The sequence below is a fragment of the Candidatus Methylomirabilota bacterium genome, assembly GCA_036002485.1.
Taxonomy (GTDB): domain Bacteria; phylum Methylomirabilota; class Methylomirabilia; order Rokubacteriales; family CSP1-6; genus AR37.
The window spans coordinates 1-95784 of sequence record DASYTI010000019.1; the positions used below are offsets into that span (position 1 = coordinate 1).

General features: G+C 66.6%; 82 protein-coding genes and 2 pseudogenes. 50 read left to right on the forward strand and 34 right to left on the reverse strand.

The features are described 5' to 3' along the window. The 4 genes from VGT00_02025 to VGT00_02040 form a co-directional block, all read right to left on the reverse strand. Positions 1 to 1200 (reverse strand): DUF4153 domain-containing protein (locus VGT00_02025; protein ID HEV8530176.1); only part of this gene is annotated, 1200 nt, incomplete at its 3' end. Positions 1201 to 1202: 2 nt separating this feature from the next. Beyond that, complete coding sequence (locus tag VGT00_02030; GenBank protein HEV8530177.1) at positions 1203 to 1952, reverse strand: di-trans,poly-cis-decaprenylcistransferase; 750 nt, start codon at positions 1950 to 1952, stop codon at positions 1203 to 1205. Positions 1953 to 1982: 30 nt separating this feature from the next. Beyond that, entirely contained in the window at positions 1983 to 2378 is a 396-nt protein-coding gene (locus VGT00_02035) for a transcriptional regulator (GenBank protein HEV8530178.1), read from the reverse strand. Beyond that, the gene (locus VGT00_02040; protein ID HEV8530179.1) at positions 2371 to 2958 is read right to left on the reverse strand and encodes a hypothetical protein; all 588 of its coding nucleotides are present in this window, start codon (positions 2956 to 2958) and stop codon (positions 2371 to 2373) included. Before VGT00_02040 ends, VGT00_02035 begins: the two co-directional genes overlap by 8 nt. A gap of 150 nt (positions 2959 to 3108) precedes the next feature. Here VGT00_02040 and VGT00_02045 point away from each other — a divergent pair, with 150 nt between their 5' ends. The 4 genes from VGT00_02045 to VGT00_02060 all read left to right on the forward strand — a co-directional run bounded on the left by VGT00_02045 (position 3109) and on the right by VGT00_02060 (position 8641). Continuing rightward, positions 3109 to 5277 (forward strand): TonB-dependent receptor, encoded by a 2169-nt coding sequence (locus VGT00_02045; protein ID HEV8530180.1) that lies wholly within the window; start codon positions 3109 to 3111, stop codon positions 5275 to 5277. A 182-nt stretch (positions 5278 to 5459) separates the two neighbouring features. After that, positions 5460 to 6794 carry an extracellular solute-binding protein gene (locus VGT00_02050; GenBank protein HEV8530181.1) on the forward strand — a complete coding sequence of 445 codons (1335 nt, stop codon included), beginning with the start codon at positions 5460 to 5462 and terminating at the stop codon, positions 6792 to 6794. Next, the gene (locus tag VGT00_02055; GenBank protein HEV8530182.1) at positions 6791 to 7780 is read left to right on the forward strand and encodes a sugar ABC transporter permease; all 990 of its coding nucleotides are present in this window, start codon (positions 6791 to 6793) and stop codon (positions 7778 to 7780) included. The genes VGT00_02050 and VGT00_02055 overlap by 4 nt, the downstream gene beginning before the upstream one ends. 3 nt (positions 7781 to 7783) lie before the next feature. Continuing rightward, on the forward strand, positions 7784 to 8641 hold the full coding sequence (locus VGT00_02060) for a carbohydrate ABC transporter permease (GenBank protein HEV8530183.1): 858 nt from the start codon (positions 7784 to 7786) through the stop codon (positions 8639 to 8641). A gap of 41 nt (positions 8642 to 8682) precedes the next feature. Here VGT00_02060 and VGT00_02065 read toward each other — a convergent pair whose 3' ends face one another. Continuing rightward, positions 8683 to 9144, reverse strand: a complete 462-nt coding sequence (locus tag VGT00_02065) for a hypothetical protein (protein ID HEV8530184.1) — start codon at positions 9142 to 9144, stop codon at positions 8683 to 8685. Between the two features lie 140 nt (positions 9145 to 9284). On the opposite strand from VGT00_02065, the gene VGT00_02070 reads away from it, so the two are divergent. Then, positions 9285 to 10346, forward strand: coding sequence for a hypothetical protein (locus tag VGT00_02070; GenBank protein ID HEV8530185.1), 1062 nt, complete (start codon positions 9285 to 9287; stop codon positions 10344 to 10346). A gap of 271 nt (positions 10347 to 10617) precedes the next feature. Here the strand turns inward: VGT00_02070 and VGT00_02075 are convergent, their stop codons facing one another. The 15 genes from VGT00_02075 to VGT00_02145 form a co-directional block, all read right to left on the reverse strand. Beyond that, positions 10618 to 11490, reverse strand: a complete 873-nt coding sequence (locus VGT00_02075) for a carbohydrate ABC transporter permease (GenBank protein ID HEV8530186.1) — start codon at positions 11488 to 11490, stop codon at positions 10618 to 10620. After that, positions 11487 to 12374 (reverse strand): sugar ABC transporter permease, encoded by an 888-nt coding sequence (locus VGT00_02080; protein HEV8530187.1) that lies wholly within the window; start codon positions 12372 to 12374, stop codon positions 11487 to 11489. The genes VGT00_02075 and VGT00_02080 overlap by 4 nt, the downstream gene beginning before the upstream one ends. Positions 12375 to 12482: 108 nt before the next feature. Continuing rightward, positions 12483 to 13577: a sn-glycerol-3-phosphate ABC transporter ATP-binding protein UgpC gene (gene ugpC / locus VGT00_02085; GenBank protein HEV8530188.1), complete on the reverse strand. Its 1095-nt coding sequence runs from the start codon at positions 13575 to 13577 to the stop codon at positions 12483 to 12485. A gap of 109 nt (positions 13578 to 13686) precedes the next feature. Next, positions 13687 to 14538, reverse strand: a complete 852-nt coding sequence (locus tag VGT00_02090) for a carbohydrate ABC transporter permease (GenBank protein ID HEV8530189.1) — start codon at positions 14536 to 14538, stop codon at positions 13687 to 13689. A gap of 3 nt (positions 14539 to 14541) precedes the next feature. Then, positions 14542 to 15423 carry a sugar ABC transporter permease gene (locus tag VGT00_02095; GenBank protein ID HEV8530190.1) on the reverse strand — a complete coding sequence of 294 codons (882 nt, stop codon included), beginning with the start codon at positions 15421 to 15423 and terminating at the stop codon, positions 14542 to 14544. 91 nt (positions 15424 to 15514) lie between these two features. After that, on the reverse strand, positions 15515 to 16867 hold the full coding sequence (locus VGT00_02100; GenBank protein ID HEV8530191.1) for an extracellular solute-binding protein: 1353 nt from the start codon (positions 16865 to 16867) through the stop codon (positions 15515 to 15517). Positions 16868 to 16987: 120 nt separating this feature from the next. Continuing rightward, positions 16988 to 18346, reverse strand: a complete 1359-nt coding sequence (locus tag VGT00_02105; GenBank protein ID HEV8530192.1) for an extracellular solute-binding protein — start codon at positions 18344 to 18346, stop codon at positions 16988 to 16990. A gap of 223 nt (positions 18347 to 18569) precedes the next feature. Beyond that, on the reverse strand, positions 18570 to 19781 hold the full coding sequence (locus tag VGT00_02110) for an MFS transporter (protein HEV8530193.1): 1212 nt from the start codon (positions 19779 to 19781) through the stop codon (positions 18570 to 18572). Then, on the reverse strand, positions 19778 to 20968 hold the full coding sequence (locus tag VGT00_02115; protein ID HEV8530194.1) for an MFS transporter: 1191 nt from the start codon (positions 20966 to 20968) through the stop codon (positions 19778 to 19780). Before VGT00_02115 ends, VGT00_02110 begins: the two co-directional genes overlap by 4 nt. Then, positions 20965 to 21696, reverse strand: coding sequence for a 3-deoxy-manno-octulosonate cytidylyltransferase (kdsB, locus tag VGT00_02120; protein HEV8530195.1), 732 nt, complete (start codon positions 21694 to 21696; stop codon positions 20965 to 20967). The genes VGT00_02115 and kdsB overlap by 4 nt, the downstream gene beginning before the upstream one ends. A gap of 190 nt (positions 21697 to 21886) precedes the next feature. Further along, positions 21887 to 22810, reverse strand: a complete 924-nt coding sequence (locus tag VGT00_02125) for an ABC transporter permease (GenBank protein HEV8530196.1) — start codon at positions 22808 to 22810, stop codon at positions 21887 to 21889. 8 nt (positions 22811 to 22818) lie between these two features. Continuing rightward, positions 22819 to 23778: an ABC transporter permease gene (locus tag VGT00_02130; protein ID HEV8530197.1), complete on the reverse strand. Its 960-nt coding sequence runs from the start codon at positions 23776 to 23778 to the stop codon at positions 22819 to 22821. A 37-nt stretch (positions 23779 to 23815) separates the two neighbouring features. Continuing rightward, complete coding sequence (locus tag VGT00_02135; GenBank protein HEV8530198.1) at positions 23816 to 25480, reverse strand: ABC transporter substrate-binding protein; 1665 nt, start codon at positions 25478 to 25480, stop codon at positions 23816 to 23818. 161 nt (positions 25481 to 25641) lie between these two features. Next, positions 25642 to 26691: a tryptophan--tRNA ligase gene (gene trpS / locus VGT00_02140; GenBank protein HEV8530199.1), complete on the reverse strand. Its 1050-nt coding sequence runs from the start codon at positions 26689 to 26691 to the stop codon at positions 25642 to 25644. 225 nt (positions 26692 to 26916) lie between these two features. Beyond that, complete coding sequence (locus VGT00_02145; protein ID HEV8530200.1) at positions 26917 to 27345, reverse strand: EamA family transporter; 429 nt, start codon at positions 27343 to 27345, stop codon at positions 26917 to 26919. Between the two features lie 304 nt (positions 27346 to 27649). Here VGT00_02145 and VGT00_02150 point away from each other — a divergent pair, with 304 nt between their 5' ends. The 9 genes and pseudogenes from VGT00_02150 to VGT00_02190 all read left to right on the forward strand — a co-directional run bounded on the left by VGT00_02150 (position 27650) and on the right by VGT00_02190 (position 38099). Next, entirely contained in the window at positions 27650 to 28864 is a 1215-nt protein-coding gene (locus VGT00_02150; protein HEV8530201.1) for an ABC transporter substrate-binding protein, read from the forward strand. Between the two features lie 147 nt (positions 28865 to 29011). Beyond that, entirely contained in the window at positions 29012 to 30856 is a 1845-nt protein-coding gene (locus VGT00_02155) for an ABC transporter permease (protein ID HEV8530202.1), read from the forward strand. After that, positions 30856 to 31620: pseudogene (locus VGT00_02160) on the forward strand (ABC transporter ATP-binding protein). The gene VGT00_02155 and the pseudogene VGT00_02160 overlap by 1 nt, the downstream one beginning before the upstream one ends. A 9-nt stretch (positions 31621 to 31629) precedes the next feature. Continuing rightward, positions 31630 to 32319, forward strand: a complete 690-nt coding sequence (locus tag VGT00_02165) for an ABC transporter ATP-binding protein (protein ID HEV8530203.1) — start codon at positions 31630 to 31632, stop codon at positions 32317 to 32319. Between the two features lie 9 nt (positions 32320 to 32328). Beyond that, positions 32329 to 33504, forward strand: coding sequence for an amidohydrolase family protein (locus VGT00_02170; protein ID HEV8530204.1), 1176 nt, complete (start codon positions 32329 to 32331; stop codon positions 33502 to 33504). Between the two features lie 223 nt (positions 33505 to 33727). Beyond that, complete coding sequence (locus VGT00_02175) at positions 33728 to 34297, forward strand: amino acid synthesis family protein (GenBank protein HEV8530205.1); 570 nt, start codon at positions 33728 to 33730, stop codon at positions 34295 to 34297. Then, on the forward strand, positions 34294 to 35280 hold the full coding sequence (locus VGT00_02180; protein ID HEV8530206.1) for a TIGR03619 family F420-dependent LLM class oxidoreductase: 987 nt from the start codon (positions 34294 to 34296) through the stop codon (positions 35278 to 35280). The genes VGT00_02175 and VGT00_02180 overlap by 4 nt, the downstream gene beginning before the upstream one ends. Before the next feature lie 99 nt (positions 35281 to 35379). Continuing rightward, positions 35380 to 37629, forward strand: coding sequence for a xanthine dehydrogenase family protein molybdopterin-binding subunit (locus VGT00_02185; GenBank protein ID HEV8530207.1), 2250 nt, complete (start codon positions 35380 to 35382; stop codon positions 37627 to 37629). Next, complete coding sequence (locus VGT00_02190) at positions 37626 to 38099, forward strand: CYTH domain-containing protein (protein ID HEV8530208.1); 474 nt, start codon at positions 37626 to 37628, stop codon at positions 38097 to 38099. The genes VGT00_02185 and VGT00_02190 overlap by 4 nt, the downstream gene beginning before the upstream one ends. A 334-nt stretch (positions 38100 to 38433) precedes the next feature. Here VGT00_02190 and VGT00_02195 read toward each other — a convergent pair whose 3' ends face one another. Next, complete coding sequence (locus VGT00_02195; protein ID HEV8530209.1) at positions 38434 to 38871, reverse strand: hypothetical protein; 438 nt, start codon at positions 38869 to 38871, stop codon at positions 38434 to 38436. 237 nt (positions 38872 to 39108) lie between these two features. Here VGT00_02195 and VGT00_02200 point away from each other — a divergent pair, with 237 nt between their 5' ends. The 4 genes from VGT00_02200 to VGT00_02215 all read left to right on the forward strand — a co-directional run bounded on the left by VGT00_02200 (position 39109) and on the right by VGT00_02215 (position 44701). After that, the gene (locus VGT00_02200) at positions 39109 to 40377 is read left to right on the forward strand and encodes a glycosyltransferase family 4 protein (GenBank protein HEV8530210.1); all 1269 of its coding nucleotides are present in this window, start codon (positions 39109 to 39111) and stop codon (positions 40375 to 40377) included. Positions 40378 to 40477: 100 nt separating this feature from the next. Beyond that, positions 40478 to 42112, forward strand: coding sequence for a hypothetical protein (locus VGT00_02205; protein HEV8530211.1), 1635 nt, complete (start codon positions 40478 to 40480; stop codon positions 42110 to 42112). Between the two features lie 431 nt (positions 42113 to 42543). Next, positions 42544 to 43050 carry a DUF4114 domain-containing protein gene (locus VGT00_02210; GenBank protein HEV8530212.1) on the forward strand — a complete coding sequence of 169 codons (507 nt, stop codon included), beginning with the start codon at positions 42544 to 42546 and terminating at the stop codon, positions 43048 to 43050. Positions 43051 to 43663: 613 nt separating this feature from the next. Beyond that, a complete protein-coding gene (locus VGT00_02215; GenBank protein ID HEV8530213.1) occupies positions 43664 to 44701 on the forward strand; it encodes a hypothetical protein in 1038 nt (345 codons plus the stop codon). Between the two features lie 179 nt (positions 44702 to 44880). Here VGT00_02215 and VGT00_02220 read toward each other — a convergent pair whose 3' ends face one another. The 8 genes from VGT00_02220 to arc all read right to left on the reverse strand — a co-directional run bounded on the left by VGT00_02220 (position 44881) and on the right by arc (position 56787). Next, on the reverse strand, positions 44881 to 46143 hold the full coding sequence (locus VGT00_02220; protein HEV8530214.1) for a Glu/Leu/Phe/Val dehydrogenase: 1263 nt from the start codon (positions 46141 to 46143) through the stop codon (positions 44881 to 44883). Continuing rightward, the gene (gene glgX / locus VGT00_02225) at positions 46143 to 48296 is read right to left on the reverse strand and encodes a glycogen debranching protein GlgX (GenBank protein ID HEV8530215.1); all 2154 of its coding nucleotides are present in this window, start codon (positions 48294 to 48296) and stop codon (positions 46143 to 46145) included. Before glgX ends, VGT00_02220 begins: the two co-directional genes overlap by 1 nt. A gap of 5 nt (positions 48297 to 48301) precedes the next feature. Next, entirely contained in the window at positions 48302 to 50503 is a 2202-nt protein-coding gene (gene glgB, locus VGT00_02230; GenBank protein ID HEV8530216.1) for a 1,4-alpha-glucan branching protein GlgB, read from the reverse strand. Positions 50504 to 50534: 31 nt separating this feature from the next. Then, on the reverse strand, positions 50535 to 51890 hold the full coding sequence (gene pafA / locus VGT00_02235) for a Pup--protein ligase (protein HEV8530217.1): 1356 nt from the start codon (positions 51888 to 51890) through the stop codon (positions 50535 to 50537). A 67-nt stretch (positions 51891 to 51957) separates the two neighbouring features. Further along, positions 51958 to 52650 (reverse strand): proteasome subunit alpha, encoded by a 693-nt coding sequence (prcA, locus tag VGT00_02240; GenBank protein ID HEV8530218.1) that lies wholly within the window; start codon positions 52648 to 52650, stop codon positions 51958 to 51960. Continuing rightward, positions 52650 to 53462, reverse strand: coding sequence for a proteasome subunit beta (prcB, locus tag VGT00_02245; GenBank protein HEV8530219.1), 813 nt, complete (start codon positions 53460 to 53462; stop codon positions 52650 to 52652). The genes prcA and prcB overlap by 1 nt, the downstream gene beginning before the upstream one ends. Further along, positions 53459 to 54958: a depupylase/deamidase Dop gene (dop, locus tag VGT00_02250; GenBank protein HEV8530220.1), complete on the reverse strand. Its 1500-nt coding sequence runs from the start codon at positions 54956 to 54958 to the stop codon at positions 53459 to 53461. The genes prcB and dop overlap by 4 nt, the downstream gene beginning before the upstream one ends. A gap of 77 nt (positions 54959 to 55035) precedes the next feature. Then, positions 55036 to 56787 (reverse strand): proteasome ATPase, encoded by a 1752-nt coding sequence (arc, locus tag VGT00_02255; protein ID HEV8530221.1) that lies wholly within the window; start codon positions 56785 to 56787, stop codon positions 55036 to 55038. A gap of 516 nt (positions 56788 to 57303) precedes the next feature. Between arc and VGT00_02260 the strand changes: the two genes are divergently transcribed. From VGT00_02260 to VGT00_02340, 17 genes are all read left to right on the forward strand, one after another. Then, a complete protein-coding gene (locus VGT00_02260) occupies positions 57304 to 58875 on the forward strand; it encodes an ABC transporter substrate-binding protein (GenBank protein ID HEV8530222.1) in 1572 nt (523 codons plus the stop codon). A 43-nt stretch (positions 58876 to 58918) separates the two neighbouring features. Further along, positions 58919 to 59935: an acyl-CoA thioesterase gene (locus VGT00_02265; GenBank protein HEV8530223.1), complete on the forward strand. Its 1017-nt coding sequence runs from the start codon at positions 58919 to 58921 to the stop codon at positions 59933 to 59935. Between the two features lie 4 nt (positions 59936 to 59939). Further along, the gene (locus VGT00_02270; GenBank protein HEV8530224.1) at positions 59940 to 60692 is read left to right on the forward strand and encodes a YebC/PmpR family DNA-binding transcriptional regulator; all 753 of its coding nucleotides are present in this window, start codon (positions 59940 to 59942) and stop codon (positions 60690 to 60692) included. Positions 60693 to 60705: 13 nt separating this feature from the next. After that, positions 60706 to 61200 carry a crossover junction endodeoxyribonuclease RuvC gene (locus tag VGT00_02275; GenBank protein ID HEV8530225.1) on the forward strand — a complete coding sequence of 165 codons (495 nt, stop codon included), beginning with the start codon at positions 60706 to 60708 and terminating at the stop codon, positions 61198 to 61200. A 7-nt stretch (positions 61201 to 61207) separates the two neighbouring features. Continuing rightward, positions 61208 to 61870 carry a Holliday junction branch migration protein RuvA gene (gene ruvA / locus VGT00_02280; protein ID HEV8530226.1) on the forward strand — a complete coding sequence of 221 codons (663 nt, stop codon included), beginning with the start codon at positions 61208 to 61210 and terminating at the stop codon, positions 61868 to 61870. A gap of 17 nt (positions 61871 to 61887) precedes the next feature. Then, the gene (gene ruvB, locus VGT00_02285; protein ID HEV8530227.1) at positions 61888 to 62898 is read left to right on the forward strand and encodes a Holliday junction branch migration DNA helicase RuvB; all 1011 of its coding nucleotides are present in this window, start codon (positions 61888 to 61890) and stop codon (positions 62896 to 62898) included. A 13-nt stretch (positions 62899 to 62911) separates the two neighbouring features. Beyond that, on the forward strand, positions 62912 to 63139 hold the full coding sequence (locus tag VGT00_02290; protein ID HEV8530228.1) for a DUF2905 domain-containing protein: 228 nt from the start codon (positions 62912 to 62914) through the stop codon (positions 63137 to 63139). Next, on the forward strand, positions 63118 to 64245 hold the full coding sequence (locus tag VGT00_02295) for a SpoIID/LytB domain-containing protein (protein HEV8530229.1): 1128 nt from the start codon (positions 63118 to 63120) through the stop codon (positions 64243 to 64245). The genes VGT00_02290 and VGT00_02295 overlap by 22 nt, the downstream gene beginning before the upstream one ends. A gap of 13 nt (positions 64246 to 64258) precedes the next feature. After that, positions 64259 to 64591 carry a tRNA-binding protein gene (locus VGT00_02300; GenBank protein HEV8530230.1) on the forward strand — a complete coding sequence of 111 codons (333 nt, stop codon included), beginning with the start codon at positions 64259 to 64261 and terminating at the stop codon, positions 64589 to 64591. Positions 64592 to 64637: 46 nt separating this feature from the next. Continuing rightward, the gene (queA, locus tag VGT00_02305) at positions 64638 to 65681 is read left to right on the forward strand and encodes a tRNA preQ1(34) S-adenosylmethionine ribosyltransferase-isomerase QueA (protein HEV8530231.1); all 1044 of its coding nucleotides are present in this window, start codon (positions 64638 to 64640) and stop codon (positions 65679 to 65681) included. Beyond that, on the forward strand, positions 65678 to 66838 hold the full coding sequence (gene tgt, locus VGT00_02310; protein HEV8530232.1) for a tRNA guanosine(34) transglycosylase Tgt: 1161 nt from the start codon (positions 65678 to 65680) through the stop codon (positions 66836 to 66838). Before queA ends, tgt begins: the two co-directional genes overlap by 4 nt. Before the next feature lie 5 nt (positions 66839 to 66843). Beyond that, positions 66844 to 67179, forward strand: coding sequence for a preprotein translocase subunit YajC (gene yajC, locus VGT00_02315; protein HEV8530233.1), 336 nt, complete (start codon positions 66844 to 66846; stop codon positions 67177 to 67179). Beyond that, the gene (secD, locus tag VGT00_02320) at positions 67179 to 68732 is read left to right on the forward strand and encodes a protein translocase subunit SecD (protein HEV8530234.1); all 1554 of its coding nucleotides are present in this window, start codon (positions 67179 to 67181) and stop codon (positions 68730 to 68732) included. Before yajC ends, secD begins: the two co-directional genes overlap by 1 nt. Positions 68733 to 68743: 11 nt before the next feature. Further along, positions 68744 to 69676: a protein translocase subunit SecF gene (secF, locus tag VGT00_02325; protein ID HEV8530235.1), complete on the forward strand. Its 933-nt coding sequence runs from the start codon at positions 68744 to 68746 to the stop codon at positions 69674 to 69676. Between the two features lie 64 nt (positions 69677 to 69740). Next, the gene (locus VGT00_02330; GenBank protein HEV8530236.1) at positions 69741 to 71882 is read left to right on the forward strand and encodes a bifunctional (p)ppGpp synthetase/guanosine-3',5'-bis(diphosphate) 3'-pyrophosphohydrolase; all 2142 of its coding nucleotides are present in this window, start codon (positions 69741 to 69743) and stop codon (positions 71880 to 71882) included. Between the two features lie 24 nt (positions 71883 to 71906). Next, positions 71907 to 72278 carry a metallopeptidase family protein gene (locus tag VGT00_02335; protein HEV8530237.1) on the forward strand — a complete coding sequence of 124 codons (372 nt, stop codon included), beginning with the start codon at positions 71907 to 71909 and terminating at the stop codon, positions 72276 to 72278. Between the two features lie 263 nt (positions 72279 to 72541). After that, positions 72542 to 73468, forward strand: coding sequence for a type IV toxin-antitoxin system AbiEi family antitoxin (locus VGT00_02340; GenBank protein ID HEV8530238.1), 927 nt, complete (start codon positions 72542 to 72544; stop codon positions 73466 to 73468). Positions 73469 to 74051: 583 nt separating this feature from the next. Here the strand turns inward: VGT00_02340 and rpmB are convergent. Further along, positions 74052 to 74249: a 50S ribosomal protein L28 gene (gene rpmB / locus VGT00_02345; GenBank protein HEV8530239.1), complete on the reverse strand. Its 198-nt coding sequence runs from the start codon at positions 74247 to 74249 to the stop codon at positions 74052 to 74054. An 82-nt stretch (positions 74250 to 74331) separates the two neighbouring features. On the opposite strand from rpmB, the gene recG reads away from it, so the two are divergent. From recG to VGT00_02400, 11 genes are all read left to right on the forward strand, one after another. Further along, on the forward strand, positions 74332 to 76458 hold the full coding sequence (gene recG, locus VGT00_02350; protein ID HEV8530240.1) for an ATP-dependent DNA helicase RecG: 2127 nt from the start codon (positions 74332 to 74334) through the stop codon (positions 76456 to 76458). Next, positions 76458 to 77012, forward strand: coding sequence for a 16S rRNA (guanine(966)-N(2))-methyltransferase RsmD (gene rsmD, locus VGT00_02355; protein HEV8530241.1), 555 nt, complete (start codon positions 76458 to 76460; stop codon positions 77010 to 77012). Before recG ends, rsmD begins: the two co-directional genes overlap by 1 nt. A 48-nt stretch (positions 77013 to 77060) precedes the next feature. Next, positions 77061 to 77546 (forward strand): pantetheine-phosphate adenylyltransferase, encoded by a 486-nt coding sequence (gene coaD, locus VGT00_02360; protein HEV8530242.1) that lies wholly within the window; start codon positions 77061 to 77063, stop codon positions 77544 to 77546. A 9-nt stretch (positions 77547 to 77555) separates the two neighbouring features. Further along, positions 77556 to 78746 (forward strand): pyridoxal phosphate-dependent aminotransferase, encoded by a 1191-nt coding sequence (locus tag VGT00_02365; GenBank protein ID HEV8530243.1) that lies wholly within the window; start codon positions 77556 to 77558, stop codon positions 78744 to 78746. After that, positions 78743 to 79186: a carbon monoxide dehydrogenase subunit G gene (locus VGT00_02370; GenBank protein ID HEV8530244.1), complete on the forward strand. Its 444-nt coding sequence runs from the start codon at positions 78743 to 78745 to the stop codon at positions 79184 to 79186. Before VGT00_02365 ends, VGT00_02370 begins: the two co-directional genes overlap by 4 nt. Positions 79187 to 79201: 15 nt before the next feature. Beyond that, positions 79202 to 79831 (forward strand): hypothetical protein, encoded by a 630-nt coding sequence (locus VGT00_02375; protein ID HEV8530245.1) that lies wholly within the window; start codon positions 79202 to 79204, stop codon positions 79829 to 79831. Between the two features lie 193 nt (positions 79832 to 80024). After that, the gene (locus VGT00_02380) at positions 80025 to 81557 is read left to right on the forward strand and encodes a cytochrome c (GenBank protein ID HEV8530246.1); all 1533 of its coding nucleotides are present in this window, start codon (positions 80025 to 80027) and stop codon (positions 81555 to 81557) included. 13 nt (positions 81558 to 81570) lie between these two features. After that, positions 81571 to 83040, forward strand: coding sequence for a hypothetical protein (locus VGT00_02385; GenBank protein ID HEV8530247.1), 1470 nt, complete (start codon positions 81571 to 81573; stop codon positions 83038 to 83040). A gap of 60 nt (positions 83041 to 83100) precedes the next feature. After that, on the forward strand, positions 83101 to 85542 hold the full coding sequence (locus VGT00_02390) for a hypothetical protein (GenBank protein ID HEV8530248.1): 2442 nt from the start codon (positions 83101 to 83103) through the stop codon (positions 85540 to 85542). A 38-nt stretch (positions 85543 to 85580) separates the two neighbouring features. Then, positions 85581 to 87425, forward strand: coding sequence for a GMC oxidoreductase (locus tag VGT00_02395; protein ID HEV8530249.1), 1845 nt, complete (start codon positions 85581 to 85583; stop codon positions 87423 to 87425). Positions 87426 to 87460: 35 nt separating this feature from the next. Beyond that, the gene (locus VGT00_02400; GenBank protein ID HEV8530250.1) at positions 87461 to 87892 is read left to right on the forward strand and encodes a hypothetical protein; all 432 of its coding nucleotides are present in this window, start codon (positions 87461 to 87463) and stop codon (positions 87890 to 87892) included. Positions 87893 to 87923: 31 nt separating this feature from the next. On the opposite strand, the gene VGT00_02405 is transcribed toward VGT00_02400, so the two are convergent. Together VGT00_02405 and VGT00_02410 are read right to left on the reverse strand one after the other, a co-directional pair. Next, positions 87924 to 89120: a tyrosine-type recombinase/integrase gene (locus VGT00_02405; GenBank protein HEV8530251.1), complete on the reverse strand. Its 1197-nt coding sequence runs from the start codon at positions 89118 to 89120 to the stop codon at positions 87924 to 87926. 311 nt (positions 89121 to 89431) lie between these two features. After that, a complete protein-coding gene (locus VGT00_02410; protein ID HEV8530252.1) occupies positions 89432 to 89620 on the reverse strand; it encodes a hypothetical protein in 189 nt (62 codons plus the stop codon). A gap of 1865 nt (positions 89621 to 91485) precedes the next feature. On the opposite strand from VGT00_02410, the gene VGT00_02415 reads away from it, so the two are divergent. The 3 genes from VGT00_02415 (at position 91486) to VGT00_02425 (ending at position 93526) form a co-directional block, all read left to right on the forward strand. Further along, positions 91486 to 92028 carry a hypothetical protein gene (locus tag VGT00_02415; GenBank protein HEV8530253.1) on the forward strand — a complete coding sequence of 181 codons (543 nt, stop codon included), beginning with the start codon at positions 91486 to 91488 and terminating at the stop codon, positions 92026 to 92028. 330 nt (positions 92029 to 92358) lie between these two features. Further along, positions 92359 to 92733 (forward strand): hypothetical protein, encoded by a 375-nt coding sequence (locus tag VGT00_02420; protein HEV8530254.1) that lies wholly within the window; start codon positions 92359 to 92361, stop codon positions 92731 to 92733. 259 nt (positions 92734 to 92992) lie between these two features. Next, positions 92993 to 93526: a hypothetical protein gene (locus VGT00_02425; protein HEV8530255.1), complete on the forward strand. Its 534-nt coding sequence runs from the start codon at positions 92993 to 92995 to the stop codon at positions 93524 to 93526. Between the two features lie 188 nt (positions 93527 to 93714). Here the strand turns inward: VGT00_02425 and VGT00_02430 are convergent, their stop codons facing one another. Next, positions 93715 to 93885: a hypothetical protein gene (locus VGT00_02430; GenBank protein HEV8530256.1), complete on the reverse strand. Its 171-nt coding sequence runs from the start codon at positions 93883 to 93885 to the stop codon at positions 93715 to 93717. A gap of 115 nt (positions 93886 to 94000) precedes the next feature. On the opposite strand from VGT00_02430, the gene VGT00_02435 reads away from it, so the two are divergent. Continuing rightward, entirely contained in the window at positions 94001 to 94381 is a 381-nt protein-coding gene (locus tag VGT00_02435; GenBank protein HEV8530257.1) for a hypothetical protein, read from the forward strand. 800 nt (positions 94382 to 95181) lie between these two features. On the opposite strand, the pseudogene VGT00_02440 reads toward VGT00_02435, so the two are convergent. After that, positions 95182 to 95784, reverse strand: a pseudogene (locus VGT00_02440) (RNA polymerase sigma-54 factor).

Here is a 95784-nt window from a genome sequence, read left to right on the forward strand (position 1 = left end):
GGTGACACCAAGTCCGGCGGCGCGACGCAGGAGGCGCTGGGTCGCGACCCGGCCCCGGAGCTCGACGGCAAGCAGGACGAGGACGAGGCCGAGCACGACCATGTAGGCCTGGGCATACAGCCGGGCCGTCGTGAAGCCATAGGCCGCCTCGTAGAGCCAGACGCGGCGGAAGGCAGAGATGAGAAGGAGACTGGTTTCCGCGACGAGCAGGAGAGAGATGCCGCGCGCGGCACGCTCCAAGGAATGCGGTGGGGGGGTCTGGGGGAGGAGCGGCGCCGCTCCCCCCCAGGTCCGGTTAGCGCTCGGGGCGCCCCATCGATCGAGCGCGAGGATCAAGATGATGCAGATGCTGGCCGCGGTGGAGAGCTCGCCGAAGCCGCGCCGGGCATGCTCCGCATAGCTCGTCCCGCTGCCCACCATCGCCGCGGGATCGCCGTAGAGATAGGAGAGCTGCAGGAGAAGGAAGAGACCGAAGAGTCCGGCCACGGAGGCCAGAATGATGAGCCGCTCCAGGCCGCCCACTCGGAGTGACGAAGATCCCGTCGGGCGGGGCGTCCGCGGGACGGCATTCTCGCGGAGACTCACCCCGCCCGCTCCGAGAGCGCCGGCGAGCAGGGCTCCGAAGAAGATGAGGCGGGGGACAAAGTCGACGCGCTCGATGAGCTCGATCACGGTATCGCGGGCTCGGGCCAGGAGGGGATCGGCGCCGGCCAGGAGAAGGGCCAGCACCGTGACGACGGGCAATGCCATGGCCGCGCCTCGCACGGCGGGGCGATGCCGCGGACCCGCCAGCCCGCCCAGCAGCTCGATGCTTCGCCGCGCGGCCTCGAAGGCGGCGAGGGCGCCCGCGATCACGGGCGCGCCGGCGATGAAGGGCAGGTCGAGCCATCCCGTGGCCGGATCGCGCCCGACCAGCATGGCGAGCGCGAGCAGGATCATGGCGCACAGGGCGATCAGCGCGTGGAAGACCGGATCGGCGGTGAGCGCCGCTCCCACCCCGAGCACGCAGACGAGACCGAGAGTTCCGGCCAGCGGCGCCGACACGCGACGCGCCCCGAGCCAGGCGCAGAGGCCCAGGCTTCCCGCGGCCAAAGGCATCCACAGCGCCCAGTTGAGACCGATGGAGGCGTCGAACAGTACCCATGTTCCGAAGCCGGCCACGGTAAGGGAGGAGAGCCAGAGCGTCACGAGCGCCGTCATGATCAGCTTCTCCTCGTTGAAGTCGAAGAGGTGGCCAGGGGCAGCGAGCCGAACCGACGGTCGCGCGCGTGAAAGTCTCGAAGGGCCGCGGCCAGATCGACCGGGCCGAAGTCCGGCCACATGCGCGGGACGAAGCACAGCTCGGCATAGGCGCTTTCCCAGAGCAGGAAATCGCTCAGGCGCTGCTCGCCTCCCGTGCGGATGAGCAGGTCGACGTCGGGCGCGCCCGCCCCGCCATAGGCCTGGCCGAGGCGCCGGGCGAAGGCCTCGCGGGGATGCGGTCGGCCTGGCCGTCCCGGCCACGCCGCGCGCAGGATCATGTCGCGCGCCGAGTAGTCCACGGCCAGACGCAGATGGAGGCCGCGCGCCTCCGCCGTCTGGGCCTCGGCGCGAGTGACCGCGGCCGAGAGGGTGGCGGGAAGCCGGTCGCGCCGCCCGATGAGCGATAGGCGGACCCCATGCGCGGCCAGCGCGGCGGCCTCGCTTCGGAGGAATGATCCGAGGAGGGCCATGAGCCCATCGACCTCCGCCCGCGGCCGCTTCCAGTTGTCGGAGGAGAAGGCGAAGAGGGTCAGGGTGCCGATCCCGAGCCCGGGCGCGGCCTCGACCACGCGGCGGGCGGCGCGGACTCCGCGCCGATGGCCGGCCAGACGCGGCAGGCCTCGGGCGCTGGCCCAGCGGCCATTGCCGTCCATGACGATGGCCACGTGAAGTCCGCTCGACGGTGCCTGTCTAAAAGAACTTTGAATCATGAAGTATCACCTCAAAAAAAAGGGAGAGGGTCAGCGGCCGAGCGTGTGTCGCGTGGCCCGGATCAGCGCTTCCATGTGGTTGAGGTATCGGGCGAGCTCGCGGCGGCCCAAGGGGGCCAGCCGGTACTCCGTCCGCGGCCGCCGGCCTTCGAAGGTCTTGGTGCAGACGACGTGATGGGCATCCTCGAGCTTGCGGCAGTGGACGGAGAGGTTGCCGTCCGTGGTCTTGAGCAGGGCTTTGAGCTCGTTGAAGGTGAGCGATTCGGAGGCCGCGAGCGCGCTCACGATGCCCAGGCGCAGGCGATGATGGATCACGCTCTCGGGGGCGAGATCGGTCCGGCGAGCGCCCGGACGCCGCTCCGCCGGCGCGGCCTCGTGCGCTCGGGCGCCCTGGCGCGGTCGGCGCGCCGTGCCCGCCTCAGCCACCGTACTGCCTCGCGATCAGGACGCCGAAGACCACGTGCAAGCCGCCGAAGCCCACGATGAGCAGGAGATCGCCCCAGGCGGCGGGACCGAGCAGGGCGCAGGCGCCGAGGGCCATGAACCCGACGCCCATGACGGGCACCACGCGCACCGAGAAGGCCCCGCCGGCCACCACGCCCGCGCCATAGACGAGGAGCCAGAGACCGGGGAGGAGGCTCCACTGGCCGGCGCGGGCCAGGACGACGGTCAGGAGCCCGCCCGCGAGCATGGCGGGGGCCAGGCAGAGGGCGAACTTTCGCGCGGGACCTGAGGCGAGCGGGAGACCCGCCGCGCGGCTCTTGCGCGCGGTAGCGAGCGCGGCGAGGGGCACCGACACGGCGGCGAGGGCGAGCCAGAGGAGGAGCCAGCGCTCGCGCGTGCGAGCCAGCGAGGCGAGCGTGCCGACAAGGACGGCCAGGAGCCCGACCCCGATCAGGGCCCCGCCGGAAAAGGTGGTGACGGAAGCCTGCTCCATGGTCTCGCGGATGAAACGGAGATCGGCGAGGGCCCGGTCGTGGAGGGCCGCGGTCGATGGAGCAGGCATCGGTCGGTCGGCCGGCATGGCTCTACGGATAGCCGGCCTGGCTAGGATCTGTCAAGTACTTTATTTTGTAGAGTGCCGGGGCATCCGCTGCCTCGGGTGCCTGCCTTCGCACGTGGCGCGGCCTGACCTGATCAGCTAGTCTCACCGAGCATGAGCTCTTCCCGGCCCCGGCCGCAGGTCCTTCGGTGGTCGGGCGCCTTGCTCGTCATCCTCGCGGTCCTCGGCCGGGCCCTTGCCGCCGAGCGCCTCGAACCGCCTCCGCGCGACGAGAGCGTGATCCAGCTCCCGCCCGTCCGGGTGACGGCGCCGGCGCCCTTGCCGGACGCGCTGCCTCGAAATTGGGTGCCGGGGGCGGTGGACATCCTGGAGCGGCCTGAGATCGGGCCGTCGCGACCTTCGGTCCTCCCGGACGTGCTCGAGCGGCTGCCGGGAGTGACTCTCCAGAACGAGCAGGGGACTCCTTTCCAGCCTACGCTGACCTTGCGGGGCTTCGTCGTGTCGCCCGTGACGGGCCTTCCCCAGGGGGTGAGCGTCTTCCTCGACGGCGTGCGGCTCAACGAGCCCACGGTCGAGGAGGTGAACTTCGATCTGATCCCCTTGGAGGACGTGGACCGCATCGAGGTCATCCGCGGCCCCTCCGTCCTCTTCGGTCGCAACACGCTGGGCGGGGCTATCAGCCTGACCACGCGCCGCGGAGAGGCGCGCCGCGAGATCGGCACGGAGCTGTCCGGCGGGAGCTTCGGGCGGATCAACACCCGACTCCTGATGAGCGGGGAGGCTCGTCCCCTCGACTACTACGTGTCCCTGACCGGAGTCCGCGAGGAGGGATATCGGGACGATACCCAGAGCCGGCTCGCCCGCGCCTTCGCCAAGGTTGGCGTGCGCGCGGCCGGGCTCGACGCGACGGTCTCCTACCAGTACAGCAACAATCGCATCAGGCAGGCTGGATCGCTTCCGCAGAGCGAGCTGCGGTTCAACCGGCAAGCGAACATCTCCCCCGACTTCTTCGCCCCGGAGCTGCATCTCGCCATCATCAATGCCCGGTATGGACTCGGCGACGCTCTGACCCTGGAGGGCAACGCCTTCGTTCGCGCCCTCTCCACGGAGCAATTCAACGCGAACCTGATCGGCGCCAACACGCGGCTGCTCAACAGCACGCTGTCAACGGGCGGCCGACTCCAGGGAAGCTACCGCGGCGAGGTGGCGGGAGGCGACAACGTACTGATCGGGGGCGGCGAATACGTGCGCACCAGGGTCGCCAGCCGGACGTTCCAGGCGACCGGAGGGGCGGGGGAGTCGCTCGAGGCGGACCTCACCGATGATCAGCACACGCTGGGTTTCTATGCCCAGGACACCCTGGTGCTCTTCCGCGGCTTCGCCGGCCCCGGCTCGAGCCTCGTCCTGACCGCGGCGGCCCGCTGGGACCGCCTGCGCCACGACATCGGCGACCGCCTCGGCGGCGAGAGCGCGGGCGTCCACGACTTCAGCCGCTTGAACCCGCGCGCGGGGGCCAACCTGAATCTCAGCGAGCGACTCGGGTTCTTCGCCAGCTATTCAGAAGGATTTCGCGCGCCGGCATTTCTGGAGCTGACGTGCGCGGGGCCGGGCGCCGTCTGCCCGGGGCTCCAGGTGGGCGTGGCCCCGGATCCACAGCTCAAGCCGGTGACCGCGCGCAACTACGAGATCGGCATGCGCTCTCGGCCGTTCCTCTGGCTCGACCTCGACCTGACCGCGTATCGGATCGATGTCAGCGATGACATCTTTTCCGTCTCGCCCACGGGTACCACGGGGGTCTTCTTCCAGAACGTGGGCCGGACCCGCCGCCAAGGCGTGGAAGTTGGGCTCCGGGGCCGGCTGGGTCGCACGCTCGACGGATACGTGAACTACTCGTACACCGAGGCCACGTTCCTGGAGTCGACCGAGCTGGCCACGCCGCTTCCTCCGGGGGTGCAATCGGTGCGCGTGGGCAGTTCGCTCACTCTCGTGCCCCGTCATCGCGTCAACGCGGGTTTGGCCTACCGTCCATGGCCATGGCTTACCCTCTCAGTGGATGCGCGCTATGTCTCGTCGCAGTTCCTTCGGGGCGACGAGGCCAATCGTCAGCCGCCCCTGCCGGGGTACTGGGTCCTCGATGGCGGCCTCGCCGCTCGCTGGCGAGGCTTCGAGGCCTTCGTCAGGATCAACAACGTCCTCGACAACCGCTATGAGCCGTTCGGCACCTTTGCTCCCAACGGCCACCTCCCAGGCAATCCTGTCGATCGCTTCCTGACGCCGGCGCCCCCCCTCAGTGTCTTGGCAGGCCTCCAGTACACGTACTAGGTACCTGGGAGGGGCCTTCGACCCAGATCCACACTTGACATCGGTATCCCGTAGGCGCTAATAGGCGCTAATAGGACTGACCTTGCCCAGGGTTCGCCCCGGGGCAGTTTGAGCTCTACGCGTTGCGTTACGAGCTGGGGTAGTTTGGCCGCAGCCCCCTTTCCTTCGAGGAGGTCAAAGCGATGAGTGATACACAGCCTGTCCAAACGGACCACGCGTCGGTCAACCGCCGCCGCTTCCTGAAAGTGGCCGGGGGAGGCGTGGCGGGAAGCTCGCTCCTGACCATGCTGCAGGCGCGTCAGGCCCCGGCGCAGATCAAGGGAACCACGCTGCGCATCCTGCAGTGGAGCCACTTCATCCCGGCCTACGACGCCTGGTACGACAGGTTCGCCAAGGAGTGGGGCGACAAGAACGGTGTCAAGGTGCGGGTGGACCACATCCCCCACCTCGACATCCCGGCACGGATGGCGGCGGAGTTCGCGGCCGGGGCCGGCCACGACATCATCTACAACGGCTCGTCCATCTTGACGCGGCTCTACTACAAGAACCTGGCGGACCTCACCGACGTTGCCGACGCGGCCGGGAAGAAGTACGGGGGCTGGATCCCCGCGGCGAAGTCCCTCGTCGAGGTGGAGGGGCGCTGGTATGGCCTTCCCATCTTCTACATCCTGGCGCCCATGCTCTACCGCAAGGATCTCTTCGACGCCAACAACCTGAAGTATCCCGACACCTGGGAGCTGGCCCGCGTGGCGGCGCGAACCCTGAAACCCAAGGGGCATCCTACGGGCATCGCGCTGTCTCAATGCGCTGACGCGAACCTCTTCTGGCGCTCGATGTTCTTCAGCCACGGCGGGACGGAGGCGGAGCCCTCGGGCGCAAGCCCCACCCTCGACTCAAAGGAGCTGCGGGAGTTTCTCCGCTTCGCCAAGGCCCTCTTCGAGGAGGGTATGACCCCGGAGGTGTTCTCCTGGGATGACGCCTCCGACAATCGATATCTGGCTTCGGGCGTGGCCTGCTGGGTCCACGATGCGATCTCGGCGTACCGCACCACCGAGGACACCAATCCTCCGGTGTTCAAGAACACCTTCCTCGGGCTCGAGCCCCAGGGGCTGCCCAACAAGCGGGTCAGCGTGGCTGCGCCCAACGTCTGGATGGTGTGGAAGTTCTCGAAGAACCAGGGGGCGGCCAAGGAATGGTTGGCGTACCTCATCGACAACGATCTGGTGGGTATGACCGAGAGCCGCGGCTACAACATGCCGTACCTCACCGACCGCTACAAGAAGCCGATGCCCGTCATCGGGACTGACCCCAAGCTCCAGATCCTCCAGGACTTCCCGAAGATCGTCGCCTTCTACGGCTATCCGGGACCGTCCACCACTCCCATCCAGGAGATCGTCAACACCTTCATCTTCCCCGACATGATCACCAGGTTCTGTCGCGGCCAGAGCATGGAAGAGGCGATTAAGTGGGGGGTGGGCGAGTACCGTCGGATCTACGCCAAGCACAAGGGCGCATGACGGCAAGCTCGTCGAGCGGCGGCCCGGACGCGGCAAGCGCCCGGGCCGCTGCCATTTCTGTCGCCTCCCGGGCTCGTACCTCGGGGTGGTTCCGAAGCCAGACTTCCCGGCGGCTCGGTGTCGGGTATCTTCTGCTGGCTCCCGCGGTCCTCTACGTTCTCCTTCTCGTCGGGGCGCCTTTCCTCTTCTCGCTGTACCTCGCGCTGAGCGACGCCAACGTCGGCGAGCCCGTGGCGTCCTTCGTGGGGCTGGCCAACTTCCGGGCCGCTCTGGAGAGCGACGTCTTCTACATCGCCCTCCGCAACAGCATCGTCTTCACCGTGGTGGCGGCGATCTTCAAGGGCTTGCTGGGGACGACCCTGGCGTTTCTGTTGCTCCAGCCCTTCTGGGGAAGGAAGGTCGTGCGCGGCCTGGTGGTGATCCCCTTCACCCTTCCCGTCACCATCAGCGTGCTCTCCTGGAAATGGATGTACGACTCCCAGTTCAGCGTCATCAACTGGTTCCTGAGCCGGATCGGGCTCGTGGGGAGCTACGGCTCCCCGGATTGGCCGGTGTGGCTGGGCCAGGCGCATCTGGCCCTGGCCGCCTGCATCATCGTCAACGTCTGGCGCAGCTTTCCCTTCTCCGCCATCGTGCTGCTGGCGGGGTTCACGTCGGTGCCCACGGAGATCCTGGACGCGGCCAGGGTGGACGGCACGAGCTTCTTCCAGCGGTTCCGCTACGTGGTGGTGCCGATGATCGCCCCCATCCTCCTCATTGGGTTCCTCTTCGACACCGTGTTCACGCTGTCGGACCTCAGCATCGTGTACCTGCTCACCCAGGGCGGGCCGGCCAACGCCACCAAGATCCTGCCCGTGCTCGCGTACCAGGTCGGGATCCAGGCAGGGGCCCTCGGCCGGGGAGCGGCCATCTCGCTCTTCCTCTTCCCCCTTCTGCTGCCGCTCATGATCCTGCTCCTCAGGAACCTCAAGCGGAGAGAGGACTAGCCCATGGCGGCTCCGCGCACCCGACGGCAGAAGGAGATCCGGCGCCACCTCTGGATCTACGGGGCGATCACCCCCTACGTCATCATCGCCGTGTTTCCGATCTACTGGATGGTCATCACGGCCTTCAAGCAGAATCCCGACCTCTACCGGATGGACGTCTTCCCGCTCTGGTTCCACATGGCGCCCACCTGGAAGCACTTCTCGTATCTGTTCACCGACACGAACTACGCTGCCTGGATCATCAACACCATGACCATCGCGGCGTGGGTGGCGGTGATAACGCTGCTCGTCGGGGTACCGGCCGGCTACGCCCTGGCCCGGCTCCGGATTCCCGGGTCCGAAAACCTCGGGATTTCCGTGTTCATGACCTACCTGGTTCCGGCCATCATCCTTTTCCTCCCGCTCTCGAGGGTGGTGTCGATGCTGGGGCTGCAGGACAACTGGTGGTCGCTGGTCTTGGTGTATCCGACCATCACCATCCCGTTCTGCACGTGGCTCCTCATGGGCTTCTTCAAGACCCTGCCCACGGAGATAGAGGAGGCGGCACGGGTCGATGGCTGCGGGTACCTCGGCGCCCTCGTCCGTGTCGTCCTGCCCGTGAGCGTCCCGGGGATCCTCACGTCGGTGATCTTCGCCTTCACGCTCTCGATGCAGGACTTCCTCTACGGGCTGGCCTTCGTCGCGCCGGGTGACCAGAAGCCGGTCACCGTAGGCGTGCCCACCGAGCTGATCCGGGGCGACGTGTACTTCTGGGGTTCGTTGATGGCGGCGGCCCTGATGGTAGGGCTGCCCGTGGCGATTCTCTACAACTTCTTCCTGGACCGTTTCATCCAGGGGATCACCGGCGGGATCGGGAAGTAGGCGGGGCCGATGCCGGCCCCGCCTCGAGCGGCCGAGCCTGTCTAGTCGTCCTTGTCCGGCTTCTGGACGGGATCGGGACGGCCGGGGTAGCCAAGATGGATCATCAGATACTTGACCGGCTTGTTCGAGGAATTGGCGTGGTTGTGCCACCACCCGCCGTTGTCCATGAAGGACTGACCCGCGGCGTGGTACTGCGCGCCCTTCATGCCCACCGGGCCTGCCTCGTAGTCCGTGGTGAGCACGCCTTCGATCACGTAGATGTAGGTCGGCACCCGGAACTGCTGCTTCCCGGTTTGTCCGCCGGGTTCCAGCTCCACCGTCGCTCCCGAGACGAAGATCGGTGTGTTCACGGTGGCCGTGAAGCCGCCGAGCGACGAGACCAGCCCCTTGACCGTGAGCCCTTTCGGCTCCGGCGGCTTTTGGGCTTGGGCCTCCGCGGGCAGGCCCGTCAGGCCGACGATGAGCAAGCTGGCTGCGGCAACGATGGAAACCTTGTTGATCATCGGTGCGCTCCCCAGGTGGACATGTGAGTTGCAGATTGGCGGTTCAGGCCGCTCCGCGGTGTCCGCCGGCCTGCTCTCCCGCGCGTCCGGCGCCCGGAACCCCGCCGGGCTACGCGGAGGCTAGCAGAGGCTCTTCGCGAATGTCAAGGTTCGGCTTCCGCGCCGGCGGCGACGCTTCGTGGGCATCGCTCATTGTCGTGGGGTTGCTCTGGCTTCTCGCCTCGAGTCACCGGTCAGCGCACGCGGCGGACGTCTCGGTGGGGTTCCGCGTGGACGTCGTGGCCACGGGAATTGCCCGCCCGATCCAGCTCGCCTTTGACCCCCAGGGCAGACTCGTGGTCCTGAGCCACGGCTGGCGAGGCGATGCCGCCGCGGAAATCTATCGCGTTCACCTCGGAGGCCATCTGCCGGTGGATGCCGCGCGGGTGCCCCGCGTCGTGGTGCCGTTCAAGGATGAGTTGCGAAAGACCGTGTTCGGCAGCCTCGCGCTCGATCCTCAGGGGGGGGACCTCTTCCTCGGCGAGGAGAACGGCAATCGCATCTATCGACTTGGCGCGGACCAGCGCCTCCAGGCGGTGGCAGTGGGACTGAACCACCTCCTGGGCGGCAGCGCGCTCGCGCTCGACCGGCAGGGGCGGCTCGTCTTCCTCGACTACGCGAGCCCGGAAACGAATCTGCGGTCGGAGACGCCGCTCCCACCGTCGCTCAGCTGGCTCATCGACGAAGGGTATCGAGGCCCCCTGGTATTCCGCATCGATCCGCGCGAGGACCGGCCCCTGCCCAGACGAGCCGATCTCCTCGTTCCCGTGCTGCCAAAGACCGAGGTGGTGGACTTGCGCAAGGAGCCCCTCTGGCGACTGATCGGCGTGGCCGCGGCGAGCGGTGACGACCTCGTCTTCCTGAGCGTGGTCGGGGAAGTGTTCCGCTTCGGATCCGACGGCGATCTGCGTCTCGTTGCCCGATTGCCCGCCCTTCACTACCACCGGATCAACCTGGCCGTCGGGCCCGACGGCAGCGTGTTCGTGTCGGGGGGATTCCACATCCGCCAGATCTTCCGGATCTCGCCGACCGGGCAGGTGAGCACCGTGGCCAGCGAGCTGGGCGACCCGGGCGGCATCGTGTTCGACCGCGAGGGCGCGCTCTACGTCGCCGAGACCGCGCTCCATCGCATCATCCGCATCTCCCCCGCCGGCCGCCGATAAGGCCTCATCTGCTTCGTTGGCGCCCTCGATCGCACGCTCAACGTACAGAGAGTACGCCTCGCGTGCGACCTTCGGGCGCCGCCTCGCATCTGAGGCCTTCTCGACGCCCGGCGCCGTTTTCTGCCGCCAATCACGAGGACTCGGCCGGTCGTCGAGAAGGGTCCAGATGCGAGGCGGCGAGTGCGGCGGCACCCCGAGGCGTACTCTCTGTACGTTGAGCGGGTGCCGCCGCACTCGCCAACGAAGCAGATGGGCCCTTATCGGCGGCCGGCTAGGCGCCTTCGACCATGGCGGCCGTGAGGCCGCGGACATAGTCCCGCGCGAAGAGGGCGGAGATCGCGACCACGGGGATGGCCATCAGATTGACCCCCGCCACCGCGGCCAGCTCGTCGAGAGCCACGTCGAAGGTGCCGATCCCGGCCGTGATCGTCTGGCTTTGCCCACTCAAGAGAAAGACGGAGGCGATCATGAAGTCGCTGGCCACGGTTCCGAGGGCGAAGATGCCCGCGGCCACGAGGACGGGGCGGCTCATGGGCAGGACGATGCGGAAGAAGGCGGTGGTCCGGCTCGCGCCCTCGATGAGGGCCGCCTCCTCGATCTCCCGGGGCAGGTGCTGGAAGTAGGCCGAGAGCATCCACACGCAGAAGGGCAGGGCCATGCTGGGATAGATGAAGAGGAGGGCGAGGAGGTTGTCGTCCAGCCCGAACGCGTTCACGACCTGGAAGAGCGGGATGAAGAGGATGGTCTGGGGGATGACGTAGGTGGCGAAGATCGCGCGCCGCCACCACCGGAAGCCCGGGGGACGCAGCCGGCCGAGGGCATACGCCGCGGCGACACTTATGACAAGGGTCGCCACCACCGAGCCGGCAAACACGAAGAAAGTGTTGGCGAGCCAGTCCAGGAAGGGGTAGGAGCGGCGGAGCGCGTCCCCCACGAAGCCCCGAGTCTCGCTCTTGCGCTCGAATAGCTCCTCGAAGTTCTCGAAGGTCGGATTCATGACGATGAACGGGTTGCCGAAGACGTCCTCCTGGGGGGTCTTCAGCGACTGCACCAGCATGAAGTAGATCGGGAAGAGGCAGTAGACCGCGGCCAGGAGCATCAGGGTCCCATGGCCGAGCTTCGTCCACCAGGGCCTCGGGTTCATGCCGCCTCCGGCGAAGGGGGATCGAAAAGCCGGAAAAGCACGAAGAGAACCCCGAGCAGGAACGGGACCAGCGTCAACGAAAGCGCCGAGGCGGGTCCGAACTGGCCCGCCTTGATGGCGAGCCAGTAGGCGTGGGTGCCGATGACGGGGAAGACGATACGGCCCGCGGTGAGCATCCAGACATTGGCGAGGTCGGCGAAGGCGCTGGTCAAGGAAAGGAAGACCGCCAGGGCCAGGAACGGCTTGAGCAGCGGCACGGTCACCAGCCGGAAGCGCTGCCACGGGCTCTTCGATTCCAGGAGCGCGTACTCGAAGAGCTCGGGCGGGATGGCGTTGATCCCGGCGAGGAGGAGTACCCCGATGAACGAGCTGCCGCGCCAGATATTGAACAGCGTGACGCTGACGAAGGCCCAGGCCCCGCCGCCGAAGACGCCGTCGACGAGGTATTTCGCATGTCCCATGAAAGGGGCGTAGGCGGTCGAGGTCGGGGGGTTCAGGGTCCAGTACCAGCCGATCACGCTGACGCCCGAGGGATACGCCCAGGGGAGGAAGATGGCCAGGAAGACGAGGGCGCGGCCCCGGAACGGCCGGGCGAGGAGCAGGGCGAAGCCGAGTCCGAGAGCCAGTTTCGCGGCGCTCGTGACCACCGTGTAGACGACGGTGACAGCCGTCGCGCGCCAGAACTGGGCGTCGCCAAACTGCCGCCGGTAGTTCTCCGACCCGACGAAGGCGGTGCCGCCCTCTTGGAGCGGTGACAAGCTGGTGAAGCTCGTCCAGATCTCCCAGCCGAGCGGATAGGCCAGCACCGTGAGGAGCAGGAGCACAGCGGGCGACATGAGCAGATAGGCAGTTCGGATATCGCGCTGACGCTGCGTTCGCCTCATGGTCGCCCGGACCATACCTCGGCTCCGACCTCTAGAGCACCAGGAGGGTAAGCACGAGCGCGCCCCGGAGGGCGCGCTCGGCGAGACGTATCACGGTGGGCCAGGTGCTTACTTGATCACCTGCTCCGTCTTGTCGTCGAAGAAGTGAATGCGATCGGGAACGAAGGTCAGCCGGACCTTCTCGTGCAACCGCGTCTTGACCGTGGGCTCGACGCGGGCCACGATCTGCTGCCCGGCCGCCTTGGTGTCGAGGAGGATCTCGGCGCCCAGCGGCTCCACGACCTCGACCACGGCCTCGAAGGACAGGTCGGGCGAGTCCGAGCCCGCGCCCACGCGGAGATCCTCGGGGCGGACCCCCAGCGTCACCCCCTGACCCTTGTAGGGCATCAGGCTCTGCGCCTTCTGGGGCGGCACCTTGATCTTGATGCCGCTGGCCTCGGCGAAGAGCGCGCCGCTGCCGTCCGTCAGGGTGACCGGAATGAAATTCATCGACGGCGAGCCGATGAAGCCCGCCACGAACTTGTTCTGGGGCTTGGAATAGATCTCCAGGGGCTCGCCCACCTGCTGCACCCAGCCGTCCTTCATGACGACCACGCGGGATCCCAGGGTCATGGCCTCGACCTGGTCGTGGGTGACGTAGATGGCCGTGGTCTCCAGGCGCTCGTGCAGGCGCTTGAGCTCGACGCGCATCTGCACGCGCAGCTTGGCGTCGAGGTTGGACAGCGGCTCGTCGAAGAGGAACACCTGAGGATGCCTCACGATGGCCCGGCCCACGGCCACGCGCTGCCGCTGGCCGCCCGAGAGCTGGCGCGGCTTGCGCTTGAGCAGCTCCTGGATGCCGAGGATCTCCGCGGCGTCCTGCACGCGCTTCTGGATCTCGGCCTTGGGGAATTTCCGCATCTTGAGGCCGAAGGCCATGTTGTCGTACACGCTCATGTGCGGGTAGAGCGCGTAGTTCTGGAACACCATCGCGATGTCGCGGTCCTTGGGGGGGAGATCGTTCACGATCCGGTCGCCGATGGCGATCTCGCCCGCCGTGATCTCCTCGAGGCCGGCCACCATGCGCAGGGTGGTGGTCTTGCCGCAGCCCGAGGGTCCGACCAGGACCATGAACTCCTTGTCGCGGATCGTCAGGTTGACGTCCTTGACCGCGTGGACCTCGTCGTACTTCTTGTTCAAGTCCTTCAGCACGACCTGTGCCATGGGCGACCTCACTCGTTGAGCCGGGATTGGTGGCTACCGCGGGCGGGGCCCGGAAGCCCGCGCGCAGGATACTAGCATAGTTAGGCGATTGTGGGTATCAGTCCCCTGGCTACCCCTTGACGGAGCCGGTCAGGCCCGTGACGTAGTACTCCACGAAGAACGAGTACACCACGGCCACCGGGATCGAGCCCAGCAGCGCGCCGGCCATGAGCTGCCCCCAGAAATAGATGTCCCCGCGGATCATCTCCGACACCACACCCACGGGGACCGTCTTCTTTTCCGGCGACGAGAGGAATACGAGCGCGTAGATGAACTCGTTCCAGGACAGCGTGAAGGCGAAGATGCCCGCCGAAAGGATGCCGGGGACGGCGATCGGGAAGATGATCCTGATCATGGCCCCGAAGCGCGTCGCGCCGTCGATGCGCGCGCACTCCTCCAGCTCCTTCGGGATGGTCTTGAAGTAGGCCATCAGGAGCCAGGTGCAGAACGGGATCAGGAAGGTCGGATAGGTCAGGATGAGCGCCCACGGCGTGTCGCCCAGCTGGAAGGCACGGATGATGTTGGCGAGGGGGATGAACAGGAGCGTCGGCGGCACGAGATAGGTCACGAAGATCGCCGTGCCGAGGGTGCCGGCCATCGGGAACTTGAGCCGGCCGAGCGCGTAGCCGGCCAGGAGCCCGCAGAAGAGCGAGATGGCCGTGGACGCGCAGGCTATGAAGAACGTGTTCCAGAGCCAGTGCGGGAAGGTAGTCTTGGCGAAGAGGTCCTGGAAGTGCTCGAGCGTCGGGTGGAGCGTCCAGAAGGGCGCGTTGTTGGCCGCCCGCCAGGACCGGTAGAGCTCGGAGTCGGGGCGGATGGCCGTGATCAGCATCCAATAGAAGGGGAAGAGCGTCCCGATCACGAAGACCGTGAGGGGGATATAGAAGTACACCCACCGCTTCCACTTCTTCTCGATGACCAAGTGCTAAGCCCCCTCGAGCCTGCGGACGTACCGGAGCTGGAGCCAGACCACGATGAAGAGGACCGGGAGCATGAAGAGCGAGATCGCGGCGCCCTCGCCCAGGAGGCCCGTGGCGATGCCGATCTGGTAGGCGTAGGTCGCGAGGAGGTGCGTGGCGTTGGCCGGGCCGCCGCCCGTCAGCACGTAGATAAGCTGGAAGTCGGAAAAGGTCTGGATGATCGAGAACACCACCACGACCACGGTGACGGGCTTGAGAAGGGGCCAGGTCACGTGCCAGAAGCGGTACCAGCCGTTGGCGCCGTCGAGCGAGGCCGCCTCCTGAAGGTCCGGGCTGATGGTCTGCAGCCCGGCCAGCAGCGTGAGGGCGAAGAAGGGCATGCCGCGCCAGGTATTGACGACGATCGCGCACCACATGCCGTATGTGCCATCAGAGAGGAAGGGCAGCTTGGTCGTAATGAAGCCGGTCTGGTAGAGAAGCCAGTTGAGCACGCTGAAGGTTGGATCGAACATCCAGCGCCACGCGAAGGTGCTGAGCACGGTCGGCACGATGAAGGGCAGGAGCATGGTCGCCCGCACGATGCGCTTGCCGCGGAAGCTGCGGTTGAGCAGGAGGGCGAGCCACATCCCGAGAGCCAGCTTGAAGATGGTGGCCCAGAACGTGTAGAAGAACGTGTTCCCGAAGGCCGTCCGGAAGATCGAGTCATTCCACGCCTTGACGAAGTTGCGAAACCAGACGAACTCGCCGACATTGCCCACGCTGGTGTTCGACAGCGACAGCCATACCCCCATGACGAATGGATAGGCGATGAACAGCCCGAGCAGGAGAACCGCCGGGGCGAGCAGGAGCGTGGCGAGCAGGCGCTCGCTCTCGAGCCAGCGGGTCATGCGCCCGGGGCTGGACGCCCCCGCCCGGGGCAGCGCCGTGGCGATCCCCGCGGTGCCCCCAGATCCTCCGGCGATCGGTTCCTTCAACCGACTACCCGTAGATCTTCCCTAGCTCGTCCGCCGCCCACTTGACCGCGTCCTCGGCCTTGGTGCCCTGGCAGGCCTTGGCGTACATGTCGGTCAGGATGTACTTCGAGTAGACCTCGGTGGCCCGGGCCGACGGCGGCCCCGCGTAGCCGATCATCCGCGAGGCGGCGGCGGCCTGGCGGTAGATTCTCATCGGCGCGTCAATGGTGTTCCACATCGGACTCTGCTCCCAGTACTTCGTCGAGCCGACCGAGAAGCCGTCGGCGACGAGGAACCATTTGCCGAACTGCTCCTTGCCGTGGAGCCACTTGAGGAAGTCCTTGGCGAGCTTCGGGTTCTTGCCGTACTTCATCACGGCATGAGAGAAGGCCACGTGGTACGCCCACGTCCCCGCCGGCCCGTTCGGGATGGGCCCATGCTGGATGTCCTTGACCATGGGCTCGCCCTTTTCGTCCTTGATCTTGTCCTGGCCCCGCTTGGCCGCGATGTAGATGCTGGCCCCGTTGAGGGTGGCCGCGATCTCGCCGGAGAGGAAGGCCCGGTTGTTGCTCGTGTCGTCCCAGGCGAAGCCGCCCTCGTCGCAGGCGTCCTTCCAGAAGGCCTGCATGAACTTGACCGCCTCGACGGTCTCCTTGCTGTTCAGCACGACCTTCTTGCCGGGTTTGTCCACTTCCGCGCCGCCGAAACCCCAGGTGAGGGGATAGGCCCAGGCCGGAGCGTCACCGAAGGTGTGGCCGAGCGTCTGGCCGATGGGGTGGCCCTTCTTCTTGAGCTTCATCCCGACCTGGCGCAGCTCGTCGAGGGTCTTCGGCCACGACGTCTGGCCCACCTCGTCGAACCACGACTTCCGGTAGGCGAACTGGAGCCCCACGATGCCGTGGGGCAGGGCGAGCCAGCGCTTGCCGTCCTTGGCGGCCGCCTCGGACTGGGCGTAGTAGCCGCCCTGGTCCTTGCCCTGCCACTCGCCCAGATCGGTCACGTCCACGAGGCCGTTCTGGTAGAGGTGCGGCCAGTTGTGCAGCATCTGGATGATGTCCGGTCCCGCCCCCGACTGCATGGCGGCGGTGATGCGTGGCTGCAGGTCGTTGCCGTTGATGAACTCGAAGACGACCTCGGCGCCGAGCGCCTTCGAGGCCTCGGGCGCCTGGCGCTTGAGCTCTATGTCGCAGGCGGGGATGAAGTCGACCCAGCGCAAGATATTGAGCCGCGTCCCCTGCGCGAAGGCCGGCGCGCGGCGCGCCGCGAGTATTCCCTCGATACCGGTGGCCGCCATCCCCACCGCAGCCGACCCCGCGATGAACCGTCGACGCGTCACGCCGGACGTTACGCCGTGCCCATCGAGTTCTGGATTTTGCATCATCGCTCCTTGCCACGCCTCGCGGCGCTCTTGACCTGCCCCCGTTCGAGCGCCGACTCTGCCGGCGCAATCCGCTCTTGGGGGGAGGCTTCGGAAGGGGGGCAAAGCCCCCCTCCGAGTTTAAACTTCATAGATTTTCTTCAGCTCGCCTTCCGCCCACTTCACGGCATCCTCGGCCTTCGTGCCCTGACAGGCCTTCGCGTACATATCGACGATGATGTACTTCGTGTAGGACTCCGTGGCCTTGGCCGAGGCGGGGCCGGGATAACCCAGCATCCGGGTCTGGCGCGCCGCCTGGCGGAAGACCTGCAGGGGCTTGTCGACCCGGCTCCACATCGGATCATCCTCCCAGGCCTTGGTGGCGCCGACGGTATAGCCCTCGTTCACCTGGAACCACTTCCCGTAGTTCTCCTTCTGGTGCATCCACTTGAGGAGTTCCTTGGCCGCCTTCTGGTTCTTCGAGTATTTCATGATCGAGTGCTGGAAGGCGCCGTACAGCGCGAATTGCCCGCCCGGCCCCTTGGGAAGCAGCGCCTCGTGCTCGATGTCCTGGTACAGGGGCTCGCCCTTCTCGTCCTTGAGCTTGTCCTTCTGCCGCTTGGCCACGATGTAGATGGAGGCGCCGTTGAGGGTGGCGGAGATGTCGCCGGAGTGGAAGGCGCGGTTGTTGTTCGTGTCGTCCCAGGCCAGCCCGCCTTCGTCGCAGGCGTCCTTCCAGAAGGCCTGCATGAACTTCACCGACTCGATGGCGCCCTTGCTGTTGATGACGACCTTCTTGCCGGTCTTGTCCACCTCGGCGCCCCCGAAATCCCAGAGGAGGGGATAGGCGAAGGTCGGCGGATCGCCGAAGCTGTGGCCGAGGGCCTGGCCCACCGGCTTGCCCTTGGCCTTGAGCTTCTTGCCCACCTCGCGCCACTCGTCCCAGGTCTTCGGGAACTCCTTGACGCCGATCTCGGCGTGCCAGGACCGGCGGTAGGCGATGGCGTTGCCACCTGTGCCGTGCGGAACGGCCAGCCAGCGATTGCCGACCTTCGCGGTGCTGGAGAACACATCGTAGTAGCCGCCCTGCGCCTTGCCGATGGGCTCGGCCACGTCCGAGACGTCCACCAGGCCGTTGGCATAGAGATGCGGCCAGTTCCAGAGCATCTGGATGATGTCGGCGCCGCTGCCGGACTGGATGGCGGCGGTGATGCGGGCCTGCAGATCATTGGCATTGATGAACTCGAACGTGACCTCGGCCCCGAGCGCTTTCGAGGCCTCCGGCGCCTGGCGCTTGAGCTCCACGTCCGCCTCGGGAATGAAGTCCACCCAGCGCAGGATGTGCACCTTCGTGCCCTGGGCGAAGGCCGGCGCGCGCCGCGCGGCCAGAATGCCCTCGAGCCCCGCGGCTGCGAGGCCCGCCGCGGCGGACCCCGCGATGAACCGTCGACGCGTCACGCCGGGAATTGCCGTCTGCCCATCGAGCCCTGGAGTCGTCATCGACCCTCCTCGTCACGCCTGGCGGCGTTCCTCACTGGTCAGCGTTCGAGCGCCGGATCCGCCGGCGCAACCCGTTTCGAGGCAGTTCTCCTGAACTGGTGAAACCTTGAATGGTCTTGGGGGCATCAAGTGATCTCGAAGTGGTGAGAAATCCGGCACAAATCGTGTCGCATTTCTAGCAGGAAAAGCGCGCAGTGTCAACGGCGATCGGGCCTCGCCGCCCTCATGCAGGATGGCCCGCCGCGTCAAGCCGCCTCGATCCCGCGGTGGGATGTCGAAGACTCATGGCAAGCACGAAGGCCATCCCCCCGATCACGCTCGAAGCAATGAAGAGCCATGCGTACGAGCCCAGCGTGTCGTGGATGGCTCCGCCCGCATAGGAGCCCAGGCCCATCCCGATGCAGGAGATGAAGAAGATGAAGCCGTAGGCAGTGCCCACGCCGCGCTCGCCAAAGTACTCGCGCGTGAGGACGGCGTAGAGCGGCATCGCGCTGCCGTAAGCGAAGCCGAAGATACCCGCGAGACCGTAGACGGACTCCTGACTGCGCGCGAAGAGATACAGGAAGATCACGCCCGCCTGAAGCGCCAGGGCCGCCAGCATCGTGCGCTTGACCCCGACGCGGTCGGCGACGATCCCCGTCCCCACCCGGCCGAAAATGGACGTGAAACCCGAGAGGCCGAGCGCGCTGGCCGCGGCCAGGGCGGGCACTCCTTGGTCGATGGCGTGGGAGACCATGTGGAAGATCGGTCCCGAGTGCGCGGCACAGCATCCGAAGTGAGTGAACACGATGGCCCAGAAGGGCCAGCGCGTGAAGACGCTCCGCGCCTCGGCGGCGCCGGCGACCATGTGGGGCGCCTGGGCGATGCCGTCGGCGCGGTCTCTCAGAAGCAAGGCGGCGGGAATGACCACGAGGGCCGAGACCTCGGCGAGCACGACGAAGGCCGTCCGCCAGTCGAAGGAGTCGATGAGCCAGCGCGACAGGGGCGAGAGGGCGAGGGTGCCCAGCCCATTGCCGGAGGACACGACGGCCGCCGCCATGCCTCGTCGCGTCTCGAACCAGCGAATCACGGTTACGGTCAGCGGGACGTAGAAGCAGCTGACCCCCGCTCCCACGAGGACGCCGAAGGTCAGATAGAACTGCCACAGATCGCTCACGCGACTCGAGAGGAAGAGTCCCGTGGTCAGCAGCACCCCGCCCGAGAGCACGACCACGCGTCCACCCAGGCGGTCCGAGAGGTATCCGGAGGCGAACGAGCCGAGGCCCATGACCAGCCAGTTGAGCAGCGCGATCGTGCCGACGCTCGAGCGCGTCCAGCCCATCGAGGTCTCGAGCGGCTGCTGGAAGACGGCCAGCGTGAACAGGGTGCCGATGGCCATGGTGATGATGGCGAAGGCCGCGCCCAGCACGACCCAACCATAGGACTTGTCGGTCACGGGGTCTCCATGCGTCCTTCGCGGACGGGAATGAGCAGGCACAGGGTGGCGACCATGGCAAGGCCGAGGCCGACCCAGGGTACGGCGAAGCCGCCGAGACGCTCCACGGCCAGGCCGAAGAGCGGCGGGCACAGCGTGACCCCGCAGGAGGAGACGGCGAGTCCGAGCCCGACCGCGGTGCCCGCCGCCCGGATGCCCACGATCTCGGCGAGGAGCGTGTGCTGGACGCCGTTCCAGCCGATGCCGACGAACCCGAAGCCGAGGGCGAGCGCGGCGAGCAGCCACCAGCTCGTGCCGGGTCCCGTGCCCGCCATGGCGAGCGAGCAGGCGGCTGAGCCCAGCCCCGCGATGGCAAGGACGATGCGTCGGCGTCCGCCGAAGACGCGATCCGAAAGCACGCCGAAGGCCACCCGGCCCACGGCGCCCGTCACCTGGGCCATGACGAGGAAGCGCGAGGCGGAGATGAGCGGCATCTTGACGATCTCCGCGAGGTAGAGCACGAGGAATCCCATCCACACCGTCTGCATGCCCGCGAACGTGAAGGTGGCGGCCGACACGAGCCAGAGATCACGGCTAGCCAGGACCACCCGCAGGGCGACCGGCCTCGGCGAGGCCCTGCCGTGCTCCGGCTCGGGCGCTTCGCGGTAGAGGAACCACGTGATCACGGCGAGGAGGGCCACCACGGAGGCCGCGAGCGCCACGGCGCCGCGCCAGCCGACACGCAGAGCCAGCGGGGGCAGGAGCGAGGCGCCGATGGCGCCGCCCAGGGGCAGGCCGACCTGCTTGAGGCCCGTCACCGTGCCGCGCTGGCGCCGTGGGAACCACGCGATGCCCGCCTTGGTCGTGGTCGGGTTCAAGATGCCGTAGCCGACACCCGCGGCGATCATGAGGACGACAAGGGGCGTGAAGGAGTGCGAGCCCGCCACGGTCACGAGCCCGATGGCGATGAGAGCTTGACCTCCGACCATGCTCGGCCGCACGCCCCAGCGGTCCGCGATCCAGCCGGCGGGAAGAGACATGAGCGAGGGGCCGATATAGTAGGCGGAGATGAACGAGCCGGCCTGGGCCATGGACAGTCCCAGATCCTCGCGGATGAGCGGGGCAATGGACGGGATGCCGAGCGGGCCGACATTGGCCATGGTCTGGGCGGCCATGATGAGAGCGAGGATGCCCCAGCGGCTCGTCACGAGGGGCGCGATGCGACGAGAGCGATAACGGCCTTGAGGTCCTCCTCGGTGTCCACACCGATGGTGGGCTCGCGAGTCTCGAGCACGCGAATGGGGACTCCATGCTCGAGGAGGCGGAGCTGCTCCAGCTGCTCCGCCTGCTCCAGGGACGAGGCGGGCAGCGAGTGGTACATCTCGAGCACGGAGCGTCGATAGGCGTACATGCCGATGTGCTTCCAGTAGGTGATGCCGCCGCCATTGTCCCGATCGAAGGGGATGGGTAGCCGCGAGAAGTAGAGCGCGTCACCGTGCCGGTTCGTCACCACCTTGTTGGCGGTGCGGGTCGCGACCTCTTCGGGGGTCGCCCGGATCTTGAGGGTGGTCACCTGGACCTCGGGCTCCTTGAGGAAGGGCCGGACCAGCGTCTCGATGTGCCCCGTGGTCACGAGCGGCTCGTCCCCCTGGATATTGACGTAGACGTCGGCCATCCGCGCGCGCGAGACCTCCCAGAGCCTGTCCGTACCCGAGCGGTGATCCGCCGAGGTCAGCACGGCGGGCACGTGATGCGTGTGGCAGGCCTCGACGACCTCCTCGCTGTCGGTGGCCACCAGGAGGTCCGAGAGCATCCGGCAGGCCTGAGCGCGCTGGAACACGTAGACCACCATGGGCAGGCCGCCGATCTCGCGGAGGACCTTGCGGGGCAGGCGGGTCGACTGAAGCCGCGCGGGGATGACGCCGAGGATATTCACGCCGCTAGGCTAGCAGAAATCTTGGGGGCCGACAGAAAACGCGAGGGCTATCAGAAAGCGCGCGGCGCTGAAGGCTGCGTCCGTTCTCAGTCACGGCCGGCCCGGGCCGATCGCTTCTGGGAGCCTTGTCAGAAGGATCTGGTCGTAGCGCTCTTTCCCTACGGCGTTGTTTGCCTCCCCCGCGGCCCGTTCAGCCCACCAGCCGTCCCCCACCCCCGCGCAGGCGGGGATCCAGGAGGTCGCGCAACGCGTCGCCGAACATGTTGAAGCCGAAGACGGCGAGGGAGATCGCCGCTCCCGGGAACAGCGCCATCCACGGCGCGTGGAACATGAACGAGCGGCCCGAGCCCGAGAGCATCCCACCCCACGACGGATACGGCGGGGGAATGCCGAAGCCGAGGAATGAGAGCGCGGACTCGGCCAGGATGACCGTGCCCAGCCCGATGGTGGCCAGGATGATGATGGTGGCCATCACGTTGGGAAGCACGTGGCGCAGGATCACGCGGGCGTGCCCGGCGCCGAGGGCGCGAGCCGCCTCAACGTAGGGGTTCTGCATGGTTGACAGCGCGGTCCCGCGGATCACGCGGGAGGTGCCCGCGGCGATGAGAATCGATAGCGCGAGGATCAGGTTCAGGAGGCCGGGCCCGAGGGCAGCCAGCAGCGAGAGGACGATCACCAGCGGGGGGAAGGACATCCAGGCGTCGACCACGCGCTGGACCACGATGTCGTAGGCGCCGCCGAGATACGCGCTCGACACCCCGATGACGGCGGCGAGCAGCGTCGCCAGGGCGACGGTGGCGAACCCGACGGTCACCGAGATCCGCGCGCCGTAGACCACGCGGCTCCAGACGTCTCGCCCGATATTGTCGGTGCCCATCCAGTACTGGACGCTGGGCGGCTTCATGCGGGCGCCGCGGACCGACTCGTCGTACGGGTAGGGCGCGATGCGATCGGCGAAGGCGGCCATCACGAGCAGGCCGACGACGATGACGGCGCCGATGGCGCCGAGCGGCTTGCGGCGGCAGAACCGGAGGAACCCCGCGAGGGCGCCGGGCAGCCTGAGCGGCCGGGACAACGTCTCGGGGACCGGAATGCTCTCGACCGAGTTGGCCATCGAGCGCCTCAGTACCGGATGCGCGGATCCATCACGGCGTAGGTCAGGTCGACCAGGAGGTTGGTCGCGACGATGATCAGGACCACGAGGAGGTTGATGCCCTGGATCACCGGGTAGTCGCGCTGGATGATGGCCTCCACCAGGAACTGCCCCATGCCCGGCAGCCCGAAGATCTGCTCGATGATCACGGCGCCCCCGGCGATCTGGGCGACCTGCAGGCCGAGCACCGTCACCACCGGGATGATGGCGTTCTTGAGACCGTGCTTGAACACGACCACGCTCTCGCGGAGCCCCTTGGCCCAGGCGGTGCGGACGTAGTCCTGCCGCAGCACCTCGAGCAGCATGCCGCGGGTCAGCCGCATGATCCCCGCCGCCGAGGCGATGCCGAGGATGATCGCGGGCAGGAGGAACTGGAGGAGGTACCCCGCCGGATCGTTCGACAGGTCGGTGAACCTCATCAGCGGGGTCCATCCCCACCACATGGCGGGGAGCAGGATGACCACGATCGCCTTCACGAAGCTCGGGATGGACAGCCCGAGGATGGCGCCGCTCCGCGCGAAGAAGTCGAGCACGCCGTCCTGGCGAACCGCCGACACGATCCCGACCGGGATGCCGATCAGGATGGCCACGGCGATGGCCATGCCGCCCAGCGTGAGCGTCACCGGCAGGCGCCGGGCCAGCTCGCCGAGCACCGGCCGGCGCGTCCACAGCGACTCGCCGAAGTCACCGCGGGTGATCTTCCCCATCCACGCGACATACTGCACGGGGATCGGCCGGTCGAGCCCGAGCTTGGCCCGAAGCTCCGCCAGGTCCTTGCCGTAGGCCTTTTCCTCGAGCATGAGCTGGACCACGTCCCCGGGGATGAGGCGGGGCAGCGCGAACACGATCACCGATGCGAGCAGCAGCGAGGGGATGGCGATGAGCAGCCGCTGGAAGACGTAGTTGCGCACGCGCGGGTCGGGGGCCACGCCGCCACGCCCGCGGGCGGCGCGGCCCCGGCTCCTCTTACTTGTCGATCCAGGCCGCCATGAGCCTTCCGCCGTAGTCGAAGCCGTTGTTCGGCATGTAGTTCTTGATGTAGGGCTCCCAGGCCGAGACGACCTTGACCGATCCGTTGACGCCGAACAAGGCTTGCTCGGCCAGGTACCGCTGGATGTCGTAGACGATCTGCTTGCGCTTGACCACGTCGAATGTCCGGCGCTGCAGGTTGATCATGTCGGTCAGCTTGGGGTCGTTCACGTTCATGACATTGAGCGGCTGGCCGGGCATGTAGGGGCGGTAGAAGTAGGCCTCGGGGTCGGTCCAGGCGCCCCGGAGCCCCAGGTACAGGTGATCGAACTTCCCGTAGATCGTGCTGGAGATGAAGGCCCCGTACTCCTTGAGCTTCAGCTCGGCGTCGATGCCGGCCGCCTTCCAGTTCTTGACGGTGATCTGCACGCCGTCCATGAAGTCGGGGCCGTAGCCCGTGCCGGGCGCCTCCACCTGCGTCTTGAACCCGCTCGGATGGCCGGCCTCGGCCAGGAGGCGCTTGGCCTCCGCAGTGGAGTGCTCGTAGAGCTTCCGCCCCTCTGGACCGAGCTGGTCGATGGGGATCGACCACTCCGCGGCGGCGGCCGGGACCGCGGGGTTGGGAGTCCAGTGGCCCTGGGAAAACGCGTTCGACTCGAAGATCTCGGCCAGGCTGACCGCGCGGGAGAGCGCGCGGCGGACGCGCACGTCGTTGAACGGTGGCTTGTCGATCTTCAAGCCGGTGGCTCCGCTGGTGAACCACGTGTACTCGGCGGTCTGCAGCCCGGGCTTCCGCTGCTTGGCCACCGCCAGATCGAGGCGGCGGACCACCTGCTGGTACTCGGGGCCGAAGTCGATCTTACCGGAGAGAAAGGTGGCCAGGCGGGACGACGGGTCCTTGTCGATGACCACCTCGACGCCGTCGGCGTACGGGAGCCCCGGGACGAAGTAGTTCGGGTTCCGCACGTAGACGAGCCTCACGTTCGGCTCCCAGCGATCGAGCATCCACGGCCCGGTGCCTACGACCGACTCGGCCTTCTTGAGATCGCCGAACTTCTCGACGCACTCTTTCGCGACGATCCACGTCGACGTCGAGGCCAGCAGGTCCAGGAACCAGGCGTTCGGCTCCTTCAGCGTGAACTTGACGGTGTGCCTGTCGATGACGTCGATCCTGTCGACGTACTCCAGCACGGGCTTATTGCCGTTTCCCGTGATCGTGAGGAATCGCTCGTAGGTGTACTTGACGTCGTCGGCCGTCAGCTCGCGTCCGTTGACGGGGGGCTTGGGGTGCCAGCGGACGCCCTTCTTCAGCTTGAAGATGTAGGTCTTGTCGTCGGGCTGGGTCCACGACTCGGCCAGGTCGGGCTCGATCGGGTAGGTCATCGGCTTCACGGACGGGCCCGCCTTCACCTTGACCAGGCGGCTATAGGCGAAGGAGAGGGGGATCTGCGTCAGGAACGAGATGCTCTGGTGCGGGTCGAGGCCGGTGACGGGGTCGCTCTGCAAGGCGAGGCGCAATGTCCCGCCCCGCTTCGGCGTCTGGGCCCTGGCCGCTTCCGGGGTGAGGAGGCCAGCGCCGATGGCGAGGCCGGCGGCGGCGGTGCCAGTGGCCTTGAGGACATCACGGCGGGTGATGGCGGTTGGAAACGGTGGACGGTCCATGATCGCACCCTCCTCAGCGGCCACGATGGAGGCCGCGATCGCTGTCCGGACGCTTTCCTGGCCTCGGGGAGACGATGAACGCGCCCCGGGAGATTGGCGCGATACTGCTCCGTCGCCGGTTGCCCTGTCAAGGCCCTGTGGGCAAGTTGTGCTGCCGCTCCTCATCGGCGTGGGGGCTCGATCGCTTGCGTCGGCTCGGTCTCTGCCCTGGGCTCCCTCTCATAGTCGAGATGCATGGCGTAACGCACCTCCGACACTGTCCGCCGCACGACGGCGCGGCCCCGCTCCGTGCCCTCTCTGAGGATCCGCATCACCCGCTCGGGGTCGCGGGCGAGCTCTCGTCGGCGGGCCCGGATGGGCGCGAGCAGACGCTCGAGCACCTCGATCAGGTGATGCTTGACGGCCACGTCTCCCAGCCCGCCCGCGCGGTAGCGCTCCTTCAACGCTTCGAGCGCCTCCCGGTCGGTCTCGAAGGCGTCGAGGTAGGTGAACACCACATTGCCTTCGATCTCGCCGGGGTCTTCGACCCGGAAGTGGCGAGGATCGGTATACATGCGCATGACCTTGTGGCTCACGACATCCTGCGGGTCCGAGAGATGGATGGCGTTTCCGAGCGACTTGCTCATCTTGGACTGGCCGTCGATGCCCGGCAGCCTGGAGACCCGGCCCACGAGGGCCTCGGGCTCGACGAGGATGGCTCCGTAGATGCGATTGAAGCGGCGCACGATCTCCACTGTTTGCTCGATCATGGGCAGCTGGTCCGCTCCGACCGGCACGAGGTGCGCCTTGAAGCCGGCGATGTCGGCGGCCTGGCTCACGGGGTAGACGAGGAAGCCGGCCGGGATGTCCCCGCCGAAGCCCTTTTGCCGGATCTCGTCCTTGATGGTCGGATTGCGTTCGAGCCTGGCCACGGTGACGAGGTTCAGGAAATAGCCGGTCAGCTCGGCCAGCTCGGGTATTCCCGACTGGACCACGATGGTCGCGACCTCGGGGTCGATGCCGGCCGCGAGGTAGTCGAGGGCGATCTCGAGAATATTGAGATGGATCTGCTCGGGCTGGTCGGCGTGATCCGTGAGGGCCTGCAGGTCCGCGATGAGCAGATAGGTGTCGTACGCCCGCTGGAGCTCGATCCGGGCGAGCAGGGAGCCCGCGTAGTGCCCGAGATGCAGGGGGCCTGTGGGTCGATCGCCGGTCAGGATAGTCTGTCTCATGGCTCCTCCAGCCTCTCGCGGGGCGGCGGTCTCATGAGACGACGAAGCCGCCCGGGGGGAGGCGGCTCGTGATGAATTCGCGCTGCGACTAGCTCACGGAAAGCCGCCTAGTTCGGCGGCCACCACCAATCCTGTCGTGAGCGTGCGCGCGCATCGGCCTGCATGGGGGGTATCTTGCCACGACCGGACCAGGCTCGTCAATGCGCGGCCATGGTCGGTAGTGTCTCAGTTTGATCTGAGTAAGAAGCTGCCAGCTGCGATCAGCCCTATCGCGAATAGCTTCGTCCAGGTGAAGGGTTCCTTCAAGAACATAAACCCAACGAGCAGCACCAAGACCGTCGATGTACCCCCGATCACGAACGACGACGTCACTCGGAGTCCGCTCGCATAGGCCAACAGCGTGAACAGGTTTACGCAGGCGGTCGCCACCCCTACCAGGACCATGAAAGAGAACCCCTTCATGGAGAAGGCGACGGGCGTACCGGTGGCCCTGATCGAGAGCGTCACCATTGCGGTTATGAGGAAGGCAATGCCAGTGATTATCGCGGTACCGAGTGCGGGATGAATGCCTGGTGATGCCATCCGGGCCCCGATGATGTATGTGGCCATCGACACGCCGGCGAGAAGCGCATACGCGAAAGCGAGATTCAACATGATGGCTCCTAGTCAACTAGCCGGGCGACCTCTTCCAGAGACCACACGTGATCCGCCTTCCCGGCTTCCATGGCCGGGGTGACCCGCAGGGGAGCTTGGCAAGCTGTCAGGTCTCGGGGCCTCTCTGGAAGCTTCGCCACGGCCGGAGTATGCCACAGCTAGGCATGGAGCTTGCCGAGCCTCAGTTTCCAAACTGAGACACTACCCCCGAACCCGCACCGTATAGCTCGGTCATGGTCAGTGCTTGCGACATCCGAACGCATCTGCTTTACTCATGCGCAACGCGACCTCCGGGGAGGCCTCCATGCGAGCACGACGGCTCTGGTTTTTGGCTACCGCAGCTCTTGCCCTTGCCCTCTGCGCGGGCGCGGCGACCGCCCAGTCGCCCATCAAGATCGGCGAGATCAACTCCTATAGCGGCATCGGCGCTCCGTTCACGGGGCCGTACCGCGCCGGCGTCGAGATGGCCGTGGAGGAGATCAATGCCAAGGGCGGCGTCCTCGGGCGCAAGCTCGAGGTCGTCTTCCGCGACGACAAGGGGCAGCCCGCGGAGGCGGTCAAGCATGCCCAGGAGCTCGTCGAGTCCGAGAAGGTGGCCCTGATCGCGGGCACCTTCCTCTCAAATGTGGGGCTTGCCGTCTCGGACTGGGCCAAGCAGAACAAGACCATGTTCGTGGCCGCCGAGCCCCTGACGGAAGCGCTCACCTGGGCCAAGGGGCACGACTACGTCGTCCGCCTCCGCCCCAATACCTACGAGCAGGGGCGCATGCTCGCCGAGAAGGCGAGCAAGATGAAGTACGTGAAGTGGGCGACCATCGGCCCCAACTACGAGTACGGCAAGCGGGCCTGGGAGACCTTCCGTGACCGGCTCAAAGAGCTGAAGCCGGACGTGCAGGTGGTGGGCGAGCACTGGCCGACCCTCGGCAAGATCGAACCCGGTCCGCTCGTCACGGCGATCATGAGCCAGAATCCCGACGCCCTCTACGTCTCGCTCTTCGGCAGCGACTGGCTGGCCTTCGTGCGCGAGGCGCAGAAGCGGGGGCTCTTCCAGAAGACGTTCGTGGTGGGCATCCTGCTCGGCGAGCCAGAGTACATCGACCCCCTCAAGCTCGAGGCGCCCGAAGGCAATCTCGTGACCGGCTACCCCTGGTACGACATCAAGAGCCCGGCGCACCAGGACTGGGTGACGCGCTACACCAAACGGGGCGACAAGCATCCGGTGCTGGGCTCGCTCATCGGCTACGTCACCTACGTCTCGATCGCGGAGGCGATCAAGAAGGCCGGCGGCACCGACACGGCCAAGCTCGTCCAGGCCTTCAAGGGCCTCAAGGTCGAGACTCCCATCGGCCCCATCACCTTCCGGGCCTCGGACGGCCAGTCGACCATGGGCGCCTGGGTGGGCACCACCAAGCTCGATAGCCAGCGCGGCGTGGGGGTCATGGTCAATCACGAATACATTCCCGGCGAGAAGGTGCTGCCCTCCGACGACGAGGTGAGGAAGCTCCGCCCGGGCTCGTGAGCTGAAGACCGCCCCCTCATGATCTCAGCCCTCGCCTCATTCGAGGCGAGCCTCGGCTCGAAGTGCGGCCCTCTCCCCCGATTGTGGAGAGGATTTCTTGACTCCCTCTCCTCTCTGGGGAGAGGGGCGGGGTGAGGGGAGCCGCCCGTGTCGCTTCTCCCGCTTCTCCTCGTCCAGTTGCTGAGCGGTCTCGCCAACGCGATGTTCCTCTTCCTCATCGCGTCTGGACTGTCGCTCATCTTCGGGGTCACCCGGATCGTCAACTTCGCCCACGGCTCGTTTTACATGCTGGCGGCCTATCTCACGTACTCGCTCACGGCGGCCCTGCCCTTAGGGCCCAACGCCTTTTACGCCGCCGCGCTGCTTGCCGCGCTTCTCGTCGCGGGGCTCGGCGGGCTCGTGGAGGCGCTGCTCCTTCGCCGCGTCTACCGCGCGCCCGAGCTCTACCAGCTCCTGCTGACCTTCGCGCTCGTCTTGATCGTGGCGGATGCCGTGCGCTATCTCTGGGGCGCCGACAACAAGACGGGGCCCGCCGCCCCAGGTCTGAGCGGCTCCGTGTCCATCGCCGGACAGCTCTTCCCGAGCTATGACCTCGCCGTCATCGTCTTCGGCCCCCTCGTCGCCCTCGGGCTCTGGGGCCTTTTCCATCGCACGCGCTGGGGTGTCCTGATCCGCGCCGCCACCCAGGACCGCGAGATGGTCGCGGCCCTCGGCGTGGATCAATCGCGCCTCTTCACGGGCGTCTTCATCCTCGGCTCCTTCCTGGCGGGACTCGCGGGGGCGCTCCAGGTGCCGCGGCTGGCCCTGACCACCGTGATGGACACCACCGTCATCGTCGAGGCCTTCGTGGTGGTCGTCATCGGGGGCATGGGATCGGTGTGGGGGGCGCTGCTCGCCTCGCTCCTCATCGGCGTGCTCAACGCCTTCGGTGTTCTCGTGCTGCCCAAGATCTCCATCGTGCTCATCTTCGTCGTCATGGCCGTGGTGCTGATCGTGAGGCCCTGGGGTCTCCTGGGGCGGCCGGAGATCCAGCTGCGCGCGGCGGGGGGCGCCGTGGCCGAGGTGAGGCCGTCACGCGCCGGCCGATCATGGAACAAGGCATGGCTCGGGGCCGGAGTCCTGCTGCTCGCGGCGCTGCCGTGGGCGCTTCCGACCTTCTGGGCGTGGCTCGTCGTGGAGATCTTCGCCTTCGTGCTCTTCGCGGCGAGCCTCCACCTGCTCATGGGCCTGGGCGGCATGGTCTCGTTCGGGCATGCCGCGTATTTCGGGATCGGCGCCTACGCGGCCGCTCTCCTCCTCAAGCTCGCGAGCTGGCCCATGCCGCTGGCCTTTCTCGCGGCCCCCCTGGTGGCGGCGCTGGCCGCCGTCGTCTTCGGCTACTTCTGCGTCCGGCTCACGAGCATCTACTTCGCCATGCTCACCCTCGCGTTCGCCCAGATCGTCTACGCCGTCGTCCATCAGTGGGACGAGGTCACGGGGGGCGACAACGGCGTACTCTCCGTCTGGCCCCCCACATGGCTCGCCTCTCCCATGCGCTACTATTACTGGTCGCTGGCCGCGACCCTGGGGGGAGTGATCCTGCTCCGCGTGGTCGCCGGTTCGCCGTTCGGCCTCTCCCTGCGGGCGGTGCGCGACCATGCCCGGCGCGCCGAGGCCGTGGGCATCAATGTCCGGCTGCTGCAGTGGACGGCGTTCATCGTGGCGGGGTTCGTGGCCGGCCTCGGCGGCGCCGTCTTTGTCTTCCTCAAGGGAAGCGTCTTTCCCGTCTACACCGAGACGCCCATGTCGGTGCAGCCTCTCGTCATGGTCCTGCTGGGCGGGGTGGGCTCGCCCTCGGGTCCGCTGATCGGCGCTGCCGTGTACAAGCTCCTGGACACCGTGATCACCCGCTACACCGATTACTGGCAGTTCGTGCTGGGCGGCATCCTCATCCTCCTGGTCCTGGCTTTTCCCCGCGGCATCGCCGGCGCGCTTCGCCCGAGGCGTCCATGATGACGGACTCGCTGGCGACCGGGCCCGTCCTCGAGACGCGGGGGCTCTCGAAGGCCTTCGGCGGGGTCCAGGCGGTGGCCGCGGTGGACCTGGCGATGCCGCGCGGCGAGGTCCGGGCTCTCATCGGCCCGAACGGCGCGGGCAAGACCACCTTTTTCAATATGCTGACGGGCCAGCTTCGGGCCGACGCGGGCGAGGTGCGCTTCAAGGGCGAGCTTCTCTCCGGCCTTCCCCCTCATGCGGTATGGCGCCGCGGCGTGAGCCGTACCTTCCAGATCACCGCGACCTTCTCGTCGCTGACCGCGCTCGAGAACATCCAGGTCGCCCTGTAGTCTCACCGTCACGAGACCTATGCGCTCCTGAGCCGGGCGGCCCGGCTCGAGGTGGGAGCGGCGCGGACGCTTCTGGCTCAGGTCGGGCTCGAGGGGCAGGCGGACAGGCCGGCGGGGGTGCTCGCCTACGGTGATCTCAAGAAGCTCGAGCTCGCCATGGCCCTGGCCAATGAGCCCGATGTGCTGCTGCTCGACGAGCCGACAGCCGGCATGGCTCCGGCCGAGCGCGGCGCCCTGATGGCGCTCACCGAGCGAATCGCGCGCGCGCGCTCCCTCACCGTGCTCTTCACCGAGCACGACATGGACGTGGTCTTCTCCGTGGCCGACCGTATCATGGTGCTGCACCAGGGTCGGGTCATCGCCGAAGGCAGCCCCGACGAGGTGAGGGCCGACCCGGAGGTCCAGCGCGTGTATCTGGGGGATAGCGAATGAGACGCGCCCGTGCTGACGCTTGACGGCGTCGAGGCGGCCTACGGACCTTCACGCGTGCTTCACGGCGTCTCTCTCGAGGCGCGCGAGGGCGAGGTGGTGTCGCTCCTCGGACGCAATGGCGCCGGCAAGTCCACCACGCTCAAGGCCACCATGGGCTTGGTGGATGTCATCGGCGGCTCGGTGCGTCTCGACGGCCGAGAACTGAGGGGATTGCCGACCCACGAGATCGCCAGATTGGGTGTGGGCTGGGTGCCGGAAGACCGGCGCATCTTCAGCGATCTCAGCGTGGAAGAGAATCTCCTGGTCGGGGCCCGGAGCGCGGGAGGGCAGAGCGTCGATCGCGTCTATGAGCAATTCCCCGCCCTCGGACGGATGGCGGCGCGGCGAGGGGGAAGCCTCTCGGGCGGAGAGCAGCAGATGCTCACCGTCGCGCGCACCCTCATGGGCCATCCGCGCATCCTCCTCCTCGACGAGCCGTCGGAGGGGCTGGCCCCCGTCATCGTCCAGGCCCTCGGCCAGCAGATCGCCGCGCTCAAGCGGGAGGGCTTGACCATCGTGCTCTCCGAGCAGAATCTCAAGTTCGCGGCCCGGCTGGCCGATCGGGCCTACATCATCGAGAAGGGCCAGATCCGGTGGGAAGGGCCCATGGCGCGGTTGATGGAAGACGAAGTCGTCCGCCGCGCGTACCTCACCGTTTAGGGAGCTCGCATGAAGACGCTGATCAAGAATATCGGCGTGATCGTCTCCGGCGACATCGCGCGCCCGCTCCTCGAGGGCGACAGCATCGCCATCGCCGACGGCCGGATCGCCGCCGTGGGGAAGGGGCTCGAAGATCAGGCCGACACCGTCATCGACGCCAAGGGCAGCGCGGTGATCCCCGGGCTCATCGATTCGCACTGTCACCCCGTCTTCGGCGACTTCACCCCGCGTCAGCGAACCATGGACTTCATCGAGTCCGGGCTCAACGGCGGAATCACCACCATGATCTCGGCCGGCGAGGTGCATCTCCCGGGGCGACCCAAGGACATCGTGGGCCTCAAGGCCCTCGCCGTGGTGGCCGCCAAGGCCTACGCCAATCTTCGGCCGGCCGGGGTCAAGGTCCACGGCGGGGCGCCCATTCTCGAGCTCGGCCTGGTCGAGGCGGACTTCGCCGAGATGGCCAAGCACGGCGTCAAGCTGGTCGGCGAGATCGGCCTCGGCTCGGTCAAGACCGGCAAGGACGCGGCGCCCATGGTCCGCTGGGCCAAGAAGCACGGCATGACCGTGACCATTCACACGGGGGGGCCGTCCATCGCGGGCTCGAACCCCATCAGCGCCGAGGTCGTGCTCGAGGCGGATCCTCACGTCGTCGGTCATATCAATGGCGGCACGACCTCCATGAGCGAGCGCGAGATCGACTCGCTGGTGGCGACAAACATGGCGCTTGAGATCGTCCACTGTGGCAATGGCAAGACGGCGCTGCACACGCTGGAGCGGGCCACCGAGGCCAAGGCGCTTCACCGCATCATCATCGGCAATGACGCCCCGTCGGGAACGGGCGTGGTGCCCCTGGGCATCGTCCGCGTGATCGCACATCTCGTCTCGCTGGGCGGGGTGAGCGCGGAGATCGCGATCTGCATGGCCACCGGGAATACGGCGCGCGTCTACAATCTGCCCGTCGGGGTCATCGCCACCGGCCGCGAGGCGGATCTCTGCATCGTGGACGCGCCCGTGGGATCGGTGGGCAAGACGGCCCTCGAGGCGCTCAAAGCCGGCGACCTCTTCGGCATCTCGATGGCCCTCATCGACGGACAGATCAGGATAGGGCGCAGCCGTAATACGCCGCCGGCCGCCCGCGCCGCCGAGGTGATCAAAGGGCACGGCCCCTCGGGAGGAGGACACTAGACTTTCGAGCTGAGCCGCTGCCCCGCATTTCGAGTTGAGCGGTGGCCGATGGCCGCCGCGAGACGAGAGCTGAGTTGATTCGAGGTGAGTGGCGGCCAGCGGCCATCGCGAGACGAGGGCTGAGTGGAGCGCGCAGGCCGCAGTTCGAGCTGAAGGGCGAAGCCCTGAGGCGAGGGCTGAGTGGATCAGCGGCGAGGCGAGTGCTGAGACAAGGAGAAAGATTATGCATATCCGGAAGCTGCTGACCGTGGTGGAGGAGATCTACGAGGACGGCGGGAAGAAGGCGGCCAGGCCCATCAAGAAGGTCGCGGCCATCGCGGTGATCGAGAACCCCTTCGCCGGACGCTTCGTGGAGGACCTGCAGGAGCTCGTCAAGACCGGCGAGGAGCTGGGCGATCTCCTCGGCCGCCGGGCCGTGGCCGCCCTCGGCGCGCCCGCCCATTCCTACGGCAAGGCCGCCATCGTCGGCGAGCAGGGCGAATACGAGCACGCCGCCGCCATCCTTCACCCTACCCTGGGCGCTCCCTTTCGCGCAGCGGTGGGCGGGGGCCAGGCCATCATCCCGTCGACGAAGAAACTTGGCGGGCCCGGCGCGACCATCGACGTGCCGCTGCACTACAAGGACGCGGCCTTCGTCCGGACTCATTTCGACGCGATGGAGGTGCGCCTGGGGGACGCTCCGCGCGCCAACGAGATTCTCGTCGCCCTCGTCGTCACGGATGGAGGCCGGCCTCACCCTCGCGTGGGAGGCCTGACCGTCGACGAGGCCAAGAAAGAGGACGGGTTGAGATGAAATTCGGACTCCGCATCCCGAGCTTCGCGCTCGGGCCCCAGACGACGACCCTGGCCGAGATGGGCGCCTATCTCCGGCGGGCCGAGGACCTGGGCTTCGATTCCGCGGTCAGCATCGATCACCTGCTGCAGACCCCGCCCGCCTATGCCTGCACCTGGCTCGAGCCCGTGGCGCTCCTCTCCGCGCTGGCGGGCGTGACGCGCACCATCAAGCTCGGCACCATGGTGCTGGTGCTGCCTTTGCGCAATCCCGCCTACTTCGCCAAGGAATGGGCGACCCTCGATCTCCTGTCGGGCGGCCGCAGCATCCTCGGGGTCGGGGTGGGCTGGCACGAGGAGGAGTTCGGGCTCATGGGCATCCCGCACAAGGAGCGGGGGCGCCGCATGGACGAGATGCTGGAGCTCGTGACGGCGCTCTGGGCCGGCGACAACGTCACGTATGCCGGCAAGTACTACCAGGTCAAGAACCTGACCATCGATCCCAAGCCGGCCCAGAAGCCGCACCCGCCGATCTGGATCGGCGGCGGCAGTCAGCCCTTCGAGAAGGTGTACGGCCAGACCGTGACGAACATCGATCCCGTGCTCATGCGGATCGCCAAATACGCCAAGACCTGGGTGCCTCACTCCTCCGCCACGGCCGACATGGTCAAGGACGACTGGGACAAAATCCAACGCTTCATGGTGGGGCTGGGCCGAAAGCCCGACGACATGACGAAGGTCTATTCGAATTTTGTGTACGTGCTGAAGAAGGGCGAGAAGCCCGAGGTGGCGGCGCCCCACTTCGAAGTCTACTCGGGCATGGACTTGCCCTACTGGCAGGAATACTACCTTCTGGGCGAGGCCGAGCCGGTGGCCGAGAGGATCCGCGCCAAGGTTGCCTCTCTGGGCGGCTGCGAGCACATCGTGCTCAACCCGCTCAACTGGGGGACAGAGCAGCTCGAGCTCCTGGCCGGCGAAGTCTTGCCGCGGGTCGCCAAGCCCTGACGGCTCAGGTCGGCGCGTGAGCTCGGCCACGGTGCCGCGCTGAGCACGGCCCCTCGCCTCACCGGCGCGCGCGTCAAGCGCGTCGAGGATCCGCGCTTCCTGACCGGGCGGGGCGCGTACCTCGACGACCTCCAGATCCCGGGATTGCTTCACGCGGCCTTCGTGCGCAGCGCCCATGCGCATGCCGTGCTCCGCCACGCCGAGGTGGGTCTCGCCCGAGGGACGCCCGGGGTGGTTGCCGTTCTCACCGCGCATGATCTGGTGGAGTGGGTGAGCCCGCTCGCCCCGCGACTGGAAGGCGGAGGGTTCTGGCCTACCCGGTGCCCGGCTCTCGCGGTGGATCGGCTTCGCTTCGTCGGCGAGCCGATCGCGACGGTCTGCGCGGTAAGCCCGGGCCAGGCCGTGGACGCGGCCGAGCTCGTGGCAGTGGATTGCCAGCCCCTGCCCGCGGTTGTTGATGCAGGGTCGGCGCTCGCGGCGAACGCGCCCCTCGTCCATGAAAGCGTCCCTGGAAATATTCTGTTCCATCGCGACTATCGTCACGGCGACGTCGAGGGAGCTTTCGCGCGAGCGCACGTCGTGCTGGAAGAGCGATTCAGCCATGGACGCTGCTCGGCGGCGCCGCTCGAGCCCCGCGGCCTCATCGCCTCGTGGGCGGGCGAGCGGCTCACCGTCTGGACGGGCACCCAGGCGCCGCACATCTATCGCGCGGCCCTTGCTCGCGCGTTCGGCGTGCGTGAGGATCAGGTCCGGGTGATCGTGCCCGATACGGGTGGTGGCTTCGGCCAGAAGATGCACGTGCTCTCCGAGGATCTCGCCGTGGCTGCCCTCGCCTGGGTGACCGGGCGTCCCGTCAAGTGGATCGAGACACGCCGGGAGAACCTGGCCTGCGCCTCTCAGGCCCGTGAGGGGCGCGTGGACCTCGAGGCGGCCGCGGATGCGCGTGGCATGCTTCTGGCTCTGCGCGCCCGTGTCGTCTCTGACAACGGCGCATATCACGTCTATCCGCTGACCGCCGCTCTCGAGCCGCTCGGCATTGCCGGGATCATTCCCGGGCCCTACCGCACGCCGGCCTACGAGTGGGAAGCCATGGGCGTGGCGACCAACAAGCCGCCCCTGGGCGCCTACCGCGGCGTGGGGATGACCATGGGCGCCTTCGTGATGGAGCGCACCCTCGATCTTCTGGCGGAGCGGCTCCGCCTCGACCCGGCCGAGATCCGACGCCGCAACCTGGTCCCGCGCGACGCCTACCCCTTCAGGTCGGCGGCGGGCTTTCTCTATGACAGCGGTGACTACCCGAAGGCGCTCGAGATGGCTCTGGAGCTGGCCGACTACGAGGGCCTGAAGCGCGAGCGGGAACATGGACGCGCGCGCGGGCGTCTCCGCGGCGTGGGGATTTCCTGCTACACGGAGTACACGAGCATGGGCTCGGCGACCTTTCGGAGCCGCGGCATGAGCGAGGTGCCCGGCCACGAGGCGGCGCGCGTCTCCATCGAGCGGGACGGCGCCGTGCATTGCCGCCTGACCATGCCGTCTCAGGGACAGGGACACGCCACCACGGTGGCCCAGATCGTGGCCGACGAGCTCGGCGTGCCGCTCGAGAGCGTGGTGGTCAGCCAGCCGGACACCGACACGACGCCGGCAGGCAGCGGCACCTTCGCGAGCCGAGGGGCGGTGGTCCAGCGGGGCGCGGCCGGCGCCGCGGCCGTCTCGCTCCGCCAGAAGGTGCTCGATCGGGCGGGAGCGCTCCTGGAAGCAAATCCCGCTGATCTCGAGCTTCGCCACGGTCGGGTGACCGTCCGAGGCGTGCCCGACCGCGGCGTGACGGTGGCCGAGGTCGCCGGCGCGGCCGGCGAGGGGACGCTCGCGGTGACGGAAGAGTTCGATCCGCCCGGACCGACGTTCTCGGGCGCCGTCCATGTCGCCTCCGTGGAGGTCGACGCCGAGACCGGGCGCGTCGTGCTCCACCGCTACATCGTCGTCGAGGATTGCGGCCCGGTCATCAATCCCGTCATCGTCGAGGGCCAGATTCACGGCGCGCTGGCCCAGGGAATCGGCGAGGCGCTGGGCGAGCGGCTCGTCTACGACGAGTCGGGGCAGCTCTTGACGGGCAGCTTGATGGACTACGCCTTGCCCACGGCGGCCGATCTTCCGCTCTTCACGCTGGGCCACCTGGAAACGCCCTCCCCCCTCACCCCCGGCGGCCACAAGGGCATGGGCGAGGGCGGCACCATCGGCGCTCCCGCCGCCATTGCCAACGCCGTGGCCGACGCCGTGCAACCGCTCGGCGTGCGTGTGATCTCACTGCCCATCCAGCCGGAGGTGCTGACCACGGGGGCGGACCGATGAGCGTCGAGATCGAGAGGAAGTTCCTCGTGACCTCCCTGCCGGAGGCGATGGATCGGTATCCCCATGAGCGCATCGTGCAGGGCTATGTCGTGCTGGGCGCGGACGGGGGCGAGGTGAGACTGAGAAGAAAAGGGCTGAAGCATTTCGAAGCGGTCAAGATGGGTCGGGGGGAAATCCGGTCCGAGCTCGAGGTCGAGCTCACCGCGGCCCAGTTCGATACCTTGTGGGAGGCCACCGCCGGACGAAGAATCGAGAAGACGAGGTACGAGATCCGCCATGCCGGAGCGATCATGGAGCTCGACGTCTACCACGGGGAGCTGGCCGGCCTCGTCACGGCGGAGTGCGAGTTCGCGTCACCCGAGGAAAGTCGGCGCTTCGTTCCGCCGGACTGGCTCGGGAGGGAAGTCACGAACGACCCCGCCTACAAGAACCAGAGCCTCGCGGTTCGTGGACGGCCGCTCGAGACGTAGAGAGCCCGGAGGCGGAACCGGTGTACCGCCTCCGGGCTCGGCATGTTGCGCACAGGCCCACGCCTGCGGCATGACCCGGCGCGAGCCGGGCTCTCTCGTGATGTGCTACGCGACGCTGCGCACCATCAGGAGCTCACCGCGCCCGATGGCGCCCTGTTGAGCCAGGCGGAGTCTTCTCCATGACACCTCCCCGATTGTGAGCGTCAAGACCGGAGGTGGCGCCTCCACTCCCGTCACGTTCAGTCAACTCCGGCCGGACGTGTGCTGTCAAGCCCTCGTGACGTGGCGCGCGAGCTGCGCGGGCTTCGCATCACGAAAGCTTGACGCCCTGGCCTCACTTCGGCGGCACGGACACCGACAGCGTCTGATCCGGATTGCGTTTCAGCTTCAAGGTCACCGCCCTCGCATGCAGGGGGAACAAGGTCAAGGACGCCGTGTCTTCCTGGTCGAGGGTGAGAAGAATGGGACGGCGCTCTATCTCCACCACCCGGGAGGCGGGCTTGCTGAATTCCTGGAAGATGACGAAGATGTGAGCAGTTCGCCCGTCCGCCCCCGCGAAGTACCAGATCGCGCTGCCGCTCGCCGGCGGCTCGGACCATCGCGTTTCGTTTGCGATCACGCCGCCGGGGGGGACCCGCTCGAGATTCACTTTCAGTGAGAACGACCAGTGGAATCCCGCTCGCCCCGTCTCGATCACCGTCCACTCCGGCTCGGCAAAGGCCGGCGATACCAGCGCCATCCCAAGAAGCCATGCCCCAAGGAGCCGCATCATGATCCTGATCCCCCTATGATGAGATTGCTCTGATTGAACAAGAGGGGCCCAGTCTATCGCAATGGAGTCTGGTACGGGTCGCAGGAGTAGTGCGGAAAAAATCCCGCTCCGACCAATCCCCGGTATCCTCCCCCGATTTTTGTCGCCCCTCGCGGCAGGGGCTCATCACGCCCGCCTGAACTGACGGGCCTTTGCGCGAGAGGAGCCAATGGAACGCCCCTTGCTCCACGGGTGAGCATGCGCATCGTGCATGTGACTCCCGGCTACTGGCCCCGGCGGGGAGGCGAGCAGGTCTACGCTCGGAGGCTATCCGAAGGGCTGGCCTCGCGCGGGCACCACGTGACCGTCCTCACGGCGCGAGGCCTTGAAGCGACGGACGGGGTCCCGCCTCCGCCGTCGGGGCTCCCCCACCCGCCGCAAGTTCTGCATTTCACCGAGAACGGCGCCTTCCACCGCTTCTTGAAGGTTCCCGGGGCTCAGCGCCTCCTGGGCGCCCTTCTCCCCCAGGACCGAATCAGGATGATGGACGGCGGCCCGCTCAGCGCGCGGCTCTTCGTGGAGCTCCTGCGGAGCAAGGCGGACATCGTGAGTGTCCTCGGATGGCGGGCAAGCCTTCTGCCCTTCAAGGTCGCGATGGCGAAGAGGCTCAGGAGATGGCGGATGGTGGGGATTCCGATGTTCCACACGGAGGAAGCCTGGAGCCGGGAGGATGTCTACCCGCCCCTGCTCAGCCGGTGTGACGCCATCGTCGCGAACACCGGCTACGAGAAACAGTTCGTCGAGGGCCGCATCTCTTCGCCGACCCGGGTGCTCGTCGGGGGCGCCGGGATCGATCCGCACGCCTTCTCCAAGCGGGACGGGCGAAAGATCCGAAGCCGCCATGGCCTGCGTGGGGGCCCCGTGGTCGGCTACGTGGGCCGCGTCGTTCCCTCCAAGGGCGTCACCGCGCTCATCAAGGCCATGCGCGTCGTCTGGCAGTGGAATCCCGAGGTGCGGCTCGTCCTGGCGGGGCCAAGGATGTCGGGGGGGAGGGCGGCGGATCGGGAGGTGGAGCTGGCCCTCGCCCGGCTGCCGGAGGCGGAAAGGTCTCGAGTCCTCTTGCTGGGCGAGTTCGACGAGGAAGACAAGGCCAGCATCTTCGACAGTCTCGACGTGTTCGCCATGCCATCGATCGGAGAATCGTTCGGCATCGCATACCTCGAGGCGTGGATGTGTGGCAAACCGGTCATCGGCGCCAACGTCGGATCGACCCCCTCCGTCATCCGAAATGGCGTGGACGGCCTCCTCGTGAACCCGCAGGACCCACGGCACATCGGAGAGGCCATCGTGAGGCTGCTGAAGGATCCTCCGGAGTGCGCTAGACTCGGCCAGGCTGGCTACACACGGACGACGTCCGAGTTCACGTGGGACAGAATCATCGACCGGATCGAGGGCCTCTACAAGGAGCTGGCATCTCCCGAGCCTATCCCGGCACCCGCGGCGGCAGCCCGGCGGGCTTCCAGCTGAGGGAGGGGCAGCCGGGCGGAGGCGCCGAGGACGTGATGTCCCGTCCGCGCGCTATCAGATCCTCGTCGTTCGGAGTCTCATCATCCAAGAGGGTAAATTGATGCGGCGCACGTGTATGGTAGCGGTGGTGTTCCTCGTACTCTGCGGCACCGCTCACGCCCAGCATACCCACCACGCCACCAAGCCGAGCGGGCCGGAGACACCCGCGACGCTCGTGCGCGGTCTGGGCTCGCATCATCATCCCGTCTCCACCACCAGCCCCGAGGCGCAGAGATTCTTCGATCAGGGCCTGCGCTTCGTGTATGCCTTCAATCACGACGAGGCCGTGCGATCGTTCAGGCGCGCGGCCCAGCTCGACCCGCAGATGGCCATGGCCTACTGGGGCATTGCCCTCGCCTTCGGTCCCAATATCAATCTGGAGGCCGAGCCGGAGAGGGAGAAGGCGGCCTACCAGGCGGTGCAACAGGCCCTTGCCCTCGCCGGGAAGGCGCCGACAAACGAGCGCCTGTACATCGAGGCGCTCGCCAAGAGATATACGGCCACGGCAGGCGTCGAACAGGGAAAGCTCGCCCTCGACTACCGGAACGCCATGGGCGAGCTCGTCAAGCGCTATCCCGACGATCTCGACGCGGCCACGCTCTTTGCCGAAGCCGGCATGAACCTGCGCCCCTGGCAGCTCTGGACGGCTGACGGCAAGCCCGCGGAGGGCACCGAGGCGATCGTGGCGACCCTGGAGTCCGTGCTGAGGCGAGATCCGAACCACGTCGGCGCGATCCACTACTACATCCACGCGGTGGAAGCGTCACCCAATCCGGAGCGGGCCCTCGCCTATGCTCCCAAGCTGGCCTCCCTGGCCCCGGCGGCCGGACATCTCGTCCACATGCCTGCCCATATCTATCAGCGCACGGGAGACTACAAAGCCGCCGCCCGGAGCAATCATGAGGCGGCGCGCGCGGACGAGGCGTATATCAGGTCCCGCGGGGTGCAGGGTCTATACCCCGTGATGTACTACAGTCACAACCTGCATTTCCTCGCCGTCGCGCACAGCATGGCGGGACGGAGCGCCGACGCCTTGGCTGCCGCGAAACGACTCGAAGCCCATGTGGTCTCGCAATTCAAAGAGATGCCGATGGTTGAAGGCTTCATCCCGACGTCGACCCTGCTCCTCGTGCGCTTCCGGAAATGGAAGGAGATCCTCAAAGTCCCGAGCCCCGATCCGTCGATGCTCACCACGTACGCTTTCTGGCACTTCGCTCGGGGATCTGCCTTGGCGGCGCAGGGCGAGGTGGCCAAAGCCGACAGCGAGCGCACGGCATTCCGCGAAGCCGTGAAACGCGTTCCCGAGGACGACGGCGCGCAGGCGACGCTGAAGGTCGCCGAGCGGATGTTGAGCGCCCGGATCGCCGCTTCGAAGCGCGAGAACAAGGCAGCGATCGAGCTCCTTGGCAAGGGTGTGGAGATCGAAGACTCGCTCCCTTATGGCGAGCCGCCCGCGTGGTACTCGCCGGTACGCGAGTCTCTGGGCGGGCTGCTGTTGCGAGAGGGACGGTATGCGGAAGCCGAAGCCGTATTTCGCGCCGACCTCGAGAGAAACAGACGTAGCGGTCGATCTCTCTTCGGCTTGATGGCCGCCCTGAGGGGTCAGGGGAGGGCCTACGAGGCCAAGCTCGTCGAGGGGGAATTCGAGAAGGCCTGGGCGGAGGCAGACACGAGGCTGAGCGTCGAGGATCTCTGAGCCGGCACGCCATCCGGGCGGCCCTCGCCACGAAGACCGGGCATTCGAAACCGTAGGATGTTGTAGGGGAACCCGACAGTAGCACGAGAGAGTTACCCGACGGAATTCACGAGCAATGGCAGTCGTTTGCCCAGATACCAGGGAAAATCATCCAACGATGTTCCAGCGAGAACGTCGGAAGAGTTTACGCGCAACCAATAGATCATTTGCCAATTGAACTGAAGTTGCTGTTTTGACGGCTTATTCCTTCGTACGACCATCTTGGCATAGTGTCTGCTCATACTCGTGGCCGGTGTCGAACTTGACCGTAAAAGGAGCTACGTGACCCTATGCCGATAAAGAATTCTCTCGGAAGAGCGAAGCCCGCGGGGGTCCTCGTGGCCCTCGTGCTTGGACTGACTCTTTCCACCACAGCCACTGCGGCGCCTATCTTGGGTCAGCAGATCTACTACGAGGGCGGGGATGTCCAGGTCACCGTCTTGCCGTATAGCGCGGCCTACACCAGTCAGGTGATCCTGTTTTCGACGCCCTCTCCCCTCGTCATAGCCAACAGCTCGCAGGTGGGGCAGGTCGTGAACCTTGGCAATCTGGCCGCCCTGTACGGCATCACTCCAGGAAGCGAGCTCATCTTCGGAATCCTCGTCCTGAACACGGGAAATACCTTCAAGATGGGGCCCGGCGGACGGAATCCCGATGGTGTCGAGCACGTCATGGTGGACTATACGGAAGGCGCCAGCGAAGACTACGCGTTTCTGGGATTTGAAGATCTCTTCGGAGGTGGCGACCAGGACTACAACGATGCCAACTTCCAAGTGGAGGGCGGAATCGGTTTTGTCCGGACGCCCGAGCCTTCTTCGCTGGCTCTGCTCGTGCTTGGTCTGGCCGGTCTAGGCGCCTGGTCCCGTTCGCTCTCCAAGGGAGCTCGTCTCAATATCTGAGGGGCTCTCTGAAGTAGTTTCGGTAGTCCTGCCACACTGATACTTCGTCGGGCATTACGCCAACGTAGTCCCCACCTCCCTCGGGCAGCCTTCCAGCGCCCTGTCAAACCGGTCACGCGCAAGTCATTGACATTGCGTATGGAGACGAGCTGGCACGGCTTCTGCGTTACGGGGGCCCAGTTGACGGGCTGCCCAAGCTACCTGGTGCGATGAAGAGGAGGAAGCGGCCATGGAACTGGAGACACTGGTCGGCTACCTGGTGGCGCTCGCTCTGCCCCTCTGGCTCCTGGTGGAACTCGTCACGCACCCGTGGAGATCGGAGCAACCCGAGAAGCCTCGCGAGTCGGATTGGCTCCCCGGCCCGCCTGTCCCTAAAGAGTCATCGACAACCCACCGCGTTCGGGCCACGAAGCTGGAGCATCCGCGCAGAGCCGCATAGCGAATCCTGGCGTCGACCTCAGATAGACGCTTTTCTCTCTCAGTAGCTCGAGAGGCATCGCCCCGCCCACTACGATGGCCGCTTGATCGCTGAAGGTGCGAGCCGTCGATCCGCCGGCGCACACGTCGACCGACTATAATCGACGGGATGAGGTGGATGGTACGGGCTCGTGCTGTGGGTTTCCTCGCGACCAGCCTCATGACCGGCCTGGCGGCGGGGCCCGTTGCTCCGGCCGCTGAGCCCGCGGGTAGTGAGGTGCTGGACCTCCTCCAGATCTCAGCCGCAGAGGGCCGCCGTCTCGTCAGCGGGGAGATCGTGTCTTATCCGGTCAGCGAGTTCAGCGAGAGGGAGCTGGCAGTGGGGCTTGCCATGTTCGTGCCGGGCCCGGTGAGCCGCGTGGCCGAGTATTTGAGCTCGGGGCAAGTGATAGCCCGTGACACCACGATCTCCGAGTTCGGGATCGTGCCGGAGCCCACGGGCACGGAGCCTCTCCCGGGAACCCCGCTCGTCAAGGGCGATCGGGACGAGGCCGGCAGCCTTCTCGACGCCTCGCCCGGCACGCGATTCAACCTGTCCACGGCCGAGATCGCGACGCTGCGCGCGCTCCGGGACACGACGGGAAGCATGTCGCAGGCGGGAACGGCCGAAAGGGTCTGGGACGTGTATCGCGGGCTCCTGCGGCAGCGGCTGCAAGCCTATCAGCAAGGCGGTCTCGCCGCTCTCGCCCCGTATACGCGGAGCGGGGGAGCGATCACCGACCCCGCGACCGAGTTGCGGTTGGCCATCGCGGATGTCGATCGCGCAGGACGCGACGGTCCCGAGCTCCACGACACGCTCTTGCGATATCCCGCCGCTCAGTCCCCGCGCCTGCTCCATCGCTTCTACTGGCTCAAGCGGCAAGTGCAGAGACGGCCGGATCTCAGCCTGCTTCATCAGATCATCGCGGCGGGCTCCGGTCCGACCGTCCATGTCGAGCGCTACTTCTACGTCGGGCACTCTTACAATGCCGCGCAGATCATCACCGGCGCCCTCGCGTACCAGCACGGCGCCGTGGTCTTCTGCACGAGCCGTTTCTCGACCGATGAGGTCCTGGGCGTGGGGAACCAGCTGAAGCGGTCGATCGGACGCACCCAGCTCCGAGACGAGATGCGCAAGCGGCTGGAGGGGATCCGTGCGTTCCTAACCCGCCCCCCCTCCACCGAGAGCCCCTAAATTTCCCGCAGGCGGCTCCAAAAGGTCCAGATGCGAGGCGGCGCCCGAAGGTCGCACGCGAGGCGTAGTTCTCACTCAGCCCTCGCCTCGCGGCTGCGTCCCTCAGCTCGAACGGCCATGTACGTTGAGCGTGCGACCGAGTGCGCCAACGAAGCAGATGGGCCTTTTTCAGCCGCCGCCTAGGGATAGAGGCCGCGGACCTGGTGGGCGTCGGCCACGCGTCGCACGCCCTCCATGAGGGCGGCCGTGCGCAGGTCGACGTGCTCTTTCTTCGAGATGTTCCACACGCGGGCGAACGCGCGCGCCATGATCTCCTGCAGGCGGCTGGTGATCTCACTCTCTTTCCAGAAGAAGAACTGCAGGCCCTGCACCCACTCGAAGTAGGACACGACGACGCCCCCGGCATTGGCGAGGATGTCCGGGATGACCAGGATGCCGCGATTGTGAAGGATGACATCGGCCTCGGGCGTGGTGGGGCCGTTGGCGCCCTCGACGACGATCTTGGCCTGGATCCGGTCGGCGTTGTCCTCGCGGATCTGCGACCCCGTGGCCGCGGGCAGCAGGATGTCGCACGGCTGCTCGAGGATGTCCTTGTTGGAGATGGCGTCGGCTCCAGGGAAGCCGCTGACGCTCCCCGCCTCCTTGCTGTGCTGCTCGAGGGCCCGGACATCCAGCCCCTGGCTGTTCCAGACACCGCCTCGGTAGTCGCTCACGCCCAGGATCAGGGCCCCGTCGCGCCAGAGCATGCGCGCGGCCACTCCGCCCACATTGCCGAAGCCCTGGACGACGACCTTCCTGCCTTTGATCTCTTGTCCCAGGCGATGGACGGCCTGGTAGAGCACGTAGACGATGCCGCGTCCTGTCGCTTCACGGCGACCCGCGGAGCCGCCGACGAGGAGCGGCTTGCCCGTGACGACGCCCGGCACGCTCTTCCCCTGGGTCATCGAGTACGTATCCATCATCCAGGCCATCGTCTGCTCGTCGGTGCCCAGGTCGGGGGCGGGGATGTCGAGATCGGGACCGATCATCAGGATGATCTCCGCCGTGTAGCGGCGGGTCAGCGCTTCCAGCTCTCGCTTCGACATGTTGCGCGGGGTGCACCGCACGCCGCCCTTGGCGCCGCCATAGGGCAGGCCCATGAGCGAGCACTTCCAGCTCATCAGCATGGCGAGCGCGCTCACCTCGCCCATGCTGACCTCGGCGTCGTAGCGCAGGCCGCCCTTGGTCGGGCCGAGTGCCGTGTTGTGGTGGACGCGATAGCCCATGAAGACTTCCGTGTGCCCGCTGTCCATTCTGACGGGGACCGAGACCACCAGGGCCCGGCGCGGGTAGCGGAGGCGGATGTGCGTGTCATGGTCGAGATGCAGACGCTCCGCCACCTGGTCCAGCTGAGCCACGGCGGTCCGGTGCATCTCGGATTCGAATTCCGGCATCTCGGCCATCACACGGACTCCCGCGGGTGCAGGCGAAGCACGGCCAGGCTGCGGCCCTGGAGCGGATATGGCTGGCCGTCCTTGAAGCGGCGACCCTCGGCGACGGGTGGCTGCCAGTCGCGCGTGTCCAGGACGGGCTCCCACGCGCCGCCCTCGTGATCCGGGAGCACGAAGGGTACCGGCTCGTCGTGCGCGTTGAGCAGGATGAGGAACGTGTCATCCGAGATGGGCAGACCCTCGTCGCTCATCTCCTCGATGGCATCGCCGGCCAACTGCAGGCCGAGGCCGGGGCTGAACGAGTGGGACCACTCCTCGTCCGTCATCTCGGTGCCGTCGGGTCGGAGCCATGAGAGGTCCTTGACGGCCGAGCCGCGGATGCGCCGGCCCTGGAAGAAGCGGCGGCGCTGGAACACGGGGTGATCCAGGCGGAAGCGGATGAGGCGGGCCGTGAAGTCCAGGAGGCGGCGGGCCGAGGGCCCGAGCGGCCAGTCGTACCAGGAGATCTCGTTGTCCTGGCAGTAGGCGTTGTTGTTGCCGCCCTGGGTACGGCCGATCTCGTCGCCGCCGGAGAGCATGGGCACGCCCTGCGAGAGGAGGAGGGTGGCCAGGAAATTGCGCTGCTGGCGTCCGCGAAGGGCCAGCACGTGCGGGTCATCCGTCGGACCTTCGACGCCGGAATTCGAGGACGCATTGTCGTCAGTTCCGTCACGATTGTCCTCCTGATTGGCCTCGTTGCGCTTCTGCGTATAGGCAACGAGGTCGGCCAGGGTGAAGCCGTCGTGCGCCGTGACGAAATTGATGCTGGCCGACGGGCGCCGCCCCCCTTGCTCGTAGAGGTCGCTCGAGCCCGTGAGGCGAAAAGCGAGCTCGGCGACCTGGCCCCACTCGCCCTTCCAGTAGCGCCGGATGGTGTCCCGGTACTTCCCGTTCCACTCCGCCCAGCCCGGCGGGAAGTTGCCAACCTGATACCCACCCTCCCCGAGATCCCACGGCTCGGCGATGAGCTTGACCTGGGAAATGACCGGATCCTGGTGGATGACGTCGAAGAAGGATGAGAGCCGGTCCACGTCGTGGAGCTCGCGGGCCAAGGCCGAGGCGAGATCGAAGCGGAAGCCGTCCACGTGCATGTCCAGCACCCAGTAGCGCAGGCTGTCCATGAGAAGCTGGAGGGAGCGCGGGTGGGTGAGGTTCAGCGTATTGCCGCAGCCCGTGAAGTCACGGTAGCGACTTCGGTCGCCGTCTTCCAGGCGATAGTAGGCGGAGTTGTCGATGCCCCGAAAGCACAGGGTGGGACCACGGTGGTCACCCTCCGCGGTGTGGTTGTACACCACGTCGAGGATGACCTCGATGCCGGCCTCGTGGAGGCGCTTGACCATGGTCTTGAACTCGCTGACCTGCTCGCCGCGAGCCCCCGTGGAGACGAAGCGGGAGTCCGGCGCGAAGTAGCCGACGGAATTGTAGCCCCAGTAGTTGTCGAGCCGACGGTCCTGGAGCGGCTTCTCGCTCACCGAATGGTGCACGGGCAAGAGCTCCACGGCGGTAACCCCGAGACGCGTGAGGTGCTCGAGAGTCGGGGGGGCGGCCAGGCCGGCGTAGGTGCCACGAAGCGGGCGCGGGATGTCCGGATGACGCGCGGTGAATCCCTTGACGTGCACCTCGTAGATCACCGTCTGGTGCCACGGCGTGCGCAGGGGGCGGTCCTCGCCCCAGGAGAAGGCGGATTCGACGACGACGCACTTGGGCAGATAGGGCGCGCTGTCGCGGGGATCGGGCTCGCGGCTCGTGTCCGCCTCGCCCGGTCGGTAGCCGCACAGGGCATCGTGCCAGCGCAGGCTGCCCGCGATGGCTCGGGCATACGGATCGAGCACCACCTTGGCTGGATTGAAGCGATGGCCCTCGGCCGGCTCATAGGGTCCGTGGACGCGGTAGCCGTAGAGAAGGCCCGGGCGCGCCTCGGGAAGATCGACGTGCCAGATCTGATCGGTGCGCTCGGTCACGGCGATGCGGGCGATCTCACGGCCGGTATCTTCCGAGTGGAAAAGGCAAAGATCCACCGCAGTCGCCTGCTCACTGAAGAGCGCGAAGTTCACGCCGGAGCCGTCCCACGTGGCGCCGAGCGGATACGGCCGCCCCGGGCGAGTGCGGAAGGAGGCGGAAGGCACGGAGATCAGCCCTCGCTCGGGGAGAGCCACACGGCGGCGAGCGGAGGGAGGGTAAGCAGAACCGAATGAGGCTGGCCGTGCCAGGGAACCGGCTCGCCGACCACGCCTCCGCGATTGCCCATGTCGCTGCCGCCGTAGTAGGCGCTGTCCGTGTTGAGGATCTCCCGGTAGAATCCGCCCCGCGGCACGCCCACGCGATACCCGTGCCGCGGCACCGGCGTGAAGTTGCAGACGCACACCGTGAGGTCGCCCGGCCTCCGCCCGAATCGCGCGAAGGCCACGATGCTCTGGTCGGCATCGCTACAGTCCATCCAGGCGAATCCCGCGGCCTCGCAATCCAGTTGATGCAGCGAGAGCTGCCCCCGGTACTGCCGGTTTAGGTCCGCCACCAGCCGCTGAACGCCTCGATGGTACGGCCCCTGGTCGAGCAGGTGCCAGTCCAGGCTCTTGTCGTGGTTCCACTCGTCCGACTGTCCGAACTCCCCGCCCATGAAGAGGAGCTTCTTGCCGGGATACGCCCACATGAAGCCGTAGAGCAGGCGGAGGTTGGCGAAGCGCTGCCAGTCGTCGCCCGGCATCTTGCGGGCGAGCGAGCGCTTGCCGTAGACGACCTCGTCGTGGGAGAGGGGCAGGACGAAGTTCTCCGTCCAGGCATACAGCAAGCCGAAGGTGAGCTGGTTATGGTGATACTTCCGGTGGACGGGCTCGTTGCGCAGGTAGTCGAGCACGTCGTGCATCCAGCCCATGTTCCACTTGAGCCCGAACCCGAGTCCACCGAGATGGACGGGCCGCGAGACCATGGGCCACGCCGTCGACTCCTCGGCCACCGTGACCACGCCAGGGTGCACGGCGTACACGACCTCGTTCAGGCGCTTGAGAAAGGCGATGGCCTCGAGATTCTCGCGTCCACCGAAGACGTTGGGCACCCACTCGCCGGCCTTGCGTGAGTAATCGCGGTAGATCATGGAGGCCACCGCGTCCACGCGCAGCCCATCCACGTGATAGCGCTCCAGCCAGAAAAGCGCGTTGCCGAGGAGAAAGTTCGCGACCTCGCGCCGACCGAAATTGAAGACGCGCGTGCCCCAGTCGGGGTGCTCGCGCTCGCGCGGATCGGCGTGCTCGTAGAGGTGCGTGCCGTCGAAGTACGCGAGCCCATGCGGGTCCTTGGGGAAGTGGGCGGGCACCCAGTCAAGGAGGACCCCGATGCCGCGCCGGTGCAGGCGATCCACAAAGGCCATGAAGTCGTGGGGGCGGCCGTAGCGGCGCGTGGGCGCGTAGTACCCGATGGTCTGGTATCCCCACGAGCCGTAGAAGGGGTGCTCCATGACGGGGAGCAGCTCCACGTGGGTGAACCCCATCTCCGTGGCATGGTCCGCGAGCTGGTCGCCCAGCTCCTGGTAGCTGAGGAACCGGTTGCCCTCCCCCGGCACTCGTCGCCAAGAGCCCAGATGCACCTCGTAGACGCTCATGGGGGCATCGAGAGCCTGGCGGCGGGAGCGCTCGGCCAGCCAGGCGCCATCCCCCCAGGTGAAACCGTCGAGCCGTTCGACCACGGAGGCGGTGCGCGGCTCCTCTGGCTCGAAGCCGAAGCCATAAGGATCACTCTTGAGGGCCAGGGGCGCGCCGGATCGGGACACGATTTCGAACTTGTATCGGGCGCCTTCGGGCACGCCGGGCAGGAAGAGCTCCCAGATGCCATTGCCGGGATGGAGCCGCATCGGATGGCTGCGCCCGTCCCAGCCATTCCAGTCGCCCACCACGGATACCCGCTTCGCATTCGGCGCCCAGATGGCGAAGATGATGCCCCCCACGCCTTCGAGCGTCGCCGCATGCGCGCCCAGCTTGTCGTAGATGCGGTAGTGGGTACCCTCACCGAGCAGGTGGAGGTCAAAGCCCGAGAGGGTCGAAGGGAAACAGTACGGGTCTTCAATCTCTGCCGTATGTCCCCCGCCGTACGCCGCGCGGAGATGGTACCGGACGGGAAGGCGGCCGGGAATCTCACCCTCCCAGAGACCGGCGGGATGCAAGGATTTGAGCGGGTGCGAAAGCTTGGTGCCGTCGAGCGGGACCACGGACACCTCGACGGCGCCGGGCAGGAAGGCCCGGACGATGACCCCGTCCGTGGCGGGATGAGGGCCCAGGATGGCGAAGGGATCGCCGTGCTCTCCGCTGACGAGGGCCTGGACGGTTTCGCGGGAAAGGCTCATGAACGTCGATCCCGGTCCGGGGACGGCGGAACTAGAAGGAGCGGATGAGGCGCTCCACCCGCTCGTCGTGGCTCTGGAACGGGTCCTTGCAGAGGATGGTCTCGCGCTCGGGGTCGTTGAGCTTCAAGTACACCCAGTCCACGCGGTAGTCCTTGCCTTTGAGGTTGGCCTGCCGGATGAACTCGCCGCGCAGCCGCGCGCGGGTGGTCTGCGGCGGGATGTGCTTGGCGCGCTCGATGATGTCGTCGCTGGTGATGCGATCCACCATGTCGTGCTTCACGAGCTGGAAGTACACGCCCTTGTGCGGCCGGATGTCGTGGTACTGCAGGTCCATGAGCGAGACCTTGGGGTCGCGCCAGGACAGGCGATGCTTCTCCATGAAGGACTCGATGATGCGCTTCTTGATGACCCAGTCGACCTCGCGATGCAGCTCCATGGGGTCCGTATGCAGCGCCTCGATGACGTGGGTCCAGCGCCCGAGGACGTCCTTGGTCACGGGGTCGGCGTCGATCGACTGGACATATCGCGTGGCGTGCTCCAGGTATTCCGTCTGCAGCTGGAGCGGGGTGATGGTGCGCCCATCCTTGAGCCGGACCGTCTCGCGCAGGGAAGGGTCGTGGCTGATGTCCCGGATGGCCTGGACGGGGGACTGCAGACTGTAGTCCCGGTCGAAGAACCCGTCCTCGATCATGTCGAGGATGAGGGCGGTGGTGCCCACCTTGAGGTAGGTGGCGACCTCGGACATGTTCGAATCGCCCACGATGACGTGGAGGCGGCGGTACTTCTCCGCGTCAGCGTGGGGCTCGTCGCGCGTGTTGATGATGGACCGCGAGGAGGTGGTGGCCCCCGAGATCTCCTGGCAGATATGCTGCGCCCGCTGCGAGAGACAGTAGTGGAAGCCCCGGGGGGTCTGCAGCACCTTGCCCGCGCCCGCGAAGATCTGGCGGGTGACGAAGAAGGGGATGAGGCCCTCGGCCAGACGCTGGAACGACACGTCGCGGCTGACCAGGTAGTTCTCGTGACAGCCGTAGGAGTTGCCGGCGGAATCGGTGTTGTTCTTGAAGAGGAGGATATTGCCGGAGATCCCGTCCTCGCGAAGCCGCTTCTCCGCCTGATGCAGGAGATCCTCGACGATGCGCTCGCCCGCCTTGTCGTGGATGACCAGGTCGGCGATGTCGTCGCACTCGGGGGTCGCATACTCGGGATGGAAGCCCGTGTCGAGATAGAGCCGCGCCCCATTCTCGAGGAAGACATTGGCGTTCCGCGCCCCCGGGATGACCTTCTCGAAGAGGTAGCGGGCGACGTTGTCGGGCGAGAGACGCCGCTGGCCGTTGAGCGTGCACGTCAGACCGTACTCGTTTTCCAAGCCGAAGATGCGGCGTTTCATGTGGGCCTCAGCGTAGCAGGGGAGAGGACGGGAGGCAAGGATTGCCTTTGGCCGTCGGGCGGATGCGCTACTTGTCGTCGGCGAGGAGCTGATGGAGCACGGCGGGAGGGATCCGGCGGAACTTGCGGCGCTCCTTACCGCGGTCGAGCACGGCCACTTCCAGGTCACGCTCGGTCAGGGTTTTGTTCTGGGTCACCATGAGGGCCCGAACTCCCAGCTTGACCGCGCCCGAGAAGTCCAGGCCTTCCTGATAGTTGTCCTTGAGATAGCGCCGGATCTCGTCGGACTGCCCACCCATGGCCGCGTAGTTCTTCTCGTCCTCGATGGTGCCGTCATAGAGGATGTGGTAGATCTCATTTTTGGTGCCGTCGCTGTCGCCCACCTCCACCACCAGCACCTCGACCTCGAAGGGCTTGATGTCCTGGGTGAAGATATTGCCGAGGGCCTGGGAGTAGGCGTTGGCGAGGGACTTGGCCGTCACGTCCCCGCGGCTGTACGAGTAGCCTTTGATGTCCGCGTGCCGGACGCCCGCCACTCGGAGGTTCTCGAACTCGTTGTACTTGCCCACGCCCGCGAAGGCAATCCGATCGTAGATCTCCGAGATCTTGTGGAGCAGGGCCGAGGGGTTCTCGGCCAGGAGCAGGACGCCGTCGCGATACTCGAGGGCCACGATGGCCTTGCCGCGCGAGATGCCCTTGCGAGCATACTCCGCCTTGTCCTTCATCATCTGCTCGGGCGAGACGTAGTAGGGCAGCGGCATCAGCTACCCCCTCGCTCGGCGAGGATGGCTTCGCAGTAGCGGCGGATCTCCTCGTCGGAAACCTCTCCGAAGCCCGAGCGGGTGATGGTCTTGACCGTGGGATAGATCCCGCGCTGGAGATCCGGCCCCCCCGTGCCCAGATCTTCGTCGGCCGCGTCCATCAGGGCCTCGATGGACACCCGCACCGCCTCGTCTTTGGACAGGTCACGCTTGAAGCGCTTCTTGAGGGAGTCCCGCGCGTCCTTGCCCCCCGAGCCTTGGGCGAAGTAGTCGGTCTCCTCGTACCGGCCTCCCGTGACGTCGTACTTGAAGAGGCGCCCCACCCCCGCGCGCTCGTCGAAGCCCGCGAAGATGGGCACCACCACGAGGCCCTGCATGGCCAAGGGCAGGTTCATGCGGATCATCTGGCCGAGCTTGTTGGCCTTGCCATCGAGCGAGAGATTCTCACCCTCGACCTTCTCGTAGTGCTCGAGCTCGGTCTGGAAGAGACGCGCCATTTCCATGGCGGGCCCCGCCGCGCCCGCGATGCCGATACCAGAGAGATCGTCCGACCTGAAGATCTTTTCAATGCGACGGGAGGCGACCTGGTACCCCTCGCTGGCCTGGCGGTCGCCTGCCATGATCACGCCGTCGCGGTATCGGAGGGCGAGAACCGTGGTGCCGTGGGGGACGGTCGGGGGACTATTCGTCTCCCTCGGCACGTCCTCGCCCTGAGGAAGTAGGTGAGGCGCCGAGTGTCGCAAGACGTCCGCGAAGCTCGAGGTGGCGTACCCGAAGAACACGCCTTCCCAGCGGCTGGGCTTGTCGTTCACACGTCCCCCGCGGGCTTGCCGAGGTTGCGGAGAAGATCGCCGGCCGTGGGGCTGTCGGCGAAGAGCTGGCGGACGTGCGCCTCGGTCCCGCGAAGCGGCTCGAGCATGAAGATCTTCTTGAGCGGGCCTTCCTTGAGGTCGAAGATCACCGAGTCCCACGAGGCGGACACGACTTCGTCGGCGTACTTCTGCAGGCACATGCCGCGGAAGTAGGCCCGGGTGTCCTTGGGCGGGTCATAGATCGCCTTGGTCACTTCGTCCTCGGTGGTGAGCCGCTCGACGGCGTCGGACTCCTCGAGCTTGTAGTAGAGACCCTTGCCCGGACGAATGTCGTGATACTGCAGGTCGATCATGGCCACGCGGGAGTCGGACCACTCGAGCCCGTGCTTGGCCATGTAGCTCTGGATCAGCGCCTGCTTGATCACCCAGTCCAGCTCCCGATCGAGGCTCATGGGGTCCTTGGCCAGCTGATCCAGCACGGTGCCCCAGCGCAGCATGACGTCGTCGACCCACGGCTCGTGCTCGCGTCCGGCGTAGTAGCGCTGGGCCAGGGCGAGGTACTCGCGCTGCAGATCCACGGCGGTGAGCGCGCGGCCATCCTTGAGCCGGAACGTCTCCCGGCAGGTGAGATCCCGCGAGACCTTCCGATACGCCAGCACCGGGCTCTCCAGCGAGAGGTCGCGCTCGATGAAATCGTCCTCGATCATGCTGAGGGCGATGGCCATGGTGCCGACCTTGAGGTAGTTGGAGACCTCGCTCATGTTCGCGTCGCCCACGATCACGTGCAGGCGGCGATAGCGCTCGGGGTCGGCGTGGGGCTCGTCGCGGGTATTGATGATGGGTCGGCTGTGCATCGTTTCCAGACCGACCTCGGTCTCGAGGAAGTCGGCCCGCTGGGAGATCTGATAGTCGCAGTGCTCGGTGTTGTTCTCGGCCCCCACCTTGCCCGACCCCGTGAAGACCTGGCGGCTCACGAAGAAGGGCATGAGGTGCTGGACGATGCGCGCGAAGGGCACCTTGCGGTCCATGAGGTAGTTCTCGTGGGTGCCGTAGGAGTTGCCCTTGGAGTCCGTGTTGTTCTTGTAGATGAGGATCCGCTGCTCGGGCGGCGACACCGCCTCCGCCCGTGAGCGCGCCAGATTCAGGATGCGCTCGCCCGCTCGGTCCCAGATGACGCAATCGCGCGGATTGGTCGTCTCGGGGGAGGAGTATTCAGGGTGGGCGTGGTCGACGTAGAAGCGGGCGCCGTTGGAGAGGATGAGGTTGATCAGGCGCGACTCTTCCTTGGAGGGCGCCTCCTTCTCCTCCATGTACTCGAAGCCTCGCGCGTCGCGCAGGGGGCTCTCCGCCTCGTAGTCCCAGCGGATACGTGAGGACCGGTAGGTCTCGTACGAGTTGATGAGCAGGAGAGACGAGAGAATCGGATTGAAGTCGGGCTGGTTCTTGACCGTGATGCCGTACTCGGTCTCGATGCCCATCACCTTCGGAATCGCCATAAGTCCCCCGGACGCCCTCGTCGAGATGAGAACAAACGGCGGGAGGGGGCGATAGCGCTCCCCTCCCGCCGCGGCGCTTACAGGTACTGGCCGGTATTGATGATGCGCTCGACCGCCCGCTGCTTCTCCTTCGTCTCACCCATGAGCGGCTTGACGTAGACGATACGCTCGCCCTTCTTGCCCGCGATCTTGGCCCAGTCGTCCGGGTTCGTGGTATTGGGCAGGTCCTCGTTCTCTTTGAACTCTTCGCGCACGGCGGCCAGGAGGTCGTCGAGGTTGATGCCCTTCTCGCTCGTCTGGATATAGCGCTTGAGGGCCAGCTTCTTGGCCCGGCGTACCACGGATTCGATCATAGCGCCCGAGGAGAAGTCCTTGAAGTAGAGGATCTCCTTGTCGCCGTTGGCGTAGGTGACCTCGAGGAACCGATTCTCCTCCTCCAGGCTGTACATCTCTTCCACGGCGGCGGCGATCAGACGATCGAGGGTCGGCTGCATCTCGCCGCCGTGCTGCTGGAGCTCGACCGCGTGGATGGGGAGGTCGCCCGTCAGGTACTTGTTGAAGATGTCCACGGCCGCGCTGCGGTCCGGCCGCTCGATCTTGATCTTCACGTCGAGCCGGCCGGGACGCAGGATGGCCGGGTCGATGAGATCCTGCCGGTTCGAGGCGCCCACCACGATCACGTTCTTCAGGTGCTCGACGCCGTCGATCTCGGCCAGGAGCTGCGGGACGATGGTCGTCTCCACGTCGGAGGAGATGCCCGAGCCGCGGGTGCGGAAGAGGGCGTCCATCTCGTCGAAGAAGACGATGACGGGGACGTCCTCGGCGGCTTTCTCGCGCGCCTTGATGAAGATCTCGCGGATCTTGCGCTCGGTCTCGCCCACGTACTTGTTGAGGAGCTCCGGGCCCTTGATGTTGAGGAAGAAGCCCTTGACTTTTTCGCCCCGCTTCTCGGAGATCTTCTGGGCGAGATTGTTGGCCACCGCCTTGGCGATCATGGTCTTGCCGCAGCCCGGGGGGCCGTAGAGCAGGACGCCCTTGGGCGGCGTCAGCTGATGCTCGCGGTAGTAATCGGCGTACAGGTACGGCAGCTCCACGGCATCCTTGATCGCCTCGATCTGGGTGGTGAGGCCGCCGATGTCCTCGTAGTTGATGTCCGGCACTTCCTCCAGGGCCAGATCCTCGACCTCGCTCTTGGGCAGCTTCTCCAGCAGGTACCCGCTCTTGCCGTCCATGAGGATGTGATCGCCGACCTTGAGCTTCACGGAGCGCAGGGGATCGGCCACGATGCCGACCTTGTCCTCGTCGGCGCGAAGGGTCACCACGGCGCGGCCCTCCTCGAGCAGCTCCTTGAGGATGACCACGTCACCCTGGATCTCGTAGCCGGCCGCCTCCACCACGTTGAGGCCTTCGTTGAGGACGAGCTCCTGGCCGGGCTTGAGGGACTCGGCCTTGAGGGATGGATGCAGGTTGACCTTGACCTTGCGCCCCTGGGACAGCACGTTGATGGTGCCGTCCTCGTTCACCGAGAGGTACACGCCGTACGTCGAGGGCGGCGCGCAGAGCTTGTCCACCTCTTCTTTCAGCGAGGTGATCTGCTCGCGCGCCTCGTAGAGCGCATTGACAAGCTTTTCGTTCTGGTTGAACGCCTGCACGAGCTGGCGATTGGCCTCGCGCAGCTTGTTCTCGAGCACCATGAACTCCTTCGGCGCGTCCTCGAGCTTCTTGCGCAGCCGACCCGTCTCGGCCTCGAGCGAATGCACGTAGGCCTGCAGGTCTTGGACCTGCACCTCGTACTCCGTCAGTCGGCGGCGGTAGTTGGAGTCGGACATGGGCAGAAACTTCGACAGTCCCTTCATTCCTTCAGACGACGGCTCCCGGCTTGGAGTCTTTTTCTCGAACTCCTTCATGTTCGCCCGTTCCTTTCTGGCTAGTTCAGCGGGCGCTTCCCTGAGAGCGAACCCCCCGCCCTCTGTGGGTGTGGCCGAAAGTTGCGCTCAGTATAGTGGTCCGTGTCGCGGCAAGTCAAGAGAATTGGGGCCAATTGATCGTTCAGAGCCATTGAAATCATTCGACTTTTCCCACTTCCTCCCTTCGGCAACACCGATGGGTCTCAGCGATGAAACCCAATGCCCAAGAGACCCGTTCCTCGCCCATCCTAGATGGGTCTCTACCTTCTGAGCATAAGGGAAGCACGTTCGGTGCCATCGTCTCGGGCCGACGAGAACGCCCGACCGAGGGCCGAATAGCGCATGAGTTCGCGATGATATTGCGGATTCGTTGAGCAACCGGCGATCCACGTCGGCGCGTGACGCGCCATGTGTCGGTCTTTTTGATATAAGGGCTCCATGTTTCGTCAGTTCGGTGTACTCGCGCTCGTCGCGCTCTGTGCCGCTGGTGCGCCGCCGCCCTCCGACGCTCAAGGACCCACGCTGCGCGTCGGACTGCCATCCATTCCGACCGTTCTCGATCCAGCCACCGCCCTCGAGGGCTCCATGCCCTTCATCGCGCGCCAGGTCTTCGACACCCTCGTCCAGTACCGCGACGGCGGGAGCGATATCGAGCCCGGCCTCGCCACTCAATGGACCGTATCGCGCGACGGGCTGTCCTGGACCTTCCGGTTGCGCGAGGGCGTCCGTTTTCATGATGGCACCCCCCTCCAGGCCCGGCAGGTTGCCGAGAGTCTCGATCGCATCATCATTCCCGCCCATCCCCTGGCGCCGAGCCCCAGCCCCGCCGGCTCGCGGCTCCTTCGCGGCGCTCCCGGGGTAATCAAGGACATCCTCACTCCCGACCAGCGCACGGTGCAGATCAACCTCGTCCTGCCCTATGCACCTCTTCTGACGGTGCTCGCCCATCCCGTGTTCTCGATCGTCCACCCGACGACGGGAGCCACGCGCTGGGTAGGAACCGGACCCTTCGCCCTGGGCGAGGCATACGCCGGCCGACTTGTGCTCGAAGCCAATCCCGCGTATTGGGCGGCGCCGGCCCGTTCACCTCGCGTCGTCCTGAGCGAGACGCCGGACCAGGCGCGGGCCGAAGCCGACCTCGATGCAAGAAGCCTCGACCTCATCGTTCCTGCCGGGCCGCCCCTCCGCATGCAAGGCGCCCTCTCGCTGCCCGGCTGGCGGATCGGCTACCTCGCCATCCAGACCGAGAAGGACCCGTGGCGGCGGCGGAAGGTGCGCCAGGCCTTTGCCGCGGCGCTCTCGCCCGCCATGTTGACGTCAGCCGTCGAGCCGGCCGGCGTGGCGCTCAGAGCTTTCCTTCCACGTGGCATATGGAGCGCGGCGGAGCCGCCTGTCCCGCTCCTCGGCACCGATGCAGGGACGGCACGGCGCCTCATGGGGGAGGCGGGGGCGGGGCAGGCGGTGGTGGCCTCGTTGCTGGCCGATGGCTCCATCGGGCCCGAAGTCCCGCGGGTCGTCGACGCCATCCGTGCCGCCCTCGGCGCGGCCGGCGTCACGGTGAAGCCGCGGATCGAGGCCGGAGATGCCGCGTTCCAGACCGCACAGAGCGGGACGCACGACCTGGCATTCTTCGAGGCCCGCGTGGACGGCGGCGACCCCCATCTCCTCCTCTATCCCCTCTCCACGAGCGAGGGCGCGACCCGCGGGCCCAGCGCGACCAACTTCTCTTTCTATCGCAACGCGCGCCTCGACGATCTCCTGATCCGCGCGAGCCAGATTGCCTTCCGGCCGGAGCGCCAGCGCATCTACGCCCGTGCCCAGGCCTTTCTCGCCGAGGAGCTACCATGGCTACCCCTCTACGTCCGCCTGAACTGGGCTGTGGCTCGTCCCGAGCTCCGCGGGTTTCGCTTGCATCCGAGCGGCAACCATCGCCTCGGCGGCGCCTGGGTCGAGACGGCGACGCCTTCAGCACCGGCTTCTCCATCGATTGCGCCGCCTCGCACCCCCTGACCGCCTCTGCGGCTGGACTTGGGGCGGCCCGCATGATAGACAAATGAAGGACTTACGCCATCCTGGCGCCAACCTCATGCTCACGATCAGCGATACCGTCACCGAGATGGTCCAGTGGGTGTTCCCCGAGCACGCGGGCGCGCCCGGCCAGATCCACGGCGGCCGCATAATGCAGTGGATAGCCACGGTGGGGACCATGGCGGCCGCTCGGGTGGCGCGCGGCCAGGTCGTGCTGGGGGCCATGGACGACATCGACTTTCTTCACCCGGTCAAGGTAGGGGAGATCGCCGTCTTGCGGGCTCAGGTCGAAGCCATCGGGCGCTGCTCGATCGAAGTCGGAGTCAAGGTCTTCGCCGAGAACGTCCAGAACGGTCGCCGCGCCCCGACCCTCAACTCCCATCTCGTCTTCGTGAAAGTGGACGAGGATCTGAAGCCCGTGCCCGTGCCGGCCACGCTGGTGCCGAGAGGACCAGCGGAAGAGGCGCTCTTCGCCGAGGCGCGAGAGCGTCGGCGCCAGCGTCTCGAGCGCCTGGCCCGGCGCCGGGCGGCCGCTCTCGACATCGGCGACGAGGCGGAGGAGGAGCCGCGCTGGACGCTCGAATCCTCGCGCGCGGTGCTGCCCGAGGACACGCTGTTCGGGCACACCATGTTTCCCGGCAAGCTCCTCATGGACATCGACGAGGTGGGAGGCATCCTCTCCATGCGCTACTGTCGCGGCCTCGTCATGACGGCCTGCCTCGACGCCATGGACTTTTTCGCCCCCATCAACACCCACGAGGTCGTCACGTTCAAGGCGGCGCTGAACTATGTCGGCAATTCTTCGCTGGAAGTCGGCGTCAAGGTACTGACCGAGGTGCCCTGGTCGGGCGAGGTGCGGCACGCCTGCACGGCCTATCTGACCTTCGTCCACCTGGGGCCGGACCTCCGGCCGCGACCGTGCCCGCCCTTCACGGCCCAGACGTCGGGCGAGAAGCGGCGCGGGACGGAGGCGGAGGAGCGGCGCGCACGGAGGCTGGAGCGGGTGAAGCGGTTGAAAGCATCCATTCAAGAAGGAAGGTGACGCCATGTCCGGACACTCCCGGTGGTCCCAGATCAAGCGTAAGAAGGGCAAGGCCGACGTGCAGCGCGGGAAGCTCTTTTCCAAGATCCTCCGCGAAATCACCGTGGCCGCGAAGCACGGCGGCGGCGACCCCAAGGGCAATCTCCGGCTCAAGGCGGCCGTGGAGTCCGCCAAGGCCGCCAATATGCCCGCGGACAACATCAAGCGAGCCGTTCAGAAGGGGACGGGCGAGCTCCCCGGCGAGCAGTACGAGGAGATCACCTACGAGGGCTATGGGCCGGGCGGAGTCGCCGTCCTCGTGCGCGTGCTGACGGACAACAAGAACCGCACGGGGCCCGAGATCCGGCACATCTTCGAGAAGCAGAGCGGGCGCATGGGCACGTCGAACTGCGTGGCCTGGATGTTCGACCGCCGCGGGGTCATCCAGGTCGACGGCGAGAAGGCGAAGGAGGACGAGGTGCTCGAGCAGGCCCTCGAGGCCGGGGCCACCGACGTGCGCACGGTGGAAAGAGTTTTCGAGATCACCACCGCCCCTGATGAAATGGAGTCGGTGCGCCAGACGCTCGAGGCCAAGGGATTGCCGGTGCTCGAGGCGCAGGCCTCTATGGTCCCCCAATCCACGGTGCGGGTGGAAGGCAAGGACGCCGCCGCCGTGCTGCGGCTGATCGAGGCGCTCGAGGAGCAGGACGACGTCCAGGCCGTCTATTCCAACTACGACATCCCCGACGAGGTCTTCGACGCCATCTCTGCGGCCTAGCGGCGTGCGCGTGATGGGCGTGGATCCCGGGCTCGTGGACACGGGCTTCGGAATCCTCGAGGCGGGGCCGGGCGCGGTGACGGTCGTGGCGGCGGGGGTGGTGTCGACCACGTCCACCCTGCCCCTCGAAGCCCGGCTCAATGCCATTCACCGGGCCATGGTCAAGATCATCGAGGAGCGCCGGCCGGCCTTCCTGGTCGTCGAGGATCTCTACACCGAGTACAAGTTTCCCCGCACGGCCATCCTCATGGGCCATGCCCGCGGGGTCATCTATCTCGCCGCGCGCCAGCTCGGCGTGGCCGTGACCGCCCTCTCACCGTCGGAGGTCAAGCGCGCGGTGACGGGCAATGGCGCGGCGGGCAAGGCGCAGGTCCAGCGCAGCGTCCAGACCCTCCTCGGCCTCAAGGACCTGCCGCGGCCCTCGCACCTGGCCGACGCGCTCGGCCTCGCCGTCACCGGTCTCGCCCGCGTCACCGGCATCACCCCACGGGCTCGAGCGGTCAGATGATCCGCACATGATCGCCCTCCTGCGCGGACGACTGCGCCGGAAGCACGAGAACCGCGTGGTGGTCGAGGCGGCGGGAGTCGGCTACGAGGTCGTGCTGCCCCCGGTGGTCCAGCAGGCCATCGCGGGCGCGCTCGCGAGCGACGGAGACGGCGCGGCCGAGGTGACGCTGGAGATCCACTACCACGCGACCCAGAACCAGCCCTCGCCCGTGCTGATCGGGTTCCTCTCCGGACTCGAGAAAGAATTCTTCGAGAAGCTCATCACGGTCAAGGACGTGGGCCCGCTGGTGGCGGCCCGGTCGCTTGCCTCGCCGGTTTCGGAGATCGCCGCCGCCATCGCGCGCCAGGACGAGGCCTATCTTCGGCGCCTGCCGGGTATCGGTCCTCAGAAGGCCAAGAACATCGTGGCCCAGCTGTCTTCCAAGGTCGCCAAGTTCGCCCTGTCCCAGCCGGGGGCGGTGGTGGAGCACGGCAAGGCCACCGCGCCCGCTTCCGTCCGTATGGATGAGGATGGCCTGCGAGGCGCGGTCTTCGAGATCATGACCAAGCAGCTGGGCCATCGGCCGGGCGAGGCCGCCCATCTCATCACCGCCGCCCTGTCCCGGAAGCCGGGCATCACCACCCCGGAAGAGCTCTTCGACGAGATCTACCGCGGGGCCAAGACCCCGTGACCGACGAAGCCAGGGTCATGAGTCACGTCGCCTTGCCCGAGGAGACGCAGGTCGAGCGGCAGCTCCGGCCCCAGCGGCTCGACGAGTATGTCGGCCAGCGGGCGGCCGTGGAGAGTTTGCGCGTCTCCGTCCTGGCCGCCGGCCAGCGGGGCGAGCCGCTCGATCATGTGCTTCTGTCGGGCCCTCCGGGGCTGGGCAAGACCACCCTGGCCACCATCCTCGCCAATGAGATGTCCGCTTCGATCGTCACCACGGCCGGGCCCTCGCTCGAGCGCGGGGGCGACCTGATGGGCATCCTCACCAACCTCAATGAGCGGGACGTCCTCTTCGTGGACGAGATCCACCGGCTGCCGCGCATCGTCGAGGAGCTCCTCTATCCGGCCATGGAGGACTTCACCGTCAATTTCGTCATGGACAAGGGCCTGAACGCCCGCACCATGCGGATCCCCCTTCGGCCCTTCACGCTCGTGGGAGCCACCACTCGGCCGGGCATGCTCTCGTCGCCGCTCCGCGAGCGCTTCGGCATCTTCCACCACCTGGATTTCTACTCGCTGGAGGAGCTCCAGGCCATCATCACGCGCTCGGCCTCCATCCTGGGCGCCCCCCTCCAGCCGGACGGGGCCGGGGCCATCGCCAAGCGATCGCGCGGGACGCCCCGCATCGCCAACCGTCTCCTGCGACGGGTGCGCGACTATGTCCAGGTCAAGGGCACCGGAGTGGTGTCGGGGGCCGCGGCCGTCGATGCCCTCAGCCGCGAGGGAGTCGACTCGGAAGGGCTCGATCGGCTCGACACGCGCTTCCTCAAGGCGATCATCGAGCAGTACGGAGGGGGCCCCGTCGGGCTCGAGGCCATTGCCGCCACCATTAATGATGAAGCGGAGACTCTCGCGGAGGTCGTGGAGCCCTTCCTCCTCAAGATCGGCTTCCTCGTGCGGACGCCCACCGGCCGCAAGGCGACGCCGGCCGCGTATGCCCATCTCGGGTTCGCCACGCCGGCTCCGGGCGGGCAGGGCATGCTGCCGATCTAGGAGCCGCTCATCCGTGGCCGACTTGGGGAAAATGCTTCTCGGGGTCGGGCTCGTGATGGTACTTCTTGGAGGAATTCTGCTTCTCGTCTCCAACTTCGCGGGAAAGGTGCCATGGCTCGGACGATTGCCGGGGGATATCTATATCGAGCGGGGAAGCTGGCGGTTCTATTTTCCGCTCGGCACCTCCATCCTGCTCTCCGTCGTGCTGTCGCTGCTCGTGTGGCTCTTCTCGCGGCGCTAGGCCTGGCCCTCCCGCTGGCCCTGTCGGCGCCGGCCTGGGCATCGGGCGATATCCGCGTCGGTCTGGCCGAAGGGCTAGCCACGGTCGAGGTGGGCGGCGGCCCCATGCTCGTCCATGACCTCGCGGGCCGCGCGCTCGCCGAGGAGCCAATCACCTGGCTGCGGGTGCTCCGACGGGACGGCGGGCTGGAGTGGCGCGGGCAACGCCTGACGGGTCTTCGTGTGTCCCCGGCCGGGGGCCATGCCCTTCGCTTCCAGCAAAGGCCCTATCCAGGCGTCCTCGAGGTGATGCTCGGGCCCGAAGGGCTGATGGTGGTGAACCAGCTCCCGCTCGAGGAATACCTGGTCGGCGCCGTCAAGGCCGAGGCCGGCGACAAGTGGCCCCTCGAGATGCTCAAGGCCCAGGCCATCGTGGCCCGCACCTACGCTGCGTATCACCGGCGGCTCAATGGGACCAAGCCCTACCACCTGATGTCGAGTACGGCCAATCAGCAGTACGCCGGACAGGTACTCGAGACCTCGCCGGCCTGGTCGGCCGTGCGGGAGACAGAGGGGCAGGTGCTGCTCTGGGAGGGTGATCTCTTCCCGGCCTTCTATCACACGGACAGCGGGGGCTACACCGAGGACCCGCGCGCCGTGTTCGCCGCCAGCAACATGCCGGCGCTTCCCCCGGTGCGGGTGGAGTTTCCCTCGGCCTCTCCGCACCACGCCTGGATCCTAGACGTGCCGCTCGCGGATCTCGCCACCGCCTTGAGGAGGGGCGGGGTCTCGGTGGGCAGCATCGTGGGCCTCCGCGTGGTCGAGCGCAGCACCTCGTTGCGGGTCTCTCGCATCGCCGTCGACGGCACGCGCGGCACCGCCACCCTGCGCGGCAACGATCTCCGACGCCTGGTCGGCTACGATACGCTGAAAAGCACGCTGTTCGCGGTCTCGGTGGATCGGGCCTATGCTCGATTCGCCGGGCGCGGCTATGGCCATGGCGTCGGCCTCGATCAGTGGAGCGCCAAGACCATGGCCGAGCAGGGCTATGCGGCCCGCCAGATCGCCCTCTACTACTACCCCGGGGCCACGCTCGCTTCGCTGACGGCCAGTCCCTCACTCAAGTAGCCGCATCCTTTCCATGGCCATCTCGTGGGCAGATTTCGAGCGAGTGGACATGCGTGTCGGGGTGATCACGGACGCTCAGCCCTTCCCCGAAGCCAAGAATCCGGCCCTCAAGCTCTCCATCGACTTCGGCCCTCTCGGCGTCAAGCGCTCGAGCGCGCAGATCACGGATCGCTACGCGCCGGGCGATCTCGTAGGACGGCGCGTGGTCGCCGTGGTGAACTTCCCGCCCAAGCAGATCGGACCCTTCGTCTCCGAGGTGCTCGTGCTGGGCGCCTACGACGAGCATGGCGCGGTCATCCTCCTCCGCCCCGACTTCGACGTCACGCCAGGATCGAAGATCGGGTAAGCCCGCTCCCCCCGCGTGCCTGTCCGCGAGGGGATGCTAGACTTCGATGGCGATGGATCTCTCCCTGTTTGACTATGAGCTGCCACCGGAGCGCATCGCGCAGGAGCCCGCGGAGGCGCGCGATGCTTCCCGGCTCCTCGTGCTGGACCGCGGGCGCCACCGCTGGGAGGATGCGCGGTTCTCGGATCTGCCGCGGTGGCTGCGGGCCGGCGACTGCCTCGTGGTCAACGAGAGCCGGGTCATCCCGGCACGGCTCCTGGGCCTCCTGGAGGGTGAGGACACCGCGGTCGAGCTGCTCATGGTGCGGGCGCTCGAGGGCATGCGCTGGGAGGCATTGGTGCGTCCCGGCCGGCGCCTTCGAGTGGGCGCGCGGGTCTCGCTGGCGCATGGCGCCGCGCGCGTCACCGTGCTCGACCGCCGCCCCGAAGGAGCTCGCGTGGTCGAGATCGAGGCGCCCTGGCCCGTGCAGGAGCTTCTCGAGCGCCACGGGCTGCCGCCCCTCCCTCCTTACATCGCGCGTCACGACGCGCCCAAGCCCGAGGACTGGGAGCGCTACCAGACGGTGTACGCGCGCCCCCCGGGCTCGATTGCCGCGCCGACGGCCGGACTCCACTTCACCCGGGCCCTTCTCGAGCGCCTGGCCGCGGCCGGCGTGGAGATTCACCCCATCACCCTGCATGTAGGACCCGGCACGTTTCGGCCCATCCGTACGCGCGCCGTCGAGGCGCATCGTCTCGCGCCCGAGACCGCCGAGGTGCGCGCGGCGACCGCCGAGGCCGTGAACCGGGCCCGCGCGGAGGGCCGCAGAGTCATCGCCATCGGGACCACGGCCACCCGGACTCTGGAGTGGGCGTCCGACGCCACGGGCGTGGTCCAGGGGCGGAGCGGCGAGGCGGACCTGTTCGTCTTTCCGGGCCACCGCTTCAGGGTCGTGGATGCCCTCGTCACGAATTTTCATCTGCCTCGCTCGAGCCTGCTCTTGCTCGTCTCGGCGTTCGCCGGGCGCGAGCTCATCCTCGCCGCCTACGCCCACGCCGTGGCTGAGGGCTATAGGTTTTATTCCTACGGCGACGCGATGCTGATCCTGTGACGGCGCCCGTGACCTTCGAGGTGCTGGCGCGGGACGGCGCCGCGCGGGCCGGACGGCTCGGCACGCGTCACGGGGCCGTCGAGACGCCGGCCTTCATGCCCGTGGCCACGGTCGGATCGGTCAAGGGCCTCTCGCCGGCAGACGTCCGCGCCTCCGGCGGGCAGATCGTGCTCGCCAATACCTACCATCTCTTCCTGCGCCCCGGGCACGAGGTGATCCGCGAGCTGGGCGGGCTCCACCGCTTCATGGGCTGGGAGGGGCCTCTGCTCACGGACTCCGGGGGCTTCCAGGTCTTCAGCCTGTCGAAGCTCCGAAGGCTGGGCGAGGAGGGCGTGGAGTTCCGCTCGCACATCGATGGCTCGCTGCGCCTCCTCACGCCAGAGGTCTGCGTCGAGATCCAGCACGCGCTGGGCGTGGACATCCTCCACCCCCTCGACGAATGCCTGCCCTATCCCGCGACGGAGACAGACACGGAGCGGTCGCTCGGACTCACCCTCCGGTGGCTCGCTCGATCGGTGACGATCCATGCCAAGGGCGATGGCGGCCGAGCGCTCTTCGGGATCGTGCAGGGCGGGAGCTACCCCGTATTGAGGCGGCGGGCCACCGAGGCGGTCTGCGCCTATGACCTGCCGGGCTACTCGATCGGCGGCCTCGCGGTCGGCGAGGACACCGGGCGTCTCTACGACATGGCGGAGCTGACGGCCGCCCTTCTCCCGCCGGATCGGCCCCGCTACTTGATGGGAGTGGGCAAGCCGCGGGACCTGGTGGAGGCCGTCGCGCGCGGGATCGACCTGTTCGACTGCGTGGTCCCGACGCGCAATGCCCGCAACGGCCAGGCTTTCACGGCGAACGGGCCGCTCACCATCAGCCACGCGCGCCACGCGCGTGATCCCGGCCCCCTCGACGCGGAGTGCCCGTGTGAAGCGTGTCGGCAGTTCTCCCGCGCGTATCTCCGACACCTCTTCGCGGCGCGAGAGCTCCTGGCCTATCGGCTCCTCTCCTTGCACAACCTGACCTTCTATCACGGGCTCTTGACGAGCGCGCGTCACGCGATCACGGAAGGCCGGTTTTCCTCTTTCCGGTCTCGGTTTCTCGACCGTTATGGGGTAGAATCCCTGGGCGGTTCGGACCCCACCTCGATGGTCACGGAGGCCTGAAGTCCATGGTGGATCTCGCGTTCGCGGCGGCGCAGTCGCCCAGCGGGCAGGGCGGCGGCTCGGCCATGGTGCAGGTCGCCTTCTTCGCGGCCATCTTCGCTATCTTCTACTTCCTCCTCATCCGCCCCCAGCAGAAGCAGCGGCGCGAGCGCGAGTCGCTGCTCACCAAGGTCAAGGCGGGGGACCGCGTGGTGATGTCGAGCGGCTTGCACGGCACCGTGGTCAAGCTCTCGGAGCACAGCGTCACCATCAAGGTGGCCGACCAGGTGCGCCTCGAGTTCGACCGCACGGCCATTGGCCGCATCGTGCCGTCCTCGGGCGAGGGCGCCGCGGGCTCCTGATGACCCGCCGTCTCTGGCTCCGCGTCGGCATCGTGGCCGTGGTGGCGGTGGTGTCGATCTTCTACCTCTACCCTCCGAAGAAGACCATCAACCTCGGCCTCGATCTTCAGGGCGGCATCCACCTCGTGCTCGGCGTGGACATCGACAAGGCTTTCCAGACCCAGGTCGATCGGGTCGGGGACAGCATCCGCGGCGCGGTCGAGAAGAAGGGGATAGCCCTCAAGGCCGTCGAGCGGCGGGGCACCACGGAGCTCGTCGTGCAGCTAGCCTCCCCCCCGCAATGGGCGGAAGCCCAGACCGCGCTCAAGGAGTTCGGCGCGCTCGAGATCAAGGAATCCGATCAGACGGCCGGCCGCGTCGTGCTCGCCATGCGCCCGCGCGAGGTCACGGCCCAGCGCGAGTGGTTCATCAAGCAGGGTCTCGAGACCATTCGAAACCGCGTGGACCAGTTCGGGGTGGCGGAGCCTTCCATTCAGCAGCAGGGCGACAACCGCATCCTCGTCCAGCTGCCGGGGGTCCAGGACCCCGAGCGGGCCAAGGCTCTGATCGGCAAGACCGCGCTGCTCGAGTTCAAGCTGGTCAACGAGAGTGCCAGTGTCGAGCAGGCGGTGGCGGGGCAGGTGCCGCCGGGTTCAGAGCTGGTCTATCAGCGCCGCGTCGACAAGGAGACCAAGGAGGAGCGCAAGACCCCCTTCGTGGTCGAGAAGAAGGCGCATCTCACGGGGGCCGACGTCGCCAATGCGCGCGTCTCCATCGACCAGAACACGAGCGAGCCCTATGTGTCGCTCGAGTTCACGGCGGCCGGCGCGAAGGCCTTCGCGGAATTGACCACGAACAATGTCGGCCGCCATCTTGCCATCATCCTCGACGGCAACCTCTACTCCGCTCCCGTCATCCGCGAGCGGATTCCCTCGGGGCAGGCCCAGATCACGGGCGGGTTCACCACGGAGGCCGCGACCGATCTGGCCATCGTGCTGCGGGCGGGCGCCCTGCCCGCGCCCGTGCAGGTGCTCGAGGAGCGCACGGTGGGACCGTCGCTCGGCGCCGACTCGATTCGCAAGGGCATCGTCTCGAGCGCGGCGGCCGCCCTGGCCGTGGTGCTGTTCATGCTCGTCTATTACCGGGTGTCCGGGCTCATCGCCGACGTCGCCCTCGGGCTCAACCTGCTCATCCTGCTCGCGGCTATGGCCGGCTTCCACGCCACCCTGACCCTGCCGGGCATCGCGGGTGTGGTGCTGACGATCGGCATGGCCGTGGACACCAATATCCTGATCTTCGAGCGCATCCGGGAGGAGCTGCGCGGCGGCAAGACGGTGCGCGCGGCCATCGACTCGGGCTTCGCCCGCGCCTTCCGCACGGTCATCGACACCCACGTGACCGTGCTCGTCTCCGCGGCCATCCTGTACCAGTTCGGCACCGGACCCGTGAAGGGATTCGCGGTCACCCTCGCCATCGGCCTCCTGGCCAGCCTCTTCACGGCCGTGTTCTTCACCCGCCTGGTCTTCGACCTGATGTACATGCGATCCCGGCGGGTCGAGAGCATCTCGATCTAGGCGCTCCTGCCATGATGCAGATCTTCGTCAACGCCAAGTACGACTTCGTGGGCAAGCGGCGCTGGTTCTACGCCGTCTCCGGCGGGTCCATTCTCGTGAGCATCATCTGGATCCTCTTCGTGGGCGGCCTCAACTACGGTATCGACTTCACGGGGGGCGCGCTCGTGCAGGTTCGGTACGACAAGCCAGCCTCCGTTGATCTCGTTCGACGCGGCCTCGACGAGATCAAGCTCGGCACGGCGATCATCCAGCAATTCGGTGATCCTCAGGAATATCTGATCCGACTGCCGCACGTCGCAGAGAAGCCGGACGACCTCGCCAAGCAGGTGCAGGCGGTCCTGGCCAAGGCCGCGGGCGCATCGGTGGAGATCCGGCGCCTCGAGTTCGTCGGCCCGCAGGTGGGCCGAGACCTCCAGCTGCAGGCCCTCTATGCCGTCCTGGCCGGCATGGCGGGCATCCTGATCTATGTCGCCTTCCGCTTTCATTTCCGCGACGGGGTCATCTCGGTGGTGGCCATCGCCCACGACGTCATCGTCACCCTGGGCGCGCTCTCGCTGACCCAGCGCGAGATGTCCCTGCCTGTGCTGGCGGCCCTCCTGACCATCGTGGGCTACTCCATCAACGACACCATCGTCGTCTTCGACCGCATCCGGGAGAACCGCGCCAAGGGCCTGCGGAAGGGCCAGACCATCGCCGAGCTGGTCAATACCGCCATGAACCAGACCCTGTCCCGGACGCTCCTGACGTCCTTCACGACCTTCATCTCCGCCGTTGTCCTCCTCGTCTTCGGGGGCGAGGTCCTGCGTGATTTCGCCTTCGCTCTCGTGGTCGGGGTGGTCACGGGCACCTACTCGTCCATCGCGGCGGCCTCGCTGGTCATGGACTGGGAGACCTGGAGTCGGGTTCGGACCAAGACGGCGGGCAAGGTTCCCGCGAAGGCCTGAAAAAAGCCGTAGCAACCTCCTGATTTTAGTGGCAAAATCAGAGGTCAACCTCGGAGGGTAAGGGTTGACCCAGCTCGAGACGCTCATAGAGGAGATCCCGAAGTACCAGCCGGGCGCGAACCTGGATCTGGTCAACCGCGCCTACCGCTTCTCCGAGCTCAGCCACCGCGGCCAGCAGCGCGCCTCGGGTGAGCCGTACCTCTCGCACCCCCTGGAAGTCGCCGGCCTCCTCGTGAACTTCAAGATGGACGTGACGACGGTTACCGCCGGCCTCCTTCACGACGTGCTCGAAGACACCGAGGCGACCAAGGACGATCTCGAGCGAGAGTTCGGCCGGGAGATCGCCGACCTCGTGGACGGCGTGACCAAGATCGGCAAGCTCGCCTTCTCGTCGCGCGAGGAGCGGCAGGCCGAGAACTTCCGGAAGATGGTCGTGGCCATGGCCCACGACCTGCGCGTGCTCATGATCAAGCTGGCCGACCGTCTCCACAACATGCGCACCCTCGACTACCTCCCGCCCGACAAGGGGCGGAAGATCGCCCAGGAGACGCTCGACATCTACGCGCCCCTGGCCCACCGTCTCGGCATGGCCAAGGTCAAGGCCGAGCTGGAGGACCTGGCCCTCCGGGTCATGCAGCCCGAGGACTACCAGGACCTGATGCGCCGGGTGGCCAAGCGCCGCCTCGAGCGCGAGGCCGAGATCAACCAGCTCATCGCCATCCTCCAGGAGAAGCTGGGGGAGGTGGACATCGAGTCGAAGATCGCCGGGCGGCCCAAGCACTTCTACTCGATCTGGAAGAAGATGCACGAAGGGGGGCGCGAGTTCGACGAGATCTACGATCTCACCGCCGTGCGCGTGCTCACCAAGACCGTGCGCGACTGCTACGGTGCCCTGGGCGTGATCCACTCGCTCTGGAAGCCCGTGCCCGGCCGCTTCAAGGACTTCATCGCCATGCCCAAGGTCAACATGTACCAGTCGCTCCACACCACGGTCATCGGGCCCAAGGGCGATCCGGTCGAGATCCAGATCCGAACCTGGGACATGCACCGGGTGGCAGAGGAGGGGATCGCCGCGCACTGGCTCTACAAGGAGAAGAAGAGCGAGCGCGACCGCTTCGACGAGGCCTTCGTGTGGCTCCGGCAGCTCGTGGAGTCGCAGAGCGATCTCAAGGACTCGCAGGAGTTTCTCGACTCGGTCCGTCTCGATCTCTTTCCCGACGAGGTCTACGTCTTCACCCCCAAGGGCGACGTCAAGGCGCTCCCGGAAGGCTCGACGCCGCTCGACTTCGCGTACGCCGTCCACACCGACGTGGGCCACCATTGTGTGGGCGCCAAGGTCAACGGCAAGCTGGTGCCCCTCCGCTACACCCTGCGCCAGGGCGATATCGTCGAGATCGTCGCCTCGCCCACCCAGCACCCGAGCCGCGACTGGCTCAAGATCGTCAAGTCGAGCCGCTCCAAGGCCAAGATCAACCAGTGGCTGAAGATCGAGGAGCGCGCCCGCTCTCTCGAGCTCGGCCGCGAGCTCTTCGACCGGGAGGCCAAGAAGTATCGGCTGGTCCCCGCCACGCTCCTGGCCTCGGAGGAGATGAAGAAGCTCCTCGTGGAGCTCGGCTTCTCCTCGGCCGACGACCTGCTCGCCTCCGTGGGCTATGGCAAGAGCTCGGTGCACCAGGTCCTGGGCAAGCTCGCGCCCGCCGTGGTCCACGACGAGCCCGCGCCCGACCGGACGGCCAAGGCGCCGCGCAAGGCCGAGGGCGCTGTTCGCATCCGGGGCGTGGACGACGTGCTCGTGCGCTTCGGCAAGTGCTGCTCGCCCGTGCCGGGCGACGGCATCGTGGGCTTCATCACACGGGGCCGAGGACTGACGGTGCACGCGCGCGACTGCCTGACCGTAGTCAAGAACGTGCTCGACAAGGAGCGGCTGGTGGCCGTGGAGTGGGACGGGGGCGAGCCCGCCACGCGCCCGGTCAAGATCGCCGTCTACATCGGGCGCGACCGTCCCGGCCTCCTCGCCGAGATCACCGCGGCCATTTCCTCGCGCCACGGCAACATCACCAAGGCGGAGATCACCGTCACCGACGACCGGAAGGGCATCAACCATTTTGTCATCGAGGTGGAGGACCTTCAGCAGCTGCAGGGCATCATGCAGAGCATCCGCGAAGTGAAGGACATCGTGAACGTGGAAAGAGTCCGCGGGCTCTAGTCCGCCGCCCCTCGCCGTTCCGCCATGACGCACACGGAGTTCGAGACGCTCGTCGAGCGGGCCCTCCGTACCTTGCCCCGCCGGTTCAAAGACAAGATCAGCAACGTGGCCATCGTGGTGGAGGACTGGGCGGACGAGGAGACCCTGGAGCAGGTCGGCATCGAGCCGCCCGACACCCTCTACGGCCTCTACCGGGGCATCGATCTCACCCGCCGCGACACCTCCTACGGCAATGTCCTGCCGGACACGATCCACATCTATCAAGGGCCGATCGAGGAGGACTGCGCCGATGCCGAGGAGATGGCCGAGCTCGTGCGCGACACCGTGATCCACGAGATCGGACACTATTTCGGTCTCGATGACGACACCATGGAAGACATCGAAGGCCACGAGTAGTCGCCGGGCCGATCTGCTTCGCCTGGATTTCCCCGTTCCGTCCCCGGTTGTCCGCCCGCTTCGGCTAAGTTTTTTGCTTGACAGCATTTTCATTTGTCCTTATGGTTTCAGCGTACGCTGAAAATTATGGAACAAGTGAAACGATGGACAAAACGCAGAGTATCGTGCGGTCAGCGGCCCAGTGGCTTCGGGACCTCCTTCCGAAAGCCACCGGTTGGGAGGAGCATGCCGGTTTCAAGGTCGGCAGCCAAAGGGCCGATCTCGTGATCAAATTCAAATTCGGCGGAGAAGAGCAGACGCTGCTTCTCGAAATCACTTCGCTCGGTCAGCCCCGCCAGATCCGGGAGACCATCACCCGTTTGGGGGAGCTGCGCGCCGAACTGGGCGGGGCCTATCCGGTGGCCGTGGCGCAATACATCAGCCCCCAGGGCGCGGGCATCCTGAAACGGAACGGTCTCGGATATCTCGATCTCTCGGGAAATTGCCATCTGGCCTTTGGCAATGTGCTCATCGAGAAGGAAGGCAAGCCCAATCTCCGGCCCTCGACGCGGCCGCTCAAGTCGCTCTTCGCGCCGCGCGCGACGCGCGTGATCCGGGCCCTCCTTGCCGAGCCCGCCCGCCTGTGGCGGCTCGATGAGCTCGCCAAGGCCTCGCAGGTCAGCCTCGGCCACGCGCACAACGTGGTCAAGCGCCTCGTCGAGCTCGCCTGGCTGGATCGGGGCGAGCAGCAGCGGATCCAGCTCAGCAAGCCCGCCGACCTCCTCGACGCATGGGTCGACGCCTACACGTACCGCCTCAACGAGGTCTCCACCTACTTCTCTCCCGAGCGGATCACCCGCAAGCTCGTGGGCGAGCTCGCCCGCGTTGCTCAGGAGGAGGGCCGGCGCTTCGCTTTCACGCTCCATTCCGGCGCCGCCCTCGTCGCGCCCAACGTCCGGTTCCCGGCTATCCACTGCTATCTCGAAGGCGATCCCGAGCCGGTGGCGAGGGTGCTGGGGCTGAGACCGGGTGATGACGGGGGTAATGTGCACCTGCTCGCGCCCTATGATCCTGGCGTCTTCCACGCGCCCATAACGAAAAGCGGCGTGCCCGTGGTGTGCCTGCCCCAGCTCTATGCCGATCTCTATCACTATGAGCGGCGTGGCCGTGAACAAGCGGCCCATATCCGCCGCGAAGCCATGGGCTTCTAGGCGGGGAAGGGAGGTGACGCTTCTATGAAGAAGAAAGCCAAGAAGAAGAGCGCAAAGAAGCGCAAGAAGGCGACGAAGAAGGGGCGGCGGCGGTAGCCGACGTCGAGCGTTCGAGTCGAGACGGTGCCCGATGTTCGAGTTGAGCGGCGAAGCCGCGAGACGAGGGCTGGGTTGATCCCGCAGGCGTGGCAGTTCGGCTGAGTTGACGAACGCAGCGGAAAGGGGGTGACTTCCTAATGGCGAAGAAGAAGAAGGCGGCCAAGAAGAAGAAGAAGTAGCGTGATCGGTCGGTGGGAGGTGGCGGCCTTCCATCGACGCGTTCCACGCTCTGTGAGCAGGTCACCCGGCGGGGGGCGGCAACGCTCCTCGCCGGGCTCCTGTTTCCCGGCTAGACGCAGGAGTCTGTCTCAGTAATCTCGATGCCCTCACGAGCAGGAATGTCACATTTCGAGCGCCGGCTTCGCCGGCCCAGTTCTCGGATTGCTCGCCTCGGGCGGCGGGGCCCCAGCCCCGCGACGTCCTCCGGCTCGCACTGGGTCGGGGGGAGGCCCCGGAAGGGGGGCGGAGCCCCCCTCCGAGTTCTCTAGACGACCTTGACGACCTTTCCGGCTTTCAGGCAGCGAGTGCAGACGCGCAGGCGCTGGACGGTGCCCGCGTCGCCGATCTTGCCCCGCATCGAGACGAGGTTGACGAGCCAGCGCCGCTTCGTGACATTGTGGGCGTGACTGATCTTGTGGCCGACGGACGGGCCTTTCCCGCACACATCGCAACGCTGAGCCATGCCGACTCCTTGAGGGGATCTGCGCCTGATTTGCCGGACGCGAGGCCCTTTTATAGCATGATCGGGTGAGCGGAGCAACGACTTGACCCCCACCGGCCCACGATCCCTCGGCGCGGCGTCTGAGCCCGCGGCCAAGCCCGGGCCCCGCACGCGTCTGGAGGCGCTTCCCGGAGTCGGCCCGCAGCGCGCGAAGCTCCTCGCCAAGCTCGGACTCGTCACCATCGAGGACGCGCTCGGCCAGCACCTGCCCAGCCGACACGAGGACCGCAGCCAGATCCTCCCCCTCGGGCGTCTCACGGTGGGCGAGGCGCGCACGTGCGCCGGTACCATCGCGGGGATCAGCCCTCCCCCGAGGGGACGGCCGCGCATGCCCTTGACCGTCATGATCCGCGACGCCAGCGGCTTCCTCCGCTGCGTCTGGTTCAACCAGCCGTACCTGGCGCGAGTCTTCAAGCGCGGGCAGTACCTGATCGTGCACGGAAAAGTCCAGCCCTATGGCCGTGGTCCCCTCCAGATGCAGGTCAAGGACTACGAGCTCGTCGAAGACGAGGAGGACGAGACGCTCCACACGGGCCGGCTCGTCCCCGTCTATCCGGCCACCGAGGGCCTGACCCAGCGCCCCCTGCGTCGTTTGATGAAGCGTCTCGTAGACGGATGGGCCGATACGATCGAAGATCCATTGCCGGCGACCGTCCGCGAGAAGCTCGGCCTTCTGCCCCTGGGCCAGGCCATTCGGGGCGCTCATTTCCCGGATACGGATGCCTCGCAGTCCCTGGCCCGCGGCCGACTCGTCTTCGACGATTTCTTTCTCCTGGAGATCGGCCTCGCCCTTCGCCGGCACCGTGAGGGCCGTCGGCGCGGCCTCGCCATGAATCCCCGGGGCGACCTGGCCCAACGTCTGCTCGCGGGGCTGCCCTACACGCTGACGGCCGCCCAGGAGCGCGTCCGGCGCGAGATCAAGATGGACATGGCCGAGCCCTATCCCATGAACCGCCTGCTCCAGGGCGACGTCGGCTCGGGCAAGACCGTGGTGGCGGCGTTGGCCATGGTCACGGCCATCGAAGCCGGCTACCAGGCGGCCCTCATGGCTCCCACGGAAATCCTGGCCGAGCAGCACATGATGACGCTGCAGGCGCTCCTCGAGCCCCTGGGCGCGCGCGTCGTCCTGCTCACCAGCGCGGTCAAGGGCAAGGCCCGACAGGCGGCCGTGGAGGCCGTGGAGAGCGGCGCGGCCGCCTGCGCCGTGGGCACCCACGCCCTCGTGCAGGGGGGCGTGGCCTTCAAGCGGCTGGGTCTCGCCGTCATCGACGAGCAGCACCGCTTCGGGGTGGGGCATCGCGCGGCCCTCCGCGGCAAGGCCGAGAGTCCCGACGTCCTCGTCATGACGGCCACGCCGATCCCGCGCACCCTCGCCCTCACCCTCTACGGCGACCTCGACGTCTCCGTGCTCGACGAGCTGCCGCCCGGGCGCAAGCCGGTGCGCACGGAGGCTCGCGAGGAGAAGGCCCGGCAGAAGATCTACGCCTTCCTTCGCGACGAGATGACGGCGGGCCGGCAGGTCTACGTCGTCTGCCCGCTCGTCGAGGAATCCGAGGTCTCGGATCTCCGCGCCGCCACCGAGGTGGCCGAGCGGCTGCAGGGGCAGGTGTTCCCGGAGCGTCGCGTGGGACTGATCCACGGCCGGCTGGGTTTCCTGGAGAAGGAGCGCGTCATGCGGGAGTTCAAGGAGGGCGCCCTCCACGTTCTCGTAGCCACCACGGTCATCGAGGTCGGCATCGACGTGCCCAATGCCTCCGTCATGCTCGTCGAGCACGCCGAGCGCTTCGGGCTCTCTCAGCTCCACCAGCTTCGCGGGCGCGTGGGGCGCGGGCCCTTCAAGAGCTTCTGCATCCTCTTGGCCGGGGCGGCGGGCGAGGACGGCCAGCGACGCATCGAGGCGATGACGGAGACGAATGACGGGTTCAAGATCGCCGAGGTCGACCTCGCGCTCCGCGGGCCGGGGGAGTTCTTCGGCACGCGTCAGTCGGGCTTGCCGGAGTTCCGCGTGGCCGATCTCCTGCGCGACGGCGCCGTCCTCGAGACGGCGCGCCGCGAGGCCTTCGCGGTCGTCCAGGCCGATCCGAGCCTGCTCGCTCCCGCCCACCGACGGCTCCGCGAGGCCCTCCTCGCGCGCTGGCGCGGCAAGCTCGACCTGGCGGGGATAGGCTGATGCGCGTCCTCGCCGGCGAGCTCAAGGGGCAGCGGCTCATCACGCCCAAGGGTCGGACCACGAGGCCCACCGCCGATCAGGTGCGCATTGCCTGCCTCGACACCCTCATGCCCTATCTGGAGGCGGGGCCTTTCCTCGATCTCTTCGCGGGGGCGGGCGGAATCGGGATCGAGGGACTCTCGCGGGGGGCGCCGTCGGCCGTCTTCGTCGAGGAGGACCGCGGGGCCATCGCCGCCCTCTCGGACAACGTGGCGCGCCTCGGGCTCAAGGACCGCGCGCGTATCATCCGCGCGGACGTCACGCGTGCGTTGGCGACCCTGGCCTCCGAGGGGGCGCGCTTCGCCGTCGTCTTCCTCGACCCGCCCTATGACTCGCTCCACACCGCGGGTACGCTCGATCGGCTGGGCGAGGGCGCGTGCCTCACGCCGGGGGCCGTGGTGGTCGCGCAGCATCCGAGCAAGCAGCCGCCCGCGCCCGACCGGGGCCTCCTCGCGCTGTGGAAAACGAAGCGCTTCGGGGAGACGACCTTGACTTTCTTTCGGGCCCGCGCGTAGAGTGAGCGTGCTTTTTCGACCATTTCCGCCGCAGTCATGGGGGACGCCGTGGGCAAGCGGGCCGTGTATCCGGGCATGTTCGATCCGATGCACAACGGGCACCTCGACGTGATCGAGCGCAGCCTGCGCATCTTCGACGAGCTCATCGTGGCAGTGGTGGCGAATCCCTCGAAGCAGCCGCTCTTCGACGTCAAGGAGCGCCTGGAGATGATCGACGAGGCGACGGCGGGCATGGGCAGGATGCGCATCACCTCCTTTGACGGCTTGCTCATCGATCTCGTGCACCGGGAGCAGGCCGACTGCATCGTGCGCGGCATTCGCGCCGTCTCCGATTTCGAGTACGAGTTCCAGATGGCCCTCATGAACCGCAAGCTCCGCCACACGGTGGAGACGGTGTTCCTGACGCCTCACGAGAAGTACACCTACATCTCCTCCCGCCTCATCAAGGAAGTCTCCTCGCTCGGCGCGGCCGTCACGGGAATGGTGCCGTCGGTGGTGGAGGAGCGGCTGAACGCCAAATTCTCCAGAAAGTAGGCTCTCCGCATGCTCGCTGACCGGGTCGCCACTCTCCAGCCCTCTCCCACCCTCGCCATGCAGGCCAAGGCCAAGGCCATGCGCGCGCAGGGCATCAACGTCATCTCCTTCGGAGCGGGAGAGCCCGACTTCGATACCCCGCGCCGCATCAAGGATGCGGCCATCCGGGCCATCGAGAGCGGGCAGACGAAGTACACGGAGGTCGGCGGTATTCCCGAGCTCCGCGCCGCCGTCTGCCACAAACTGAAGCGCGACCTCGGGCTCGAGTACGCGCCCGACGAGGTGACGGTATCCTGCGGGGCCAAGCACACCCTCTACAACATCGTCATGGCCCTCGTGAACCCCGGCGACGAGGTGCTGATCCCCAGCCCCTTCTGGGTCTCCTATCCCGAGCAGGTGCAGCTGCTCGGCGGGGTGCCCGTGCCCGTGGAAACGTCGGAATCCACCGGCTTCGACCTGGATCCGGCCGCCGTGAAGAAGGCGGTGACGGCGAAGACCAAGCTCCTGATCCTGAACAGCCCCGGCAATCCGACGGGCGCGGTCTTCTCCGCCCAGGCCCTGCGCGAGGTCGGCGAGCTGGCCGTGGCGCGCGATCTCTGGATCGTCTCCGACGAGTGCTACGAGCCGCTGACCTATGAGGGACACCACGTCTCCATCGCCTCGCTCTCGCCCGAGATCAAGGCGCGCACCCTCGTCGTCAACACGTGCTCCAAGGCCTATGCCATGACGGGCTGGCGACTCGGCTTCGCCGCGGGCGCCCGGCCCATCATCAAGGCCATGACGGATATCCAGAGCCAGGTGACGTCGAACCCGACCTCGATCACGCAGTGGGCCGCCGTGGAGGCGCTGGCCGGGCCCCAGGACGAGATTGCCACCATGGTCCACGAGTTCGACCGGCGCCGCCGGGTCATCGTGGAGGCCCTCAACGCCATGCCGGGCATTCGCTGCGTCATGCCCAAGGGCGCGTTCTACGTCTTCCCGAATATCTCCGGGCTCTTCGGCAAGCGGGGGAAGGGCGGCGTGCTCAAGGGCTCGGCGGACGTCTGCGCTTTTCTCCTTGACGAGGCGCGCATCGCCACGGTGGCCGGAGTGGACTTCGGCTCGGATGCCCATATCCGCCTCTCCTACGCGACGGGGCTCGAGACGATCAAGGAAGGCATGAGCCGCATGGCGGCCGCCCTCCGAGGGCTCGACGGATGAAAATCGAGGGCTCCTACGACATTCCGGCGCCGCGGGACAAAGTCTGGGCCGCCTTTCTCGATCCGGCCACGCTGGCCAAGGCCATTCCTGGCTGCGAAGGGCTGGAGGAGATCGGGCCCGGCGAATACAAGGCCAAGATGAAGATCGGCGTCGCCGCCATCAAGGGAACCTTCGAGGGCAAGGTGCGCCTCTTCGACCAGGAGCCCCCCACGCACTACCGGATGGCCCTCGAGGGCAGCGGGGGGCCGGGCTTCGTGCGGGGCGAGGCCGCCATGGAGCTCTCCGACGCCGAGGGGGGCTCGCGCGTGAGCTACTCCGCGGATGTCCAGGTGGGCGGGCTCATCGCGAGCGTCGGGCAGCGCATGCTCGGCGGCGTCAGCAAGATGATGCTCGACCAGTTCTTCACCCGCATGACCGAGATCCTGGCCGAGAGCACGTAGCGCGCCTCCGTCTCGATGTCGCCGCTCCCACGGCTGCTCCTCGCCGCGCTCCTCCTCATCCCATGCGTATCCGCCGCCGCGGCCAAGCCGACGCCCGCCGAATGCTCGGGCGGCCCTGGTCCCTTTCGCTGTCTCTACCGCTCGCTCCTCCCGAGCTCCGGCATCATCGCCGATTGCCGCAGTGACGGCGACTGCCGCGTTGGCTACTACTATGGCCGCCCGGATCAGGCGACCTGGTTCACTCCGCCCGCCGGCCTGAGCACGCTTCCCAAGCCTGAGGTGCTCTGGCACACGGCGACCTTCGCGGAGACGCGGCTTCCGTGCGGCCGCGCCTGCACCTGGAGCTATTTCTTCGAGGCAAAGCGGCGGCTCCTCTCGGCGCCGCGGCGTGACGTGCTCGACGTCGACCATCGGAGGCTGCTCATGGCCCAGGTCAATGGCCGCGCCCTCGCCCTCCGCCAGATTTTCTCGGCGCGTGACATCTCGCGGATCGAGCGCGACTGGGCCCCGGGCCTCACCGTCGGCGAGGCGATCACGGCAATCCACTTCGACCCCGACGGCCGGCTGTCCCTGACCTGGCTCAAGGGCCTCGAGCGCGCCGCCGTGTCAGAGCGCGTCACGGTGCCAACATACGTACGTCAGTGAGGGAGAACGCCCCGATTGATGTCGTCTCGGGACGGCATTGCTTGACTGGGCCTCCGGGGCTGAGGCAGGATCTGCTCTCGGGGAGGGTTGCTGTGTCCACGCCGGCGCGCGAGGAGCTTCTCGCGCGCGGCCACCGAGCTCTGCGGCATTGCCTGCTGCCTGAAGGACGTCGACAGGAGGAGGCGAAACCGTCATGACGGAACCCACCCGTTCCACGGCTGGCAAGCGCTCGTGGCTGGCGCGCCTGGCCCAGAAGCGCTGGGGGACCTGGCTGGTCGCCCTCCTCATCCTGCCCACCCTCGGCCTCATCGCCCTCCTGATATACGGCGTCGTCCTCATGATGGAGGACGAGCCGGTCGTGTACGCCAAGATCGAGGAGCACTTCAAGTACGGTTCCACCGGCGGCGAGCGCGAGTCCGGCTTTCCCTACTGGATCTTCCAGGCCTTGCCGCGCGTGTGCGCCATCCATCTGCCCGGGCCCGGCTACGCGTCGCTCGGCTTGGTCTTCGAAGAGGGCAAGGATCTGCCCGTGGGGATGTCCAGGCGGCGGTATCAGGGGATCGATCGCACGTTCCTCAACTGCGCCGTCTGCCATGCCAGCACGGTGCGCGACAGCCCGGCGGCCCGGCCGCGCCTCTATCTCGGCATGCCCGCCCACACCTTCAACGTGTGGGCCTTCCAGAAATTCCTCTTCGAGTGCGCGAAGGATCCGAAATCCAGCGCCGAATATGTCGTGCCCGAGATCGATCGCCTCATGCGGGAGAAGGGCGAGCGGCTCGGCCCCGTCGACCGCTATCTCATCTATCCCCTCGCCGTGGCCCTCGTGCGCGAGCGGCTCCTCATGCTCCGCGGACGCTTCGAGCCGCTCATGCCGTACCCGGAGTGGGGCCCGGGGCGCGTGGACACCTTCAACGCGGCCAAGGTCCTCTTCAACTTTCCCCTCGGCGCGCTCGCCGAGGCCGAGAAGAACGCGCCGTCGGACTTTCCCTCGATCTGGCTGCAGCAGCCGCGCAAGGGCAAGCAGCTCCACTGGGACGGCAACAACACGGTGGTGGAGGAGCGCAACAAGAGCGCGGCCTTCGGCACCGGCACCACGCCACCCACCATCGACCTCAAGGCGATCGGCCGCATCGAGAAATGGCTCCTGACCGCCGAGCCGCCGAAATATCCATACCCCGTCGATGCGGGCAAGGTCGCCCGCGGGGCGGCCATCTACGAGCGGTACTGCACCTCGTGCCACGGGGCGAGCGGGCGGGACTTCGCGGGCGAGCTCGTGGGCAAGGTCACGCCCATCAAGGACATCGGCACCGACCGGCGACGGCTCGACAGCTACACGTACGACTTGGCGGTGAACCAGTCGATGCTCTACGCGGGGTACCCCTGGCGCTTCCAACACTTCCGCAAGACCTTTGGCTACGCGAACATGCCCCTCGACGGTCTCTGGCTCCGCGCCCCCTATCTCCACAATGGCTCGGTCCCCAGCCTGCGCGATCTGCTCGAGCCGTCGGCCCAGCGACCCAAGATCTTCTTCCGCGGCAACGACGTCTACGATCCGAAGAAGGTCGGCTTCGTGTCAAACCTGGCCGCGCAGGGCTGGCGGTCGTTCTTCAGGTTCGACACGGCCGTGCCCGGCAACTCCAATGTCGGGCACGAGGGCAAGGCGTACGGCACCGAGCTGCCGCCCCCGGACAAGGACGCGCTCGTCGAGTACCTGAAGACCTTCTGACGGGAGATCGACCATGGCGGCCAAGCGGAAGCTGGGCGCGGGGAAGAGAAAGCTCCTGATCGTGATCGGGGTGGTCCTCGTGCTGGGTGTCCTCGGCGGAGGCTTCACCTGGTACAAGTTCTTCCGCGAGGAGCCGCAGCCCGACTGGATCACCAAGGACCCCGACATGCGGTTCAAGTACGGCTCCATCGGGGCGGAGCGCGAAGCCGGGATGCCGTACTGGATCTTCTACGTGCTCCCGCGCATGTTCCCGGAGAAGCTCCCCAAGCCGGGGGGCTGGGCCGCCTTCGGCGTGTCGTGGGAGCAGGGGCAGGAGCTGCCCATCGGCTTCACCAAGAAGGTCGTGGGCTTCCCGAGGGTGGCCAACAACTGCGCCTCGTGTCACGCGGCCCGCTACCGGACGTCGCTCGAGGAGAACCCGACCTTCGTGGGAGCGGGCCCGGGCCACACCCTCTACCTCGTCGGCCTGTTCCGCTTCTTCGTGGACTGCGCGAAGGATCCACGCTTCAATGCCGACAACATGATGCGCGAGATCAGGCTCGTCACCAATCTCTCGTGGATCGACCGTATGATCTACCGCTTCATTCTCATTCCCGTCACCAAGAAGCGGCTCCTCGAGCGCGAGGCCCAGTTCGCGTGGATCTATCGGCGAGACCTTCCGGACTGGGGCCGCGGGCGGGACGACGCCATGAACCTGACCAAGTACTTCCTCCTCAAGCTCCCCATGGACGACAGCACCGGTCCCACCGACATGCCTCCGATCTGGAATCTGAAGAAGTACGATCGCGAGGGGACGACCATGAACCTGGCCGGGGACAGCCACGACGCCTACTCCGTCATCATCGATTCCGCCCTGGGAGTGATCGGCGCCGCCCCCAAGCGGATGGAGGAATTCCTGGAGCAGGTGAAGTGGCTCCAGCAATACCTGCGGGCCAAAGAGCCGCCGAAGTTTCCCTTCCCCATCAACCAGAAGCTTGCGGGGGCGGGCAGGAACGTCTTCGACGCGAACTGCGCGACCTGTCACGCGAGCGACAAGACGGGCAAGCGCATGCCCCTGGACGCGGTGGGCACCGATCCGGAGCGGATCCGTACCTGGAACAAGGACAATGCCATCGCCGCCAACAAGGTCGTGCGCGGCTTCGGGATCGAGCGCAAGGGTCTCGTGGAGGCGCCCCTCGAGGGCTACAACCCTCCCTTCCTCGACGGCGTCTGGCTGCGGGCGCCCTACTTGCACAATGGCTCGGTGCCCAGCTTGCGGGACCTCCTGACCGCCCCCGAGAAGCGGCCCAAGGTCTTCTGGCGCGGGTACGACCTCTACGATCCCGTCGGCATGGGGTTCGTCTCGCAGGGAGCGGAGGCGCAGCGAGTGGGCACCAAGCACGACACGAGCGAGCGCGCCGCGGGCAATCAGGGCCACGCCTTCGGCACCAATCTTCCGACGGGCAGCAAGGATGCGCTGATCGAGTATCTGAAGACGCGCTAGCGTGCTGAGGGTCGAGCTCGCCAGGCTGTGCCTCGTGGTCGCGCGAAGAGGGAGACGGTCATGACCGGAAACTGCCGGCGCCCGTTGTGGGCCTTCCTGCCTCTGTGCCTCGTTCTCTTTGCCAGCTGCAGCAAGGAGCGGGCGGGGCACGTGCTCGACGAGGCCAGCCGCGTGAGCCGCAGCGTTGAATCGTTTCCCGCGGCGGACGACGACTACTTCCACGACATGGACGGCGGCCTCACCCTCACGCGCGAGGAGATCCAGGGACGCAACACGTGGATCGTATGGACGGGCGGCAATGACCGTTTCTGGGACGCCATCTCCGTCAACAGCTTCGGGAATTTCGATCTGCTCAAGATCCTCTCCTCGCACGCGAGCTTGAAATTCAGCCGAGACAACCGCTGGAACTACCTCGGGCTGGTCAACGAGCCCTGCTTCGACAAGCCGACGGGTCCCGATCCCCAGCGGCACGGCCTGTGGCTCGACAAGCGTCGCCCCGATTGCTCATCCGATCCCTTCGAGAACGGCAAGAAGTACCCGGGCGTGGCCATTGGCGCGCGGGGCAAGAACCTGCCCGCCGGCTCCTTCTACGGGTACGCCAGTGGCATCGTCGGCCTGCGGCTTTTCCCCAATCCCGCATTCGATGAGGCCGCGGCCAGGAAGTGGGATCCCGCCAAGTACTACACCGACGAGGCGTACTACCTGAGAAAGGATCTGGTCAGGCCGTATCGCGTGGGCATGTCGTGCGCCTTCTGCCACGTCGGGCCGAACCCCATCAAGCCCCCCGCCGATCCCGAGAATCCGAAGTGGGAGAATCTGAGCTCGAACGTGGGCGCCCAGTACTTCTGGGTCGACCGGATCTTCACCTGGAAATACGACCCCTCCAACTACATGTACCAGCTCCTGCGGAGCTCGCGTCCGGGCAGCCTCGACACCTCGCTCGTGTCCACGGACTACATCAACAACCCGCGCACCATGAACGCCGTGTACCACCTGGGACCTCGGCTGGTCATGGGCAAGCGCTGGGGCAAGGAGACGCTGGCCGGGGGCGGCCTCCACAACGCCCAGTTCAACGATTACGTGAAGGACGGGCCGCTGACGGAGTTCTTCGAGAAGCCCGACACGGTGTGGACCCCTCACGTCCTCAAGGACGCCTCCGATTCCGTGGGCGCCCTGGGCGCCCTCAATCGCGTGTATCTCAACATCGGCCTGTTCAGCGAGGAGTGGATGCTGCACTTCAACGCACTCGCGGGCGGAACGCCCATCACGCCCATCGAGATCGCGGTGGCGCGCAAGAACTCCGCGTACTGGCGGGCCACGGAGACGCAGACGCCCGCCATGGGGCTGTTCTTCCTCAAGAGCTCGGGGCCTCATCTCCTGAAGGATGCGCCGGGAGGGGAGGCGTATCTGACCAAGGACCAGGCCACGCTCAGGCGCGGCAAGGTGGCCTTCGCGGAGCGCTGCGCGCGCTGCCACTCGAGCAAGGCGCCCACGCCCGCCGTCGGGCTCGACCCCGGCGGCTGCGCGGGCCCCGGCTATCTCGGCTGCTGGAGCCGGTACTGGGAGTGGACCAAGACGGACGAGTACAAGCAGAGGATGCGGGAGATCGTGCTGGCCGGCGACTTTCTCGAGGACAATTTCCTGTCCACGGACGCGCGCGTGCCCGTGACCCTCCTCGACACCAATGTCTGCAGCCCCCTCGCCACCAATGCCATCGGCGGCAATATCTGGGACAATTTCTCGTCGAAGTCCTACAAGGACCTGCCCTCGGTGGGGACGGTCACCGTCCACGACCCGTTCACGGGCGAGCCGCGCCCCTATACCATGCCGGCGGGCGGGCGCGGCTACACGCGGCCCGCCTCGCTGGTGAGCGTGTGGTCGACGGCGCCCTTCCTGCAGAACAATAGCGTGGGGAAGTTCGACCCCAGCCCCTCGGTGGAAGCCCGGATACGGTCGTTCCAGGACTCGATCGAGCAGATGCTCTGGCCCGAGAAGCGGGACAAGGACCCCATCCTGGGGGCCAAGGTTCCCGGCGTCATCGACCGGACGACGGCGAGGAGCTACCTGCGGGTGGCCGGCGGATACCTGCCGCCTTTCCTCCGGCCCTTGCTCGGACCACTCCATCGGTATCTCCCCTGGCTGGTCGGCGAGGGAGGCGTGCAGATCGGGCCGATTCCCGCGGGCACGCCCGTGAATCTCCTGGCCAACCTGGAGCTGTTGCCCGACGGCGGCAGCCACGCCGACCAGCTCAAGCACGGCAAGGAGATCCTCGAGCTGCTCGTGGCCATCGAGCGCGACCTGCGGACGCTCCCCGCGGGCGCGTCCGACGAGGAGGCGCGCAAGAAGTTCGCGAATCTCCGCGATCCGCTGCTGAAGCTCAGCAAGTGCCCGGACTTCGTCGTGAATCGCGGCCACTACTTTGGCACGGACATGTTCAAGGAGGAGCCCGGGCTGAGCGATGAAGAGAAGCGGGCCCTCATCGAGTTTTTAAAGACCTTCTAGTGGGGCCCAGCGAAACGGCAGACTGCGAGTATGTCGTGGTGGGCTCGGGGGCCGGCGGGGGGACCCTGGCCGCGCGACTGGCCGAATCCGGGAGATCGGTCGTGCTGCTCGAAGCGGGGGGCGACCCGCGGCAGTTGAGGGGCGGCGATCCGGTCGATCCCGAGGGAAACCGGCTGCCCGACGACTACGATGTGCCCGCCTTCCACGGCTTCGCCTCGGAGAACGACGCGATCAGCTGGGACTTCTTCGTCCGCCACTATGCGAGCGAGGCGCGGCAGCGCCTGGACCTCAAGTATCGCGAGAGCTGGGAGGGACGGCGCGTCGAGGGGGTTCTCTATCCGCGGGCGGGCACCCTCGGGGGCTGTACCGCCCACAACGCCATGATCATGCTGTATCCCCATGATGCCGACTGGGACGGCATTGCCGGGCTCACGGGCGACCCCTCGTGGAACGCCGAGCACATGCGCACCTACTTCCGGAAGCTGGAGAACTGCCATCACCGGTGGCCGTACCGGCTGCTCTCCAAGATCGGCATCGATCCCACGGGCCACGGCTGGAAAGGATGGCTCCACACCGAGAAGGCCATCCCCGAGTCCATGCTCGACGACCCGGCCCTCATCAAGATGATCGAGAAGACGGCCTTCGAGATCATCCGGCGTCTCGGTGACCCGATCACGCGAGCGCAACGGCTCGTCAAGGGCCAGCTCGATCTGAACGACGGGCGGCTGGTGAGGCAGAATGCCGTGGGCGTCGGGTACATGCCGCTCACCACCCGCCACCATGCGCGAATGGGCTCCCGGGAGCGCGTCCTCGACACGGCGCGGAGGTATCCCGACCGCCTGAAGCTCGAGCTCAACGCCCTGGCCACTCGGGTCCTGCTCGACGAGGGGAACCGAGCCCGGGGAGTCGAATACCTGAGAGGAGACCGGCTCTATCGCGCCAGTCGCCGACCGAGCGACGGGCCGGGCGAGCTCCGCCGGGTCCACACGTCAAGAGAAGTCATCCTGGCAGGGGGGGCCTTCAATACCCCCCAGCTGCTCATGCTCTCGGGGATAGGGCCGCGGGAGACCTTGCGGCGCCACGGCATCGAGGTGCGGGTGGATCTTCCCGGGGTTGGCCAGAACCTGCAGGACCGCTACGAGGTCAGCGTGGTGAACCGCATGAGGTTCGAACACTGGGAGGTTCTCAAGGGCGCCACCTTCGCGAAAGGCGATCCTCACTATCGTCGCTGGACGGCCGGCGGCAAGGGCGTCTATGCCACCAATGGATCGATCCTCGGGGTGGTCACGCGGTCCACCCCGACCATGCCGCTTCCGGATCTCTTCTGCCTCGCCCTGCTGGGCAAGTTCCAGGGGTATTTCCCTGGCTACTCGCGGGCCCTCGTCGACTACCTCAACTACCTGAGCTGGACCATCGTCAAGGGGCACACGAACAATCGGGCGGGCGAGGTCACCCTGCGCTCGGCGGACCCGCGCGAGACCCCCGCCATCAACTTCCGGTATTTCGAGGAAGGCAACGATACGAGAGGAGAGGATCTCGACGCCGTGGTGGCCGCCGTCAAGTTCGTCCGCGCCCTGACCAGGGGCATACAGACTGATGGCCTGGTCGGTGAGGAGGAAGTGCCGGGGAAGGACGTCCAGACCGACGAGGAGATCCGGGAGTTTGCCCGGAACCACGCCTGGGGGCATCACGCCTCCTGCACGTGCGCCATCGGCCCCCGGGAGCGAGGCGGCGTGCTCGGCTCGGATTTCCGGGTGCATGGGACGCAGGGTTTGCGCGTGGCGGATGCCTCGGTGTTCCCGCGCATCCCAGGGTTTTTCATCGTGAGCGCGGTCTACATGATCGGCGAGAAGGCGGCCGACGTCATCCTGACCCACGCCTGACTCATTCACGAGCGAGACAAGAGGAGGCCACCACCATGGCATACGATGTGCCACAGCTGCTGAAGATGACGCAGGCTCAGCTCGACGAGCTGTTCACGAAGAGCGCGCCCGGCGACATTCCCAACGGGGAGGCCCAGGGCACCGCCATCATCGGCGCGGGCAGCACCTACACCGGAGAGATCGCCCAGCTCATCAACCACTTCGCGTGGCAGGGCAAGGTCTTCGATGGGCCCAAGGGCCTGCTCAAGAACAAGATCCTTCCCTTCGGGCTCAACGCCATCGTGGCCAAGGTCTACAAGGGACCGAGCTGGCTCGACAACAAGGAGTGCATCGTCCTGGACTACTCCGACACCTCGTTCGTCGCCCACTGGATCCGGGACGAGATCCGACAGATCGAGCCGGGCCTGTATCTGGGCAAGGTCTACTGGGACAAGAAGCGCCTGTTCGATTTCGCCCTGAAGTTCTAGCCAATGCTGGGGGAGTAGAGTTCGCCGCTACTTACAGTTGGGTCGCATCTCTGCTTGCAACGATGCTTGCAGAACCGCCTCTCTCGGGCGGGACGATGGTCGACGGCCGCACCGTCCTGGGCATAAACCGCGCATAGAACTTGAGCATCGTTGTCACGGTGTGGCCGGCCTGTTCGGCCGTATAGAGCAGGTTGGCCCCCCGGCTCAACATCGTGCTGCAGAACGTGTGACGAAGCTGCTCCGGGGACCGGTAGCGCACGCCCGCGACGTTGACCGTCTTGGACCAGAGTTTGTCGACGCTGTGCTGATCCATCGGCGCCTTACCGCCGAACAGGAAGGCCTCGGGACCGTTGGCCGTGACGATGGCGACCTGAAGGGCGGACAGCACCGAGCGGGCATGGGCCCAGGTGACGCTTGGTTCGCACTCCAGGGTGTCCTCGATGATCGGATGCAGGAAGCTGGAGGTCCTGGCGATCCCGGTCTTGGTGCTTTCACCAAGTCGCTCACGGCTCCATGTCTTGCTGATCTTGGCCGTGCCAGCCGTTAGATCGATATCGGCGACCTGGAGAGCCGCGACTTCACCTCTCCTCATCCCGCTCTGGACCCACAGCCTCAAGAGTAATCCGAAGTCGGCCTGGATGCTGTCGGCCGCCCGGACGATGGCCTCCAGCTCGGCCAGCGTGAAGGGATCGATATTGTCGGCGCTGCGGGCCGGCCGCCACTCGGCCAGGGTCAACGGATTCTCCTGGATGAACCGGCGCCGGAGGGCGAACCTCATGACGAGCCGGAATGAGATCAAGCCGACCCGGAGCGACGAGTCGGACAACGCCTTACCCTTGCGCCTGACCGAACCGTCCATGCTGCGCTTGACGGCGATAAAGTCCTCGACCGCCTCCGGCGTGATAGCCGTGATAGCCACCTTGCCGAAGTGCGGTTCCAGATGGTTCCGGTAGAAGCTCCTGTAGTTCTGCAGGGTCGTCATCTTGACCGCATTCAGTTTCGGATACCGCTCGAACCACTGCTCGGCAACGTCGGCGAACGTCGGGACCTTTACCGCGGGCTCCTGCTTGACCGTCGTCAGATAGTCCTGGCCGAGTACGACCGCCGCCTCCACCTTCCGGGCAGCCTCGTGGGCCTCGACCTCTGACTTGAACGAGATGCTGACGCGCTTACCGTTGCCGTTCCGGGTCCGGAGCCACCAGACGCGGCGCGGGATGCAGGCGCCCACGGGACGACCCTGGAGCCGTCTCTCGGACGGCGCTGCGGCCCCGCAGGGCTCGCCCGGGATGCAGTTGAAGTGCCGGTCACGCTCCACTCGGACGGCCACGGCTACCGGCCCTTCCGCTGGAGGTACTGGGTGGCCAGCTTGCACAGCAGGGCGCTGAAGCCTCCCTCGACCCGTTCCTCCAGTGCGGCCAATTTCAGCCGCTGTAACAGGGCATCAGGAATCACTAGACTGGTCTTCACTCTTCGACCCTCCTTTTGCTTTCGACCCATATCCTCCCTCCATACGTATGAGAGCATGGAAGCATCGCAAGGTCAAGCCGGAGGCAGAAAGTGGCGACGAGGGTCGGAGCGCAGTTCCTCGAGGACCTGGTCGACGGCCCTCGCCTGGCCGGCTCGCCGCGCCATCCAGGCGTCGATGGCCGGCCGGTAGTAGCGGCCGCCGCGGCCCACCGGGACGCACGGCAGGGGATCGACAGGATCTTGCTGCAGCTTCCGGATCACCTTCGGGCTCAGGGAGGTGTAGCGGCTGAGGCCTTGAAGGTCCAGGTATTCAGACCAGGCAGGCAGTTCCGGGGATCCTACCGGATTGGTTTTGCCCCTCACATTTCAGTCTAGATTCGTCTGATGGGGATCCGCAAGCATCGCCGCTGCCACCGTGGCAGAGCCCGGTGGGCACCGTCTCAGATGAGGGCTGCGCGACCGCCGCCACGCAACCGTCACGCGCGGCTTCGTCCCCACGGATACGCCGAACATCTTGAGGTATGTAACGGTTGCGGCCGTTCCATCTGCATAACTGATCGAAGTATCAGGGAGATTACAGCACCGATAGGGTCCGGGCCTTTAGGACTCGAACTGTTTCAGATGAGACATTAATCGTAACGCTGATGTAACGCGCGGTGTAACGCAGCTGTAACAGACGTGTGACGGCCCCGTGCACATCAGAAGCTCCAGAAGGAGCTTACCGAAGGCCCCTGGAAGTCCCGACTAGCCGGCGCTCGGCAGCTTCCCAGCGGCTCTCGTTACCACGATGGCCACGGCGCGCCACGGCTGGCGAGCTTGATCTAGTCCCTCACGCGCCTCCTCGCTGACCAACGGTCGTATCCAGGAAGGACCCTCTGCGACCCATCCCTTGCCGGCTCGTAGGTGCCAAGATTTTGGTCAGACGGAGCGAGTTCGACCTCTGGAGGGATAGCCATAGGCCGGGTCCGGGCGTCGATGCCGTGTTGGCCGAGATCCGGAGAGCGCGCGACGGCGTAACCGATAGTCCAGGAAGCATCGGTAAACTTTTTTGAAACCGGAGACTGGCATTCTGAATCTGAAGGCAAGATGGACACGTGGACAAGAAGACGGCCAGAAGAGTTTCGGGAAGAAGAGGTACTGGCGCGGCCTCTCCAGTCGCAAGCACTGCGTCAGGTACAAGCCGACGCCCCAATAGTTAGCGTCAGGATGGACAGCTGCGAGCTGGACGCCAGCACGATGAGTAGAGCGCAGCCGGCCACGGCCCTGGCTAGATGCGAGATCGCTGCGCTGAAGGGCAGGACGGAGCCTGGGGAGACCATGAAGGGGTCGCTAGGAGGGGCACTGACCATGATGTGCCACAGATGGCAATGTTCACTACAAGAGTGAGGTCCTGATGTATCTGGTCTGGCAGGATCGAAAGAATGCCCCGAAGAGCCGCAGTCATTCACCTGATATGGGCCGCCCCCGTGGTATAAACCCGCCATGACCACCGAGAGCCACTTCACCCGTAGCGGGTCGAGCCCGCCGAGAAGCGGTAAGTGAGACATTCAACCGCTGATAATTCTCGTCTCGACATCGAGCGAGACGGGTATTTGGACCTCGCCGACCTCTCTGTTTACTCAAGCCTCAGCGTTCGATTTCTACGCGCCCGCCTGCAGGATCCCGTCCGACCCATCCCTTGCCGCCGGGTGGGTGCCAAGATTCTGGTCAAGCGGAGCGAGTTCGACATCTGGATGGATACCCATCGGCCGGTCCCAGGCGTCGATGCCGTGCTAGCCGAGATCCGGAGCGCACGACGGGAGTCCCAGAAGCCATCGGCAATCTTTGCCACCGTGGCAGCGAGACCTAGATCCGGATGATTGTCGCGCACCACTACAGTACGCGGTCGATACTCCGGCGGTCGCCGGGCGAACGCATCGCGGGAAGGCTCGCGGACACCGACAGCGCGGAGGCTTCCTCCGGAGAATCGGCAGGGCCTCGAGCCAGACAGGCAAGGGACTTCAACACTAGACGGGGGGAACAGTGAAGTCGCAGACGAAGACCGCAGTGCAACACGTTGCATCAGAGCCGGCGAAGTGAGCCCCGCATTCGCGGCGCCTGACCCATTCCGGACACGGGGCGGGGAGGTGCCGAACCTGGACGGGGCCGCGTGGCCCTTCGCCCGATTGCCCGACGCCGTCTACCACATGGTCGTCGAGGGATGGAGCCTCGGCCCCGTCCTATATGCGCGGCGTGCCCCTCGGGCAGGAGCGACGGAAGGGGAGCAGGACTGGCGGTTCTTCGTCGTGGGTCTCATCACCAGCGTGGCCGAGAATCAGCCGGGAGCTGCGGGCTCCGCGATCTGGCGGTACCGGGAAGCGCATGGGGTACCGCCACGGCTCTGCATTACCTACCGGATCGCGGTGGGCGTGAAGACCGGGACGCGGCGCATCCCGAGGGGCGGCCGTCTCGCCAAGATCTGGGAACTGTTCGGGCACCGCTGCGCGGGCTGGAGCCCTGAGATCGCGGATCAGCTCATCGGGTGGCGCCTGCAGGTGATGACTTACACCCAGGTCGAAGGCCGACGCCGGCGTCTGGGACAGCAAGCGGCCGTGCGGCTCCCGCAAGCGCTCCAGCGGACGTGGGGCGAAGACATTGTTGAGGCTCAGCCACCAGAGTCTGCTCGATGAGTCCGCACTCATCCATATCTCTTCCTTCAGTCCATTCAGAGAGGTTTCAAACAGTGAAGCATGGGAGCACCGAAGCAACGAAGCACGGAAGCAGTGAAGCAACATTCCCAGCGAAGAGTAGTAGAGACACGGGCGCGATGCGTGCGCCCAACGAGGCTGGTCCGGGAGCATGCCGGGGACCAGCACACCCAACACGCAGCATAACCCCGGAGCGGGGGCACCCGGCACGATGCCGCGCCCCCGCTCCGGCCCGGCGAATGGGTGCTTTCAATACGACGACAAGATCGATTCAATCTTCAGGTGGTCACCCGTGTCCAGGAGGGAGAAGACATGCTTAGCCGAATAGACGAGTCAGAGTTTGACCGGGCCGAGCGCATTTTCGCCGATCTCGTAACCAAGTGGGACTATCTCGGACTCTTGCCTCAGCAGGCGCTTGAGGAGGTTCGGGCGGCCGCTGCCGTCAATTTCTCAGTCAATCTGTCGCCAGACAGCGCTGAGGCTTTGGCGGCGATGGTGGATGGGGTGCATACGCCACGGAATCACGTCGACCCCCGAAGCGATCCGGGCATCTTTGAGGTATTTGGCCGGATGCTCCTTACTGGCGAATTCGCCTGCGTCGGACGCGTGCCCGGGCGGCCGCAACTCCCGTTCCCGGGCTGCGGTCGCGACTATGTGCTTTCCAAGGGCCCGAACTTTCGTGAATAGCCGGGGAAGATGGACAAGTGGACTAAGAAGATGGTCATGAAGATCTTGGCCGCGACAAACAGACCCCTAAAGGGGTCAACGAAAGGGAGATCGTTATGAATCGAAGCGATGTGAGCGTGACCGGCCCCAAGACATCGGGACCACATCACGAGCATCGACGACGTGAAGGAGGCGATGGAGAAGGTGACGGAGGCGGCAAGATGGGGCCCGGGCGCACGGCGCTGGTCATTCGGGACGTCGAGCTGAACGAGGGGAACTAATGAATGAGCTCGTGCTAGACAACGTCGCGCTATACCTGTCTGACTCCTGCCCCCGTTGCAGCCGGAAGGGCTTCTACGGGGGTGGAGAGTTCTCGCTGCCCCCAGGCGGCTGGAGCCGACTGCTTTCCATCGCTCAGGTTTATGGCTGGGAACCGGCGGGCACGGAGGCACCACCACCAGACGTACAGGATCCCGGAGATCAGCCGTGGCTCTGGAGAGGCGACCCATCGGACTGGGATGGACGCTATTGGCCCGGGCTCGGCCAAGAGGTGACCGCCAAGGACGCCCTGGAGCTTGCGGCGGCCCTGAAGCGAGCGTGGCCTGACCTGCCGGAACGCGGAGTCTTTGCGAAGAAGACTTTCAAAGACCAGCGGGGCACGATCACTATCCAGTGTCCTGAGGTGACACTGCGGACAACCCCCTTCGAGCTATACAGCGGAGAGTGGAGAGAGGTCTTGGGGATGCTTGCAGCTCATATCACTCGATATCACTGTCTAGGATGTGCGGAGTTTGGGATCTGGTCCTATGAGTAGGTCTAGCGCCAATCGACAGGCCGGCGCCGATTTCTGCAACGGCTCTCATCGACTGCACAGGAGCCCCATCGCCGAGGACGTTGCCGTTGGATTCCCGGCTCGTTGAAGTCTCGCCAGAAGGCGCACGTGCGCCCGTGGAGGGTGCTCCCGTGAGCGCCAATGACCGCCGGTGCCCCGTCTGCAGTGACCTACTCAGGCCCCGGCAACGGGTCTGCTCGGGTCGGTGCCGAGCCGAACTCAGCCGCCAGCGACAAGCCGAAGCCCGTCAGGCCCGTGACCAGCAGGTCCGCGCTCTCCTGCTCGCCGTTCTGGACCTGATCGGAAAGGATGGGCAGCCGTGAGCCGACAGAATCTGCCACCGTGGCAGCGCCTGCCGCTCTGGGTAGCATCGGTGAAGTTAGCGAGCACTTCGCAGACACTGAACGGGGAGTAGGAAGAACCTATGAGATCAAACATCGACGAAGTAGACCAGCGATGACGCAAGACCCCGAGACACCTCAAACACAGGGTTGCGGCTGCCCTGAAGTCCATCTCACTGACGACGAGCAGGCGGCGCTTGCGTCCGACTCCACCTACGAGGTACCGGAGTGGATCGCCTACTGCTGGTACCGGGAGCACTTCTCGGAAACTCTTATGAAAGCTCCACGCGATTCATCGAGCCCAGAGCCGGTCAACTGGCGCTGCCCCGAGTGTAAGGGAAGCATCATACGGACGGTCGTGAGGCCGGAGGAAGACGAGGAAGAACAGCTATTCCCTTGGTTGCGCCTCGCCTTTCGTTGCTGGTCGCCGGCCTGCGGCTGGAGCAACTATCTCCTCACCTTGCCGTCTGATGGCCTGGTGGCCGGTGCCGAATGAATCCTCAGGATAGTAAGGGGCCTGTACACGTCCCGTCGGTCCCGAGAGCATGGCTGAGGGCGCTGGCAATCGCGCTGACCCTTCCGCCGACAGAATCACGAGTAGTCCTGATCATTCTTGGGATGCCGAGACCCCATTCGGCCTGGTGGATCGCGAAATGCCTCAATCTCGAGTACTCGCATACGAAGCGGTCCGTCCGATCCCTGGTCGCCCGGAAGATCGTCCAGAGATCCGCCGCCGGCCTCGTCTTCCAGCCGGACCATCGCCTATGGCAGCGGCCACCTTCATGATCGAACGCACGAATAACGTGCGGGACCAATATTGGTCCCTCGGGCGCAGCTCGCCGCGTCGCGGTCAGCGAAAAATACTGAGCGCCCAACGTTTTCAGGAAACAATGCAGCCGTAAGTAGCTGAAAAGTGGAAGGGGGGATCGATAGAATAACGTGAAACTCCTTCGAGGCTACCTTTATCGAGAAGTCTGCGAGCCAAGTACCTGATAGCGTGAAGCACCCCTCACTAAAATAGTGAAATCTGAACGCCGTGAGCTATCGAAGTGGCTCCCTCCGACCAACGGGAAGGCGGCTTCGTCCACCGACCAACGGGAAGGCGGCTTCGTCCACGGTTGCTACCATCTGCAAGGGGACAGGGTGAGCGCTCCCAACTCCTGGGTCTGGGTGCTGGGCGCGCCGGCGCCGCCCCCGCCTCCATCGAGCCGCTGAGGCACACCCGGCACCGCTGAGGCGTCGTACTCCAGCCGCCGACGCCCTGGGCTACTTGTCCGGGGCGTCGGCCTCGCACCCTCAGCGTTTCTTAGGTTGGCGCCGCCGCTGGTGCGAGGGGAGAATGCCGAGCTCCTCCCGGTACTTGGCTACCGTGCGCCGCGCGATGGTGAGGCCCTGTCCGCGCAGGACCTGGGCGATCTCCTGGTCCGACAGCGGCTTGCCCGCGTCCTCGGCGGCCACGAGGTCCCGGATGTTCTTCTTGACGGAGACGGAGGAGACCATCTCGCCGGAGTCCGAGGCGATGCCGCTGTGGAAGAAGTACTTGAGCTCGAAGAGCCCCTGCGGCGTCTCCACGTACTTGTTGGTGGTCACCCGGCTGATGGTGGACTCGTGCATGCCGATGTCCTCGCCCACGTCCCGGAGGGCCAGCGCCGCAGGTGGGCCACCCCCCGGTCGAGGAAATCACGCTGGAACTTGACCAGGCTCTGGGTCACCTTCCGCAGCGTGCGCTGGCGCTGCTCGACGCTCTTGATGAGCCAGACGGCCGAGCGCAGCTTCTGCTCGACATAGAGCCGCGCCTCGTCGCCCGAGCGGCGCAGGAGCGAGCGGTAGAGGGCGTTGACGCGCAGGCGGGGGATCCCCTCCTCGTTGAGCACCACCACGTAGTCGTCGCCCACCTTG

What these genes read in the sequence shown, in the direction of transcription:
- trpS (HEV8530199.1), bottom strand. Translation starts at nt 26,691, where the DNA reads ATGAGACAGACTATCCTGACCGGCGATCGACCCACAGGCCCCCTGCAT.
- VGT00_02370 (HEV8530244.1), top strand. Translation starts at nt 78,743, where the DNA reads ATGAAAATCGAGGGCTCCTACGACATTCCGGCGCCGCGGGACAAAGTC.
- VGT00_02300 (HEV8530230.1), top strand. Translation starts at nt 64,259, where the DNA reads ATGGCCATCTCGTGGGCAGATTTCGAGCGAGTGGACATGCGTGTCGGG.
- VGT00_02180 (HEV8530206.1), top strand. Translation starts at nt 34,294, where the DNA reads ATGAAATTCGGACTCCGCATCCCGAGCTTCGCGCTCGGGCCCCAGACG.
- ruvB (HEV8530227.1), top strand. Translation starts at nt 61,888, where the DNA reads ATGAGTCACGTCGCCTTGCCCGAGGAGACGCAGGTCGAGCGGCAGCTC.
- VGT00_02075 (HEV8530186.1), bottom strand. Translation starts at nt 11,490, where the DNA reads ATGAACCCGAGGCCCTGGTGGACGAAGCTCGGCCATGGGACCCTGATG.
- VGT00_02375 (HEV8530245.1), top strand. Translation starts at nt 79,202, where the DNA reads ATGTCGCCGCTCCCACGGCTGCTCCTCGCCGCGCTCCTCCTCATCCCA.
- VGT00_02100 (HEV8530191.1), bottom strand. Translation starts at nt 16,867, where the DNA reads ATGCAAAATCCAGAACTCGATGGGCACGGCGTAACGTCCGGCGTGACG.
- VGT00_02190 (HEV8530208.1), top strand. Translation starts at nt 37,626, where the DNA reads ATGAGCGTCGAGATCGAGAGGAAGTTCCTCGTGACCTCCCTGCCGGAG.
- dop (HEV8530220.1), bottom strand. Translation starts at nt 54,958, where the DNA reads ATGGCGATTCCGAAGGTGATGGGCATCGAGACCGAGTACGGCATCACG.
- rsmD (HEV8530241.1), top strand. Translation starts at nt 76,458, where the DNA reads ATGCGCGTCCTCGCCGGCGAGCTCAAGGGGCAGCGGCTCATCACGCCC.
- VGT00_02045 (HEV8530180.1), top strand. Translation starts at nt 3,109, where the DNA reads ATGAGCTCTTCCCGGCCCCGGCCGCAGGTCCTTCGGTGGTCGGGCGCC.
- VGT00_02425 (HEV8530255.1), top strand. Translation starts at nt 92,993, where the DNA reads ATGAATGAGCTCGTGCTAGACAACGTCGCGCTATACCTGTCTGACTCC.
- rpmB (HEV8530239.1), bottom strand. Translation starts at nt 74,249, where the DNA reads ATGGCTCAGCGTTGCGATGTGTGCGGGAAAGGCCCGTCCGTCGGCCAC.
- VGT00_02335 (HEV8530237.1), top strand. Translation starts at nt 71,907, where the DNA reads ATGACGCACACGGAGTTCGAGACGCTCGTCGAGCGGGCCCTCCGTACC.
- pafA (HEV8530217.1), bottom strand. Translation starts at nt 51,890, where the DNA reads ATGAAACGCCGCATCTTCGGCTTGGAAAACGAGTACGGTCTGACGTGC.
- VGT00_02220 (HEV8530214.1), bottom strand. Translation starts at nt 46,143, where the DNA reads ATGGCCGAGATGCCGGAATTCGAATCCGAGATGCACCGGACCGCCGTG.
- VGT00_02265 (HEV8530223.1), top strand. Translation starts at nt 58,919, where the DNA reads ATGAAGGACTTACGCCATCCTGGCGCCAACCTCATGCTCACGATCAGC.
- VGT00_02095 (HEV8530190.1), bottom strand. Translation starts at nt 15,423, where the DNA reads ATGACCCGCTGGCTCGAGAGCGAGCGCCTGCTCGCCACGCTCCTGCTC.
- queA (HEV8530231.1), top strand. Translation starts at nt 64,638, where the DNA reads ATGGCGATGGATCTCTCCCTGTTTGACTATGAGCTGCCACCGGAGCGC.
- VGT00_02055 (HEV8530182.1), top strand. Translation starts at nt 6,791, where the DNA reads ATGACGGCAAGCTCGTCGAGCGGCGGCCCGGACGCGGCAAGCGCCCGG.
- VGT00_02270 (HEV8530224.1), top strand. Translation starts at nt 59,940, where the DNA reads ATGTCCGGACACTCCCGGTGGTCCCAGATCAAGCGTAAGAAGGGCAAG.
- VGT00_02105 (HEV8530192.1), bottom strand. Translation starts at nt 18,346, where the DNA reads ATGACGACTCCAGGGCTCGATGGGCAGACGGCAATTCCCGGCGTGACG.
- VGT00_02400 (HEV8530250.1), top strand. Translation starts at nt 87,461, where the DNA reads ATGGCATACGATGTGCCACAGCTGCTGAAGATGACGCAGGCTCAGCTC.
- VGT00_02205 (HEV8530211.1), top strand. Translation starts at nt 40,478, where the DNA reads ATGCGGCGCACGTGTATGGTAGCGGTGGTGTTCCTCGTACTCTGCGGC.
- secF (HEV8530235.1), top strand. Translation starts at nt 68,744, where the DNA reads ATGATGCAGATCTTCGTCAACGCCAAGTACGACTTCGTGGGCAAGCGG.
- VGT00_02030 (HEV8530177.1), bottom strand. Translation starts at nt 1,952, where the DNA reads ATGATTCAAAGTTCTTTTAGACAGGCACCGTCGAGCGGACTTCACGTG.
- VGT00_02390 (HEV8530248.1), top strand. Translation starts at nt 83,101, where the DNA reads ATGACCGGAAACTGCCGGCGCCCGTTGTGGGCCTTCCTGCCTCTGTGC.
- VGT00_02080 (HEV8530187.1), bottom strand. Translation starts at nt 12,374, where the DNA reads ATGAGGCGAACGCAGCGTCAGCGCGATATCCGAACTGCCTATCTGCTC.
- secD (HEV8530234.1), top strand. Translation starts at nt 67,179, where the DNA reads ATGACCCGCCGTCTCTGGCTCCGCGTCGGCATCGTGGCCGTGGTGGCG.
- yajC (HEV8530233.1), top strand. Translation starts at nt 66,844, where the DNA reads ATGGTGGATCTCGCGTTCGCGGCGGCGCAGTCGCCCAGCGGGCAGGGC.
- VGT00_02420 (HEV8530254.1), top strand. Translation starts at nt 92,359, where the DNA reads ATGCTTAGCCGAATAGACGAGTCAGAGTTTGACCGGGCCGAGCGCATT.
- VGT00_02060 (HEV8530183.1), top strand. Translation starts at nt 7,784, where the DNA reads ATGGCGGCTCCGCGCACCCGACGGCAGAAGGAGATCCGGCGCCACCTC.
- VGT00_02385 (HEV8530247.1), top strand. Translation starts at nt 81,571, where the DNA reads ATGGCGGCCAAGCGGAAGCTGGGCGCGGGGAAGAGAAAGCTCCTGATC.
- VGT00_02200 (HEV8530210.1), top strand. Translation starts at nt 39,109, where the DNA reads ATGCGCATCGTGCATGTGACTCCCGGCTACTGGCCCCGGCGGGGAGGC.
- VGT00_02040 (HEV8530179.1), bottom strand. Translation starts at nt 2,958, where the DNA reads ATGCCTGCTCCATCGACCGCGGCCCTCCACGACCGGGCCCTCGCCGAT.
- VGT00_02195 (HEV8530209.1), bottom strand. Translation starts at nt 38,871, where the DNA reads ATGATGCGGCTCCTTGGGGCATGGCTTCTTGGGATGGCGCTGGTATCG.
- VGT00_02365 (HEV8530243.1), top strand. Translation starts at nt 77,556, where the DNA reads ATGCTCGCTGACCGGGTCGCCACTCTCCAGCCCTCTCCCACCCTCGCC.
- ugpC (HEV8530188.1), bottom strand. Translation starts at nt 13,577, where the DNA reads ATGGCACAGGTCGTGCTGAAGGACTTGAACAAGAAGTACGACGAGGTC.
- ruvA (HEV8530226.1), top strand. Translation starts at nt 61,208, where the DNA reads ATGATCGCCCTCCTGCGCGGACGACTGCGCCGGAAGCACGAGAACCGC.
- VGT00_02175 (HEV8530205.1), top strand. Translation starts at nt 33,728, where the DNA reads ATGCATATCCGGAAGCTGCTGACCGTGGTGGAGGAGATCTACGAGGAC.
- VGT00_02260 (HEV8530222.1), top strand. Translation starts at nt 57,304, where the DNA reads ATGTTTCGTCAGTTCGGTGTACTCGCGCTCGTCGCGCTCTGTGCCGCT.
- VGT00_02125 (HEV8530196.1), bottom strand. Translation starts at nt 22,810, where the DNA reads ATGGCCAACTCGGTCGAGAGCATTCCGGTCCCCGAGACGTTGTCCCGG.
- VGT00_02435 (HEV8530257.1), top strand. Translation starts at nt 94,001, where the DNA reads ATGACGCAAGACCCCGAGACACCTCAAACACAGGGTTGCGGCTGCCCT.
- VGT00_02150 (HEV8530201.1), top strand. Translation starts at nt 27,650, where the DNA reads ATGCGAGCACGACGGCTCTGGTTTTTGGCTACCGCAGCTCTTGCCCTT.
- VGT00_02065 (HEV8530184.1), bottom strand. Translation starts at nt 9,144, where the DNA reads ATGATCAACAAGGTTTCCATCGTTGCCGCAGCCAGCTTGCTCATCGTC.
- VGT00_02170 (HEV8530204.1), top strand. Translation starts at nt 32,329, where the DNA reads ATGAAGACGCTGATCAAGAATATCGGCGTGATCGTCTCCGGCGACATC.
- VGT00_02145 (HEV8530200.1), bottom strand. Translation starts at nt 27,345, where the DNA reads ATGTTGAATCTCGCTTTCGCGTATGCGCTTCTCGCCGGCGTGTCGATG.
- glgB (HEV8530216.1), bottom strand. Translation starts at nt 50,503, where the DNA reads ATGAGCCTTTCCCGCGAAACCGTCCAGGCCCTCGTCAGCGGAGAGCAC.
- arc (HEV8530221.1), bottom strand. Translation starts at nt 56,787, where the DNA reads ATGTCCGACTCCAACTACCGCCGCCGACTGACGGAGTACGAGGTGCAG.
- VGT00_02380 (HEV8530246.1), top strand. Translation starts at nt 80,025, where the DNA reads ATGACGGAACCCACCCGTTCCACGGCTGGCAAGCGCTCGTGGCTGGCG.
- prcA (HEV8530218.1), bottom strand. Translation starts at nt 52,650, where the DNA reads ATGCCGCTGCCCTACTACGTCTCGCCCGAGCAGATGATGAAGGACAAG.
- VGT00_02050 (HEV8530181.1), top strand. Translation starts at nt 5,460, where the DNA reads ATGAGTGATACACAGCCTGTCCAAACGGACCACGCGTCGGTCAACCGC.
- VGT00_02135 (HEV8530198.1), bottom strand. Translation starts at nt 25,480, where the DNA reads ATGGACCGTCCACCGTTTCCAACCGCCATCACCCGCCGTGATGTCCTC.
- VGT00_02275 (HEV8530225.1), top strand. Translation starts at nt 60,706, where the DNA reads ATGGGCGTGGATCCCGGGCTCGTGGACACGGGCTTCGGAATCCTCGAG.
- VGT00_02070 (HEV8530185.1), top strand. Translation starts at nt 9,285, where the DNA reads ATGTCAAGGTTCGGCTTCCGCGCCGGCGGCGACGCTTCGTGGGCATCG.